We start from the raw sequence: 81062 nt of genomic DNA, 5'->3' as shown, positions 1-81062 counted from the left end.
CGTGCGGGGGGGGGCGGCCGGTGGGCGGGCGCCCGCCCACCGGCCGGGGTGCTAGGCCTTCTTCAGGCTGAAGGCCAGCGACAGGGACTCGTCCTCGAAGACCGGGGCCTCCGGGTCCGCCTCCTCGTACTCCGTGGCCAGGACCTCTTCCGCGATGAGCGCGGCGTGGTCCGTGAGGGCCTGGGTGACCTCGTCGTCCGAGGAGCGCCAGCGCAGGGAGATACGGTCGGCGACGTCCAGGCCCGAGTTCTTGCGGGCCTCCTGGACGAGGCGGATGGCGTCGCGGGCCAGGCCCGTGCGGCGCAGCTCCGGGGTGATCTCCAGGTCCAGGGCGACCGTCGCGCCCGAGTCCGAGGCCACGGACCAGCCTTCGCGCGGGGTCTCCGTGATGATGACCTCCTCGGGGGAGAGGGGCACCGGCTCGCCGTTGACCTCCACCGTGGCCGTGCCCTCGCGGAGGGCGACGGACAGCGCGGCGGCGTCCGCGTCGGCGATGGCCTTGGCCACGGCCTGGGTCTCCTTGCCGAAGCGGCGGCCCAGCGCGCGGAAGTTGCCCTTCGCCGTGGTGTCGACCAGGGAGCCGCTACCCGCCGGACCGGTGGAGGCTTCCGCGAGGGAGGCCAGCTCCGAGATGTTCAGCTCCTCCGTGATCTGGTCGCGCATCTCGGGGGAGAGGGTCTCGAAGCCCTGGGCCGCGACCAGCGCGCGGGAGAGCGGCTGCCGGGTCTTGACGCCGGACTCGGCACGCGTGGCGCGGCCCAGCTCGACCAGCCGGCGGACCAGCAGCATGTCCTGGGACAGCTCCGGGTCGATCTTGCCGAGGTCGGCCTCCGGCCACTCCGCGAGGTGCACCGAGTCCGGGGCGCCGGGCGTGACCGGAACGACCAGGTCCTGCCAGACGCGCTCGGTGATGAACGGGGTGATCGGCGCCATCAGCTTGGTGACCGTCTCGACGACCTCGTGCAGCGTGCGCAGCGCGGCCGGGTCGCCCTGCCAGAAGCGGCGGCGGGAGCGGCGCACGTACCAGTTCGAGAGGTCGTCGACGAAGGTGGACAGGAGCTTGCCGGCGCGCTGCGTGTCGTACCCGTCCATGGCCAGGGTGACCTGGTCGACGAGGGCATGCAGCTCGCTCAGCAGCCAGCGGTCCAGCAGCGGGCGCTTGTTCGGCGCCGGGTCGGTCTCGGAGGGGGCCCAGCCGGTCGTACGGGCGTAGAGCGCCTGGAAGGCGACCGTGTTCCAGTACGTCAGCAGGGTCTTGCGGACGACCTCCTGGATGGTGCCGTGGCCCACGCGGCGCGCGGCCCAGGGCGAGCCGCCCGCGGCCATGAACCAGCGCACCGCGTCGGCGCCGTGCTGGTCCATGAGCGGGATGGGCTCCAGGGTGTTGCCCAGGTGCTTGGACATCTTGCGGCCGTCCTCGGCGAGGATGTGGCCGAGACAGACCACGTTCTCGTACGAGGAGCGGTCGAAGACGAGGGTGCCGACGGCCATCAGCGTGTAGAACCAGCCGCGGGTCTGGTCGATGGCCTCGGAGATGAACTGTGCCGGGTAGCGCTTCTCGAACAGCTCCTTGTTCTTGTACGGGTATCCCCACTGGGCGAAGGGCATCGAGCCCGAGTCGTACCAGGCGTCGATGACCTCGGGGACGCGGTGCGCCTCCAGGGCGCAGCCCGGCTCGGGGCAGGTGAAGGTGACCGCGTCGATGAACGGGCGGTGGGGGTCCAGGCCCGACTGGTCGGTGCCGGTCAGCTCGCTCAGCTCGGCCAGCGAGCCGACGCAGGTGAGGTGGCCGTCCTCGCAGCGCCAGATGGGCAGCGGGGTGCCCCAGTAGCGGTTGCGGGACAGGGCCCAGTCGACGTTGTTGTCCAGCCAGTCGCCGAAGCGGCCGTGCTTGACGGAGTCCGGGAACCAGTTGGTGGCCTCGTTCTCCCTGAGGAGGGCCTCCTTGACCTGGGTCGTACGGATGTACCAGGACGGCTGCGGGTAGTAGATGAGGGCCGTGTGGCAGCGCCAGCAGTGCGGGTAGCTGTGCTCGTACGCGACGTGGCGGAAGAGAATGCCCCGCGCGTCCATGTCGGCGACGAGGTCCTCGTCGGCCTTCTTGAAGAAGGCGCCGCCCACGAGCGGCAGGTCCGGGTCGAAGGTGCCGTCGGGGCGCACGGGGACGACCGGCGTGATCCCGTTGTCCCTCGCCACGCGGAAGTCGTCCTCGCCGAAGGGTGCGAGGTGCACCATGCCGGTGCCGTCCTCGGTGGTGACGTACGTGTCGTTGACGACGAAGTGGGCGCCCGGGATGTCGACCAGCTCGAACGGCCGCCGGTACGTCCAGCCCTTCATCTCGGCGCCGGTGAAGCGCCGGTCCGTGGCGTGCCAGTCCTCGCCCAGGGCCTGCTCGACCAGGGGCTCGGCGACGACGATCTTGTCGGTGCCGTCGGTCGCGACCACGTACGTCACGTCGGGGTGCGCGGCGACCGCGAGGTTGGCGACCAGTGTCCAGGGCGTGGTCGTCCAGATCATCAGGTCCGCCTCGCCCGCCAGCGGGCCGGAGGTCAGGGGCATGCGGACATAGACGGACGGGTCGACGACCGTCTCGTACCCCTGCGCCAGCTCGTGGTCCGAGAGGCCGGTGCCGCAGCGGGGGCACCAGGGGGCGACGCGGTGGGACTGGACGAGGAGGCCCTTCTTGAAGATCTCCTTGAGGGACCACCAGACCGACTCGATGTACTCGGGGTTCATGGTGCGGTACGCGTCGTCCATGTCGACCCAGTAGCCCATGCGGGTCGTCAGCTCGGAGAAGGCGTCCGTGTGGCGGGTCACCGACTCGCGGCACTTCGCGTTGAACTCCGCGATGCCGTAGTCCTCGATGTCCTGCTTGCCGCTGAAGCCCAGCTCCTTCTCGACGGCCAGCTCGACCGGGAGGCCGTGGCAGTCCCAGCCCGCCTTGCGCGCGACGTGATACCCGCGCATGGTGCGGAAGCGGGGGAAGACGTCCTTGAAGACGCGGGCCTCGATGTGATGGGCGCCCGGCATCCCGTTGGCCGTGGGCGGGCCCTCGTAGAAGACCCACTCGGGGCGGCCCTCGGACTGTTCGAGGCTGCGGGCGAACACCTTGCTCTCGCTCCAGAAGTCGAGCACCGCGCGCTCCAGCGCTGGCAGGTCGACCTGGGCGGGCACCTGGTTGTATTGCATCGTCGGGGCTTCCTCCGGCGGACACGTCTGATCGTCTTCCGTCGGAGGGACGAGTGCGCCTGCCGGAGTCCGGCGGCGGCCCGCGGTACCACCCTCCTTGGCAGCGGAATCGGCGGTCCGCCCACTGCCCCCTCATTGGGAGTGACGCTGCCGGGTCTACTCGCTCCGGGGAGCTTTCTTCCGGCGGCTCCGGGGTGATTTTCACGTCGCGCTCGCCCCCGGGCTCTCACCGTCCCCGGGTCGCTCCTGGCCGCATACGGACGCTACTCGTCCCCTTCATCGCCTTTCGCCGCCCCCAGTGTACGGGGCCGCGCGGGCGGCGGCAGAGCGGTTTTCGGGCCGCCGGGCGGGGCACAACGCTTGCAGACCGGCGTGCCCCGTTGCCGTGCGCTTGAAGTCGATTTATCGTTCCGGTCACGTTTCGCGAGCAAGATCACAAAATGTGAAGGGGCCGCGGTCATGGTGGCGAGAGAGTCCGCCGCGAAGAAGACGGCAGCAGCGAAGAAGACCTCACACAAGGCCGCACCCGCGAAGAAGGCCGCGGCCGGGAAGACCGCGGCGAAGAAGACGGCCGCGAAGAAGACGGCCGCCAAGAAGACCGTGGCGAAGAAGACCGTGGCCAAGAAAGCGGTGGCGAAGAAGGCCGCGGCGAAGAAGGCTTCGGCGGGAGAGGAGACGGCACCACGCAGCGCGACGGCGGCCCGGAAGGCCGCCGCTCCGGCGAAGAAGACCGCATCGGCGGCCAAGGCGGCCCCCGCCGAGCAGAGTGCCGAGGCCGCAGCGAAGACGACGGGAGCCAAGACGGTGGCTGCGAAGAAGACTCCGGCGGCGACGAAGGACGAGACGGTGCCCTCCGCCCGTGCGGCGGACGCGGCGTCCCCCGGCGAGCTGGCCGTACGTCCCGGCGAGGACCCCTGGACTCCTGAAGAGGTCGACGAGGCGCGCGAAGGCCTGCGCGGCGAGGCCGTGCGGCTGCGCGCGGAGATCGCCTCCTCGGAGGAGGCACTGACCGGGCTGATGCGGGACTCCGGGGACGGCGCGGGGGACGACGATGCCGACACCGGTACGAAGAACATCACGCGCGAGCACGAGATGGCGCTCGCCGCCAACGCGCGCGAGATGCTCTACCAGACCGAGCGCGCGCTCGAACGGCTCGACGCGGGCACGTACGGCCTGTGCGAGAACTGCGGCAAACCTATCGGAAAGGCCAGGATGCAGGCGTTCCCCAGGGCCACTCTGTGCGTGGAGTGCAAGCAGAAGCAGGAACGCCGCTGAACGCGCTCGTACGCGTGTGTCGTACCCTCAACACGTGACAGAGGTGGAGCGGCCCATCGAGACGCCGGACGAGGGCACCGAAGGTCAATCCGGGGCGGCGCCGGCGAAGAAGCGGCGCATCGCCGTGCTCGTGTCGGTCGCCGGACTCGCCTTCGTGCTGGACCTGATCAGCAAGCTGATCGTGGTCGCCAAGCTGGAGAACCACGAGCCGATCGAGGTCGTGGGCTCCCTGCTGCGGCTCAACGTGATCCGGAATCCCGGCGCGGCGTTCGGCATCGGCGAGGCGCTGACCATCCTGCTGACGGCGATCGCCGCCGCCGTGGTCGTGGTGATCGCCCGTATCGCCCGCAAGCTCTACAGCACGCCGTGGGCCATCGCCCTGGGCCTCCTCCTGGGCGGCGCCTGCGGCAATCTGGTGGACCGCATCTTCCGCTCGCCCGGCGTCTTCCAGGGCGCGGTGGTCGACTTCATCGCCCCGACGCACTTCGCCGTCTTCAATCTGGCCGACTCGGCGATCGTGTGCGGGGGCGTGCTGATCGTGCTGCTGTCGTTCCGTGGGCTGGACCCGGACGGGACCGTGCACCGGGACTGAGGGCGCGAGGGCGCTCGGGTGTGCGGGCGCTCGGGCGTGCGGGCGCGTCAGCGCTTCGGCGGGACCGTGAACCTGACGCCGTAGCCGCCGTCGAGAGCGCGGGTGGCCGTCGCGCGGACGCCGTTCGCGAAGGTGTGGCTCTCGCCGGGGCGGAACGGGGCGTCCGAGAGTTCGGCCAGCTCCGTGGGGAGGCGGTCCGCGCAGTCCGGGCCGCCGCCGCTGCGGGGGTGGGCGTCGACGACGCGGACCGGGCCCCGGCCCGTGGGGACGCGGGAGTCGACCGTGTAGAGCAGGACGCCCTCGGCGCAGATGTCCGCGTCGAGGCCCTCGCGGGTGCGGGCCTCCGCGACGAGGGCCGTGTGGCGGCCCGTACGGACGACGGCGAGGCGGGCGCCGGGGGAGCCGACGGGCGAAAGGGTGTGCTCCGTCGTGCCGGGAGAGGTCACGCAGCCGACGTCGCGGGGCGGGATCCAGCCGAACTTCCACTTGTGCCAGCCGAGCAGGTCCGAGATGCCCGCCATGCTCATGGTGTCCCAGCCGCCCGCGTACTCGACCGAGGCGCCCTTGCGGACGTTGTAGAGGTCGGGCAGGCCGTAGAGGTGGTTGGCCTCGTGGACGAAGTTGCCGCGCTGCCAGAGCGCGGAGTCGCCGGTGCGGCCGAAGATCAGTGCCGCCGAGTTCACGCGGGCGCGGCCCGAGCGCAGGGTCGGGAAGGTGTGGGCCTGGGAGACGGTCGGGGCCGCGGGGACGTTGGCGTCGGCCACCACGTAGACCAGGTCGGCACCGCCGAGGCGGACGCCCTGGGCGCGGGCCGCGTCGAGGGCCTCCTGCACGTACTGCCGCATCAGGGGGGTGGGGACGCCGCGCGCTATGCCGTACGAGGACCAGGGGCGCGGCATCCGTATCCAGTGCGGCGTGGGGGAGAGGCGCAGGCGGTACTTCCCGTACGAGGCCCGCTTGAGGTACGCGTCCCCGTAGCGCGAGAAGAACGCGGCGCGGGCGGCGGCCGGGGTGACGGCGGGCAGGTCGCTGAAGTCGACCATCAGCATCAGGGCCCGCTTCTCGCCGCGCGGGCGGACGAAGCCGGGGCGTACGGGGCCCTCGCCGGTGCCCCGGGGCGCGTCTATCGCGCACGCCCCGGCGGTCGCCGAGGGCGTGGCCGTGCTCACCGGGGTCAGCGCGAGGCCCGCCGTGGCCAGGGCCGTGGTCACGGTCAGCGCGGTCCTGCCCGTCGGTCGCCGGTGCCGCCGGCGGCGCTCGTTGCGCGAGGTCATGACGCGCTCCCCTCGGATTCCGGCTCTGCGAGCCACCGTCGTGGGGAGCGGGCCCCGTCGCATTCCGGCGCGTGCCAGGCGGGTGAGGCCTCCGGGACGGTCTCCCGCGGCCCGCGTAGGCCGCGCGGGTGAGGGCGGACGGGGCGCGTCCGGCATACTCGATCAGGTGAGCACGCTTCCTGAGACCCGCACCCTGCCCGTTCCGGACGGCCTCGAAGGCGAGCGCGTCGATGCCGCGCTCGCCCGGATGTTCGGTTTTTCGCGTACGAAGGCCGCCGAGCTGGCCGCGGGCGGGAAGGTGCTGCTGGACGGCGCCCCGGCCGGGAAGTCCGACCGGGTCACCGGCGGCGCCTGGCTGGAGGTCGAGATGCCGGAGGCGCCGCAGCCCGTGCGGGTCGTCGCGGAGCCGGTCGAGGGGATGGAGGTCGTCCACGACGACGAGGACATCGTCGTGATCGTCAAGCCCGTCGGGGTCGCGGCCCATCCGAGCCCGGGGTGGACCGGGCCGACCGTGATCGGCGGGCTCGCCGCCGCCGGGTTCACGATCACGACGTCCGGCGCCGCCGAGCGCCAGGGCATCGTGCACCGGCTCGACGTCGGCACGTCGGGGCTGATGGTCGTCGCCAAGTCCGAGCGGGCCTACACGCTGCTCAAGCAGCAGTTCCGCGAGCGGACCGTCGACAAGCGGTACCACGCGATGGTCCAGGGCCACCCCGACCCGCTCAGCGGCACCATCGACGCGCCCATCGGCCGCCACCCCCAGCACGACTACAAGTGGGCGGTCACCGCCGAGGGCAAGCCGTCGGTGACGCACTACGACCTGATCGAGGCGTTCCGCGCCGCGAGCCTCCTCGACATCAAGCTGGAGACGGGGCGCACGCACCAGATCCGCGTGCACATGGCCGCGCACCGCCACCCCTGCGTCGGCGACCTGACGTACGGGGCCGACCCGACGCTCGCCAAGCGGCTCCGGCTGGAGCGGCAGTGGCTGCACGCGATGCGACTCGGCTTCGAGCACCCCGCCGACGGCCGCTGGGTCGAGTACGAGAGCGCGTACCCCGAGGACCTGCAGAGGGCGCTGGACAGGGTGCGGGCCGAGAGCGCGTAACCGGAGAGGGACAGGTCGGACAGAACCCGTGGATCAGCTCGCCCTCTTCTTCGCACTGCTGCTCGCCGCCGTCGTGATGGTCCCCGTCGGGGACCGGCTCGGGCTCCCCGCGCCCGTTCTCATGACCATCTTCGGCGGGGTGCTCGCGCTCATCCCGTCGGTGCCGAACGTCTCGCTGCCGCCCGAGTACATCCTGCCGCTCGTGCTGCCGCCGCTGATATACGCGGCGGCGCAGCGCACGTCCTGGCGGCAGTTCGCCGCGAACAAACGGCCGATCTTCCTGATGGCGGTCGCCCTCGTCTTCGTGACGACCGCCGTCGTCGCCTTCGTGGCCGACGCGCTCGTGCCGGGGCTCGGGCTCGCCGGGGCCGTCGCGCTGGGCGCGCTCGTCGCGCCGCCCGACCCCGTCGCCGCGACCGCCGTCGCGGGCAGCGTCGGACTGCCGCGCCGCCTCGTCTCCGCACTGGAGGGCGAGGGGCTCTTCAACGACGTGACCGCGATCACCCTCTACCACGTCGCCATCGCCGCCGCCGTGACCGGCTCCTTCTCGCTGGGCGGCGCCGCGGGGGAGCTGGTGCTGTCGGGCGTCGTGGCGGTGGTCGTCGGGCTGGTGCTGGGCTGGACCGCCAACAAGCTGATGGGCTACCTCGGCGACGCCACGCTCCAGACGGGGCTGACGCTGCTGGTGCCCTTCGCCTCGTACGTGCTGGCCGAGGAGCTGATGGGCTCCGGCGTCCTCGCCGTGCTCGTCACCGCGCTCTACCTCTCCTCCGGGCACGCGGTCGACGCGGACGACGTGCAGGGGCGGCTGGCCGGACAGACGTTCTGGCCGATCGTGGACACGCTCGTGACCGGGGTCGCCTTCGGGCTGATCGGACTGGAGCTGCACACGGTCGTGGGGACCGTGCGGAGCGAGTGGGAGCAGCTCCTCCCGGCCGCGCTGGCGGTCGTCGGCGTCGTCGTGCTCGTACGGCTGATGTGGCTGCTGCCCACCGCGTGGCTCGCGCAGCGGCTGCACCGGCGGAAGGACCTGGACGAGGACATCCCCGCCAACTGGCGCGAGACGGTCGTCGTGTGGTGGTCCGGGATGCGCGGCGTGGCCTCGGTCGCCCTGGCGCTGGCGGTGCCGCTGAGCGTGGACTCCGGCGCGGCCTTCCCCGGGCGCGACGCGATCGTCTTCGTCGCCTTCGCGGTCGTCCTGGTGACGCTCGTCTTCCAGGGGCTGACGCTGCCGTGGCTGGTGAAGCGGCTCGGCGTACGGACGGACAGCGCCGGTGAGCGGGAGCTGGAGCGGCAGTTGGCGATGCGGTGCGCGAAGGCCGCGCGGCGGCGGCTGAAGGAGATCGAGGAGGTCGAGGATCTGCCGGAGGAGGTCTCCGAGGCGCTGGCGCGGCGCGCGTGGGACGTGGGGGCGCGGATCTCGCCCGACATCGTGGACGAGGAGCGGCGCGCGGCCCACGTCCAGCGGGTCGCCCGCCTCAAGAAGATGCGCCGCCTCCAGGGCGAGCTTCTCTCCGCCGCGCGCCACGAGGTCCTCGCCGCCCGCGGCGAACCCGGCGTCGACCCCGAGGTCGTGGACCGAGTCCTCCACCAGCTCGACCTGCGGAGCTTCCGGGGAGTGTGAGGGGCCGCCCTCGACAGGGTGCCGGGGTGCCCGGGTGCCCGGTCCGTCGGGTTACAGCAGCTTCTCCGGCTCCTTCGTCAGGCGGATGCCCGGGAGCGCCTCGGGGTGGGTGTCCTTCAGCCAGGTGAGGAGGGACTCGCGGACGTGGCAGCGCAGGGTCCACAGGTCGTCGGAGGTGCGGGCCGTCATCGCGGCGCGTACCTCCAGCGTCGTGTGGGTGCTGTCGGTCACGACGAGGCTCCAGCTCCGGCCGTCCCAGTGGTCGCTGGCGCGGATGATCTCCTCGGTCTTCCCGCGGATCTTCTCCACCGGCGCCGCGTGGTCGAGCTGGAGGTAGACGGTGCCGGTCTGCTGGGGGCCGCCGCGGGACCAGTTCTCGAACGGCTTGCTCGTGAAGTACGACACCGGCATCGTGATGCGGCGCTCGTCCCAGGTGAGGATGACCAGGTAGGAGACGGTGATCTCGTCCACCGTGCCCATCTCGCCGTCGACCACCACCTCGTCGCCGATCCGCACCATGTCGCCGAACGCGATCGACAGCCCCGCGAAGAGGTTGCCCAGCGTCGACTGGGCGGCGATACCGGCGACGATGCCCAGGACACCGGCGGAGGCCAGCATCGAGGTGCCGAACGTCTTCATGCCGGGGAACTGGAGCAGGACGGCCGCCACCGCGATGACCGTCACCACCGCCGTCACCAGCCGCTGGATCAGCGTGAGCTGCGTGCGGACCCGGCGTCCCCTGGCGGGGTCGTGCGTCGAGCCCGCGTACCGGGTGGCGGCCGTCTCCGTTATGGCGGCGACCACCCGCAGGATCAGCCACGTCGAGCCCGCGATCAGGATGATCGTCATCCACAGGTCGACGGTCTCCCTGTGGTCGGCCTTGGCCAGATGCGTGCTGTCGAAGAAGCCGCTCACCAGCGCGACGAAGAGCACCGCCTGGAGCGGGAACCGGCCGCGCCGCAGCAGCCCCCACATCGGGGTCTCGGGGTGCCGCGTGTCGAGGCGGACCATCAGCCGGTCGACGGCCCAGGCGAGGACGTACGCCAGCACGAGCGCGCCACCGAAGACGATGACCGGTCGCAGTACGTTCTCCATTCGTCTCATTCCTTGGGTCCGAGGGGGAAGGCCACCGAAGACCGTACCTGGCACCATGAGGGGAAACTCGACCTAGGGCGCTCCCACGGCGCTCTTTGTGAAGGATGTGACACTCGTGGCCACCGTCGTGCTGTTCCACTCCGTCTACGGCCTGCGGCCGGCCGTGCACAGCGCGGCCGAGCGGCTGCGGGCCGCCGGACACGAGGTGCACACTCCGGACCTCTTCGACGGGCGCACCGCGCCGTCGATCGAGGAGGGCATGAAGCTGAAGGACGAGTTCGGGCGCGACGAGCTGCTCCGACGCGCGATCACCGCGACGGCCCCGCTCTCCGAGAAGGGCCTGGTCTACGCCGGGTTCTCGCTCGGCGGCGCCATCGCGCAGAACCTCGCGCTGGGCGACGCGAAGGCACGCGGGCTGCTGCTCCTGCACGGCACCTCGGACATCGCCGAGGACGCCGCGGTCGACGACCTGCCGGTCCAGCTCCACGTCGCCGACCCCGACCCCTTCGAGCCGCACGACTGGCTCTCCGCCTGGTACCTGCTGATGCGCAGGGCGGGGGCCGACGTCGAGGTCTACCGGTACCCGGGCGCCGGGCACCTCTACACGGACGACGGGCTGGACGACTACGACAAGGAGGCCGCCGAGGGCACCTGGCACACCGCGCTCGGCTTCCTCGACTCCCTGGACTAGGCCCGGACGCCTAGGGCTTGCGGCAGCGGCCCGTCGGCTCCGAGCCGTGCGGCTGGCAGATGTACGGGCGGTCGGCCGCGTCGTCGCTGACGTACCGCCCGACGCACGCGTCGGAGCCGGTCAGGCCCTTGGAGCGGCACCAGTCGGCGGCGGCCTTCCCGTCGGGGAACGGGGCGGGGCGGTAGAACATCCAGTACCCCGGGCGCAGCGAGGCCCGCTTGTCGCTGTCGAGCCAGCGCACGGGCCCCGCCTTGGCGGTGAGCCGGGAGTTCATCTTCGCGCGGGCCTCCGGCCCGTCGGCCTTGGCTACCGAGCCGAGCTGCGCCACCCACACGTTCCGCGGCGGACCGCCCCCGCCCGGCTTCGGGGGCTCGGGCTTCTTCGTGGTCGGCGTCGGCTCCGGGGAGTCCTTCCCGCCGTCCTGGCCGTCCCGGCTCTTGCCGGGGGTCGGGGTCGGCGTGCTCTCGCCGTTCTCCGAGGGACTGGCCTCACCGGGCTCCTCGGTCGCGGGCGCCGCGCTCGCGCCGCCCTTCGCGTCCCCTCCGTCCTCGTCGCCGGGGCGCGTCAGCAGATAGGTGCCGCCCGCGACGAGCGCCGCCGCGACGACCGCGCCCACGATCGCGAGGGGCGCCCGGCTCCGGCGCCGTACGGGCGGAGAGCCCGACGGCATCGGCTGCGGCGGTGTCGGCACCTCCGCGGGACCGGGCGGCGGCGGTGCGCTCAGGGCCGTCTCCGTCGGTACGTACGCGACCGCGCCGCGCCCCTCCTCGACGTCCGCCAGCATCCGGTCCAGCGTCTCGGCGTCCGGCCGCGCGGCGACGTCGCGGACGAGCAGCGCGGTGAGGACGGGCGTCAGCGGGCCGCTGCGCACGGGCGGCGGCACCGGCTCGTCCAGGACGGCCGCCAGCGTCGAGAGCGTCGTGGGGCGGCGCAGCGGGCTGTGGCCCTCGGCGCAGACGTAGAGCGTCATGCCCAGCGACCACAGGTCGCTCGACGGGTCGTCGTCGCCGCGGATGCGCTCCGGCGCGATGTACTCGGGCGAGCCGAGGAACTCGCCGGTCTGCGTCAGCGTCGAGGAGCCCTGCAGTGCGGCGATGCCGAAGTCGGTCAGCACGGGCGAACCGTCGGCGCGCAGCAGCACGTTGGCCGGTTTCACGTCGCGGTGCTGGATCCCGGCGGCGTGCGCGGTGCGCAGCGCGCCCAGCATCTGGCGGCCGATACGGGCCGCCTCGATCGGCTCCAGCGGCCCGTTCTCGATCCGGTCCTGGAGCGTGTCGCCGGGCAGCAGCTCCATCACCAGCCAGGGGTACGGCCGTTCGTCCACGATGTGGTGGATCGTCACCACCCGCGGATCGTTGAGGCGGGCCAGGGCGCGCGCCTCGCGCAGCACGCGCTCGCGCAGCGTCCTGCCCGCCTCGGAGTCGGCCGCCTGTTCGGGATCGAGCGAGGGATCGGTCGGGCGGACCTCCTTCAGGGCCACCTCGCGGTGCAGCGCGGTGTCCCGCGCGCGCCACACATGCCCCATGCCGCCGCTGCCGAGCCGCTCCAGCAACTCGAAGCGGCCGTCGACGATCTGTCCCTGTTCACCCCCGGCCATGGGCTCAGCGTACGGGCTGATCCGTCTTCTGGACGCGCTGACTGCCCGATACCGTCCGGTAGGAACGACGGAGTTCGGACGTGGCGTTCTTGTCGGCCTTGTCGGACAGGACGAAGTAGTCCATCTGCGCCCGTTCCGCTGTCAGGTCCAGCACGCCGTAGCCGTGCGAGTCCATGTCCACCCAGCGGACATGGCGGTTGGCCGCGCGGACGGCCGCCTCGGCGACGCCGGAGATCGTGTCGGGCGCGACGTTCAGCACGTCGTCCAGGTTGTCCGAGGTGACGGACGTGATCACGAACTCGGTGGCGACGGGCGCCTCGCGGGGGTAGTCGGCGGCCCGTACGGGCACGTCGTTCGCCCAGCTCATGTGGATGTCGCCGGTGAGGAAGACGGTGTCCTCGACCCGGTTGTCCCGCAGGTGGGTGAGGAGTTCGCGGCGGTCGTCCGTATAGCCGTCCCACTGGTCGGTGTTGACGGCCAGGCCCTCCTTCGGGACGCCCAGCAGCTCGGCGAGCGGGCCGAGGAACTTCGCGGGCACCGAGCCGAAGGCGACCTGGGAGACCATCACCGAGTTGCCCACGAGCTTCCAGCGGGCGCGGGATTCGGTGAGGCCCTTCTTGAGCCAGGCGAGCTGCTCGCGCCCGGTGAGGGTGCGGTCCGGGTCGTCGATGTCGCCGCCGTCGCCGACGGACGCCTGCGCGTCGCGGAACGAGCGCAGGTCGAGCAGGTGCAGATCGGCGAGGTCGCCGAAGCGCAGCCGCCGGAAGGTGGTGCCCGCGGTGGAGGGGCGCACCGGCAGCCACTCGAAGTACGCCTGCTTGGCCGCGGCGACCCGGTCCTTCCAGGCGCCCTCGGTGGCCGGGTCGTGGTTGCCCGCGCCGCCCGACCAGGCGTTGTCGGCGAACTCGTGGTCGTCCCATATCGCGACGAGCGGGTGCGCGGCGTGCATCGCCTGGAGGTCGGCGTCGGCCTTGTAGTGGCCGTGCCGGACGCGGTAGTCGGCGAGGGAGAGGATCTCGTGCTCGGGTTCGACCCCGCGCACGACGCCGTCGCCCTCCGGGTACTCGCCGGTCCCGTACTCGTAGATGTAGTCGCCCAGGTGCAGCACCGCGTGCAGGTCCGTACGGGCCGCGAGGTGGCGGTACGAGGCGAAATAACCGCCCTCGTAGTTCGCGCAGGAGACCACGCCGAAGCGGAGGTTGCCGGCGGGCGTGCCCGCCGCGGGGGCCGTACGGGTGCGTCCGGCGGGGGAGCGGACGCCGTCGGCGGTGAACCGGAACCAGTACGTGGTGGCCGGGGCCAGGCCGCGCACGTCGGCCTTCACGGTGTGGTCGGCGGCGGCCTCGGCCTTGGCGGAGCCGCGCCTCACGATCTCGGCGAACTCCTTGTCCGCGGCGACCTCCCACGCGACCTCGACCGGGGCGCCCTTGCCGGAGCCGGGGACGGCGCCGGGCTCGGGGGTGACGCGGGTCCACAGCAGGACGCCGTCGGGGAGGGGGTCGCCGGAGGCGACGCCGTGCAGGAACGCGGGCTTCCGCGCGTCGGAGGGCGCCGCCGCGCTCGCGTCGGGCGCGGCACCCGCCAGCGGCAGCAGCGCGGCACCCGTCACCCCGGCGGCACCGGCGACGACGGCGCGTCGGCGGGGCGTGCGCGGGGCGGCCGGGGCGGTGGCGGCGGTCGGTTTCTGAGGTCTCTCGGGGCTCGTGGAAGTCACGAGCAGTCATGTTACGTACGGGTACGCGTGAGGGGCAGGCCTCTTGTCGCCAAGTGGCCCGCCCCTCGCGTGCGTTCCCGGGACGTTCGTGCGCGCGTCCCGGAACGCTTACTTCTTCTTCTCGCCCGAGTCCTCGCCCGAGCCGCTGGGCGTCACGTCGACGCCCATCTTCTTCAGGTCCTTGACCAGGTCCTGCGGCTCGGTCTTCTTGCCGTCGACCTTGATCGTGGGCGTGCCCTGGATCTCCGCGCCGTTGAAGCTGGCGATCATGTCGTCCGCCCACTTCTTGTACTTGGTGCCCTTGACCGCCTTCTCGAACTTCTTGTTGTCCTTCAGCTCGGGGACCTCGTCCGACACCTTGAGCAGGTACTTGTTGTCGGCGAACTTGTCCTCCTGCTCCGGCGGGTGGAACTCCTTGGAGTACAGCACCTTGTGGTACTCGGTGAACGCCTTGACGCTCACGGCCTTGGCGGCGCCCAGCGCACGGGCGGCGTTCCTGGAGCCCTTGCCGCCCATGTTGTCGTCGATGATCGAGCCGAGGTGGATACGGAGCTTGTACTTGCCCTCGTCGGCGCCCTTCTGCAGCGACTCGCCCATCGCCTGCTCGAACTGGGCACACGCCGGGCAGCGCAGGTCCTCGTAGACGTCGATCGTCTTCTTGGCCTTGCCGCCGCCCGTGGTGACGGCCATGTCGGCCCCGCTGGACTCCTTCTCGTTCATCTTCGCGACGCCGACACCGACGCCGGTGACGAGCGCGAGGACACCGACGACCGAGCCCGCGACGATCAACTGCCGCCGGGTCCGCTCCTTTTTCGCCTGCTTCTCGCGCTCGATGCGCAGCCGCTCGCGTGCCTGACGCTTGGCTTCCTGGCTGTTGCGCTTGCTCATGTCTGGTCTTCTCCGTGGATGTGTACGCGCGCGGTGGGGCGCGCGGCGTATCTGTGGTCTGGGGACGGCGGACCACGCGCGGTCACGGACGGGATCGGGGAGGGATCCCGCGGCCGGTCACGGGGACTGGAGTCGCGCGGTCACGCTGCGGAGGCGGCCCAGGAGGGCGGCCCGCGGCGGTGTACGGAGTGGGTGAGCAGGGGCAGCGACCGCTCGGTCCTGACCGGCCGGAAGCGGGGCGCGCGCACGGGGCCCGCGGGCGCCGCCGTACGGCACACGGCGAAGGCGATCCGCAGCGGGCGGAACGCGGTCGCCGCGGCGGCGCGCAGCAGCCGTGCCACGGCTGCCTCGCCGCGGCGCAGCCAGACGGCGGCGAGCAGCCCGACGCCCAGGTGCGCGGCGAGCAGCAGCCAGGGCACGGCGGGGTCGGCGCCCAGCGGGACCGGGCCCGCGCCGCCGCCCTGCGCGGCCATGCGCGCCAGGGGCGTGCCGACGCCGCCCCCGCCGCAGAGCAGATCGACGCCGACCGAGCGCAGGGGCCCGGTGACGGGGCCGCCCGCCTGTCCGTAACAGGCGTGCTGGCCCGTGGTGAAGACCGTGTCGGCCGCCAGCTCCAGCGGGATCAGCAGCGCGGCGATCCCCGCGAAGCCGCGCTCGCGGTCCGCGAAGGCGAACGCGAGCAGGAAGACCCCGGCGGCGATGGCCGCGAAGGCGGTGAGCGGGACCGGCGCTCCGGAGAGCAGGACATGAGCGCCCGCGGACAGCGTGACGCAGAGCGCGGTGAAGACCGCCGCCCTCGCTGTCCTGATCCCTGCCGCCGCCATGTCGGCCGTACCTCTCGCCATCGTCGCCCGAGTCTGCCATGCGAACCGGTAAGCGGCCCCTAAAGGGACGAGGGTCCGCCAGTTCCTTTCCCGGGGTACAGGCTTTCCCCGCGCTCTACAGGCCCGGTATCCGGCCGTTACGGAACAGGTCGAGGAAGATCTGGTGGTCCCGGCGGGCCGTCGCGCCGTACGCGTGCGCGAACTCGACGAGCATCTCCGCGAAGCCCTCCTCGTCCTTGGCGACGGCCGCGTCGATGGCCTGCTCGGTGGAGAACGGCACCAGGCTGTGGCCGCTCTCCGCTTCGTCGGCCGCCGCGTGCATGGCCGCCGTCGCGCGCCCGAGGTCGGCGGTGACCTGGCCCATCTCCTCGGGGTCGGCGAGGTCGGACCAGTCGAGATCCACCGCGTACGGCGAGACCTCGGCGACGAGCTGGCCCGTCCCGTTCAGTTCCGTCCAGCCCAGCCACGGGTCGGCGTGGGCCTGGAGGGCGCGCTGGGAGATCACGGTGCGGTGGCCCTCGTGCTGGAAGTACTCCCGGATCGCGGGGTCGGTGATGTGCCGCGAGACGGCCGGGGTCTGGGCCTGCTTCATGTAGATGACCAGGTCGTTCTCCAGCGCGTCGCTGTGGCCCTCCAGCAGGATGTTGTACGAGGGCAGGCCCGCGCTGCCGATCCCGATGCCGCGCCGCCCGACGACGTCCTTGACGCGGTGCGCGCCCTGCCGGGAGCGGGTGGTGCCGGGGAGGGTGTCCAGATAGGCGTCGAAGGCCGTCAGGACCCGGCGGCGGGTGTCGTCGTCCAGCTCGCTGGCGCCGCCGCCCGGGGTGAAGCGGCGCTCGTGGTCGCGGATCTCGGTCATGGTGCCGAGCAGCCCGAAGCGGGTGTTGGACCGCGCGGCGCGCAGCGCGTCCAGCACCGGGCCGCTGGCCGTGTCCAGGCTGAGCGCGGCGGCCTCGGCCTCCCGGGCGCCGGAGGCGAGGACGCGGATCCGCTCCCGGTACGCGTGGGCGTAGACCCGCACCAGCTCGGTGATCTGGGCGTCGCTGAGCGCCTTGCTGTAGCCGAGGAGGGCGATCGAGGCGGCGAAGCGCTTGAGGTCCCAGGTGAAGGGGCCGACGTAGGCCTCGTCGAAATCGTTGACGTTGAAGAGCAGGCGGCCCTGGGCGTCCATGTACGTGCCGAAGTTCTCGGCGTGCAGATCGCCGTGTATCCAGACGCGGCTCGTGCTCTCGTCGAGGAACGGGCCGCCGTGCTGCTCGCCGTCCAGGTCGGCGTAGAAGAGGCAGGCCGTGCCGCGGTAGAACGCGAAGGCGGAGGCCGCCATCTTGCGGAACTTGACCTGGAAGGCGGCGGGGTCGGCGGCGAGCAGCTCGCCGAAGGCCGTGTCGAAGACGGTGAGGATGCGCTCGCCGCGGGTCTCGGTGTCGTCAGCCATGGTGAAGGGATGCTCTCCGGGTGCGCCGATGGATGCGGGGGCCGCGCGCGTGCGGGGCCGAGGTGTCAACGTACTCGCACTCGGCGGAGTGCCCGCCGGGGGTGGCCGGGGTGCCCGGAGGTCCCTGGGGGTGCCCCGAGTGCCCCGGACTGTCGGTGCCGGGTCGTAGACTCCTCAGTCGTCCTGGAAGACCGTGCTCGGAGGTGTGCCTCGTCGTGACCCAGCAGCCCTTTACACATCTGCATGTGCACACTCAGTATTCGCTGCTGGACGGCGCCGCGCGCTTGAAGGACATGTTCAACGCGTGCAACGAGATGGGTATGTCGCATATCGCGATGACCGACCACGGCAATCTGCACGGGGCGTACGACTTCTTCCACTCCGCGAAGGACGCGGGCATCACGCCCGTCATCGGCATCGAGGCCTATCTCGCCCCGGACCACCGCAGGAACACCCGTCCGGTGAAGTGGGGCACCCCCCACCAGAAGCGCGACGACGTGTCCGGTAACGGTGCGTACACGCATATGACCATGTGGGCGCGGAACGCGACGGGACTGCACAATCTCTTCCGCGCCCAGTCCCGCGCGAGCCTGGAGGGCTTCTTCCGCAAGCCCCGTATGGACCGCGAGCTGCTCGCGGAGTACGCGGACGGGCTGATGGCCACCACCGGCTGCCCCTCGGGTGAGGTCAGCACCAAGATCCGGCTCGACATGGAGGACGAGGCTCTCCAGGCCGCCGGGGAGTACCAGGACATCTTCGGCAAGGAGAACTTCTTCGTCGAGCTGATGGACCACGGCATCGACATCGACAAGCGGGCGCGGGACGGCCTGGAGCGCATCGCCCGCAAGATCAACGCGCCCTTCGTGGTCACCAACGACTCGCACTACACGTACGAGAGCGAGGCCAGCGCCCACGACACCCTGCTGTGCATCCAGACCGGCAGCAATCTCTCCGACCCCGACCGCTTCAGCTTCGACGGCGCGGGCTATTACCTGAAGTCCGCCCAGGAGATGTACGCGATCGACTCCTCCGACGCCTGGCAGGAGGGCTGCCGCAACACGCAGCTCCTCATCGCCGAGCGCGTCGACACAGAGGGCATGTTCGTCCCGAAGAACCTGATGCCGAAGTTCGACGTCCCCGAGGGGTACGACGAGGTGTCGTGGTTCAAGGAGGAGGTCCGGCGCGGCATGGCCCGCCGCTACCCCGGCGGCATCCCCCAGGACCGCCAGGAGCTGGCGGACTACGAGATGGGCGTCATCATCGACATGGGCTTCCCGGGGTACTTCCTCGTGGTCGCCGACTTCATCAACTGGGCGAAGGACAACGGGATCGCGGTCGGCCCCGGCCGAGGCTCCGCCGCCGGCTCGATCGTGTCGTACGCCATGGGCATCACCGACCTCGACCCCGTCACCCACGGCCTGATCTTCGAGCGGTTCCTCAACCCCGAGCGCATCACCATGCCCGACGTCGACATCGACTTCGACGAGCGCAGGCGCGGTGACGTGATCCGGTACGTCACGGAGAAGTACGGGGCCGACAAGGTCGCCATGATCGGCACCTACGGCACGATTAAGGCCAAGGCCGCCATCAAGGACGCCTCCCGCGTGCTCGGCTATCCGTACGCGATGGGTGACCGCATCACCAAGGCCATGCCCGCCGACGTCCTCGGCAAGGGCATCCCGCTCTCCGGCATCACCGACCCGAAGCACCCGCGCTACAGCGAGGCGGGCGAGGTCCGGTCGATGTACGAGAACGAGCCGGACGTCAAGAAGGTCATCGACTCCGCCATGGGCATCGAGGGCCTGGTCCGCCAGATGGGCATGCACGCCGCGGGCGTGATCATGTCCAGCGAGCCGGTCATCGACCACGCCCCGATCTTCTCCCCGAAGAACGACGGCACGGTCGTCACGCAGTGGGACTACCCGAGCTGCGAGTCGCTCGGCCTCCTGAAGATGGACTTCCTGGGGCTGCGCAACCTGACGATCATGGACGACGCGGTCAAGATGATCCGCAAGAACAAGGACGTCGACCTCAAGCTCCTCGATCTCCCGCTCGACGACGCCAAGACCTTCGAGCTGCTCTGCCGGGGCGACACGCTCGGCGTCTTCCAGTTCGACGGCGGCCCCATGCGCTCCCTGCTGCGCATGATGAAGCCCGACAACTTCGAGGACATTTCCGCCGTCTCGGCCCTGTACCGCCCGGGCCCGATGGGCATGAACTCGCACATCAACTACGCCCTGCGGAAGAACGGCCAGCAGGAGATCACGCCGATCCACAAGGAGCTGGAGGAGCCTCTCAAGGAGGTCCTCGACATCACCTACGGCCTGATCGTCTACCAGGAGCAGGTGCAGAAGGCCGCCCAGGTCCTCGCCGGGTACTCGCTGGGTCAGGCCGACCTCCTCCGCCGTGCGATGGGCAAGAAGAAGAAGGAGGTTCTCGACAAGGAGTTCGTGAACTTCCAGAAGGGCATGCGCGACAACGGGTACTCGGACGAGGCCATCCAGGCCGTCTGGGACGTGCTCGTGCCCTTCGCCGGTTACGCGTTCAACAAGGCCCACTCCTCCGCGTACGGCCTGGTGACGTACTGGACCGCGTACCTCAAGGCGAACTATCCCGCGGAGTACATGTCGGCCCTGCTCACCTCCGTGCGGGACGACAAGGACAAGTCGGCGGTCTATCTCAACGAGTGCCGGAAGATGGGCATCCAGGTCCTCCCGCCGAACGTCAACGAGTCGGAGGCCAACTTCACCTCCAGTGACGACTCCACGATCGTCTTCGGCCTCACGGCGGTCAGGAACGTCGGGCAGAACGTCGTGGACTCGATCGTGAAGTGCCGCAAGGCCAAGGGGAAGTACACCTCGTTCCCCGACTTCCTGGACAAGGTCGAGGCCGTCGTCTGCAACAAGCGCACGGTCGAGTCGCTGATCAAGGCCGGCGCCTTCGACGAGATGGGCCACACCCGCAAGGGCCTCACCGCGCAGTTCGAGCCCATGATCGACAACGTGGTCCAGGTCAAGAGGAAGGAGGCCGAGGGCCAGTTCGACCTCTTCGGCGACCTGGGAGGGGACGACGAGGCGGACTCGGGCCCCGGCTTCGGCCTCGACGTCGAGTTCTCCGAAGAGGAGTGGGAGAAGACCTACCTCCTCGCCCAGGAGCGGGAGATGCTGGGGCTGTACGTCTCGGACCACCCCCTCTTCGGCCTTGAGCACGTGCTCAACGACAAGGCGGACGCGGCCATCTCCCAGCTCACCGGCGGGGACTACTCGGACGGCTCGATCGTCACCATCGGCGGCATCATCTCGGGCCTCCAGCGCAAGATGACGAAGCAGGGGAACGCCTGGGCGATCGCGACCGTCGAGGACCTCGCGGGCTCCATCGACTGCATGTTCTTCCCCGCGACCTACCAGCTCGTCTCCACGCAGCTCATCGAGGACGCGGTCGTCTTCGTCAAGGGACGGCTCGACAAGCGCGAGGACGTGCCGCGGCTGGTCGCCATGGAGCTGATGATCCCGGACCTGAGCGACGCCTCCGCGAACGCGCCGGTGACGATCACCATCCCGACCGTCAAGATCACCCCGCCGCTGGTGGAGAAGCTCGGCTATGTGCTGACCCAGCACCGTGGCGCGAGCGAGGTCCGGGTCCGCCTCCAGGGGGCCCGCAAGACGACGGTGCTCCGCCTGGACCGGCACCGGGTCACCCCTGATCCGGCGCTCTTCGGAGACCTCAAGGAGCTGCTGGGGCCCGCCTGTCTGGCCAGCTCCAACTGAGGCCGTAGCCGGTCGCGCAGTTCCCCGTGCCCCTTCAGGGGCACGGGGAACTGCGCGCGCAATTCGGGCGCACCTGCAGGCTGCGACGAGACCGCGAGGGGCAGCCCCTACTCAGCCCCGGCGCACTCCTAGTTGTGGCCGAAGCGGCGCTCGCGGTGCTTGCGGGCCACGTCCCCCGGGGTGGCCGCTGCCGTCTTGGACTGGGCCTCCATGGAGGTCTTCTGGGCGTCTTCCTTGCCCCGCTCCGCCGCGGGGGTCTGCTTCCGGTCGCGGTTCTGCCGCTTGTTCTTGGCCATGATCGCCTCCTGGGGGTTCCGAACGAGTGGCCGCGATCAGCCTTGCACGGCCCGACAAGAGGTGCATTTCGGGCAGTTACCCTGGGTGAGAGGGTCCGTGGCCCCACCGGGGTCGCCACGCCGATGATCGAGTTCGGGCTGATAACCCCCGTACGGTCGGGCAGACTCGAAGGAGCCGACCGAGAGTGGGTGGAACGTGGACCGCTGCGTCGTCCTCGTGGACGCCGGATACCTGTTGGGTGCCGCCGCGAGTCTGCTGGCCGGTGAGCCGACCCGCTCCCGCATCAGCGTGGATCACGCCGCGCTGATCCAGGCGCTGCGGGAGCAGGCCGAGGCCGATACCCAGTGCGCACTGCTGCGTATCTACTGGTTCGACGGTGCGCCCGACCGGGTGCCCCAGCCCGAGCACCGCAGGCTGCGCGTGATGCCCCGGGTGACCGTCCGGCTCGGCGCCCTGACCCGCAGCGACGGCCGCTGGGCCCAGAAGGGCGTCGACGCCGCCATGCACGCGGAGCTGACGGAGCTGGCCCGCAACCGCGCCTGCTCCGACATCGTGCTCGTCACCGGCGACGGCGATCTGCTGCCCGGCCTGATGTCGGCCAAGGAGCACGGCGTCGCCGTCCACCTGTGGGCCGTCCAGGCGGCCGACGGGGACTACAACCAGTCCGAGGACCTGGTCGCCGAGGCCGACGAGCGGCGCGTCCTCGACCGTACGTGGATCACCCGCGTCGTCCGTGCCAAGGAGCTGACCGGCGCCTGCGCGCCCTCCCCGGCCCCCCGGCCCGAGATCGCCGCGATTCTCTCGGCCCCGCTGCCCGAGACCGCCAAGAACGGCACACCGGCCGTGCCTCCCCCCGACGCCGTCGAGCCCGCGCCCGGGAGCGCCGGTGCCGGTGCCGTGCCCGGGAGCGCCGGGGCCCGGCAGCCCGGCGCTCCCGGGCACGGCACCGGCGAGCGTGAACGGGAACGGGAACGGGAGGGCGGCGAGGGCGCGGCCGAGGAGGGGAGAGAGGGCGCGGAGGACCCCTCCTCCGCGACGCCCCCGCAGCGCACCGAGGGCGCGGGCGTGCCCACCCCCAAGGACCTCGCCGGACTCGCGCGCCCCGGTGCCGGCACCGCGGCGGGCGCCGCCGGGCCCGCGACGGGGGCGCAGGGCGCCACGCTGCGCTGGTCCTCCGACCGGGGCTGGGTCGAGCGGGGCGCACCGGGCGAGTCCGCCGAGGTCGCCGCGCTGCCGATGCTGGCCCAGCTCACCACCGCCGAGCAGCGCTGGGCGGACCGCGAGGAGGACATCACCGCGGTCAGCGGCGACCCCTTCGAGGTCGGCCAGGTCTTCGCGCGCCGCTGGATCGAGCGGCTCGCCGCCCCCGCGCACCTGGAGCAGCTCTCCGGCGAGTACCCGCGCATCCCGCACCGCATCGACGGCGAACTCCTCCGGTACGCCGCCCGCTTCGGCCTCCTGGCCCACAAGGACGACCAGATCGACGAGCACGACAGGTACGCGATCAGGGCGGGTTTCTGGCGCGAGGTGGACGCCCGTACCGGCACGTCCGCCGAGCATGCGCCCGCGGGGGAGTGACCGGGCGTACCGGACAGGCTGGGAGAAGCCTGGGAATCGCGGGGGAAGGCCGCCCTCGGCAGAGGCCCACGGGACCGGGCGCGTACCCTCATAGTTCGTGATGACGGGCATGCGGCAGGCGGTGGACGGCTCGGTGGAAGGCGTGGAGACGCGGACCCGGGCCGCCGTGCGCGTGAGCGGCCTGGTCAAGACCTATCCGCCGGTCCGCGCCCGTCGCCGTGCCGCAGCCGTGCCCGCCGTACGCGCGAGCGACGGCGTCACGCTGGAGGTCCGCCCGGGCGAGATCTTCGGCCTCCTCGGGCCCAACGGCGCCGGGAAGTCCACCCTCGTCCGCCAGCTCACCGGGCTGCTGCGGCCCGACGAGGGCGGCATCGAGGTGCTCGGGCACGACCTCGTGCGGCACCCGCGCCGCGCCGCGCGGCTGCTCGCCTACCTCGCACAGGAGTCCAGCGCCCTCGACGAGCTGACCGTCGCGCTCGCCGCCGAGACCACCGGGCGGCTGCGCGGGCTCGACCTGCCCGCCGCGCGGCGGGCCCGCGACGAGGTGCTGGACGAGCTGGACCTCGGGCCGCTCGCCGACCGCCCGCTCAAGCGCCTCTCCGGCGGCGAGCGGCGGCTGGCGTGCGTGGCGGCCGCGCTGGTCGGCGAGCGCCCCCTGCTGGTGCTGGACGAGCCGACCACCGGCATGGACCCGTACGCGCGCCGGGCTGTCTGGGCCGCCGTGGACCGCCGCCGCGCGGAGCACGGCGCGACGGTGGTGCTGGTGACGCACAACGTGATCGAGGCCGAGACCGTGCTCGACCGGGTCGCCGTCATCGACCGGGGACGGGTGATCGCCTGCGACACCCCGGGCGGGCTCAAGGCGACCGTCGGCGACGAGGTGCGGCTCGAACTGGTCTGGCGCGACGCGGCGCCCCTCGACGTCCCCGAGGTCGCCGCGCTCCACGGGACCGCCGCCGTCTCCGGCCGCCGCTGGACGCTGCGGCTGGCCCCGGAGGCGGCACGCGAGGCGGTGTCCCTGGTGACGGGCGGCCCGGCGTTCGCCGCGCTGGACGACTTCCGGCTGGCGACGCCCAGCCTGGAGGACGTGTACGTGGCGCTCGGCGGGCGCGCCGAGGGGGCCGACGGGGCCGAGGGCCTGGTGAAGGCGTGAGGGAAATGCGGGCGAGGCCGAGGGGTGGAGCAGCGACGTGAGTACAGCCGCAGCGGAGAACCGGGCGGTGCCCGCGACCGCCGCCGACCCCGGCTCCGGTCCCGACCGGGGCCGTGCCGCCCGCACCCGCACGGAAGGCCCGGCCCCGGACGCCCCGCCGTCCGGCGCCGCCGCCCCGGACACCACGGGCGCCGATGACGGCGCCGACGGCGCCCCGGCCGCCCTCGCCGCGCCCGCGCGGCTGTGGCCCGCGCTCGGGGCCGTCTACCGGGCGCAGCTCTCGCGGGCGCGCGTGGCCCGTATCCCGCTGCTGTTCGTGGCGACCTTCCAGTCGCTCGGGATCATGATCCTGATGCGCGGCGTCGTGGACGGGGGAGCGGAGGCGCGGGCCGTGGTCGCCGGGTCCAGCGTGCTGGTCGTCGCGTTCGTGGCGCTGAACCTGCTCGCGCAGTACTTCGGCCAGCTCCGCGCCAGCGGCGGGCTCGACCACTACGCGACGCTCCCCGTGCCGCCCGCCTCGGTGGTGCTCGGGACGGCGGCGGCCTACGCGTCCTTCACCGTGCCCGGCGTCGCGGTCTGCGCCGTCGCCGGGAGCCTGCTCTTCCAGTTGCCGCTGGGCGGGCTGTGGGTGCTCGCCGCCGTGATCCCGCTCGCCGGGGCCGCGCTCGCCGGGCTCGGCGCCGCGCTGGGCCTCCTCGCGCCACGTCCCGAACTCGCCACTGTGTGCGGCCAGTTGGGGATGTCGGCCGCGCTGCTGCTGGGCGTGCTGCCGGGCGACGACCTGCCGCTGCCGGTCCAGTGGGCGCGCGACGTGCTGCCGTCGACGTACGGCGTCGAGGCCCTCGCCCATACGTTCGAGGCGCGGCCCGACTGGAGCGTGGTGGCGCTCGACCTGGGCGTCTGCGCGGCCGTCGGCGTGCTCTCGCTGGCCGTCGCGACGCGGGCCTACAGGTGGGCGACGGTTCGCTGAAGCGCCCCGCAGGGGCGCGGGGAACCGCGCGCCCGGCCATGGCATCAGCCGCGTTCTGCAAGGCACGGGTAAGGGCAGCCTCCTGATCAGCCCTTGCAAGGGACCCTGCGCTGAGAGGGTCGGCCCACACCACAGCGGTAGCGCCTGGCACGATGGCGGGGTGAGCGTACCGACACCCTCCTCCCACAACCAGGACCCCTCGCAGCCCGCCGCGCCGCCCCAGGGGGCAGCGGGCCCGGTCCCGCCGCCCGTCGCCGAATGGACGCCGGGGCCCAACGACGAGGGAGGCGCGAGCGCCGGGCGCGAGGTGCGCGACGCGGTGCTCTACGGGCTCGGCGTGGCCGTCGTCGGCGTCGTGTTCGCGCTGCTGTGGGTCTGGATGGCGCCCAAGGTGCCGCTCTTCACCGACGGCAAGGCCGTCTACCTCAAGGATCCCGAGGGCGAGGAGGCGTTCGGCTCGGACGGGTCGTTCCTGCTGATCGGGGTCGTGATCGGCGTGGTGACCGGCGCCCTCGTGTTCTACTCCCGCCGGATCGGCGGCGTCGGCCTGGCCGTCGGGCTCGGCCTCGGCGCGCTGGCGGGCTCGTTCCTCGCCTGGCGGCTCGGGGTGTGGCTCGGGCCCGAGTCGGACATGGCCGTCGCCGCGAAGGAGGCGGGCAAGGGCGCGACCTTCGACGCGCCGATGAAGCTCCAGGCCAAGGGCGTGCTGCTGGCCTGGCCGCTGGCCGCGCTCGTCACCCACCTCGCGCTGACCGTGGTCCAGTGGCTGCGCGACGCGGGGGCGGCCCCGCTCGGACCGCCCCCGCCTCCGCCGCCCGTCGAGAAGAGCTAGCGGATTCTCAGGCCGGGCGGCGGCCGTGGTTCGCCCGGCCCTTCTTCAGCCGCCAGCGGCGTTTCCGGGTGCGCTTGGACATGGGCCCTCCCGTTTCTCCGTCGGCCGGAGTGTCCCTCTGGTCGTAACGGAGGACGGGTGCGCTGTGAAGCCCCGCGGCTCTCTTCCGTCGGGCCGACACGAGGGTGCTCCTTCCCCGCCGTCGCGGGGCGCGGTCCTGAGGACCGCCCTATGCGCGGGCGATCGGGGCCGTCACCGCGTCCGTGAGGGCCGCGAGGTCCTTCGGGGACAGCTCGATCTCCAGGCCGCGGCGGCCCGCCGAGACGCAGATCGTGGGGTGCCCGTCCGCCGAGGCGTCCAGCACCGTCGGCAGCCGCTTGCGCTGGCCCAGCGGGGAGATGCCGCCGCGCACGTAGCCGGTGGTGCGCTCGGCCGCCGCCGGGTCGGCCATCGCCGCGCGCTTGCCGCCCGTGGCGGAGGCGAGCGCCTTGAGGTCGAGCGAGGCCGAGACGGGCACGACGGCGACGGTCAGCGTCCCGTCGACGTCGGCCACGAGGGTCTTGAACACCTGCTCGGGGGAGACCCCGAGGGCCTCGGCGGCCTCCTCGCCGTACGAGGCGGCGGCCGGGTCGTGCTCGTAGGCGTGGGTGGTGAACGCGACCCCCGCCTCCGTCGCGGCGACCGTGGCGGGGGTCGCCGCGGACTGCTGCTTGGCCTGCTTGGCCTTCTTCTTCGCCATGCCCTCGCCAGGATCAGTTGGGGCTCGTGGGGTTGCGGGTGAGGTCCACGAGCGGAAGCGACGGGAGCTTACCGATCATGGAGGTCTCGCGCCGCAGGATTTTCAGCTCGTCGGCAAGCCGCGTCGCCGTGTCCGGGGCCTGGAGGAGGCGCTGCTTGGCGGGCGTGCTCAGCACCGTCGCCGCCGCCACGAGGTACGAGACCACCGACGGGTCGTCCGGCAGGTCCTGGTCCTGGCCCGCGGTCAGCGTCCGCTCGCGGGCGCTGGCCAGCCGCTTCTGGTAGCCGCGGAAGGCACGCAGCACCCCGGAGGCCAGGGCGCCGGCCCCGTCGCCCTCCTCCTCCGGGATCTCCTCCGTCTCGGCCATCAGATACGGGCCGCTCGCGTCGACGGAGAGCAGCCGGAACCGGGTGGTGCCGGTCGCCAGCACCTCGTACCCGGCGGTGCTCGTGCGCGGGTCGGAGCCCGAGCCGGCGCCCGGGGGACCCGGCTCGGGCTCCTCGCCGGGGCCGCTCGCGCCGCCGTTCGCGCGCTCGCGGATGGTGGAGGCGTCGGCGACGCAGCCCACCGCGTAGAACGACTTGATCGGGTCGGGGCCGAAGCCCGCCGCCGCCTCGGCGCCGGGGAGCGGCGCGGACTCGGGCAGCCCCGTCGCGGTCGGCGCGACCTCGCGGCCGTCCCGGATGGCGACCACGCCGAAGCGGCGCGGCGCGTCCTCGGGCAGGTCGAGGAGGTCGCGCATCAGGGCGCGATAGCGCGGCTCGAAGATGTTCAGGGGGAGGACCAGGCCCGGGAACAGCACCGTGTTGAGGGGGAAGAGCGGTAGGGCGGTTGTCACAACCGGTAAGCCTAAAGCCTTTGGAGAGTGAGAGAGCTGGAGCGGTGATTTCCGCTTCCCTCCGTACGCTCCTCGCCTCCCCTCCCGTACGCCCCCGCGTCCCCGCCGTACGCTCCTCGCCCGCCGCTCCTCCGCCCCCTACTGCCGCCGCAGCAGCCGTGTCGCGCCCGCCGCCACCGTCGTCGCCAGGATCCAGCCGAGCATGATCAGTCCGGCGGCCAGCCACTGATAGCCGCCCGCCGGGTTCCATGCCTGGTCCTGGCCGAAGGAGATCACGGGGAGCAGCAGGTCCAGCGTGTAGAGCGCGGCGTTCCAGTGCGGGTGCTCGTCGCCCTTGAGGGCCGAGGGGCGGTGGGACTCGAAGAGCAGCGCGCCGGTCAGCCACAGGAAGCCCATCCACAGCGCCGCCTGGCCGGGCCGGTACCCGTAGGCCACCGTCCAGTCCTGGAGATAGCCCCATATCTTGCCGGGCAGCGGCAGGGTCGCGCGGCGGCGGCGCTGCTTGGCCAGCAGGACGATCCGCGCGTTGGTGTCCTCTCCGCTGTTCCGGTACATCAGCGCGAGCTGCTCGTACGGCTCCGGGGCGTACTCCGCGGTGGCCGTCTCGACCCACTGGAGCCGCTCGCGGACGTTGAAGTGGCCCTCTTTCGCGATGGCGAGCTGGTACGTGAAGCCCGCCATCCACAGGCGCTCGTCCCGGGGCCAGCTCAGCGTCCGGTCCATCAGCTTCTCCACGGTCGCGCCGGACAGCACGATCAGGCCCCGCTCGGGCGTCTGCGGTGTGAAGGTCAGCTCCGGGGTGGTGATGCGGCGCAGCGACAGTTCCTGGTCGCGCTGGAGGTCCAGGCGGGCGTTCTCGATCACCAGCGAGGAGCCGAAGCGGCCGTCGTCCAGGACCATGCCGCCCGTGCACTCGAAGTGCTTGGTGCGCCACCTCGTCCCTCCCCCGGCCTCCGGCCGGGAGGGGCCCCCATGCGTGTGGAAGTCGTAGCGCGTGCCGGTCGGCGGGGTGGCGCCGTAGATCTGCGGGGCGCTGGCGCGGCCCGCGTCGGCGAAGCTGGCGACCTGCTCGACGGTCATCTGCGGCGCGTACAGCGCGTACCGCCCGCGCCGGTTGCGCAGCACCGAGCCGAACATGTGCAGCGAGCTGCCGACCGTCGCGCCGCGCAGGCTCACCAGCCCGTCCGTGACCAGCAGGCTGGCCTGCAGCTCCTGGGAGACGGTGATGCCGTCGGCGGAGACGGCGTGGCTGCGGCGGCCGCTGCCTATCGTCGCCTCGTTCAGCAGCAGGTCCGTGCCGATGGTGGCGTCCGTGAGCTTGATGCCGTCGGGGACGCTGCACCGGGGCAGGTGCAGATCGCCCTCGGTGGTGAGCCTGGCCCCCTCCAGGCGCGGGATGAAGCAGTCCACGAAGCGCGCGGTGTGCACCCGCGCCTCGGGCATCCTGATCTCCTTCTCGAAGCGGCACTGGCGCAGCTCGAAGTAGTGCTCGACGGCGCCGCCCGAGATGTCCAGGCACCCCGTGACGTACGCGCCGGTCAGGTGCAGCGAGGCCACGCGGCCGAGGAGCGGGGGCGGGCCGTGCAGCAGGAGCAGCGCGACCACGCGGGCGCGCACGGTGCGCTCGGGCCCCCACGGGTGGTCGCCGTTCGGATCGTCCAGCTCGGGCTCCCGGCTGCGCAGATCGTGCTCGCTGCCGTTGCGGAACGCCTGCCACAGGCCCCACTCCGCGGTGGTCAGTTGCAGGCCCGGCGGCGGCTCACCGGCGTCCACGGGCTCGCTCACGCCGCGTCCCCTCCCCCTCGGTCTTCGCTTGTGTCCTTGACGGCCGTGTCGATGACGGCCGTGTCGATGACGGCCGTGTTCATGACGGCTGTGTCCTTGACGGTCGTCACGCTTCCTTCCCGCTCTGTGACCAGATGAACGCTAGTGGCGACGATCGGCTCCCGGGGCCCGTATCAGCCACTGATACGGCCGCCGGACACCGAGGCGGGGTCTGAGAGACTGGGGAGTGTGATCTCCCGAATCGATCTGCGCGGCTCCGCGCTCGACCGTGACCTGCTGCCCCGTGCCGAGCTGGACGTGGAGGCCGCCCTGGAGAAGGTGCGCCCCCTCTGCGACGACGTGCGGCATCGGGGCACGGCGGCGGTCGTCGAGGCCACGGAGCGGTTCGACGGCGTGGAGCTGGAGCGGCTGCGCGTCCCGGCCGCGGCACTGTCCGAGGCCCTCACCACGCTCGACCCGGCCGTACGGGCGGCGCTGGAGGAGTCCATCCGCCGGGCCCGGATCGTCCACCGCGACCAGCGCCGCACCGACACCACCACCCACGTCGTGCCCGGCGGCACCGTCACCGAGCGCTGGGTGCCCGTCGAGCGCGTGGGGCTGTACGTCCCGGGCGGCCGTGCCGTCTACCCGTCGTCGGTGGTCATGAACGTCGTGCCGGCGCAGGAGGCCGGGGTCGGCTCGCTGGCCGTCTCCTCGCCGCCGCAGGCCGAGTTCGGGAACCTCCCGCACCCCACCATCCTCGCGGCCTGCGCCCTCCTCGGCGTGGACGAGGTCTACGCGGCGGGCGGCGCCCAGGCCGTGGCCATGTTCGCGTACGGGACGGAGGAGTGCGCCCCCGTCCAGCTCGTCACGGGCCCGGGGAACATCTACGTCGCGGCGGCCAAGCGCCTCCTCAAGGGCGTCATCGGCATCGACTCCGAGGCCGGTCCGACCGAGATCGCGATCCTCGCCGACGACACCGCGGACGCCGCGCACGTCGCCTCCGACCTGATCAGCCAGGCCGAGCACGACGTGGTCGCCGCCGCCGTCCTCGTCACCCCCTCCGAGGCGCTCGCCGAGGCCGTCGAGGCCGAGCTGAAGACCCAGGTGTCCGCCACGAAGCACCGCGAGCGCATCGCCGAGGCGCTGGCCGGGCGGCAGTCCGGCATCGTCCTCGTCGACGGCCTGGAGCACGGCCTCGCGGTCGTGAACGCGTACGCGGCCGAGCACCTGGAGATCCAGACCGAGGACGCCGCGCACTGGGCGTCCCGGGTGATCAACGCGGGCGCGGTCTTCGTCGGCCCCTACGCCCCGGTCTCCCTCGGCGACTACGCCGCGGGTTCGAACCACGTGCTGCCCACGGGCGGCTGCGCCTGCCATTCCTCCGGCCTGTCCGTGCAGTCGTTCCTGCGCGGCATCCATGTCGTGGACTACACGAAGGAGGCCCTCGCCGACGTCACCCACCACGTGGTGACGCTGGCCGAGGCGGAGGATCTGCCCGCGCACGGCGCGGCGCTCAAGGCAAGGTTCGACTGGAAGGTTCCGGAGAGCGGCAAGTGAGCACCATCGACTCCCTCCCGATCAGGGACGAGCTGCGCGGCAAGTCCCCGTACGGCGCCCCGCAGTTGGACGTCCCCGTGCGGCTGAACACGAACGAGAACCCGTACCCGCTGCCCGAGGAACTCGTGGCGCGGATCGGCGAGCGCGTCACCGAGGCCGCCCGCCACCTCAACCGCTACCCCGACAGGGACGCGGTCGAGCTGCGCACCGAGCTGGCCCGGTATCTGTCGCGCACGGCGGGCCACACCGTCGGCGCCGAGAACGTATGGGCGGCCAACGGGTCGAACGAGGTCATCCAGCAGCTCCTGCAGACCTTCGGCGGCCCCGGGCGCACGGCGATCGGCTTCGAGCCCTCGTACTCGATGCACGGCCTCATCTCGCGCGGCACCGGCACCGGCTGGATCTCGGGCCCGCGCAACGAGGACTTCACGATCGACGTCGAGGCCGCGGTCCGCGCCATCGCCGAGCACAGGCCGGACGTCGTCTTCGTCTGCTCGCCCAACAACCCCACGGGCACCGCCGTCGACGAGGCGACCGTCCTCGCGCTGTACGAGGCGGCGCAGGCGGCCCGTCCCGAGCACGGCGCGCTGGTCGTGGTGGACGAGGCGTACGGCGAGTTCTCGCACCACCCCTCGCTGCTGCCGCTGATCGAGGGCCGCCCGACGCTGGTGCTCTCGCGCACCATGTCCAAGGCGTTCGGCGCGGCCGGGCTGCGGCTCGGCTATCTCGCCGCCGACCCGGCGGTGGTGGACGCGGTGCAGCTCGTCCGGCTGCCGTACCACCTGTCGGCCGTCACCCAGGCCACCGCGCTCGCCGCGCTCGAACACACCGATACGCTGCTCGGGTACGTCGAGCAGCTCAAGTCCGAACGGGACCGGCTGGTGACCGAACTGCGCGCGATCGGGTGCGACGTCACCGCGTCCGACGCCAACTTCGTGCAGTTCGGCCGGTTCGCCGACGCCCACGAAGCCTGGGCGGCGCTGCTCGCCCACGGCGTGCTCGTACGGGACAACGGAGTACCGGGCTGGCTGCGGGTGTCCACCGGGACCCCGGAGGAGAACGACGCCTTTCTCGAAGCGGTGCGAGCCGTGACGAAGGACCTCAAGGAGAAGAGCGAACGATGACGCGCAGAGGCCGCGTGGAGCGCACCACCAAGGAGACCTCGGTCGTGGTCGAGATCGACCTCGACGGCACGGGTCGGGTCGACGTGTCGACCGGGGTGGGCTTCTACGACCACATGCTCGACCAGCTCGGCCGCCACGGGCTCTTCGACCTCACGGTCAAGACCGACGGCGATCTGCACATCGACAGCCACCACACCATCGAGGACACCGCGCTCGCGCTGGGCGCCGCCTTCAAGCAGGCGCTCGGCGACAAGAAGGGCATCGTCCGCTTCGCGAACGCCTCGGTGCCGCTGGACGAGTCGCTGGCCCAGGTCACCGTCGACCTGTCCGGCCGCCCGTACCTCGTGCACACCGAGCCCGAGGGCATGGCCCCGATCATCGGCGCCGAGTACGACACGACGATGACCCGGCACATACTGGAGTCGTTCGTCGCGCAGGCCCAGATCGCGCTGCACGTCCACGTGCCGTACGGGCGCAACGCGCACCACATCGTCGAGTGCCAGTTCAAGGCCCTGGCCCGCGCACTGCGGTACGCGAGCGAGATCGACCCCAGGCAGAAGGGGATTCCGTCCACCAAGGGCGCGCTGTGACGGGCCTGTCGGCGCTCCTCATCTTCGTCGGGCTCTTCTTCGCGGGCGGCGCCGTCTCGTTCTGGAAGCAGCAGCTTCCCAAGGGCGTGATCGGGCTGCTCGCGGGCGCCTCCGTGCTCGCGCTGCTCGCCGGGATCCTGCGGCTGGACTGGTGGTCATGACGGACACGAAGAAGGTCGTCGTCTTCGACTACGGCTTCGGCAACGTCCGCTCCGCCGAGCGCGCGCTCGTCCGGGCCGGGGCCGACGTCGAGATCACCCGGGACTACGACACGGCGATGACCGCCGACGGGCTGCTCGTGCCCGGCGTCGGCGCGTTCGCCGCCTGCGTCGAGGGGCTGCGCGCCGCGCGCGGCGACTGGGTCATCGGGCGGCGGCTCGCCGGGGGACGGCCCGTGATGGGCATCTGCGTCGGCATGCAGATCCTCTTCTCGCGCGGCATCGAGCACGGTCATGAGGCCGAGGGCATGGACGAATGGCCGGGAACGGTCGGTCCGCTCAAGGCCCCCGTCGTCCCGCACATGGGCTGGAACACCGTGGAGGCCGCCGAGGGCTCGCGGCTCTTCGCCGGTCTGCCGGACGACGCGCGCTACTACTTCGTGCACTCCTACGCCGTGCACGACTGGGAGCTGGAGACGGTCAACCCGGCCATGACGGCCCCCAGGGTGAGCTGGACGACGCACGGTGAGCCGTTCGTCTCGGCTGTCGAGAACGGCCCGCTGTGGGCCACCCAGTTCCACCCCGAGAAGTCCGGCGACGCCGGAGCGCAACTGCTGAGCAACTGGATCGGAACCCTGTGAGTCCTGTGAGTCCTGTGAGCAAGCTCGAACTGCTTCCCGCCGTCGACGTCCGCGACGGCCAGGCCGTGCGCCTCGTGCACGGCGAGTCCGGCTCCGAGACCTCGTACGGCGACCCGCTGGAGGCGGCCCTCGCCTGGCAGCGCGCGGGCGCCGAGTGGCTGCATCTGGTCGACCTGGACGCCGCGTTCGGCACCGGCGACAACCGCGAGCGGATCGCGGAGGTCGCCCGCTCGATGGACCTCAAGGTCGAGCTGTCCGGCGGCATCCGCGACGACGCCTCGCTCGCCGCGGCGCTCGCCACCGGCTGCACCCGCGTCAACCTCGGCACGGCCGCGCTGGAGACCCCCGAGTGGGTCGCCAAGATCATCGCCGAGCACGGCGACAAGATCGCCGTCGGCCTCGACGTACGCGGCACCACGCTGCGCGGACGCGGCTGGACGCGCGACGGCGGAGACCTCTACGAGACGCTGGAGCGGCTCGACGCGGAGGGCTGCGCCCGCTACGTCGTCACCGACATCGCCAAGGACGGCACGCTCCAGGGCCCCAACCTCCAGCTCCTGCGCGACGTCTGCGCGGCCACCGACCGGCCCGTCGTCGCGAGCGGCGGCGTCTCCTCCCTTGACGATCTGCGGGCGATCGCGAGTCTGGTACCGGAGGGTGTCGAGGGAGCGATCGTCGGCAAGGCGCTGTATGCCGAGGCGTTCACCCTGGAAGAGGCGTTGGAGGCGGTTGCGGGATGACGGACGTGCGGCGCGTGCAGAGCGGAAGCCCCTGGGAAGAGGAGTTCGGATTCGCACGTGCCGTCGCGGCCGGGGACCGCGTGCTCGTCGGCGGCACCACCGCGTTCCGCGGGAAGGTGCTGCACGGCGAGGGCGATCCGTACGAACAGGCGCGCGTCGCCTGCGAGAACGCGCTCGCGGCGCTCGCCGAGTTCGGCCTCGGCGCGGACGCCGTCCTGCGCACCCGGCTCTATCTCGCCCACACCCGCGACGTGGACGCGGTGGGCAGGGCCCACGCGGAGGCGTTCGGCGCGGCCCGCCCCGTCACGACGATGGTCGTGGTCACGGGGTTCGTCGACTCCCGCATCCTCGTCGAGGTCGAGGTCGAAGCATTCCGAGAAGCCTGAGAAACACAGCACGAGGAGCCAGAAGCACATGACCCTCGCGGTCCGAGTCATCCCCTGCCTGGACGTGGACGGCGGCCGGGTCGTCAAGGGCGTCAACTTCCAGAACCTGCGCGACGCCGGAGACCCGGTGGAGATGGCGAAGGTGTACGACGCGGAGGGCGCCGACGAGCTGACGTTCCTCGACATCACCGCCTCATCCGGCGACCGCGAGACGACGTACGACGTGGTGCGGCGCACCGCCGAGCAGGTGTTCATCCCGCTGACGGTCGGCGGCGGCGTCCGTACGGCCGAGGACGTCGACCGGCTGCTGCGCGCCGGGGCCGACAAGGTCGGGGTCAACACGGCGGCCATCGCCCGGCCCGAGCTGATCCGGGAGATCGCCGAGCGGTTCGGCAGCCAGGTGCTGGTCCTGTCGGTGGATGCCCGGCGCACCGACTCCGGCTCCTTCGAGGTGACGACGCACGGCGGCCGGCGGAGCGCCGGTATCGACGCCGTCGAGTGGGCGCACCGCGCGGCCGAGCTGGGCGCGGGGGAGATCCTGCTCAACTCGATGGACGCGGACGGCACCAAGGACGGCTACGACACCGAGATGATCGCCGCCGTACGGGAACACGTCGGCGTCCCCGTGATCGCCAGCGGCGGCGCGGGCGAGCTGGGCCACTTCCCGTCCGCGATCGACGCGGGCGCGGACGCCGTGCTGGCCGCGTCCGTCTTCCACTTCGGGGACCTGCGCATCGGCGACGTCAAGGAGAGGCTGCGCGCCACGGGCCACCCCGTCAGGTGACCTCGGCCTCGGCCGGGACGGAGCGGGCGAGGGCCTCGACGAAGGCGGCGGAGGCGTCCGGGGGCGCGGCGTGGCGCTGCTGGAGGACCGCGTACACGCTGCGGTACGGCGGCTCGCTCAGGCGGCGGATCGCCAGGTCCGGGCGGAGTGCGGGGAGCAGCAGCGCGGGGGCGAGCAGGACGCCGAAGCCCGCGGCGACGAACGCCTGTTTGCCGAGCCAGCCCCCGCACTGGATGTCGATGCGCGGCGTGAACCCGGCCCGCGCGCAGGCCGTCGCGAGGACGGAGGCGGAGCCCGCGTAGTCCTCGACCCAGGTCTCCTCGGCCAGTTCGGCCAGGTCCAGCGGGCCGCCGTCCGCGTCGGCGAGGCGGTGGCCGCGCGGCAGGGCGCACAGCAGCTCGTCGTCGAGGAGGTGGGTGGCGCGCAGGCCCTCGCGCGCGGGCAGACCCGGCGGGTAGTCGGAGAGGACGGCGACGTCCAGCTCGCCGTCGAGCAGCCGCGGCAGCAGCCGCGGCGTGACGTCCTCGGTGAACTCGACGCGTACGGCCGGGCGTTCGGCCGTGAACGCGGTGAGCGCCCGCGGCAGCAGCGCCGCCGAGGCCGACGGGACGGCGCCGACGCGGATACGGGCCGCGGCCGTGCCGTACCGCGCGACGGCGGCGACCTCCCGCTCGGCGCGGTCGAACTGCGCGAGGATCGCCGTCGCGTGGTCCAGCAGCGCGGCGCCCGCGGGCGTGGGCCGTACGCCGCGGGCGTGGCGGCACAGCAGCGGGGCCCGCAGCCGGGTCTCCAGCGAGGCGATCTGCCGGGAGAGCGCGGACTGCGTGTACCCGAGCGCCTGGGCCGCCGAGCTGATCGAGCCGCGGCGGCAGACCTCGGAGAACGAGCGGAGGGCGGTGACGTCCATGGGAGCGCAGCGTAGTCCCGGCTATGCGTGCCGCGCATCGCTGCCCTGCGGGATATGCGCTGGTGCGATGGGTGGAGCGGGGGTGAGGATGGCGGGCATGAGCGAGAAGGTCGAGATCACACACATCCCCGAGCCGGAGGGCGTACGCCCCGGGAACGGCTATACGAACGTCGTCACCGGCACCGGGCGGCTCGTCACGGTGGCCGGGCAGATCGCGCTGGACCCCGAGGGGAACCTGGTGGGGGAGGGCGACCCCGAGGCCCAGGCGCGGCAGGTCTTCGAGAACCTGCGCCGCTGTCTGGGGTCGGCGGGGGTGGGGTTCGACGAGGTCGTCAAGCTGACATATTTCGTGACGGACGTCGCGTATCTGCCCGCGATCCGCAAGGTGCGGGACGAGTACGTGGACACGGCACGCCCTCCGGCCAGCAGCGCGGTCCAGGTGGCCGCCCTCTTCCGCCCCGACCTCCTCCTGGAGATCGAGGCCTTCGCCCTGGCCCCCTGACCCCCTGCGCCCGGCACAGAGGGCTCGCCCCGTCAGGGGTCAGCTCTTGGTCGCGGCGCGGAGGTATTCGCGGTTCATCTTCGCGATGGACGGCATCGGGATGCCCTTGGGGCAGGCCGTGGCGCACTCCCCGGCGAGGGTGCAGCCGCCGAAGCCCTCGGCGTCCATCTGGGCCACCATGTCCAGCACCCGGGACTCCCGTTCGGGGGCGCCCTGCGGCAGGGAGTTGAGGTGGTTGACCTTCGCCGAGGTGAAGAGCATCGCGGAGCCGTTGGGGCAGGCGGCCACGCACGCCCCGCATCCGATGCACTCCGCGTGCGCGAACGCGGCGTCGGCCGCCGGTTTCGGCACCGGCGTCGCGTGCGCCTCGGGCGCGCTGCCCGTGGGCGCCGTGACGTAGCCGCCCGCGCCGATGACGCGGTCGAAGGCCGAGCGGTCCACCATCAGGTCCCGCACCACGGGGAAGGCGGCGGCACGCCAGGGCTCGATGTCGATCGTGTCCCCGTCCCGGAAGTGCCGCATGTGGAGCTGGCAGGTGGTGGTCCGCTCGGGGCCGTGGGCCTCGCCGTTGATCACCATGCCGCAGGCCCCGCAGATGCCCTCGCGGCAGTCGTGGTCGAAGGCGACGGGTTCCTCGCCCTTGAGGATCAGCTCCTCGTTGAGGGTGTCGAGCATCTCCAGGAACGACATGTCGGGGGAGATGTCCTCGACCTCGTACGTCCGCATCGCCCCGTCCGATCCGGGGCCCTCCTGGCGCCAGATGCGCAGCGTCAATCTCATGCCCGTGCTCACGTGTAACTCCGCTGTGTGGGGTGTACGTACTCGAAGTCGAGGGTTTCCCTGTGCAGGACGGGCGCCCGGCCCGGTCCCGTGAACTCCCAGGCCGCCGCGTAGGAGAACTCCTCGTCCTTGCGCGCGGCCTCGCCGTCCTCCGTGCGGCTCTCCTCGCGGAAGTGGCCGCCGCAGGACTCGGTGCGGTGGAGGGCGTCGAGGCACATCAGCTCGGCGAGTTCGAGGTGGTCGGCGACGCGGTTGGCCTTCTCCAGGGACTGGTTGAGCTGCCGGCCGTTGCCGGGGATGCGGATGCGCTCCCAGAACTCCTCCCGGAGCGCCGGGATCCGGTCCAGGGCCTTGCGCAGCCCCGCGTCCGTACGGGACATCCCGCAGTGGTCCCACATCAGCTCGCCCAGCTCGCGGTGGAAGGAGTCGGGTGTGCGGTCGCCGTTGTTCGACAGGAGCCGGTACTGCCGGTCGGTGACCTCGAAGACGGCCTCGTGCACCGAGGGGTGGTCCTCGTCCAGGTCCTCCAGCTCCGCGCGCGGCGTGCGCGCGAGGTAGTCGCCGAGGGTGGCCGGAAGGATGAAGTAGCCGTCCGCCAGGCCCTGCATCAGCGCGGAGGCGCCGAGCCGGTTGGCGCCGTGGTCGGAGAAGTTGGCCTCGCCGATGGCGAAGAGGCCGGGGACCGTGGTCATCAGGTCGTAGTCGACCCACAGGCCGCCCATCGTGTAGTGGATGGCCGGATAGATCCGCATGGGGCGGGTGTACGGGTCCTCCGCGGTGATGCGGGCGTACATGTCGAAGAGGTTGCCGTACTTCTCCTCGACCGCCTCCCGGCCCATCCGGGAGATCGCGTCGGCGAAGTCGAGATAGACGCCCTGGCCGCCGGGGCCGACGCCGCGTCCCTCGTCGCAGACGTTCTTCGCGGCGCGCGAGGCGATGTCGCGGGGGACCAGGTTGCCGAACGAGGGGTACTGGCGCTCCAGGTAGTAGTCCCGCTCGTCCTCCGGGATCGCGCCCGGCTCGCGGGTGTCGCCGTGCTTCTTCGGGACCCAGATCCGGCCGTCGTTGCGCAGCGACTCGCTCATCAGCGTGAGCTTCGACTGGTGGTCGCCGGAGCGCGGGATGCAGGTGGGGTGGATCTGGGTGAAGCAGGGGTTCGCGAAGTACGCGCCGCGCCGGTGGGCGCGCCAGACGGCCGTCGCGTTGGAGTTCTTCGCGTTGGTGGAGAGGTAGAAGACGTTGCCGTAGCCGCCCGTCGCGAGGACGACCGCGTCCGCGAAGTAGGTGTCGATGCGGCCCGTGAGCAGGTCGCGGGCGACGATGCCGCGCGCCCGGCCGCCCGCCACGATCAGGTCGAGCATCTCGGTGCGCGGGTGCATCTCGACGTTGCCCTCGGCGATCTGCCGGGAGAGCGCCTGGTAGGCGCCGAGCAGGAGCTGCTGCCCGGTCTGGCCGCGGGCGTAGAACGTACGGGAGACCTGGACGCCGCCGAACGAGCGGGTGTCCAGCAGCCCGCCGTACTCGCGGGCGAAGGGCACGCCCTGGGCCACGCACTGGTCGATGATCTCGACGGAGATCTCCGCGAGCCGGTGGACGTTGGACTCGCGGGAACGGAAGTCGCCGCCCTTGACCGTGTCGTAGAAGAGGCGGTGGACCGAGTCGCCGTCGTTGCGGTAGTTCTTCGCGGCGTTGATGCCGCCCTGCGCGGCGACGGAGTGGGCGCGGCGCGGCGAGTCCTGATAGCAGAACTGCACGACGTGGTAGCCCTGTTCGGCCAGCGTCGCGCCCGCCGAGCCGCCGGCCAGGCCGGTGCCGACGACGATGACGGTGCGCTTGCGGCGGTTGGCCGGGTTGACGAGCTTGGCCTCGAAGCGCCGCCGGTCCCAGCGCTCGGCGACGGGCCCGCCGGGCGCCTTGGCGTCGGCGAGCGGCTTGCCGGTGTCGTAGGAGGTGTAGGGGGTTCCGTAGGCGGTCCCGTAGGCGTTCATGGTCAGCTCACGACTCCCGTCATGACCCCGAGGGGGACGGAGATGAATCCGAGGGTGAGGACGACGGCGAGGACGTTCGCCGTCGTCTTGAGGACGCGCGAGGCGCCCGGGCGTGTGACACCGAGGGTCTGCGCCGCGCTCCAGAAGCCGTGCCGGACGTGGAGGCCGACGGCGGTCACGGCGACGATGTAGATGACGTTGCCGTACCAGGTGTCGAAGGTCGCGACGACGTTCTCGTACGGATGGCCGTGCTGGCCGCGCGGGTTCACGGTGCCGGTCGTCAGGTCGAGGATGTGCCAGACGATGAACAGCGCGAGGATGATCCCGCCCCAGCGCATGGTCCGCGTCGCGTAGCTCGTACGGGCGCGGGTGTGCGCGTACTTGGTGGGGCGCGCGGCGAGGTCGCGGCGGCTGAGCTGGTACGCGCTGACGCCGTGCAGCACCACGGCCGCCAGCAGTCCGACCCGGACGACCCACAGGAACCACTCGTAGTGGAGCAGGGGGTCGCCGATGGTGCGCAGCCAGTGCGCGTAGCCGTTCATCTCGTCGGGCCCGAAGAAGACCTTCAGGTTGCCCAGCATGTGCGCGACGAGGTACGCCAGCATGGCCAGTCCGGTGACGGCCATGACGGTCTTCTTGCCGATCGTCGAGGACCAGAGGGTGCGGACGGGCCCCCTGCGGGGGGCGCGGCCCGTGCCCGTGCGCGCGCTCGTTCGCGTTGCCAGTGCCATGGACACCGAAGGTAGGGAGCCGGGGCGGCATCAGTCCAAGACATAGAAATGCTGCGCTGGATAGGTGCTGCCTATGAATCATGATTACGCTGGTCCCATGCAGCTCCAGCAGCTCCGGTACTTCGCCGCCGTCGCCGACACCCGGCACTTCACCCGCGCCGCGCAGCGCGAGCACGTCGCGCAGCCCTCCCTCTCCCAGCAGATCCGTGCGCTCGAACGGGAGCTGGGCGCCGAGCTGTTCCACCGTGCCCGCGGCCACATCTCGCTGACGGACGCGGGCGAGGCGCTGCTGCCGCTGGCCCGCCGCATCCTCGCCGACACCGAGACCGCGCGCCGCGAGGTCCAGGAGGTCGCCCGCCTCCAGCGCGGCCGGGTCCGGCTCGGGGCGACGCCGAGCCTGTGCGCGAGCCTCGTCCCCGACGTGCTGCGCGCCTTCCACGACGCCTACCCGGGCGTCGACCTCGTCGTCCACGAGGACGGCTCCCAGGACCTCGTACGGGTGCTGGCCGCGGGCGAGCTGGACCTCGCCCTGATCATCACCCCGCTCCACGGGCAGGCCCCGGCCCTGCACACCTCCGAGCTGCTGCGCGAGGAGCTGGTCGTGGTCTCGGCCCCGGACGCGCCGCCGCCCGTGCGGCGTACCCGGATCCGCGTGGAGGACCTGCGCGACCGCCCCCTGGCGATGTTCCGCCGGGGGTACGACCTGCGGGAGTTCACCGTCGCCGCGTGCCGCGAGGCGGGCTTCGAGCCGGTGATGGGCGTCGAGGGCGGCGAGATGGACGCGGTCCTCGCCTTCGTACGGGCGGGGCTGGGCGTCGCCGTGGTGCCGGGCATGGTCGCCGACCGCGCGGGCCTGCGCGCCACCCGCTTCGCCGCACCGGGCCTCCACCGCACGATCTCCGTCGCCCACCGCGGCGACGTCTCCCCACCACGCGCGGCCCGCGAACTGCAGCGGATCCTCACGGAGCGCCTGCGGGGCGGCGAGGCGTGAGCGCGGCCTCCTCGCGGAGGGAATCCGCGCCCGGTGCCGGGCTGCGCCGCGGCCTGCGCGCCGCGCGCCGGGGCGGGGCCCATCGGGCGGCTGCGGTGGGCACCGGGGCGTGAGCGCGGTTCGCTCGGGGCCGTGCTGGGCGCGGTGCCGCCGCCCGCGTCGCGGTGCCGGGCCGCGCGGGGCGGTTTCCGGGGTGCGTCAGTATGCGGACGGGGTGACGGGGGTCGTGCCGTACGGGTTAGAGTCGCGGTCATGGACACCACCACGTACTGGCACGCGGTCACACCGCCCCCCGCGTCCCTCTGAGGGCGCACCCACCAGACGCTTCCGAGCATCCTGACCGGCGAGACCGTCACCGACGGCACGCCGTGGTCCGCTGCGCCCTCATGCGACTGCCCGCAGCCGACCTCATGATCAGGACCAGGTGTCTCTCCGCATGTCAGAACGCGTCTCCGTCCGCCCTTCCCCCGTCGCGTCCGCGTCCGTAACTCCCGCGCCCGCGCCCGCCACAGGGCCGCTGCTCGTCCTCACCGCCGCGGCCCTGTGGGGCACGACCGGCACCGTCGCCGGCCTCGCCCCCGCCGGGGCCTCCGCGCTCTCCATCGGCGCCGCCACCATGGGCATCGGCGGCCTGCTCACGTTCCTGCTCGCCGGGCGCTCGGCGTTCGCCGTGCCGCGCGGCGGCGGGGGCGCGCTGCCGCGCGTCCTGTGCGGCGGACTGTCCGTCGCCGTCTACCCGCTCGCCTTCTACACGGCCATGGCCTGGGCGGGCGTCGCCGTGGGGACCGTGGTCACCATCGGCTCCGCGCCCGTCTTCGCCGCGCTCCTCGAACGCACCCTCGACGGCACCCGGCTCACCCGCCGCTGGGCCGCGGCCACCCTCGCCGCGGGCGTCGGCTGCGTCCTGCTCGTCCTCACGGGCGAGAGCCACGACGGGAGCGCGCCGCACGCCGCCGGGGGCGTCGCGCTCGGCCTGCTGGGCGGCGCCGCGTACGCCGCGTACACCTGCTGCGGCTCCGGGCTGATGCGCCGCGGCAGCACGTCGCGCGCCACGATGGGCGCGGTCTTCGGCCTCGGGGCGCTGCTCCTGCTCCCCGTCCTGGCCGTGACGGGCGGCCCGCTGCTGGGCGAGCCGAGGGGCCTGGCCGTCGCGGGCTACCTCGCCGTCGTGCCGATGTGCCTCGCCTACGTCCTCTTCGGCGCGGGCCTCGCCCGTACGACCCCGAGCACGGCCACGACCCTGACCCTGCTGGAGTCGGTGGTCGCGGCACTGCTCGGCGTCCTCGTCGTCGGCGAACGCCTCGGCGCGTGGGCGTGGACGGGCGTCGCCCTGGTCCTCGTCGGCCTGCTGCTGCTCACGGTGCGGGGCAGGGGGCGCGCGAGCGAGGGGTGAGCTTCGGATTCGCTCGTGGTAGTGATGCTGGTAGCGATCGTGGTTGCGGCGTGATTAGCCTGCTCGTATGCCTGGGATCACGATCGAGTTCACCGAGGAAGAGCTGGCCGAGCTGCGCGCCGAGGCCAAGGAGCAGGGCAAGGCGATCAAGCGCCTGGCCCACGACATACTGACCGAGGATGTTGTCCGGAGGCGGCAGCGGCAGTCGTTCATCGAGGGCGCGAGCGAGAAGTTCGCCCTGCTCGCCCCGGAGTTCATCGAGATGTTCGACGAGGGAGACCGGTGACCCTCTTCGTCGACGCGGGCTGGATTCTCGGTATCCAGACCAGCAAGGTGCCTTCGGACCCGGTGCTCCGGGACTGGGGCGCTCTGCACTCCGCGGTGGAGAGGCACCGGTTCGAACGCTTCGCCGGTGAGGTCTACTACGAGGAGGTGCCCACCCGCGCCGCCGTCCTTCTGGAGACGATGGTCCGGCTGAAGCCGTTCGAGGACTACAACCGGCTGATCGGGGCTGTCTGCGCCTGGGAGTACATGGGGCAGTCCGGCGAGCCCATCGATCCGCCCCCGCAGGCGCTCGCCAAGCTCACCAAGGACTCCGAGACCGGGCGGGCCGACCTTTCCTGGACGGCCCGCTGTCTCCGGGACTGGAAGGCGTAGGCCCCCCGGCGGACGTCAGCGCGTCGTCGCCGCCTCGACCACGCGCCGGCTCATCTTCCCCCGGTCGGCGTCCAGGCCGGTCGGGGTGAAGGTCCAGACGAGGCGGCGGCGCTGGTCGCGGGTGGAGAACGCGCCCGTTCCGTAGCCGTACTGCTCGCCGGTCTTGCCCCAGAAGGTGACGCCGTTGACGGTGGCGGTCTGGAGGCCCGCGCTGTAGCGGGCCGGGCCGCCGTCGAGCATGCGCACGTCGTCGGGCGGCAGCGTGAACATCCGCCGCAGCCACGGCCCTTGGAGCAGCGCGCCCGAGAAGAGCCCGGCGAGGAAGCGCGTGAGATCGCCGGTGGTGGTGACGATCTCCCCCTCCGCCCACGAACTGGACATGTCGTACGCGGTGATGTCCTCGCGGCGCCCGTCCGACATGTCGAGGTAGCCGTGCAGATGCGGCCCGTGGACGCGGGTGTCATGGCCGGAGAGCGACGGCAGGTCCGTGTGGCCCAGGCCCAGCGGGCGCAGCACCCGGTCGCGGACCTCGGCACCGTACGGGCGCCGCGTCACGCGCTCGACGACCAGTGCGGCCAGGACGTAGTTCACGCCCCGGTACTCCTGCGCGGTGCCCGGCTCGAACTTCGGGGGGCTACCGGTCGCCGTCGCCACGATGCGGGGCGGCGTCCATCTGTCGAACCGGTGCCGCAGCACGTCCTCGGGGGTGTCGTCCGGCGGGAGCCCGACGTGGTCGGGCATGCCGCTGGTGTGGTCGAGCAGGTGCGCGACGGTGATCCGGCGGAAGGCGCCGGTCGCGGGCAGCAGGTCGGGCAGGTAGCGGCGTACGGGCGCGTCGAGCGCGAGGCGGCCCTCCCGCGCGAGCTGGAGGACGACCACGGCGACGAACGGCTTGGTGACGCTGCCCGCGCGCACCTTGTCGTTCGGGCCCACCGGCCGTCCCGTCGCCGTGTCGGAGACGCCGGAGGCGCCGTACCAGCGGCCCGCCGAGCCGCTGACCCGCAACTGGGCGGCGACGGCGGGCGGGTGGTCGAGATCGCCGATCGCCGCGCGCAGCGCCTCGGGGTCGAGGGCCGGGAGCGTGCCCGTGCCCGCGTGGCCCGTACGGCCCGCCGCGCTCACACGGCCCGTACGGCCCGTACGGTCCGCCGCGCTCGCCGGCGCACCGGGGCCCAGGGTCGCCAGCGCGGTCGCGGTCGCGGCGCCCGCGAGGAGGCCCCGGCGGGAGAGGGAGGGGAGGGAAGTCATACGGACACGCTCCCGCCCCCGCGCGCCCGCGCCATCCGGGAACGCCCCGACCCGGACCCCGAGTCGGCACTGAGGCGGTCATGGGGGATTTGCCGGGGCCGGCGTGGGTGAAGTGCCCGGTGAGCAGGGAGGGTTCGGGGCGTACTTCCGTGAAGAGGTTGTGCTCGTGGGGCGGATCCCCCTGGCGTGCCGCGTGTTCGAGAGACGAACACCGCGCCGGTCAGCACGCCGAATCCTGCCCGCGCCGGACGCGGCACCTCCCCCCGACCGCAGGGCAGGAGCGGGGGGCCCACCTTTGCCGCACCCCCCCCGCACACACAACATGGCGGCTGGGGGCGAGGCCGCGTCCTGGAGACCGGAGGCGCGGCGGGGCGTACTCCCGCCCCAGCCCGCCAGCTCACCCCGCAGGCGGCCGGAGACAGTTGGAGTCACCCGATGACGTATGCGTCGTCACCGACCCCCTTCGCCGAACACCCCCACCCCCACCCCCACCCCCACCCCCACCCCCACCCCCGCCGCGCCCGGCACCGCGCCGAGCGCCCCCGGGGCAGAGCCCGCAAGCTCGTCACCCGCGTCTCCGCCGCCGGGGCCACCCTCGCGCTGCCGCTCGTCGGCGCCTGTCCAGGATCCTCGTCGAGGACGGCCAGTCCGTCGGCGCCGGGGACCACATAGCCGAGTCGGGCTCGACCGGCAATGTCACGGGCCCGCACCTGCACTTCGAGGTCCGCACGACGCCCGAGTACGGCTCGGCGGTCGACCCCGCGAAGTGGCTCGCGGGATACGGGGTCACCCTCTAGCGAACGACCAGATGCGAAAGAGAACTTGCGCAAAAATAATTGTGCAACTTCTCTTTCCTGTCTACGGTCGGAGCCATGGCCGATGACTCGCATGACTCGAACGTCCAGAACCGCATCACCGATCTCGCCGCACTCAAGGTCTTCACGCACCCGCTCCGGATCGAGCTGTGGCGCGCGCTGGGCACCGTGCGCACGGCGACCGCCTCCCAGCTCGCCGACCAGGTCGACGAGGCCGTCTCGCTGGTCAGTTACCACCTGCGGAAGATGGCCGAGCACGGCTTCATCGTCGAGGCCGAGAGCCCGGAGGGCCGGGGCGGCGACGGGCGGGAGCGCTGGTGGAAACCCTCGGACGACCGCCCGTTCAGCTTCCGCAGCTCCGACTTCCACGACCGGCCCGAGGGCGCGGCCGTCGCCTCGCAGGTGGTCCGGCGGCTGCTGGAGACGCGCGGCGAGCAGTACACGACGTTCCTCGACCAGATGGCGTCCTGGTCCAAGGAGTGGATGGACGCGGCGTTCAGCTCCGAGACGCTCGTCCGGCTCACCCCCGACGAACTCGCCCGCTGCGAGGCCGAGCTGGCGGAGGTCACGGCGCGCTGGAAGGAGCACGCGCGCGAGGCAGGGGCCGAGGGCGACGACGCCCGTCGCGAGCACGTGGCCCTGCACCTCTACGGGTTCCCGTTCCGGCCATGACGGCGAACGGGGCACCGGCCCCTCCCGCGTACCGCGACGGCTCCGTGCTGCGCTGGCTCGCGGCGTACGCCGCCTCCATGATCGGCGACGGCGTCTGCTTCCTCGCCTTCGGCTGGGCCGCGCAGCGCGTCACGGGCCCCGCCGGGGTCGGCCTCGTCATGGCCGTCAGCGCGGTGCCGCGCGTGCTGCTGATGCTGGGCGGCGGCGTCGTCGCCGACCGCTACGGGCCGCGCCGGGTGGTCCTCGGCAGCGACGCCGTGCGCTGCGCGGTCGTCCTCGCGGTGGCCCTCGCGCTGGGCGCCGGGACGACGGGGCTGTGGCCGCTCGTCCTCGGCGCGCTCGTCTTCGGCGCCGTCGACGCGCTGTTCGTGCCCGCCGTCGGGGCGCTGCCGCCCCGCCTCACCTCCCGCGACCAGCTCGCGCGGGTGCAGGGCATGAGCCTGCTCGCCGTCCGGCTCGGCAACGTGGCGGGGCCGCCGCTCGGCGGCTTCGCGCTGGGTCTCGGCGGCGGCGCGACCGCGTTCGCCGTCGCGGCGGGCCTGTTCGCCGTGTCGCTGGCTCTGCTCGCCGCCGTACGGCTGAGGCCGCCGGCGCCCGGCGAGGCCACGGCGTCGGACGAGGCCACGGTGCCGGACGAGCGGGCGGGGCGCCCCCGCCCCTCCCCGTCCGGCGAACTCGTGGACGGTTTCCGCCACATGCGGCGGCGCCCCCTCCTCGCCCGGCTCGCGCTGAGCGGGGCGCTGTGCGAATTCGCCGTCACCGGGCCGCTCAACGTCGGGCTCGTCCTCCTCGCCGCCGAGCGCGGCTGGGGCGCGGCGGGCGTCGGATGGCTGGTCAGCGCCTTCGGGGCCGGCGCCGGTACGAGCGCGCTGGTGCTCGCCGTGCGGGGCGGGGTGCCGCGCGCCGGTGCCGTGCAGTGCGCGGCCGTGGCCGCCACCTCGCTCTGCGTCGGCGCCGTGGGCCTCGCGCCCGGGCTGCCCGCCGCCGTGGGGCTCGCCGCGCTCGCCGGGCTCGCGGGCGGGCTGTGCGGCGGGCTCTCCCGGGCCCTGGTCCAGGTCACCGCCGACCCCGCCTACCTGGGCCGGGTCACCTCGGTCACGGGCCTCGGCGCGACCGGGCTGGCGCCCCTGTCGTACCCGGTCTTCGGCGCCGCCGCGGGCGCGTGGGGCACCGGGCCCGTCTTCGTGTGCTGCGGCCTCCTCGGCCTCGGCTCGCTGCTGCCGCTCGCCTCCCGCGTCTGCCTGCGCGCCGAACTGCCCGTACGGAAGGGGCCTACGTGCACACGCCCCGCATCCACGGCGTCCCCGGCCCCAGCCCCAGCCGGGCCCGTTCCGTCCGCTGGATGGACTGGATCGCGCGCAGGCGGGGGAGAGGGTCCTTCGCCGGGGCGGTGAGGAAGCGCAGCACCTCCTCGTAGAACGCGTCACGGACGGCCGGCGGCATCACGTCCGAGGCGTCCAGGCAGCGCTCGCTCTCCTTCCCGGTGAGGCGCCGCGCGATCCGCTCCCCGCTCCGTTCCGCCCCCGGAGCGCCCGGGTACGCCGTGGAGTTCGCGGAGAAGTAGCCCGTGGTCTTCAGCAGGGCGCGCTGGCCCCGCGTCGACGCCAGGAAGGAGAGCAGTTTCCGGCGGTCCCCCGGAGGGCCGCCGCCGCTCTTGAACAGCACGGCGAAGTCGGCCGAGACCTCGCTGCGTTCGGGCCCCTCGTACATGTACGGGCCGCCCGGCAGCAGGGAGCGCGAGCTGACGAAGCGGGCGTCGGAGGCCCGTTCGCCGTAGAAGAACGGGGCGAAGGTGCCCTGGTGCTCCAGCGCGCAGGACCGGCGTCCCCCGCCGAAGAGCAGGCCGTGCGCGCCGGGCTTCCCCCGGTGGTCGGTCAGCAGCGCCCGCCGCGCCGCGCTCCCGCCGCCCCTGTCGCCCCGGCCGTCGCCGTCCTCTCCGCCGCTCCCGTCGTCCTGGGCGAGCAGCAGGCCCCACTCGCGCCACGCCGCCGCGATCCTCTCGTCGGTCCACGGCAGCGTGCCGCCCGCCCACCGCTCGTAGATCCCGGTGCCGTAGCCCTGGAGCACGATGTCCTCGATCCAGTCGCTGCCCGGCCAGCCGGAGGCACCGTCGTCGATCATGCCCAGGCACCACTGGCCGACCGTGGAGCCGTCCGGACGGGGCCCGCCCGCGCGATACCAGACGAGGCTCTTCACATCGGCCTTGACCGGCACCCAGTAGCTGCCGCCCGTGCCGCTCGCCACCGGCTGCCAGGGGCCCTCGCCGCCGTACTCGACGGGCTCGTACAGCCCCTCCAGGGACGCCAGATGGCCCTTGCGCGCGTAGTCCGCCAGCTCGCCGGGGCCCGGGAGCAGCGCGATGTCCGGCGGGCTGCCCGACTGGACCTGGGAGAGCAGGACCTCGCGCTGGGCGGCCGTGCCCTGATACGTGTAGCGGACGCCCGCCCTGTCCAGCAGCGCCCGGAAGTCCTCCTCCTGGTCGCCGGTCCAGGGCCCGAGCACGGCGACCGGGCGCTCCTCGGGCGAGCCCAGCTCCGCGGTGCCGCCGCACCCGGCCGCGGCGGCGGTGAGGACCAGCAGCAGGACGCCCAGCAGCGCCCGGACCGCGCGCGTCATGGCCGCGCCCTCCCGTAGTCGGCGCGGAGCCGGTGCAGCAGCCCGGCGGAGGGGAGCACGAGCAGCGCCAGGCCGCAGGCGCCGAAGCCGAGGAGGGGGCCCGCGCGCCCGTGCGCGGAGTCGGCCGCGCGCCGTACCTCGGTCGCGGTGCGGGTGATGTGCTGCTGGGCGGCCGCGTGCTCCAGGCTCGTCAGCCGCGCGCTCACCGTGTCGAGCCGGTCCTGCGTCGTGCCGGTCCAGCGCACCGGGACGACGGCGAGGACGAGCGTGAGCAGGAGCCCGCACAGCAGCCAGCCGTCGAACATCCGCCCGCAGCGCCGCCGCAGCACGCGCGACGCCGACAGCAGCACGAGCGCCGTCAGCACGAGGAAGGCCTCGGCCAGCGCCCACCCCACCCGCTGCGCGGTGCTGAACTCCAGCTCCTCGCGGACCTCTTCGAGCTGCCGCTCCTGGAGCGCGGCGAGCCGGGGCAGCATGCCGGTGACCCGGCGGTGCATCAGCGAACCCGCCTCGGTCATCCGCAGCTCGCGCATGGTGCGCAGCTCGTCCTCCGGCTCGCCCCCGTACATCCCGGCCGCCTGGTTGACCGCGTCCGCGTACACCGTCAGGAGCCCGTCGACCGTGTCCAGCTCGCCCCGCCCGTACGGGCCCGCGAGCTGCTTGTCGGCGGCGCGCGAGAGGTTCTGGTCGGCGGCGGAGAGCTGGGTGCGGAAGCCCTCTCCCACTCCGGTCACCCGGGAGGCGGGCCTGCCCACGGCCGCCTCGGCGTGGCGGTGCGCGGTCTCCAGCGCGATCCGCGCCGCGGCCACCTGCTGCGCAGCGGGCGCGATGCCGGTGCGGACGCGCTCGGGGGAACGGTGCACCACGTCGTACGAGACGAGCAGCGCCGTGCCCGCCAGCACGGCCAGGACCACGAGCGCCGCGAGATGCCGCCGCAGCAGCGCACGGGTGGACACCGCCCGCAGCCGTGCCCGGACCCCGCGCCACGGTCTCGCGCCCGGACTCACCACCGGTCACCTCCCCGCTCCCGGCGGCGCTCCCCGGCCCCCGCCGCCAGCCGGGCCCCGCACCGTACGCAGTGACGGGCGCCCGGGGCGGACCCGGCGCCGCACGCGGGGCAGTCGGGCGGGGGCGGTGCGCCGGGCGCGGAGGCGGGGGACGGCGGCACGCGCTGGGCGCGCAACTGGCTGCGGCGCAGCTCGAAGGGGGCCACGGAGGCGCGGAGCCGCACGACGCCGCCGCCCGGGTCCAGCACGTGCACGACCCTGTCCAGCAGCGTCAGCAGCAGCTCGTCCCGCGCCCCGGCCGCCAGCCGGCAGGCGTGGCCGAGGAGCTTCTCCGCCCGCTCGCGCTCCCCGCGCAGCGCGGCCTCGCACCCCTCCATGTACGCCGTGACCCGGTCGGTGCGCCGCGCGTGGTACAGCACGCTGCCGCCCCGCGCGGTGAACCGCGAGGTCTCCGCCGCCGCCACGTCGTCCGTCCACCGCACGAGCACCGGGACGGCCGGACCAGCCGCGCCCGGCCCGCCCACCGCGTCCGGCCCGCCCACCGCGTCCGTACCGCCCGCCCCGCCCGGCCCGTCGCCGCCGAGCGCGAAGGCGGCCAACTGGAGGTGTTCGCCGAGCGGTTCCCCGTGCGGGCTCGCCGTCAGCTCGATCTGGTACTCGCGCGTCCCGGCCGCCCACAGGTGCGTGCGGAAGCGGTGCGTACGCGGCCCGTCCGGCGCGTCCAGCGGGGGTGCCTCGACGCGGAACGCCCGCCGTACGGGCGAGACCTCGGCGAACGACACGAGCCGGACGCCCGTGCGTACGGTGATCTCCACCGGCAGCGCGGGCAGCCGCGCGTCGACCAGCCCCCGCACGGTCCCGGCGAGCCGCGCGCCCAGCTCGTGGCCTTCCCCCACCGCGTCCGCCGTGCCGTGCAGGTCCGTCGCGATACGCGTCAGGGGGCCCACCCGCCAGCCGTCGCCGACGGCGAGGACGTCGCAGGTGAAGTGGCCCGCGCAGGCGTCGAGTTCGCGCTCCAGGCCGTCCGGGCCCGCCGCGGCGTCGCCGCTGCTGCCGTCCGTCACCATGATCATGTGCCGTACGGCGTGCCGCGTGTCCGCGAACATCCGGCGGGCCAGCGCGAGCCACGCGGCGTAGCTCGTCCGGGTCTCGTCCGCGGCGCCGTGCGGCATCATCCCCCGCGTCTCGAACCGGGCCAGGCGGCGCGGCTCGTCACCGGCCACCGCCCACTCGCCGGTCCAGGGATAGACGACGCCGGGCCGGGCGCCGCCGCCCAGCAGCGCGAAGTGCGTGCCGTCCGGCAGCGCGTCGACGGCGGCGCCCGCCGCCCGGGCCAGCGCCCGCTTCCGCTCCTCGGCGCCGGGCCGCCCCGCGCGCGGCTCGCCCGGCGCGAAGTCGACGGCGACGAGCACCCCGATCCCCGAGGGCTCCCCGCCGGACGCCCCGCCCGCCGTCCCCCGCGCGGGCAGCCAGCGCGCCCCGGCGTCCTCGGGCCGCTCCTCGTACATGTCGGCGCGCACCACCGCGCGCACGAGGAGGCGCCGGTCCGCGTACCGGTCGGTCCGCATGTCCACCGTCAGCCGCGCGTACAGCCCCCGCTCGTCGTCCCCGGCCATCGGCCGCCTCCCGCCTCGGATCACGTCAGGGTCATCGGGCGCACGGCGTTGGCGCGGTCGGCGAACCGCTCGCGCTCCGCGTCGTCCCCCGACAGCCGCGCCAGCGTGCCGTAGCACTCGGCGAGCCGGGCCCGCACCCGCGTCTCGGGCCCGGACAGCGGCGCGCCGGCCAGGCGCCGCAGTCGGCGCGCGACCCGCGAACGGGGCGGCGGGGGACGGTCCCCGGGCGCGGGCCCGAAGATCTCCCCGTACGGCAGTTCGTCCGCCCCGGTGTGCGTCACCAGGTCGAGCGCCCACTCCAGGACCTCCGCCGTCAGCCGGGTGCGGCCCTCCTCGCCGACGTGCGGGGCGTCGCGCAGCTCCCGGTCGGCGAGGTCGCCCGCGAGCCGCCGCTGCGCCTCGGCGAACTCCGCGAGCGAGGGCAGCGGCGGCCGCCCGCCCTCCAGCCGGGCCGTCAGGACGCGGAGCGCGGCGACGCGCACCGCCGCGCGGTCGTGCGCGTCGGGCGGCACCCGGTCGAGCACGTCGAGCGCCCGCCGCCGGTCGCCGCGCGCGAGCGCCGGGCGGACGAGCCCGAAAGCGGCGCTGCCGTGCGCGGGGTTGCGCGCCCACACCGCGCGGTAGAACTCCTCGGCCTCGGCCGAGCGCGGGGAGAGCCGCTCCGCGCAGTAGCCGAGCGCGAGCTTGGGCGCGTACTCGCCGGGCATCGCCCCGTACGTCAGGTCGAACGCGCGGCGTGCCGCCTCCAGATGCGCCCGCTCCTCCCCGCCCGCCCCGGCCCGCCGCGCGAGGTCGGCGCGGACCAGCGCCAGCAGCCCCTGGTGCCAGGCGAGCCGCCAGCGCAGCGCGGGCCCGGCGCCCAGGATGTCCACGGCCCTCGCGTACTCCCCGGCGGCCCGCTCCCACGCCTCCTCGCCGCCGCCGCGCAGATGACGGCGTACGTGGTGCAGGCAGATGTCGGACGAGGGCCGCGCGGGATCCTGCTGGAGCACCTGGAGCGGGTCGTACGTCGTCAGCCCGAACTCCCCGGCCCGCTTGTCCTCCGGATGCGGGCCCGGCACCGGCAGCCCCAGCGCGAAGGCGCGCGCCGAGGGGACCGCGGGGTCCAGCGGCGCCGAGCGGAACTGCTGCCCCCGCACCGGCGCGGGCCCCGCCAGCCACCGGGCGCGGGGCGGCACCGTGCCCAGCTCGCGGCCGAGCAGCTCCCCGGCCGGGGCGAAGTAGCGGGACGGCTCCGGGTCGTCCCGCGTCCCGCGCAGCGCCCGCACCTCCCGCGCCACGCCCCGCAGTTGGCCCGCCATCTCGCGCGCCGAGGAGAAGCGGTAGTACGGCAGCGGGTGCGTGGCCCGGTCGATCACCCGGCGGAACGAGCGCATCGCGAGGCCCGGCACGTCCCGCACCGCGTAGGCGGCCAGTTCGTTCAGCGTCCGGCCGACCGTGTGCAGGTCGTGCGCGACGGTCGGCCCCGTGCGGCCCGCGAGCACCTCAGGCGCGGCGAACGGCTCGGAGAGCGTCGGCTCGTACTGCTGGTCCCCGGCCTTCCGTACCCCGCCCAGGTCGATGATCTTGATGCGGTCGCCGACGTGGATGACGTTCGACGGCTTCAGGTCGCTGTAGACCAGCCCCAGCCCGTGCATATGGCCGAGCGCCTCCAGGATCAGGCAGCCGTAGGCGAGCACGGTCTCGATGTCCAGCGGCCGCCCGAGCGGCAGTTCGCCCCGCCGGGTCCGGGTGACGATCTCCTCCAGCGTGCTGCCGCCGACGTACTCCATCACCAGGTACGAGGTCGGCTCGGCGTCGCCGGGGTGGGTGTGGCGCACGTAGTTGTGGAAGCCGACGATGCCCTCGTGGTTCAGCAGATAGAGGTAGCGGGCCTCCTCGGTGGCCAGCTTCCGCATCCGCTCGTCGTGCCGGTTCAGCAGGCCCTTGACCACCAGCGGCGGCACATCGGTCAGCTCGGTGCTGTCCGCGAGATAGACCCAGCCCTGACCGCCGTGCGCGAGGCACCCGCGCACCCGGTACTGCGCGAGCGTGTCCCCCGCGCGCAGCGAGGGCGCGAACGAGAAGCGGTGGCCGCACAGCGGGCAGAACCCCTCCGGCGGCGGGAGCCCGAGCAGCGGCGGCCCGAGCGGCGCCCCGCACTCCGGGTCGCCGCACTTGCGTCCGGGCGGCGGCGGGGAGTCCTCCGGGATCAGCCGCGCGCCGGGGGAGCGGGGCGCCAGCCACGGCAGGGACAGCAGGGGCGGGGTCCCGGCACCGCTCTCGTCCGCCGGCTTCCCCGGGCCCCGGGCCGCCGTCCGCGGGTGCCGCCCGCACCCGTCGCAGTACCCCGTCACGGTCAGGCGCCCGGCGCACCGCGCACCCGAGAAGAGGGTGTGCGGACACGCGGCGCCCGTTCCTGGGTCCCCCATGTCCGGCGAGGATACGCCCGGTCACCGACCGTCAGGAGTCCTCCGGCCGGAGAAAGTCCGCTCAGATGCCGAGCCGGGCCTCGTACGCCTGCGCGACGGCGTCCTTCTCGCCCTCCAGCCCGACATCGGCGACCTCCTGCCGCCCGGAGGCGAACAGCAGCAGCTCCGAGGGCTCGCCCGTGACCGTCACCACGGGGGTGCCCTTGCGGGCCACGGCGGTCTGCCCGTTCGGGCGGCGCAGCACGAGGCCCACCGGCGACTTGCGCCCGTACACCCGCGCGCCGCTCTCCAGGCGCCGCCACAGGGCGTCCTCGAAGACGGGGTCCAGCTCGCGGCGCGACCAGTCGGCCTGCGCGCGGCGCACGTCCTCGGCGTGCACGAAGAACTCCACCGTGTTCGCCGCCTCGTCCACCTGCTTGACGGAGAACGGCGACATCCGGGGCGGTCCCGTGCGGATGAGCTGGATCAGCTCCTCGTAGGGCTTGGCGGCGAACTCGCCCTGGACGCGCTCCAGGCGCGCCGCGAGCGGCTTGATCAGGATCCCGCCCGCCGCGTCCTGGCGGCGCTCGCGCACCACGATGTGCGCGGCGAGATCGCGGGTCTTCCACCCCTCACACAGTGTCGGGGCCTCGGGGCCGTTGGCTTCCAGCAGATCGGCGAGCAGCAGGCGTTCCCGCTTGGCGTGGGTCGACATGCGGCCATTCTTCCCCAGCGCGCGTACGGGACAATGGAGCACATGCCCTCGAACGACATCCCCGACAGCTCCCTCGACCCGGCCGTCGCCGCCCGCCTCAAGCGTGACGCGAACGGCCTGTTCCCCGCGGTCGCCCAGCAGTACGACACCGGTGAGGTGCTGATGCTCGGCTGGATGGACGACGAGGCGCTGTCCCGCACGCTCTCCTCCGGCCGCGCGACGTACTGGAGCCGCAGCCGCCAGGAGTACTGGGTCAAGGGCGATACGTCCGGGCACGTCCAGCGGGTGAAGTCCGTCGCCCTCGACTGCGACGCGGACACGGTCCTCGTCAAGGTCGACCAGACGGGCCCCGCCTGCCACACGGGCGCTCGGACCTGCTTCGACGCCGACCCTCTTCCTCTCGGCTGACGCCCTGAAAGGCACAGCCCGACGTCGGGGGTGCCCATCAGGGGCGCGGGGAACTGCGCGAGCGGCCACGACGCGGCCGCAGACCGCGAAGCACAGGACGGGGCAGCCCGGGTGCAGCCCAGGATGCCGGGCGCCAAAGGCGCGGTCGGCGCCCACTAGGCTCGGCGTTCATGACCGCCCCCTCCCTCGAAGCCTTCCGCACCCTCGCCGAGGACCGCCGCGTCATCCCCGTGACGCGACGCCTGCTGGCCGACGGCGACACCCCCATCGCCCTGTACCGGAAACTCGCCGCGGAGCGCCCCGGCACGTTTCTGCTGGAGTCCGCGGAGAACGGCCGCACCTGGTCCCGCTACTCGTTCGTCGGCGTCCGCAGCGACGCCGCGCTCACCGTGCGGGACGGGCAGGCGCACTGGCGGGGCACGCCGCCCGTGGGCGTACCGACGAGCGGCGATCCGCTGCACGCGCTGCGGGAGACCGTCGAGGCCCTGCACACCCCGCGCGACCTGCACGAGGCGGGCGCGCTCGGCGAGCTGCCGCCGTTCACCGGGGGCATGGTCGGCTACCTCGGGTACGACATCGTGCGCCGCCTGGAGAAGATCGGCGACAGCACCGAGGACGACCTCGGCCTCCCGCCGCTCACGATGCTGCTCACCTCCGACCTCGCGGTGCTCGACCACCGCGACGGCACCGTGCTGCTGATCGCCAACGCGATCAACCACAACGACCTGGCGACGGGCGTCGACGAGGCGTACGCCGACGCCGTCCGCAGGCTCGACGCGATGGAGGCCGACCTCGCGCGCCCGGCCCCGGTGGCCCCGGCCGCGCTGCCGCCGTCCGAGCTGCCGGACTTCGAGGCGCGGTCGGGCGGCGCGACGTACAAGGGCTGGGTCGAGGACGTCAAGGAGCGCATCCGCGCGGGCGAGGCGTTCCAGGTCGTGCCCTCGCAGCGGTTCGAGGCCCGGTGCGAGGCGAGCGCCCTCGACGTCTACCGGGTGCTGCGCGCCACGAACCCGAGCCCGTACATGTACCTGCTGCGGTTCGACGGCTTCGACATCGTCGGCTCCAGCCCCGAGGCGCTCGTCAAGGTCGAGGACGGGCGCGCGATGATGCACCCCATCGCGGGCACGCGCCCGCGCGGCGCGACCCCGCGCGAGGACAGCGCGCTCGCCGAGGAGCTGCTGGCCGACCCCAAGGAGCGCGCCGAGCACCTGATGCTCGTCGACCTCGGGCGCAACGACCTCGGGCGGGTGTGCGAGCCCGGCAGCGTGGAGGTCGTCGACTTCATGTCCGTCGAGCGCTACAGCCACGTCATGCACATCGTCTCGACGGTCACCGGGCGCCTCGCCGAGGGGCGCACGGCCTTCGACGCGCTCACCGCCTGCTTTCCCGCCGGGACCCTCTCCGGCGCGCCCAAGCCGCGTGCCCTCCAGATCATCGAGGAGCTGGAGCCCACCCGCCGCGGGGTCTACGGGGGCTGCGTCGGCTATCTCGACTTCGCGGGCGACTCGGACACCGCCATCGCCATCCGTACGGCGCTGCTGCGCGACGGCACCGCGTACGTCCAGGCGGGCGCGGGCGTCGTCGCCGACTCGGATCCGGCGGCCGAGGACACCGAGTGCCGGAACAAGGCGGCGGCCGTGCTGAGGGCGGTCCGTACCGCCGAACGGCTCAGCGGTAGCGTGGAAGGGTGACTTCTGCATCCTCCGAGCCCGATGAGCGCCCCGAGGGCGCCGGGCGCTCCGAGCGCACCGGGCGCCCCCCGGGGCAGCGCGCGGCCCGGCGCGCACTGGGCATCGCGCTGCTGTGCGGCGCGGTCGGCGCCGCGCTCGCGCTCGTCTCCGCCGGGCAGACCTGGAGCGAGTCCACCGCCGCCTTCGCCCAGGGCACCGTGCCCGTCACGGCCAAGGGCGGGGACGTCACCGGACTCCCCAGCGCCCTGGCGCTCGTCGGCCTCGCGGCCCTGGTCGCGGTCTTCGCGGTGCGCCGCGCCGGGCGGGTCACGGTCTCCGTGCTGCTCACGCTCTGCGGCGCCGGCGTGATCGCCTCCGCGCTGATCGGCGCCGACGACCCCGGCGCGCTCTCCGAGAAGGCCGCCAAGACCTCGGGCCTCACCGGCAGCGACATCGGCGCCGTCCACCTCAGCGCGTGGCCGTACGTCTCGGCGGCCGGCGGGCTGCTGCTGGTGATCGCCGGGCTGCTCGCGCTGCGCTTCGGCCGCGCCTGGCCCTCGATGTCCGGCAGCGGGCGGTACGAGCGCACGGCGCGCGGCCCCCGCGCGGCGCGCCCCGCGCGCGTCGACCCCGACCGGCCCGAGGATCTGTGGAAGGCCCTCGACCGCGGCGAGGACCCCACGCACGGCACCGCGTGACACACGAGGGACAATGGGGGGCGGCGGCCCCGTGACGGGCCCCGCTTCGTTCGCATACGTCACACGTACACCACGTACACAAGGAGCACTCATGGCGCACAGCCACGGACACACCCCCGCCGCGTGGACCGGCGTCATCATCGCCTTCATCGGCTTCTGCACGGGCTCGGTCTTCATGGTGATCCCCTCGCCGGTCGGGGTGGCCGCGAGCCTGGTGCTGATCCTGGCGGGCGCCGTGGTCGGCGGGATCATGCGCGCGGCGGGTCTCGGCGCGAAGAGCAAGGGCCTCACCGAGGACCAGCTCCGGGCCCACAAGCAGAAGCTGGCGCAGAGCCAGGCCGCGACGCCGACGGCGCAGACCGCCGAGGCGCACTCCTGACCGACCGGCGTGACGACGCCGTGACGGCGCGGCCCCGCCCCCTGGCGGCGGTGCCGCGCCTCGCCGCGCCCCTCGGCGTCCTCGCCGGGGTGGGCGCGGCTTTCGCGTACGTGGCCGCTTTCGACCCCCGCGAGCCCGGCCACTACCCCGCCTGCCCCGTCCTCTCCGTGACCGGGCTCGCCTGCCCCGGCTGCGGCGGGCTGCGCTGCGCGTACGCCGTCGCGCACGGCGACCTGGGCGCCGCGCTGGGCGCCAACGCGCTCGCGGTGGCGGCCCTCGCCCTCTTCGCGCTCCTCTGGGCGCACTGGCTCGTCCGTACGGCCCGCGGCCGTCGCCACGCCTTCCCCGTACGGGTCCGCGCCTGGCACGGCTGGGCGGCCTGCGCGCTGACGGCCGCGTTCACAGTTGTCCGGAACACGCCCCTCGGTGCCGGGCTCACGCCGTGACCTGCGGGTTACGGTGCCCGGAACGATCGAAGAATTGTCCGGAATGCGGGACTACGGTCAACCGGATGCGGGACCTCCGTCCCCCTGCGGATACCATCACAGTGGCCGACCTGACCATCCCCCGTGAAGCCTCGCGGGGGCCGCCCCCAGCCAAGAAAGGGGCCGCTCGCGTGAGTGTGCTCGACGAGATCATCGAAGGCGTGCGTGAGGACCTCGCCGAGCGGCAGGCGCGCGTCAGCCTCGAGGAGCTCAAGGAGCGCGCGGCGAGGGCGCCCCAGGCCAAGGACGGCCTCGCGGCCCTCAAGGGCGACAGCGTCCGGGTGATCTGCGAGGTCAAGCGCTCCAGTCCCTCCAAGGGCGCGCTGGCGGCCATCGCCGACCCCGCGGGCCTCGCCGCGGACTACGAGGCGGGGGGCGCCGCCGTCATCTCCGTCCTCACCGAGCAGCGCCGCTTCGCCGGCTCGCTGGCCGACCTCGACGCGGTCCGCGCCCGGGTGGACGTGCCGGTGCTGCGCAAGGACTTCGTCTTCTCCTCGTACCAGCTCTGGGAGGCGCGGGCGCACGGCGCCGACGTCATCCTGCTGATCGTCGCCGCGCTGGAGCAGGAGGCCCTCGTCTCCCTGATCGAGCGCGCCGAGTCCATCGGCCTGACGCCGCTGGTCGAGGTGCACGACGAGGAGGAGACCGAGCGGGCGATCGAGGCGGGCGCGAAGATCATCGGGGTCAACGCGCGCAATCTGAAGACTCTTGAGGTCGACCGGGGCAACTTCACCCGGATCGCGCCCGAGATCCCCGACCACATCGTCAAGGTCGCCGAGTCGGGCGTCCGCGGCCCCCACGACCTGATCGCGTACGCGAACGAGGGCGCGGACGCCGTGCTCGTCGGCGAGTCCCTGGTCACGGGCAAGGACCCGAAGGCGGCCGTCGCCGACCTCGTCGCCGCCGGGGCCCACCCGGCGCTGCGCCACGGGCGGGGCTGACGCCCCATGTCCGCCGACCGTTACGCACGTCTCGCGCGCGGGTGCCGCCCGCGGGGCTGCCGCGCGCCCGCGCGCAAGGTGCTCGGTCGGCGCGTTCGGTACCACATCGGGTGCGAGCCGGGTCAGGTGCGGGGCCGCCGATGGCGCGGGGCACTCCCCAGCCCCGCCGCAGACCCCGCTTAGGGGGCAGAGCCCCCAGTTTCGGGAAGGGGCGGGACGGGGGAACGGCTCGTCGCAGGCGCGGCCACCGCAACCATGCCCACCCACCCGAGGAACGGCACACGTATGTCCGATTACTTCATCCCTGACCCGGAGAACCGAGTCCCCAGCGCCGAAGGCTACTTCGGCGCGTTCGGCGGCAAGTTCATCCCCGAGGCCCTCGTCGCGGCCGTCGACGAGGTCGCGGCCGAGTACGAGAAGGCCAAGGCCGACCCGGAGTTCGCCGCCGAGCTGGACGACCTGCTGGTCAACTACACCGGGCGGCCCAGCGCCCTGACCGAGGTGCCCCGCTTCGCGCGGCACGCGGGCGGCGCCCGGATCTTCCTCAAGCGCGAGGACCTCAACCACACCGGCTCGCACAAGATCAACAATGTGCTGGGCCAGGCCCTGCTCACCAAGCGCATGGGCAAGACCCGCGTCATCGCCGAGACCGGCGCGGGCCAGCACGGCGTGGCCACCGCCACCGCCTGCGCCCTCTTCGGCCTCGACTGCACGATCTACATGGGCGAGATCGACACCCGGCGCCAGGCGCTGAACGTCGCCCGCATGCGGATGCTCGGCGCCGAGGTCATCCCGGTCACGTCCGGCAGCCGCACGCTCAAGGACGCGATCAACGAGGCGTTCCGCGACTGGGTCGCCAACGTCGACCGCACGCACTACCTCTTCGGCACGGTCGCGGGACCGCACCCCTTCCCGCAGCTCGTCCGCGACTTCCACCGCGTCATCGGCGTCGAGGCGCGGCGCCAGATCCTGGAGCGGGCCGGGCGGCTGCCCGACGCCGTGGCGGCCTGCGTGGGCGGCGGCTCGAACGCCATCGGGCTCTTCCACGCGTTCCTCGGCGACGCGGACGTCCGCATCGTCGGCCTGGAGGCCGCTGGCCACGGCGTGGAGTCCGGCGAACACGCCGCGACCCTCTCCGTCGGCGAGCCCGGCATCCTGCACGGCTCGCGCTCGTACGTCCTCCAGGACGACGAGGGCCAGATCACCGAGCCGTACTCGATCTCGGCCGGGCTCGACTACCCGGGCATCGGCCCCGAGCACGCGTACCTCAAGGACAGCGGGCGCGGCGAGTACCGCCCGGTGACCGACGACCAGGCGATGCAGGCGCTGCGCCTCCTCTCGGAGACCGAGGGCATCATCCCGGCCATCGAGAGCGCCCACGCGCTCGCGGGTGCGCTGGACCTCGGCAAGGAGCTGGGCGAGGACGGGCTGATCCTCGTCAACCTCTCCGGGCGCGGCGACAAGGACATGGACACGGCCGCGCGGTACTTCGGCCTGTACGACGAGGGGGCGGACAAGTGAGCGGAACGATCGATCTGCTGGACGCCGCGCTGGCGCGGGCCGAGTCCGAGAACCGGGCCGCTCTCGTCGGCTACCTCCCCGCCGGATTCCCCACCGTCGAGGGCGGGATCGCCGCCTGCACGGCGCTGCTGGAGAGCGGCTGCGACATCGTCGAGGTCGGCCTCCCGCACAGCGACCCGGTGCTCGACGGGCCGGTCATCCAGACCGCCGACGACATCGCGCTGCGCGGCGGCGTCCGTATCGCGGACGTCATCCGTACGGTCCGCGAGGCCCACGCGGCGACGGGCAAGCCGGTGCTGGTCATGACGTACTGGAACCCGATCGACCGGTACGGGGTCGAGCGCTTCGCGGCCGAGCTGGGCGAGGCGGGCGGCGCGGGCTGCATCCTCCCCGACCTCCCCGTCGAGGAGTCCGACGCGTGGCGGAAGGCCGCCGAGGCGAACGGGCTCGCGACCGTCTTCGTCGTCGCCCCGAGCAGCCGCGACGAGCGGCTCGCGAAGATCACGGCGGCGGGCAGCGGCTTTGTGTACGCGGCGTCGCTGATGGGTGTGACGGGCACGCGCGAGTCGGTGGGCCGCGAGGCGGAGTCGCTGGTCGCTCGGACCCGGGCCACCACCTCGCTTCCGGTCTGTGTCGGCCTGGGCGTCTCCAACGCCCGCCAGGCGTCCGAGGTCGCGGCCTTCGCCGACGGCGTCATCGTCGGCTCGGCCTTCGTCAAACGCCTCCTGGACGCCGCCGACCTCGAATCCGGCCTGGCGGATATCCGTTCCCTGGCCGGAGAGTTGGCGGCAGGCGTCCACCGAGTCTGACGAGAGCGCCCCGTCAGGGGCGCGGGGAACTGCGCGACGAGCCCCGACGCGGGCGCGCCCCGCGAAGCACGGTCCGGGGCACCCCGGGTGCGGCCCTCATGCCGGATTGCCCGGCGTGGGGGCTGCGCTTGCCAGCCCTGCTCCCCCAAGCTCTTCGAGCAGGGAGGTACCCCCATGCGCAGACCTCCCAAGCACAGGGGAGAAGCTGACGTGCCCCGTCAGGGGCGCGGGGAACTGCGCGGCCAGCCACAGCACAGCCGCAGCCCGCGACGCACAGGGCGGGGCAGCCGCTGTTCGGGGAGCCCAGAAGGGGTTCACCACTTTTGGGTGAAAAGGGGAAGAGGTCGGCTTTTGCCTCGACGGCGAGTCGTTGGCTCTGGGTGTGATGAGCCAGAAGAACAACGATGGGAAGCGCACCGCGAGGGACCGGCTGCGTGAGGAGCAGGCGCGCCAGAAGGGCGCGGAGAAGCGTCGCAGGACGCTGAAGGTGGGGGCCGTGGTCGTCGGCGTGCTGGTCGTGGCGACCGCGGTCTCGGTGATCGTCGCCCAGACGAAGAAGGACGACGGCGGTTCCGGGAGCGACGCCAAGCCGATCACGGTCGGCAAGACCTCGGCCCCCGCCAGGCTCACCGTCTACGAGGACTTCCGCTGCCCCGCCTGCGCCCAGTTCGAGAACCATTTCCGCAGCACCGTGCGCGGGCTGGAGAAGGCCGGCAAGCTCAAGACCGAGTACCACCTGGTGACGCTCATCGACGGGAACATGGGCGGCAGCGGCTCCAAGAAGGCCGCGAACGCGGCGGCTTGCGCGCGCGACGCGGGCAAGTTCCCCGAGTACCACGACGTGCTGTACCAGAACCAGCCCGCCGAGCAGGACGACGCCTTCGCCAGTGACAAGCGGCTGCTCGCCCTCGCGGGCAAGGTCGACGGCCTCGAAGGGCCCGGCTTCGAGAAGTGCGTCAAGAGCGGCAAGCACGACGCGTGGGTGAAGGAGTCCAACGACTCCTTCCGCAACTCGGAGCACAAGGCGACGCCGACGATCCTGCTCGACGGCAAGGACGTCTACAGCGACCAGTCGAACCCGCTCACTCCGGGCAAGCTCAAGAAGATGGTGGAGCAGAAGGCGGCCTAGCCACCGGCCGTACGCGGGCGGCGCCGGGGTGTTATGGAGCCGTTGTGCGGGCTGATTGCGGACGGTGGCGTGCGGCACGGTAGCGTCGGGGGGGCCATGGAGACCCTTGCCTTTATCCCCAGTCCCTCGGCCGGTGAGATTCACCTCGGGCCGCTTCCGTTGCGCGGCTACGCGCTGTGCATCATCCTCGGCGTGTTCGTCGCGGTCTGGCTCGGCGGCCGGCGCTGGGTCGCCCGGGGCGGACGCCCCGGCACGGTCGCCGACATCGCCGTGTGGGCCGTGCCGTTCGGCCTGATCGGCGGCAGGCTCTACCACGTCGTCACCGACTATCAGCTCTACTTCGGCGACGGCCGCAACTGGGTGGACGCCTTCCGTATCTGGGACGGCGGTCTCGGGATCTGGGGCGCCATCGCGCTCGGCGCGCTCGGTGCCTGGATCGGCTGCCGCCGCCGCGGCATCCCGCTGCCCGCGTACGCGGACGCCGTCGCGCCCGGCATCGTCCTCGCCCAGGCGCTGGGCCGCTGGGGCAACTGGTTCAACCAGGAGCTGTACGGCAAGGCCACCGACCTTCCCTGGGCGCTGAAGATCGACCAGGACCACCGGCCCGTCGACACGCCCGACCTGGCCACGTACCACCCGACGTTCCTCTACGAGTCGCTGTGGTGCGTCGGCGTCGCGCTGCTGGTGATCTGGGCGGACCGCCGCTTCAAGCTCGGGCACGGACGCGCGTTCGCGCTCTACGTCGCGGCGTACACCGTGGGCCGGTTCTGGATCGAGTACATGCGGGTGGACGACGCCCACCACGTGCTCGGCATGCGGCTCAACAACTGGACCGCGATCCTCGTCTTCGTCGCCGCCGTGGTCTACATCGTGCTCTCCGCGAAGCGCCGCCCCGGCCGGGAAGAGGTCGTGGAGCCCGGCGCGGCGGAGGAGAAGCCCGCCGCCGACACGGACAAGGGTGACGGCGACAAGGCCGAGGCCAAGGCCAAGTCCGAGCCCGCATCGGACGACAAGGCCGACGCCAAGACCGAAGCCGAGGCCGACGCCGAGGACGGCGACAAGGCCAAGGGCGGCTCCACCTCGTAGCTCTCACCCCCGCAACGCCTGCCCGGATTGTGCCGTTTCGTGTGCAATTCTCGGGAGGTGCTGTGGCTGATCCTCCTTCACCTCGGTGCCGCCTGCGCGGCGGTGCCGCTGGTGCGGTGGCTCGGCGTCCGCGCGTTCCTGCCCCTCGCGCTCGTGCCCGGCGCCGCCGCCGTCTGGGCCGCCGTGCGGCACGGGGAGGTCGCCGACGGGCACGCGCTCGTCTCCGAGTGGCACTGGATCCCCGGGCTGGGGGTCGGCGTCGCGCTCCGCTGCGACGCGCTCGCGCTGCTGATGGTGCTCATCGCGGGCGGCGTCGGCGCGCTCGTGATGGTCTACTGCGCCGGGTACTTCCGGCGGGACGAGCCTCGCGTCGGCGTCTTCGCCGGGACCCTCACCGCGTTCGCCGGGGCCATGCTCGGGCTGGTCCTCGCCGACGACCTGATCGTGCTCTACGTGATGTGGGAGCTGACCACGGTCTTCTCCTTCCTCCTCATCGGCCACACGCCCGAGCGCCGCACCAACCGCCGCGCCGCCCTCCAGGCCCTGCTCGTCACCACGCTCGGCGGGCTCGTGATGCTGATCGGCTTCCTGATGCTGGGGCACGCGGCGGGCACGTACCGCCTCTCGCGGATCGTCGCCGACCCGCCCGCCGCCGGGCCGCTGCTCTCGACCGCGCTCGTGCTCGTCCTCGTGGGGGCGCTGACGAAATCGGCGGTGTGGCCGTTCAGCTTCTGGCTGCCGGGGGCGATGGCCGCGCCGACGCCGGTCTCCGCGTATCTGCACGCCGCCGCCATGGTCAAGGCCGGGGTCTATCTCGTCGCGCGGCTCGCGCCCGCCTTCGCGCACGTCGTGCCCTGGCGGGAGACGGTGCTGGTGCTGGGCGCGGTGACCATGCTGCTCGGCGGGTGGCGGGCGCTGCGCGAGACGGACCTCAAGCGGCTGCTCGCGTTCGGCACGGTCAGCCAGCTCGGCTTCCTCGTCCTGCTCGTCGGCGACGGGACGCGGGACGCGGCGCTCGCGGGGGCCGTGATGATCCTCGCGCACGCGCTGTTCAAGGCGCCTCTCTTCCTCGTCGTCGGGATCGTCGACCACGCCACCGGGACGCGGCAGCTCGACCGGCTGTCCGGGCTCGGGCGCCGGATGCCGTGGGTGTGCGCCGTCGCGGTGCTCGCCGGGGCCTCCATGGCGGGGCTGCCGCCGCTGCTCGGGTTCGCCGCCAAGGAGGCCGCCGCGCAGGCGCTGGTCGACGGGGACACGGCCGACGCCTGGGCGCTCGCGGCCGTCGTCGTGGGCTCCGGGCTCACATTCGCGTACACGCTGCGGTTCCTGTGGGGCGCGTTCGCGCGCAAGCCCGGCGTCGCGCCGCCGCCCGTCGGCCGTACGGGGCCAGCGCTCTTCCTGCCGCCCGCCGTCTGCGCGCTGTGCGGGCTGCTGCTCGGGCCCGCCGTGCTGTGGCTCGACCCGCTGCTCGCGCGCTACGCCCGTACGTTCCCCGACCCCGACGGCGAGCCCTTCCACCTCGCGCTCTGGCACGGCTTCGGGCCCGCGCTCGGCCTCTCCTCGCTCGCCTGGGCGCTGGGCCTGCTGGTCTTCCTCGCGCAGCGGCCGCTGGCCCGGCTCGGCGACCTGCTCGCGCAGTTCGACGGCGACGTGGTCTTCGCGCGTGCCCTGTGGGGGCTGGAGCGGCTCTCCCTCCAGACCACCGGCATGGTCCAGCGCGGCTCGCTGCCCGTCTACCTCGGGACCGTGCTGGCCGTCCTCGTCGGCTTCGAGGGCGCCGCGCTCGTCGCCGACGAGCCCTGGCAGCACATGGCGGAGCCCCGCTGGTACGACTCGGTGCCGCAGCTCGCCGTCGCCGTGGGCGTCTGCGCCGTCGCGGTGCTCTGCGTCCTGGCGGGCCAGCGCATGAAGGCCGCCATCCTCGCCGGGATCACCGGCTACGGCACGGGCGTGCTCTACGTCCTGCACGGGGCGCCGGACCTCGCGCTGACCCAGTTCGCCGTCGAGACGGTCTCGCTGATCGTCTTCGTGCTCGTGCTGCGGCGGCTGCCGGCCCGCTTCCCCGACGGGCAGCGCACCTGGCGCGTACGCCGCGTCACCCAGCTCGTGTTCGCCGTCGCCGCCGGAGGGCTCGTCGCCGGGCTCACCTATCTGGCCGCCGCCGCGCGGCTCGGGCCGCCCGCCGGGCACGAACTGCCGACCGCGACCGCGCACGAGGGTGTCCGGAACGTCGTCGCCACCACCCTCGTCGACCTGCGCGCCTGGGACACGATGGGGGAGTCGGCCGTCCTCGCCGTCGCCGCCGTCGGCGTCACCAGCCTCGTCTATCTGCGCCGCCGCGCCCGCGCCGCCGTCGCGCTGCCCGTGCCCGGCGCCGGACCCGGGGCCGGGGTGCGCGCCGGCGAGGCGGGCCCGGGCAGCGCGGTCCCCGGTCCGGTGCCGGGGCGGCTCGACGCGTGGAAGCTGCCCGGACGCCCCGTCATCCTGCCGCCGCGCGGCGGCGGTTCGCCGGTCGCGCCGCGCCGCACCTGGCTCGCGGCCAGCTCCAGCCTCGCGCCCGAGGGCCGCTCGGTGATGTTCGAGGTGATGGCCCGCCTCGTCTTCCACCCCATCGTCGTCCTCTCCCTCTACCTCCTCTTCTGCGCCGAGAACCTGCCCGGCGGCGGCTTCACGGCGGGGCTCGTCGCCGGGCTCGCGCTGGCCGTCCGCTATCTCGCGGGCGGGCGCCACGAACTCGCCGCCGCCGCGCCCGTCGACGCGGGCTTCCTGCTCGGCCTCGGCCTGGTGATCCTCACCGGTACGGGCCTCGCCGGGCTCTTCCTCGGCGGCAGCGTCCTCGCCTCCGGCTCCGTGCACGCCGAACTCCCCGTCCTCGGCGAGGTCCACGCGGCCAGCGCCGTCCTCTTCGACACCGGGGTCTATCTGCTCGTCCTCGGCGTCGTCCTGGACGTGCTGCGCAGCCTCGGCTCCGAGATCGACCGGCGTATCGAGCGGGAGCGGGCACGGGCCGCGTACGAGCGGCAGCGGGGCGGCGCCTCATGACCGAGACCCTGATCCTCGTCGTCACCGGCGGCGTCCTCTTCGCCGCCGGTACGGCCCTGCTGCTCGCCCGGCCTCTCACCCGCATCCTGCTCGGCGCCGTCCTCGTCGGGAACGGCGTCAACCTGCTCGTCCTCGCCACCAGCGGCGCCGCGGGCGAGGCGCCGCTGCTCTACCCCGGGTCCGACGTGACGCGGATGGCGGACCCGCTGCCCGAGGCGTTCATCCTCACCGCGATCGTCATCACGCTCGCGCTCACCGCGTTCCTCGTGACCATGGCGTACCGCTCCTGGCAGCTCTCCGGCAGCGACGACGTGCAGGACGACACCGAGGACATCCGCGTTGCCCGTCGGGCCGAGTACGCGGAGGAGCGGGCCGTCTGGCGCGAACGGCGCGAGCTGCGACGCGCCTTCCGCGCCCGCCAGGCCCGCGCCGAAGAAACCGCCGAGGAGGCCGCAGGGGAGGACGACCCATGGCAGACGATTCTGGGCCGGGACGAATGAGCACGCGGCGAGCCCTGCGCACCCGGCATGGTGGCTGCGCTTGCCAGCCCTGCGCCTCAGCGCAGACCTCCCAAGCACAGCAGGCCTCAGCAGGAGTGCCCCGTCAGGGGCGCGGGGAACTGCGCGACAAGCCACAGCGCAGCCGCAGCCCGCACTGCACAGCAGGGGGCAGCCCCTGCGCGGCAATCGCACGGAGGCCGAACTCATGAGCGGCGGCGCACAGCCAGTAGAGGCGGCCTCCGCCGTGAGCGCACTCGTGCCGCTGCCCGTCGTCCTGCCGCTGTGCGCGGCGGGCGTGAAGCTGGTCATCGGCATGCGCCTGGAGCGCGTCCAGCGCTTCATCAGCGCCGCCGTCCTCGTCGCCGTGCTCGCGATCTCGCTCACGCTGCTCGTCGCCGCCGACCGGCACGGGCCGCAGGTGATGTACGCGGGCGGCTGGGCGCCGCCCGTGGGGATCGTGCTGGTCGCCGACCGGCTCTCGGCGCTGATGCTGGTCGTCTCCTCGGCCGTGACCCTGTGCGTGCTGATCTACTCGTTCGGCCAGGGCATGGCCGACAACGACGAGGCGACGCCGCTCTCCGTCTTCCACCCCTCCTACCTCGTGCTGGTCGCCGGGGTCTCGGACACCTTCCTGGCGGGCGACCTGTTCAACCTCTACGTCGGCTTCGAGATCATGCTGACGGCGAGCTACGTGCTGCTGACCATCGGCGGCACGATCGCGCGTATCCGCGCCGGGGCGACGTACGCGATCGTCTCGCTGCTCTCCTCCGTGCTGTTCATGGCCGCCGTCGCGATGGTCTACGCGGCGGCGGGCACCGTGACCATGGCCGAACTGCCCTCGCGGCTCGACGCGCTGCCCGAGGGGATCAGGACCGTCATCCAGATCGCGCTGCTGACCGTCTTCGGCATCAAGGCGGCCGTCTTCCCGCTCGCGGCCTGGCTGCCGGACTCCTATCCGACCGCGCCCGCGCCCGTCACGGCCGTCTTCGCCGGGCTCCTCACCAAGGTCGGGGTCTACGCGATACTCCGCACGCAGACCCTCCTCTTCCCCGGCGACCGGCTGGAGGAGGCGCTGATGCTCGTGGCGCTGCTCTCCCTCCTCGTCGGGATCCTGGGCGCCGTCGCGCAGACGGACCTCAAGCGGCTGCTGTCCTTCACCCTCGTCAGCCACATGGGGTACATGGTCTTCGGCATCGCGCTGGACTCCCCGGGCGGCGTCTCGGGCGCGGTCTTCTACGTGGCGCACCACATCACCGTGCAGACCACGCTCTTCCTCGTCGCCGGGCTCGTGGAGCGGCGCAGCGGCAGCACGGACCTGCAGAGCGTGGGCGGCCTCGCGACGCTCTCGCCGCTGCTCGCCGTCCTCTTCTTCGTCCCCGCGATGAACCTCTCGGGCATCCCGCCGCTCTCCGGCTTCCTGGGCAAGCTGGGACTGCTGCGGGCCGGGGTCGCGGACGGCGGGACGATGGCGTACGTCCTGGTCGCGGCCGGTACGGCGACGAGCCTGCTCACGCTCTACGCGATGGCGAAGGCGTGGAACCTGGCGTTCTGGCGGGCGCCGACGCCGGAGATGTGCGCGGAGGGCACGGTGCTGGACACGGCGGAGCCGGACACCGACGACTCCGACGCCGATTCCGATTCGGGCTCCGGCACGGGTTCGTCCAGCTCCGGGGCGGACTCCGGGACCGGCTCCGGCGTCGATCCGGCGGGCGTACCGGCGGGGACCGTGCGCGTGGCCACGTTCGGCGGGCAGGCGATCACGACGACCCGCACCCTGCCGGGCACCATGGCGGGCGCGACCGTCGCGCTGGTGCTGTTCGGGCTGGCGTTCACGGTGCTGGCCGGGCCGCTGTTCGGGCTCACCGGACGCGCCGCCGAGGAACTCCTCGCCCGTACGCCCTACGTGGAGGCGGTGATGGGCAGGTGACGGCCCCTCAGCGGCTGCCGGACGCGAGCAGGCTGCGCGCGACGCAGTGGCCGATGATCCTCGGGCTGACCCTGCTGTGGGTGCTGCTCTGGGGCACGGTCTCGGTCGCCAACGTGCTGTCGGGCGTACTGGTCGGCGTCCTCGTCGTCTTCGTCTTCCCGCTGCCGCCGATCGAGAAGCAGGCCCGGCTCCACCCGGTCGGCGTCGTGCGGTTCGCGCTGCGCTTCCTGGGTGACATGGTGATCTCCAGTTGGCGCCTCAACAAGTCCATCCTCGCGCCGGGCCCGCCCAGTTGCGCGGTCCTCGGCGTACGGATGCGCTGCCCCGGCGATCTGATGCTCACCGTCACGGCGGTGGCCGTCTCCGCCGTGCCCGGCAGCACCGTGCTGGAGCTGGACCGCAGGTCGGGGATGCTCTATCTGCACGTACTGGGCGCGGGAAGCCAGGCCGAACGCGACCGCGCGCGGCGCGAGGTGCTGCGCCTGGAGGCCCGCGTCGTACGGGCCTTCGGCACGCCCGCCGACGTCGCCGCGATCGACGCCTCGGAGACGGCGGAGGAGGTGTTCGGACCGTGGGTGTGACGATCGCGGTCATCGTCGGACTGCTGCTGGCCTCCGGCGCGATGGTGACGCTGCGGATGGTGCGGGGGCCCTCGACGCTGGACCGGGCCGTGGCGCTGGACGCGCTCGTGTCGGTGGCCATGGCGGGCATCGGGGTGCAGTCGGCGGTGCAGCGCAACGCGTACTACCTGCCGGTCCTGCTGGTGCTCTCCTTCCTCGGCTTCACCGGCTCGATCGGCGTCGCCCGGTTCATGGCGCTGCGCGACGAGGCGGGCGCGGACGACGACGAGGACCCGGCGGAGGGGAAGGGCGCGAACACATGAACTGGACGCGGGTGGCGGACCTGGCCGGGGTCGTCTGCATGCTGGGCGGGGCGCTGATGTGCCTCCTCGCCGGGATCGGACTGCTGCGGCTGCCGGACGTACTGACGCGGATGCACGCGGCGGCCAAGCCGCAGTCCTTCGGGCTGCTGCTGGTGCTGCTCGGCGCCGGGCTCTGGCTGCGCAGCGTGATCGACCTGGGGACGCTGCTCCTCGTCGGGCTCTTCCAGCTCCTGACGACGCCGGTCGCCGCGCACATGGTCGGACGCGCGGCCTACCGGACGGGACGGGTCGACAAGGAGCATCTCGTCGTGGATGACCTTGGCGCGGCTCTTGAGAAAAAGCGCAGGTCAGAGAGGTAAGTTCGGCCTTCCTTGCTGGCGGGGACCCCTGGTTCGCGCATATCTTCGAGTGTGTCAGCGAAGCTCGTGAAAGGAGCGCGACCGGCCATGTCCGATGCCGGGGTCTCAGATCCGACCCAGTCCACCCACGTCGCCCACCGTGACAACCACACGCACCGTGATGTCAACGGTGGCTGGCTGCGCCCCGCCGTCTTCGGCGCCATGGACGGGCTCGTCTCGAACCTCGGACTGATGACCGGCGTCGCGGGCAGCGCCGCCTCCTCCCAGACGATCGTGATCTCGGGCCTCGCCGGGCTCGCGGCGGGCGCGTTCTCCATGGCGGCCGGCGAGTACACCTCCGTCGCCTCGCAGCGCGAGCTGGTCCAGGCCGAGCTGGAGGTCGAGCGGCGCGAGCTGCGCCGCAGTCCCCGCGAGGAGGTCCATGAGCTGGCGGCGCTCTACGAGTCGCGCGGCGTCGAGCCGGAGCTGGCGCTGGAGGTCGCCAAGCAGTTGCACCGGGATCCTGAGCAGGCGCTGGAAATACACGCGCGGGAGGAGCTGGGTATCGACCCCGGCGACCTGCCCTCGCCGACGACCGCCGCGGTCTCCTCGTTCCTCTCCTTCTCGGTCGGCGCGGTCCTCCCCGTACTGCCGTACCTCTTCGGGGCCTCCGCCCTCTGGCCCGCCGTGCTGCTGGCGCTGGTGGGGCTGTTCGTCTGCGGGGCCGTTGTCGCCCGCGTGACGGCGAAGAGCTGGTGGTTCAGCGGCCTCCGCCAGCTCGCGCTCGGCGGCGCGGCGGCAGCCGTCACCTACGGCCTGGGCAACCTCTTCGGCGTCGCCGTCGGGTAACCCCCCCCCGCGCCCCTGACGGGGCGGTCAGTCCTCGGTGGTCAGGGGCGGGGTCGTTCTTGTGAGGACCTTGCCTTGGAAGAAGGACGGGCTGCGGCGCTGCATGAGGAGCATCAGGGCGAAGCCCAGCAGCAGGAGGCCGACGCCTATGACGAAGACACTGCCGACGCCCAGGACACGGCTGCCGCTTCCGTACGCCGGGTCCCACATGTCGTACAGCGTCTTGCCGAAGATCCCGGCCAGCAGCGTGCCCCCGAGGAGAGGGAAGAGCCCCTTGCAGACCAGGTCGCGGGGGCCCCGCGCAAGGTCCCGGCGGAAGTACCAGACGCAGGCGAAGGCCGTCAGCGCGTAGTAGAAGCAGATCATGAGGCCCAGCGCATAGACCGTGTCGACCAGCACGTTCTCGCTGAGCAGCGTCATCACCGTGTAGAAGACGCCCGTCGCGCCGCCCGCCGCGAGCGTGGCCCGCCCCGGCGTGCGGAAGCGGGGGTGCACGGCGGCGAAGGATCTCGGCATCGCCTCGTACGCGCTCATCGCGAGCACTGTGCGGGCCACCGGCAGGAACGTGGTCTGGAGGCTCGCCGCCGCCGACGCGAGCACGGCGATGAACAGGAGCACGCCGAAGGGCTCCATCACGGGTCCCGCCAGGGCGGCGAAGACGTTGTCCGAGGTCGCGGGGTTGCCCAGGCCCGCGCCGCGCTCGCCGACCCCGGCGTACATCTGCGCCGCGCAGGCCGTCAGCAGGTACGAGCCGACCAGTACCACCATGGAGATCATCGCGGCGCGCCCCGGCGTCTTCGCGCTGCCGGACGTCTCCTCGTTGACCGTCAGACAGGTGTCCCAGCCCCAGTACATGAAGATCGACAGCGACAGGCCCGCCGTGAACGCCGCGAACGAGCCCACCGAGAACGGGTCCAGCCAGCTCCAGGAGAAGGAGAGCGACAGCTCGCTGCTCCCCGACCTGGCAAGGGCCATCGCCACGAACCCGGTGAGCACCACCATCTGCAGCCCCACCAGCGCGTACTGGAACCACTTGGTGGTCGTGATGCCCCGGTAGCCGACCGCCGTGGCCAGGGCCACGAGCCCCAGCACGGTCAGGACGTGCACCGTCTTGTCGTCGCTCAGGGCGGCGACCCGCGCGCTGCCGGTGATCTCGCCGAGCAGCAGATAGAGGTACGAGGTCGCGACCCCGGCGAGGTTGGAGAGCACGATGATCGTGGCGATCACCAGGCCCCAGCCGCACATCCAGCCCACGCGCGGCCCGAACGCCTTCACGGTCCAGGTGAACGAGGTGCCGCAGTCCGGCACGGATCTGTTCAGCTCCCGGTAGGCGAAGGCGACCAGCAGCATCGGCAGGAAGCCCGCGAGGAAGACGGCGGGCGTCTGGAGCCCGACCTCCCCGACGGTCGGGCCGAGCGTGCTGGTGAGGCAGTACACCGGGGCGACGGTGGAGATGCCGATCACGGCGCTGGCGAGGAGCCCTACCGAGTTCCCGCTGAGACCCTTGGCCCGGAGGTCCTCGGAGGGCGCCGCGGCCGGTGCGTCGGCGCTGACGGACCGGGGCTGCGTCTGGGGCTGAACCATGAGCAGGACCGTAAGTGATGCTGTATTCGCACCCGGGGGAGATCATTCGGGGGTTACGGAAGGGCAAACGCCTGGGAAATCAAGGAAGTTGCCTGCCTGCGAGAACCGCAGCCCGGTCCGAAATGCGCGGATTCAAATTTTCCCGTGGCCCGCCAGCGCGAGCGTGCGGCGGGCGCCCGCCACCACCGCCGCGTCCACGAAGCGGCCGTCCGGCAGGGCCAGCGCGCCCGCGTCCGTCAGCGCCGCGCGGACGATCTGCTCGGCGGCCTCGACCTCCGCCGCCGTGGGCCGGAAGGCCTCCTCGATCACCGGGAGCTGGCGCGGATGGATCGCCGTACGGCCCAGGAAGCCCAGCGCACGGCCCTCCGCGCAGGACGCCGCGAGCCCGGCCAGGTCCCGGACGTCCGGGTAGACCGACTGCGGGGGCGGCGCCAGCCCGGCCGCCCGGGCGGCGACGATGGCACGGCCGCGCGCGTACGCCAGCCCCGGGCCCTGTCCGGGGCCGTTCGCCACGCCCAGGTCCGCGCGGAGGTCGGCCTCGCCCAGGGCGATGCCGTGCGGCGCGGGCGGGCCGGCCGCGATCTCGTACGCGCGCTCGACGCCCAGCGCGTTCTCTAGGAGCGCGTAGAGGGGCGGGGGCGTGCCGTCCGCCCATGCCGCCACGCGGGCGAGGTCCGCGGGGCCCGTCACCTTCGGGAGGCGCAGGCCCGCCAGGCCCGGGAGCCCGGCGAGCGTACGGACGTCGTCCTCGGCGAGCGGCCCGTCGAGCGCGTTCACGCGTACGTGGATCGGCACGGGGCCGGGTGCCGGGTCCGCGAGCAGCTCGGCGGTGGCGGCGCGCGCGTACTCCTTGCGGTCCGGCGCGACCGCGTCCTCCAGGTCCACCAGCACCACGTCGGCGCCGGAGCCCAGCGCCTTGGCGACGACCCCGGGGCGGTCGCCGGGCGCGTACAGCCAGGTCAGCGGCGTCTCGGTGCTCACAGCGCGCCCTCCTCCCGCAGCGCGGCGATCTCGGCCTCGGACAGGCCCAGGCCGGACAGCACCTCGTCCGTGTCGGCGCCGTGCGCGCGGCCCGCCCACTTGATCGCGCCGGGGGTCTCCGAGAGCCGGAAGAGGACGTTCTGCATCTTCACGGTGCCCAGGTCCGCGTCCTCGACCTCGGTGATCGAACCCAGCGCGCGGTACTGCTCGTTCTCCATCACGTCCCGCACGTCGAAGACCGGCGCGACCGCCGCCTGCGCCTCCTCGAAGGCGCGGACGACCTCCGCCTCCTCGTGCCGCGCGATCCAGCCGCCGACCGCCTCGTCCAGCTCCTCCGCGTGCGCCGCGCGCCCCGCGCCCGTCGCGAACCACGGCTCCTCGATGAACTCCGGGCGCCCCACGAGACGCATCACGCGCTCGGCTATGGACTGCGCCGAGGTCGAGACGGCCAGCCAGCGGCCGTCGGCCGTGCGGTAGGTGTTGCGCGGCGCGTTGTTCGCCGAGCGGTTGCCGGTGCGGGGCTGGACGTAGCCGAGCTGGTCGTACCAGATCGGCTGCGGGCCCAGCACCGTCAGCATCGGCTCGATGATCGCCATGTCGACTACCTGTCCCCGGCCCGTACGGTCGCGGCCCGCGAGCGCCGTCATCACCGCGTACGCCGTCGAGAGCGCCGCGATCGAGTCCGCGAGGCCGAACGGCGGCAGCGTCGGCGGCCCGTCCGGCTCACCGGTGACCGCCGCGAAGCCGCTCATCGCCTCCGCGAGGGTGCCGAATCCGGGACGGCGCGCGTACGGCCCGGTCTGCCCGAAGCCCGTGACGCGGGCGAGCACGAGCCCCGGGTTGGCCTCCGACAGCTCCTCCCAGCCCAGGCCCCACTTCTCCAGGGTGCCGGGCCGGAAGTTCTCGACCACGACATCGGACTCGGCGGCGAGCCTCAGCAGCACGTCGCGCCCGCCCGGGGTGGACAGGTCGAGGGTGACGGTGCGCTTGTTGCGGCCCAGCAGCTTCCACCACAGGCCCACGCCGTCCTTGCTGGGCCCGTGGCCCCGGGACGGGTCGGGCCTGCGCGGGTGCTCGACCTTGATCACCTCGGCGCCGAAGTCGCCGAGCAGCGTGGCGGCGAGGGGGCCCGCGAAGAGGGTCGCGAGGTCGAGGACGCGGAGCCCCTGGAGGGGCGGGGCGGTGTCGTTCATGGTGCGCTCGTCCTTTGCGTGGTGGTCCGCTGCGTGGTGGTCCGCTGCCTGAAGGCGGTGATCTCCGTGCGGGTCGGCATCGAGGAGGAGGCCCCGGGCCGCCGCACGGCCAGCGCGGAGGCGGCGGAGGCCCAGGCCAGCGCCTCCGGCATCGCGACGCCCTCCCCGTACGCGGTGCACAGCGCGCCGACGAAGGTGTCCCCGGCGGCGGTCGTGTCCACGGCCTCGACCTCGTACGCCGGTACGGTCACGGGCTCCGCGCCGCGCGCCGCGTAGAGGCTGCCGCGCGCGCCGAGGGTGATCACGACCTCGGGCACGAGCGCGAGCAGGGCCCGCGCCGCCGCGTGCGGGTCCCGCTCGCCGGTGAGGTCGGCGGCCTCGTGCTCGTTCGGCACCAACAGGTCGACCGCGTCGAGGAGTTCGGGCGGGAGCGGCTGGGTGGGTGCGGGGGTGAGGACGGTGCGGGTGCCGTGCGCGCGGGCGGCGCGCGCCGCCGCGATCACGCCCTCCATCGGGGTCTCCAACTGGAGGAGCAGCGCGTCGCTGTCGGCGATCCTGCGCTCGTCCTCCGGGGCGAGCCCGGTGACGGTCGCGTTCGCGCCGGGCACGACGATGATCGAGTTCGCGCCCTTCCCGTCCACGGTGATGTGCGCGATGCCGCTCGCGCCCTCCGCCGTACGGAGCCCGCCGGTCCCCACGCCGGACGCGTCGAGCGCGGCACGCATCTCCGCGCCGAACTCGTCGTCGCCGACCGCGCCGATCATGTGCGTGACGCCGCCCGCGCGGGCCGCCGCGACGGCCTGGTTGGCGCCCTTGCCGCCGGGGACCGTGCGGAACGCGGTACCGGTCACGGTCTCGCCGAGCGCGGGTGCCGTGGGCACGGTCGCCACCAGGTCCATGTTGGCGCTGCCGAAGACGGTGAGGACGGGCCGCCGGTCGCCGGACTCCCGGACCAGCGCGGCCGTACGCGCGGCGAGTTCGTCGAACCCGATGCCGTCCAGGCCGCCGACCGTGGTGGCGAGGCGATTGCGGAGCGGGCCGGTCCACCGTTCCGGAAGCGCGTCCGGTCCACCGGCGAGCAGGCCCGCGAGCGAACCGGCCGTCGCGCCGTTCGAGTCCGTGTCCCAACCGCCGGACACCGTACGGCAGATGGACGCGGTGAAGTCGCCGTCCGCGTGGGTGAGGGCCGCGGCGAGCAGCGCGGCGTTCGGCAGGACGTGCACCCAGTGGTGGTCGCTGTAGGCGGCGTGGAGCCGGTCCACGGCCTCGTCGAAGTCGCCGGAGGTGCGGGCGGCGTCGATGCCCGTACGGACGGCGCGCGCGTAGCGGGAGCGCGGCGGTACGACCGCGAGGCCCGCCTCCAGGCAGGCGTGGACGTCCGTGCCGGGGCCCTGGCCCGCCGCGTGGGCGAGGGCCGCCGCCGTGAACATCGCGCCGTACACGCCGTTCGCGGTGTGCGTCAGCACCGCGTCGCGCCACGCCGCCTCGGCGGCGGCGCCCGGGTCGCCCGGGTGCGTCCAGCCGAAGACGTCGGCGCGGATCTGCGCGCCGATCCACTCGCGGAACGGGTTGTGGCGGGAGGCGGTGCGGGGCGGCTCGACGCCGTCCAGCAGATTGCGGTACGCGACGCGTTCGGCGGTGAACGTACGGCCTGCCGGCAGCTCGTCCAGCCACAGCTTCGCGACGTCGGCGGTGGTGAAGGCGTGGCCGTGGCGTTCGAGGAGGAGCAGGTTGAGGAGGGGGTAGTTGAGGTCGTCGTCCTCGGGCATGCCGTCGATGTTCTCGGCGAGGGAGGTGGGGGCCGAGCGGCGGTTCCAGGGGTGGGCGGCCTTGATCCCGGGGTCGAGCCCGCGCTCCGTGAACCAGTCGCCGAGCGGCCAGTTGCCGGTGGCGCGGGCGAGGGCCCGGATGCCGTCGAGGGTGACCTTCTCCACGGGCTTGCCCAGCAGGCACCCGGCGGCTCTGCCGAGCCATGCGGCGTGCAGCCGTGCCTCGATTCCGGGGGCGGCCGGTGCGGGGGCCGGCCATGCCGGGCAGGCGGCGCGGATGGCGTCCAGCGCGGTGGGCTCGTCCGGCGGTTCGGGGTGCTGGTCGAGTGCGTCGAGCAACTGCTCTGCGAGAGCGCGGAGTTCCGGGCTCGCGGGGTCGGGGGAGGCCCCGGCCCTCTCGGGCGCGAGGTGGCCTCCGGCGTCCAGCCACCTCTGCTTGACGCCGGTCACGTCCCGGCCGTCCTGCTCGGCCTGCGCCAACTCATGCCCGACGAGATCCTCGGGCTGAACCCAGGTAAGTCGCAGGGGCCTTGACTCAGTGCTCATACGGGGCTCCAGGTCGATCGGTCGTCCGGCATACGGGTGCGAACCCGGCATCGGGGCTGCGCTTGCCAACCCTGCGCCTTGCGCAGACTTCCCAAGCGCGGCGGGAGGGAGCGGCGAAGGTGCCCCGATAGGGGCGCGGGGAACTGCGCGACCAGCCACGGTGCTCTCGCAGCCCGCGATGCACAGGCGGGGCACCCCCTGCCCGGCCCCGTTGCGGCGGGCACCCGGCATGGGGGCTGCGCTTGCCAGCCCTGCGCCTTCGCGCAGACCTCCCAAGCTTCGCGGGAGGGAGCGGCGGAGATGCCCCGTCAGGGGCGCGGGGAACTGCGCGGGCGGCCACGACGCACGGCGCGGCCCGCAGCGGAGCGGAAGGGGCAGCGGCTTCCCGGCGCACGGGGAGAGGGCAAGGGAGCGAGGGCGTCACCTTGTGGCCTCCAGTTCCGCGAAGGCGGACTCGTGGGTGCGGCGGCGGTCGAGGTCGCGGGCGAAGACCTCGCGGGTGACCGCCGACAGAGCCGAGGCCGGACCGGCGAGGTCGAGGCGGCTGGCCCGAGAGACCTCCTCGGACCATTCCGGCGGCACCGCGGCTCCGCCGCGCAACGCGCCCACGATCGCGCCGCTCATCGTGGCGATCGAGTCGCAGTCACGCCCGTAGTTGACGGAGCCGAGGACCGTGTGGCGGTAGTCGCCGCCGCCGATCAGCAGCATGCCGAGGGCTATCGGCAGTTCCTCGATCGCGTGGAGACGCGAGGGGCGCCGGGCGCCCAGCGACGGGTTGCGATAGTCCGGCCCCACCGTGTCGTACGGGGCCACCGCCTCCCGCAGGGGCCGCAGCGCGGGCTCGAAGTCCGTGTAGCGCGACGCGACTTCGGCCACCGCCTCGATCGCCGCCCGCGTACCGTCCTTCGCGAGGCGGAGGGCCTCGTCGACCACGGACGACGGTCCCGCGCCCGGGCGGTACGCCGCCGCGACCGCCGCCGCGAAGACACCGGCCGCCTCCCGGCCGTACGAGGACTGATGGGGTGCCGCGACCTCCAGTGCCTCCGCGTAGGCGGCCTCGGGGTTGCCCGCGTTCACCGCGCCGACAGGCGCCATGTACATCGCGGCGCCGCAGTTGACGATGTTGCCGCTGCCCGCCTCGCGCGGGTCGACGTGGCCGTAGTGCAGCCTCGCCACCAGCCACTTCTCGGCGAGGAAGATCCGTTGGAGCGGGAGCGCCTCCGCCTCCAGTTCGGGGATCCAGCGCGGGGTGCCGATGAGGTCGGGGACCAGGTGGTCGGCCACCGCGTACGCGTCGAGGTGGTCGCGGACCTTCTCGTAGACGCGGACCAGCGCGTGCGTCATCAGGGTGTCGTCGGTGACGTGCCCGTCGCCCTTGTGGTACGGCGCGATGGGGCGGGCCGTGCGCCACTCGTCCTTGTAGAAGGGCTCGACGATGCCCTGGACGCGTCCGCCGTGGCGTTCGGCGATGGCCTCCGGGGTCCAGCCCTCGACGGGTCCGCCGAGCGCGTCGCCGACCGCCGCGCCGACCAGGCAGCCTGCGGTGCGGTCCTCCAGAGAGAGGGGCGAGAGGGGGGTGCTCATGACTCCAGGGGTCCTTCCAGGATCAGGTGGTGGGTGGCCAGCCGGTCGGCGGTCTCGACCAGGTCGGCCCCGGCGAACTGGGGGAGGGAGCAGCCCGACAGGGTCCGGCACGCCTCGCGCCAGGCGCGCGGGACGCCGGGCGCGCCGCCGAGCGCGCCGGTCAGCGCCCCGGCGAGCGCGGGCGCCGAGTCGGCGACCCGCGACATGCAGGCGGCGGCCGGTACGGCCTCGCTGAGGACGCCCGCCGAGGCCGTGGCGCAGGCGAGCGCGACGGGCACGGTCTCGGCGGCGGCGATGCCGTAGCTGTAGACGTGGTCGACGATCTCGTGCTCCAGGACGGGCACGAGCGCGAACGCGTTGCCCGGCATCCCGGGCCGGTCCGCGACGGCCGTACGGGCCAGCTCGACGGCGCGCAGCGCGTTGCGGCGGATCTCGGTGCCGTCGGGGAGCTGGGCCAGCGCCGCGGCGACGGCCTCCTCGACGGGGCCGCCCGCGAGCGCGACGGCGACGGCGGCGGCCGTCGCGCGGGCGCCGTGCACTCCGTCGTCGTCCTGCGTGTAACGGGCGTCGAACTCCGCGAGCCCGGCGGCGGCGAGCGGGTCCCCGGGGTGGACGACGGCGAGCACGGCGGCGCGTACGCAGGCCGCGTCGTCGAAGTAGTGCGGGTTGTCGTGGCCGGTGGCCGGGGGCCGCAGGCCCGCCGCGAGATTGCCGAGGCCCGCGCGTACGGAGATCCGGGCGCGCAGCGGGATCTGGGCCGACTCGATCTCCTCCGCGCGCTCGGCCGCGGCGGCGACCTCGTCGGCGAGGGCGTTCCACGAGAGTGTGAGCGCGGCCCGTACGCGCTGGTCGGGGGTCAGGTCACTGTGCGGGGTGCCGTCGGCGGACAGCACGGCGTACGCGGTGAACGCCGCCCACTCCGCGTCGTCGGACGGGCCCAGCCGCAGCGGCTCCGGCGGCTGGTTGAGTGCGATGGGCACGGGCAGCGTCGTCGTCGCGTTCTGCTCGGCGAACGTGTCCAGCTCCCGGGTCAGCCGCCGCGTCCAGTCCGGCAGCCGCGCGGCACGGTGCCGTCCCGCGGGCCAGCCCGCGGCGTCCCCGGAGGCGAGCCCGAGCAGCAGCCCCTCGACCCGGCGGAGGTCCCCCTCCCCGGCCGCCTCGGAAACGGACTCGATACATGTGCTGGTCATCGCCTGTCCTTGGCCTGGTGGTGGTCTCCGACGACGCCCGATACGGCGGGACACGCCCCGCGCACGGCCCCGGCTGCGCCACGCCGCGCGCCGGCCGTCCCGTACGCGCCCGTCGTCCCCGGCGCGCCCGTCGTCCCGTACGGGCCTGTCGTCCCGGGCGTGCGGGCGGTCCCGTGCGTGCCCGTCGTCCCTGGCGCACTCACCGTCCCTCGCGTCCGGGCGGCCGTTTCCCGCGTGGCGGCGTTCGTGGGGGCCGTCCCGGCGTGGGCGTCGACGGCCGCCTCGGCGGCGCACCCGGTGGGCGCGGGGGTCATGAGGCCTCCTTTGCCTCGGTGTGGTCGGGGGTCAAGTGGTCGGCGATCTCCACTACGTGGCGGCCCGTCATGGAGGGGAGGCAGGTGCCGCGGGCGGGGCGGATGGCGTCGGCCCAGTCGTCGGGGATCGCGCGGGCGCCGCGCAGCGCTCCCGCGAGCGCTCCCGCGACGGCGGCCGTGGTGTCCGCGTCGCGGCCCATGTTCACGGCCATGAGGACGGAGGCCGTGAACTCGCCGCACGTCGCCGTGAAGGCGCCGAACGCCAGGCCGACGGCCTCCGGCGCCAGGTCCGTCCACGGGTAGCCGCCGATCACCACCGACGAGCGCACCTCGCGCTCGATGCCGAGCCGGGTCGCCTCGGGTCTGCGCCGGGCGCGGCGCGCGGCGGAGACGGCGCGCTGGAGGGAGCGGGAGGTCCAGGAGTTCTCCGGGATGACGGACAGGGCCGCCTGGACGACCGCGTCCTGGTGGTCGCTGACCATCGCCGCCGCGACTCCCGCGGCCACCGCCTGGCCGCCGTAGATGCCCTCGCCGTCGTGGCTGACGGTGCCGTCGATGGCGACCAGGCGGGCCGCCTCGACGGGGCGGCCGGCCGCGAACACCCCGAACGGCGCGGCCCGCATGGCCAGTCCGTCGCTCCACGCGTGGCGGTGCTGCGCGGAGATCGGCGCGGCGAGGCCGCGCCGCAGGTTCTCCAGGGTGCCGCGCTCGCTGAACCCGGCGCCCTTGAACGCGCCCTCCTCCCGGTCGGCGATGTCCCGGTGCCAGGCCCGTTCGACGTCCTCGACGGTCAGGGCCTCGCCGTGCTCGGCGAGGAGGAGCCCGGAGAAGAGGGCGTACTCGGTGTCGTCCGTGCCCGCGGGGTCGTCGGAGACGAAGCCCTCGATGCGGCCCCAGCGTTCGCGGATCTGGGAGGGCTTCATGTTCTCGGCGGGCGCGCCGAGCGCGTCGCCGACGGCCAGCCCGAGCATCGCTCCCCGG

General features: G+C 73.3%; 72 protein-coding genes and 3 pseudogenes (1 of these 75 only partly in view). 44 read left to right on the top strand and 31 right to left on the bottom strand.

Annotated features, from left to right (window positions below; genetic code table 11):
• Window positions 1-51 precede the first annotated feature (51 nt).
• Window positions 52-3189, bottom strand: coding sequence for an isoleucine--tRNA ligase (gene ileS / locus ABD343_RS17345; RefSeq protein WP_344529042.1), 3138 nt, complete (start codon window positions 3187-3189; stop codon window positions 52-54).
• Window positions 3190-3648: 459 nt separating this feature from the next.
• Here ileS and ABD343_RS17340 point away from each other — a divergent pair, with 459 nt between their 5' ends.
• Together ABD343_RS17340 and lspA are read left to right on the top strand one after the other, a co-directional pair.
• On the top strand, window positions 3649-4464 hold the full coding sequence (locus ABD343_RS17340; RefSeq protein ID WP_344529040.1) for a TraR/DksA family transcriptional regulator: 816 nt from the start codon (window positions 3649-3651) through the stop codon (window positions 4462-4464).
• 34 nt (window positions 4465-4498) lie between these two features.
• Window positions 4499-5056 (top strand): signal peptidase II, encoded by a 558-nt coding sequence (gene lspA, locus ABD343_RS17335; protein WP_425578201.1) that lies wholly within the window; start codon window positions 4499-4501, stop codon window positions 5054-5056.
• Window positions 5057-5103: 47 nt separating this feature from the next.
• Here lspA and ABD343_RS17330 read toward each other — a convergent pair whose 3' ends face one another.
• Window positions 5104-6330, bottom strand: a complete 1227-nt coding sequence (locus tag ABD343_RS17330; protein ID WP_344529038.1) for a metallopeptidase domain-containing protein — start codon at window positions 6328-6330, stop codon at window positions 5104-5106.
• 166 nt (window positions 6331-6496) lie between these two features.
• Between ABD343_RS17330 and ABD343_RS17325 the strand changes: the two genes are divergently transcribed.
• Window positions 6497-7438 carry an RluA family pseudouridine synthase gene (locus ABD343_RS17325; RefSeq protein WP_344529036.1) on the top strand — a complete coding sequence of 314 codons (942 nt, stop codon included), beginning with the start codon at window positions 6497-6499 and terminating at the stop codon, window positions 7436-7438.
• Between the two features lie 28 nt (window positions 7439-7466).
• Window positions 7467-9062, top strand: coding sequence for a Na+/H+ antiporter (locus tag ABD343_RS17320; RefSeq protein ID WP_344529034.1), 1596 nt, complete (start codon window positions 7467-7469; stop codon window positions 9060-9062).
• A gap of 51 nt (window positions 9063-9113) precedes the next feature.
• Here the strand turns inward: ABD343_RS17320 and ABD343_RS17315 are convergent, their stop codons facing one another.
• A complete protein-coding gene (locus ABD343_RS17315; protein ID WP_344529032.1) occupies window positions 9114-10157 on the bottom strand; it encodes a mechanosensitive ion channel family protein in 1044 nt (347 codons plus the stop codon).
• A gap of 115 nt (window positions 10158-10272) precedes the next feature.
• On the opposite strand from ABD343_RS17315, the gene ABD343_RS17310 reads away from it, so the two are divergent.
• Window positions 10273-10848: a dienelactone hydrolase family protein gene (locus ABD343_RS17310; protein ID WP_344529030.1), complete on the top strand. Its 576-nt coding sequence runs from the start codon at window positions 10273-10275 to the stop codon at window positions 10846-10848.
• Between the two features lie 10 nt (window positions 10849-10858).
• Here ABD343_RS17310 and ABD343_RS17305 read toward each other — a convergent pair whose 3' ends face one another.
• The 5 genes from ABD343_RS17305 to ABD343_RS17285 all read right to left on the bottom strand — a co-directional run bounded on the left by ABD343_RS17305 (window position 10859) and on the right by ABD343_RS17285 (window position 17306).
• Window positions 10859-12445: a serine/threonine-protein kinase gene (locus ABD343_RS17305; RefSeq protein ID WP_344529028.1), complete on the bottom strand. Its 1587-nt coding sequence runs from the start codon at window positions 12443-12445 to the stop codon at window positions 10859-10861.
• A 4-nt stretch (window positions 12446-12449) separates the two neighbouring features.
• Window positions 12450-14159, bottom strand: coding sequence for an alkaline phosphatase D family protein (locus ABD343_RS17300; RefSeq protein WP_425578200.1), 1710 nt, complete (start codon window positions 14157-14159; stop codon window positions 12450-12452).
• Between the two features lie 108 nt (window positions 14160-14267).
• A complete protein-coding gene (locus ABD343_RS17295) occupies window positions 14268-15047 on the bottom strand; it encodes a thioredoxin domain-containing protein (RefSeq protein ID WP_344529026.1) in 780 nt (259 codons plus the stop codon).
• Window positions 15048-15187: 140 nt separating this feature from the next.
• Window positions 15188-15892, bottom strand: a complete 705-nt coding sequence (locus ABD343_RS17290; protein WP_344529024.1) for a hypothetical protein — start codon at window positions 15890-15892, stop codon at window positions 15188-15190.
• Window positions 15893-15986: 94 nt separating this feature from the next.
• Window positions 15987-17306: a DUF2252 domain-containing protein gene (locus ABD343_RS17285; protein WP_344529022.1), complete on the bottom strand. Its 1320-nt coding sequence runs from the start codon at window positions 17304-17306 to the stop codon at window positions 15987-15989.
• 215 nt (window positions 17307-17521) lie between these two features.
• Between ABD343_RS17285 and dnaE the strand changes: the two genes are divergently transcribed.
• A complete protein-coding gene (gene dnaE, locus ABD343_RS17280) occupies window positions 17522-21073 on the top strand; it encodes a DNA polymerase III subunit alpha (protein WP_344529021.1) in 3552 nt (1183 codons plus the stop codon).
• A gap of 128 nt (window positions 21074-21201) precedes the next feature.
• Here the strand turns inward: dnaE and ABD343_RS17275 are convergent, their stop codons facing one another.
• Entirely contained in the window at window positions 21202-21369 is a 168-nt protein-coding gene (locus ABD343_RS17275) for a hypothetical protein (RefSeq protein WP_344529019.1), read from the bottom strand.
• Between the two features lie 196 nt (window positions 21370-21565).
• Here ABD343_RS17275 and ABD343_RS17270 point away from each other — a divergent pair, with 196 nt between their 5' ends.
• The 4 genes from ABD343_RS17270 to ABD343_RS17255 all read left to right on the top strand — a co-directional run bounded on the left by ABD343_RS17270 (window position 21566) and on the right by ABD343_RS17255 (window position 25903).
• Entirely contained in the window at window positions 21566-22948 is a 1383-nt protein-coding gene (locus tag ABD343_RS17270; protein WP_344529017.1) for an NYN domain-containing protein, read from the top strand.
• Window positions 22949-23045: 97 nt separating this feature from the next.
• Window positions 23046-24101, top strand: a complete 1056-nt coding sequence (locus ABD343_RS17265) for an ABC transporter ATP-binding protein (RefSeq protein ID WP_425578199.1) — start codon at window positions 23046-23048, stop codon at window positions 24099-24101.
• 37 nt (window positions 24102-24138) lie between these two features.
• Window positions 24139-25071, top strand: a complete 933-nt coding sequence (locus ABD343_RS17260) for an ABC transporter permease (RefSeq protein ID WP_344529015.1) — start codon at window positions 24139-24141, stop codon at window positions 25069-25071.
• A 160-nt stretch (window positions 25072-25231) separates the two neighbouring features.
• Complete coding sequence (locus ABD343_RS17255; protein ID WP_344529013.1) at window positions 25232-25903, top strand: hypothetical protein; 672 nt, start codon at window positions 25232-25234, stop codon at window positions 25901-25903.
• A gap of 7 nt (window positions 25904-25910) precedes the next feature.
• Here ABD343_RS17255 and ABD343_RS41110 read toward each other — a convergent pair whose 3' ends face one another.
• From ABD343_RS41110 to ABD343_RS17240, 4 genes are all read right to left on the bottom strand, one after another.
• On the bottom strand, window positions 25911-25985 hold the full coding sequence (locus ABD343_RS41110) for a 50S ribosomal protein bL37 (protein ID WP_466319588.1): 75 nt from the start codon (window positions 25983-25985) through the stop codon (window positions 25911-25913).
• Between the two features lie 147 nt (window positions 25986-26132).
• Window positions 26133-26642: a Cys-tRNA(Pro) deacylase gene (ybaK, locus tag ABD343_RS17250; protein ID WP_344529011.1), complete on the bottom strand. Its 510-nt coding sequence runs from the start codon at window positions 26640-26642 to the stop codon at window positions 26133-26135.
• A 13-nt stretch (window positions 26643-26655) separates the two neighbouring features.
• Window positions 26656-27480 (bottom strand): LON peptidase substrate-binding domain-containing protein, encoded by an 825-nt coding sequence (locus ABD343_RS17245; protein WP_344529009.1) that lies wholly within the window; start codon window positions 27478-27480, stop codon window positions 26656-26658.
• Between the two features lie 138 nt (window positions 27481-27618).
• On the bottom strand, window positions 27619-29265 hold the full coding sequence (locus ABD343_RS17240; RefSeq protein WP_344529007.1) for an oxidoreductase: 1647 nt from the start codon (window positions 29263-29265) through the stop codon (window positions 27619-27621).
• Window positions 29266-29493: 228 nt separating this feature from the next.
• Between ABD343_RS17240 and hisD the strand changes: the two genes are divergently transcribed.
• Genes hisD through hisF form a run of 8 tightly spaced genes read left to right on the top strand, consistent with a single transcriptional unit; the run spans window position 29494 to window position 35227 of the window.
• On the top strand, window positions 29494-30804 hold the full coding sequence (hisD, locus tag ABD343_RS17235; protein WP_344529005.1) for a histidinol dehydrogenase: 1311 nt from the start codon (window positions 29494-29496) through the stop codon (window positions 30802-30804).
• The gene (locus ABD343_RS17230; protein ID WP_344529003.1) at window positions 30801-31928 is read left to right on the top strand and encodes a histidinol-phosphate transaminase; all 1128 of its coding nucleotides are present in this window, start codon (window positions 30801-30803) and stop codon (window positions 31926-31928) included. Before hisD ends, ABD343_RS17230 begins: the two co-directional genes overlap by 4 nt.
• The gene (gene hisB / locus ABD343_RS17225; protein WP_344529001.1) at window positions 31925-32518 is read left to right on the top strand and encodes an imidazoleglycerol-phosphate dehydratase HisB; all 594 of its coding nucleotides are present in this window, start codon (window positions 31925-31927) and stop codon (window positions 32516-32518) included. The genes ABD343_RS17230 and hisB overlap by 4 nt, the downstream gene beginning before the upstream one ends.
• Complete coding sequence (locus tag ABD343_RS17220) at window positions 32515-32679, top strand: hypothetical protein (protein WP_344528999.1); 165 nt, start codon at window positions 32515-32517, stop codon at window positions 32677-32679. The genes hisB and ABD343_RS17220 overlap by 4 nt, the downstream gene beginning before the upstream one ends.
• A complete protein-coding gene (gene hisH / locus ABD343_RS17215) occupies window positions 32676-33317 on the top strand; it encodes an imidazole glycerol phosphate synthase subunit HisH (protein ID WP_425578198.1) in 642 nt (213 codons plus the stop codon). Before ABD343_RS17220 ends, hisH begins: the two co-directional genes overlap by 4 nt.
• Before the next feature lie 14 nt (window positions 33318-33331).
• Window positions 33332-34057, top strand: a complete 726-nt coding sequence (priA, locus tag ABD343_RS17210) for a bifunctional 1-(5-phosphoribosyl)-5-((5-phosphoribosylamino)methylideneamino)imidazole-4-carboxamide isomerase/phosphoribosylanthranilate isomerase PriA (RefSeq protein ID WP_344528995.1) — start codon at window positions 33332-33334, stop codon at window positions 34055-34057.
• Entirely contained in the window at window positions 34054-34443 is a 390-nt protein-coding gene (locus ABD343_RS17205; protein WP_344528993.1) for a RidA family protein, read from the top strand. Before priA ends, ABD343_RS17205 begins: the two co-directional genes overlap by 4 nt.
• Window positions 34444-34471: 28 nt before the next feature.
• Entirely contained in the window at window positions 34472-35227 is a 756-nt protein-coding gene (hisF, locus tag ABD343_RS17200) for an imidazole glycerol phosphate synthase subunit HisF (protein ID WP_344528991.1), read from the top strand.
• On the opposite strand, the gene ABD343_RS17195 is transcribed toward hisF, so the two are convergent.
• Window positions 35220-36134, bottom strand: coding sequence for a LysR family transcriptional regulator (locus ABD343_RS17195; RefSeq protein ID WP_344528989.1), 915 nt, complete (start codon window positions 36132-36134; stop codon window positions 35220-35222). The genes hisF and ABD343_RS17195 overlap by 8 nt on opposite strands.
• Before the next feature lie 97 nt (window positions 36135-36231).
• On the opposite strand from ABD343_RS17195, the gene ABD343_RS17190 reads away from it, so the two are divergent.
• Complete coding sequence (locus ABD343_RS17190; RefSeq protein ID WP_344528987.1) at window positions 36232-36636, top strand: RidA family protein; 405 nt, start codon at window positions 36232-36234, stop codon at window positions 36634-36636.
• Window positions 36637-36675: 39 nt separating this feature from the next.
• Here ABD343_RS17190 and ABD343_RS17185 read toward each other — a convergent pair whose 3' ends face one another.
• The 3 genes from ABD343_RS17185 to ABD343_RS17175 are packed head-to-tail and all read right to left on the bottom strand — an operon-like array spanning window position 36676 to window position 40135.
• Complete coding sequence (locus tag ABD343_RS17185; protein WP_344528985.1) at window positions 36676-37416, bottom strand: succinate dehydrogenase/fumarate reductase iron-sulfur subunit; 741 nt, start codon at window positions 37414-37416, stop codon at window positions 36676-36678.
• 8 nt (window positions 37417-37424) lie between these two features.
• Window positions 37425-39404 (bottom strand): fumarate reductase/succinate dehydrogenase flavoprotein subunit, encoded by a 1980-nt coding sequence (locus tag ABD343_RS17180; RefSeq protein WP_344528983.1) that lies wholly within the window; start codon window positions 39402-39404, stop codon window positions 37425-37427.
• A gap of 2 nt (window positions 39405-39406) precedes the next feature.
• Window positions 39407-40135 carry a succinate dehydrogenase cytochrome b subunit gene (locus ABD343_RS17175; RefSeq protein WP_425578197.1) on the bottom strand — a complete coding sequence of 243 codons (729 nt, stop codon included), beginning with the start codon at window positions 40133-40135 and terminating at the stop codon, window positions 39407-39409.
• Window positions 40136-40232: 97 nt separating this feature from the next.
• Here ABD343_RS17175 and ABD343_RS17170 point away from each other — a divergent pair, with 97 nt between their 5' ends.
• From ABD343_RS17170 to ABD343_RS17155, 4 genes are all read left to right on the top strand, one after another.
• Window positions 40233-41126 carry a LysR family transcriptional regulator gene (locus ABD343_RS17170; RefSeq protein WP_344528981.1) on the top strand — a complete coding sequence of 298 codons (894 nt, stop codon included), beginning with the start codon at window positions 40233-40235 and terminating at the stop codon, window positions 41124-41126.
• A gap of 436 nt (window positions 41127-41562) precedes the next feature.
• Window positions 41563-42519, top strand: a complete 957-nt coding sequence (locus tag ABD343_RS17165) for a DMT family transporter (RefSeq protein ID WP_344528979.1) — start codon at window positions 41563-41565, stop codon at window positions 42517-42519.
• A 67-nt stretch (window positions 42520-42586) separates the two neighbouring features.
• Window positions 42587-42805 (top strand): hypothetical protein, encoded by a 219-nt coding sequence (locus tag ABD343_RS17160; protein ID WP_344528977.1) that lies wholly within the window; start codon window positions 42587-42589, stop codon window positions 42803-42805.
• On the top strand, window positions 42802-43176 hold the full coding sequence (locus ABD343_RS17155; protein WP_344528975.1) for a hypothetical protein: 375 nt from the start codon (window positions 42802-42804) through the stop codon (window positions 43174-43176). The genes ABD343_RS17160 and ABD343_RS17155 overlap by 4 nt, the downstream gene beginning before the upstream one ends.
• Window positions 43177-43191: 15 nt before the next feature.
• Here ABD343_RS17155 and ABD343_RS17150 read toward each other — a convergent pair whose 3' ends face one another.
• Window positions 43192-44424 (bottom strand): serine hydrolase domain-containing protein, encoded by a 1233-nt coding sequence (locus ABD343_RS17150; RefSeq protein WP_344528973.1) that lies wholly within the window; start codon window positions 44422-44424, stop codon window positions 43192-43194.
• A 617-nt stretch (window positions 44425-45041) separates the two neighbouring features.
• Between ABD343_RS17150 and ABD343_RS17145 the strand changes: the two are divergent.
• The 3 genes and pseudogenes from ABD343_RS17145 to ABD343_RS17135 all read left to right on the top strand — a co-directional run.
• Window positions 45042-45221 (top strand): annotated as a pseudogene (locus tag ABD343_RS17145) (M23 family metallopeptidase); the annotation flags it as partial.
• A 75-nt stretch (window positions 45222-45296) separates the two neighbouring features.
• On the top strand, window positions 45297-45911 hold the full coding sequence (locus ABD343_RS17140) for a helix-turn-helix domain-containing protein (protein WP_344528971.1): 615 nt from the start codon (window positions 45297-45299) through the stop codon (window positions 45909-45911).
• Entirely contained in the window at window positions 45908-47305 is a 1398-nt protein-coding gene (locus tag ABD343_RS17135) for an MFS transporter (protein WP_344528969.1), read from the top strand. Before ABD343_RS17140 ends, ABD343_RS17135 begins: the two co-directional genes overlap by 4 nt.
• Here the strand turns inward: ABD343_RS17135 and ABD343_RS41005 are convergent.
• The 5 genes and pseudogenes from ABD343_RS41005 to ABD343_RS17110 form a co-directional block, all read right to left on the bottom strand.
• A pseudogene (locus ABD343_RS41005) lies at window positions 47190-48527 on the bottom strand (extracellular solute-binding protein); the annotation flags it as partial. The gene ABD343_RS17135 and the pseudogene ABD343_RS41005 overlap by 116 nt on opposite strands.
• On the bottom strand, window positions 48524-49483 hold the full coding sequence (locus tag ABD343_RS17125; protein ID WP_344528967.1) for a hypothetical protein: 960 nt from the start codon (window positions 49481-49483) through the stop codon (window positions 48524-48526). The gene ABD343_RS17125 and the pseudogene ABD343_RS41005, both read right to left, overlap by 4 nt.
• Before the next feature lie 47 nt (window positions 49484-49530).
• Complete coding sequence (locus tag ABD343_RS17120; RefSeq protein ID WP_344528965.1) at window positions 49531-51150, bottom strand: vWA domain-containing protein; 1620 nt, start codon at window positions 51148-51150, stop codon at window positions 49531-49533.
• A gap of 20 nt (window positions 51151-51170) precedes the next feature.
• Window positions 51171-53561, bottom strand: a complete 2391-nt coding sequence (locus ABD343_RS17115) for a tetratricopeptide repeat protein (RefSeq protein WP_344528963.1) — start codon at window positions 53559-53561, stop codon at window positions 51171-51173.
• Between the two features lie 61 nt (window positions 53562-53622).
• Window positions 53623-54255 (bottom strand): TIGR03085 family metal-binding protein, encoded by a 633-nt coding sequence (locus ABD343_RS17110; RefSeq protein ID WP_344528961.1) that lies wholly within the window; start codon window positions 54253-54255, stop codon window positions 53623-53625.
• A gap of 42 nt (window positions 54256-54297) precedes the next feature.
• Between ABD343_RS17110 and hisI the strand changes: the two genes are divergently transcribed.
• From hisI to ABD343_RS17025, 18 genes are all read left to right on the top strand, one after another.
• On the top strand, window positions 54298-54663 hold the full coding sequence (hisI, locus tag ABD343_RS17105; RefSeq protein ID WP_344528959.1) for a phosphoribosyl-AMP cyclohydrolase: 366 nt from the start codon (window positions 54298-54300) through the stop codon (window positions 54661-54663).
• Between the two features lie 170 nt (window positions 54664-54833).
• Window positions 54834-56354, top strand: a complete 1521-nt coding sequence (locus ABD343_RS17100; protein ID WP_344528957.1) for an anthranilate synthase component I — start codon at window positions 54834-54836, stop codon at window positions 56352-56354.
• The gene (locus ABD343_RS17095; RefSeq protein WP_344528955.1) at window positions 56351-57031 is read left to right on the top strand and encodes a TIGR02234 family membrane protein; all 681 of its coding nucleotides are present in this window, start codon (window positions 56351-56353) and stop codon (window positions 57029-57031) included. The genes ABD343_RS17100 and ABD343_RS17095 overlap by 4 nt, the downstream gene beginning before the upstream one ends.
• Window positions 57032-57122: 91 nt before the next feature.
• Window positions 57123-57410, top strand: coding sequence for an HGxxPAAW family protein (locus ABD343_RS17090; RefSeq protein ID WP_344528953.1), 288 nt, complete (start codon window positions 57123-57125; stop codon window positions 57408-57410).
• 20 nt (window positions 57411-57430) lie between these two features.
• Window positions 57431-57856: a DUF2752 domain-containing protein gene (locus ABD343_RS17085; protein ID WP_344528951.1), complete on the top strand. Its 426-nt coding sequence runs from the start codon at window positions 57431-57433 to the stop codon at window positions 57854-57856.
• 170 nt (window positions 57857-58026) lie between these two features.
• Entirely contained in the window at window positions 58027-58836 is an 810-nt protein-coding gene (trpC, locus tag ABD343_RS17080) for an indole-3-glycerol phosphate synthase TrpC (RefSeq protein WP_344528949.1), read from the top strand.
• 6 nt (window positions 58837-58842) lie between these two features.
• Window positions 58843-59019 (top strand): tryptophan biosynthesis modulator TrpM, encoded by a 177-nt coding sequence (gene trpM, locus ABD343_RS41000; protein ID WP_425578196.1) that lies wholly within the window; start codon window positions 58843-58845, stop codon window positions 59017-59019.
• 102 nt (window positions 59020-59121) lie between these two features.
• On the top strand, window positions 59122-60357 hold the full coding sequence (trpB, locus tag ABD343_RS17075; RefSeq protein WP_344528947.1) for a tryptophan synthase subunit beta: 1236 nt from the start codon (window positions 59122-59124) through the stop codon (window positions 60355-60357).
• Complete coding sequence (gene trpA / locus ABD343_RS17070; protein WP_344528945.1) at window positions 60354-61166, top strand: tryptophan synthase subunit alpha; 813 nt, start codon at window positions 60354-60356, stop codon at window positions 61164-61166. Before trpB ends, trpA begins: the two co-directional genes overlap by 4 nt.
• Before the next feature lie 385 nt (window positions 61167-61551).
• A complete protein-coding gene (locus tag ABD343_RS17065) occupies window positions 61552-62295 on the top strand; it encodes a DsbA family protein (RefSeq protein ID WP_344528943.1) in 744 nt (247 codons plus the stop codon).
• Between the two features lie 96 nt (window positions 62296-62391).
• Window positions 62392-63381, top strand: coding sequence for a prolipoprotein diacylglyceryl transferase (lgt, locus tag ABD343_RS17060; protein ID WP_344528941.1), 990 nt, complete (start codon window positions 62392-62394; stop codon window positions 63379-63381).
• 57 nt (window positions 63382-63438) lie between these two features.
• Window positions 63439-66423, top strand: coding sequence for a Na+/H+ antiporter subunit A (locus ABD343_RS17055; protein WP_344529313.1), 2985 nt, complete (start codon window positions 63439-63441; stop codon window positions 66421-66423).
• Complete coding sequence (locus ABD343_RS17050; RefSeq protein WP_344528939.1) at window positions 66420-66923, top strand: Na(+)/H(+) antiporter subunit C; 504 nt, start codon at window positions 66420-66422, stop codon at window positions 66921-66923. The genes ABD343_RS17055 and ABD343_RS17050 overlap by 4 nt, the downstream gene beginning before the upstream one ends.
• A gap of 244 nt (window positions 66924-67167) precedes the next feature.
• The gene (locus ABD343_RS17045) at window positions 67168-68850 is read left to right on the top strand and encodes a Na+/H+ antiporter subunit D (RefSeq protein WP_344529311.1); all 1683 of its coding nucleotides are present in this window, start codon (window positions 67168-67170) and stop codon (window positions 68848-68850) included.
• Window positions 68847-69431: a Na+/H+ antiporter subunit E gene (locus tag ABD343_RS17040; protein ID WP_344528937.1), complete on the top strand. Its 585-nt coding sequence runs from the start codon at window positions 68847-68849 to the stop codon at window positions 69429-69431. The genes ABD343_RS17045 and ABD343_RS17040 overlap by 4 nt, the downstream gene beginning before the upstream one ends.
• A complete protein-coding gene (locus ABD343_RS17035) occupies window positions 69422-69733 on the top strand; it encodes an MrpF/PhaF family protein (protein ID WP_344528935.1) in 312 nt (103 codons plus the stop codon). Before ABD343_RS17040 ends, ABD343_RS17035 begins: the two co-directional genes overlap by 10 nt.
• The gene (mnhG, locus tag ABD343_RS17030) at window positions 69730-70092 is read left to right on the top strand and encodes a monovalent cation/H(+) antiporter subunit G (RefSeq protein WP_344528933.1); all 363 of its coding nucleotides are present in this window, start codon (window positions 69730-69732) and stop codon (window positions 70090-70092) included. Before ABD343_RS17035 ends, mnhG begins: the two co-directional genes overlap by 4 nt.
• A gap of 87 nt (window positions 70093-70179) precedes the next feature.
• Window positions 70180-70920, top strand: coding sequence for a VIT1/CCC1 transporter family protein (locus tag ABD343_RS17025; protein WP_344528932.1), 741 nt, complete (start codon window positions 70180-70182; stop codon window positions 70918-70920).
• Between the two features lie 27 nt (window positions 70921-70947).
• On the opposite strand, the gene ABD343_RS17020 is transcribed toward ABD343_RS17025, so the two are convergent.
• The 8 genes and pseudogenes from ABD343_RS17020 to ABD343_RS16985 form a co-directional block, all read right to left on the bottom strand.
• The gene (locus ABD343_RS17020) at window positions 70948-72504 is read right to left on the bottom strand and encodes an APC family permease (protein WP_344528930.1); all 1557 of its coding nucleotides are present in this window, start codon (window positions 72502-72504) and stop codon (window positions 70948-70950) included.
• A gap of 132 nt (window positions 72505-72636) precedes the next feature.
• Window positions 72637-73485, bottom strand: coding sequence for an HpcH/HpaI aldolase/citrate lyase family protein (locus ABD343_RS17015; RefSeq protein ID WP_344528928.1), 849 nt, complete (start codon window positions 73483-73485; stop codon window positions 72637-72639).
• Window positions 73482-74678, bottom strand: a complete 1197-nt coding sequence (locus tag ABD343_RS17010; RefSeq protein ID WP_344528926.1) for a CaiB/BaiF CoA transferase family protein — start codon at window positions 74676-74678, stop codon at window positions 73482-73484. The genes ABD343_RS17015 and ABD343_RS17010 overlap by 4 nt, the downstream gene beginning before the upstream one ends.
• Window positions 74675-75634, bottom strand: a complete 960-nt coding sequence (rbsK, locus tag ABD343_RS17005) for a ribokinase (RefSeq protein ID WP_344529310.1) — start codon at window positions 75632-75634, stop codon at window positions 74675-74677. Before rbsK ends, ABD343_RS17010 begins: the two co-directional genes overlap by 4 nt.
• A 6-nt stretch (window positions 75635-75640) precedes the next feature.
• Window positions 75641-76993, bottom strand: a pseudogene (locus ABD343_RS17000) (ADP-ribosylglycohydrolase family protein); the annotation flags it as partial.
• Window positions 76994-77413: 420 nt separating this feature from the next.
• Window positions 77414-78577, bottom strand: coding sequence for an ADP-ribosylglycohydrolase family protein (locus ABD343_RS16995; RefSeq protein ID WP_344528924.1), 1164 nt, complete (start codon window positions 78575-78577; stop codon window positions 77414-77416).
• Complete coding sequence (locus tag ABD343_RS16990; RefSeq protein WP_344528922.1) at window positions 78574-79767, bottom strand: ADP-ribosylglycohydrolase family protein; 1194 nt, start codon at window positions 79765-79767, stop codon at window positions 78574-78576. The genes ABD343_RS16995 and ABD343_RS16990 overlap by 4 nt, the downstream gene beginning before the upstream one ends.
• A gap of 310 nt (window positions 79768-80077) precedes the next feature.
• A protein-coding gene (locus ABD343_RS16985; RefSeq protein WP_344528920.1) for an ADP-ribosylglycohydrolase family protein crosses the window boundary here: on the bottom strand, window positions 80078-81062 show its 3' portion. The gene runs 20 nt beyond the window's last position; 985 of the gene's 1005 nt are visible here — the last part of the coding sequence; its start codon lies off the right edge, out of view; it ends in the stop codon at window positions 80078-80080.

This window comes from Streptomyces albiaxialis (genome assembly GCF_039530985.1).
Taxonomy (GTDB): Bacteria; Actinomycetota; Actinomycetes; order Streptomycetales; family Streptomycetaceae; genus Streptomyces; species Streptomyces albiaxialis.
The sequence above is the reverse complement of the archived record's forward strand: the minus strand, read 5'-3'. Positions and strand labels throughout refer to the sequence as shown.

What these genes read in the sequence shown, in the direction of transcription:
- ABD343_RS17150 (WP_344528973.1), bottom strand. Translation starts at nt 44,424, where the DNA reads ATGACTTCCCTCCCCTCCCTCTCCCGCCGGGGCCTCCTCGCGGGCGCC.
- ABD343_RS17285 (WP_344529022.1), bottom strand. Translation starts at nt 17,306, where the DNA reads ATGGCTGACGACACCGAGACCCGCGGCGAGCGCATCCTCACCGTCTTC.
- ABD343_RS17050 (WP_344528939.1), top strand. Translation starts at nt 66,420, where the DNA reads ATGACCGAGACCCTGATCCTCGTCGTCACCGGCGGCGTCCTCTTCGCC.
- ABD343_RS17170 (WP_344528981.1), top strand. Translation starts at nt 40,233, where the DNA reads ATGCAGCTCCAGCAGCTCCGGTACTTCGCCGCCGTCGCCGACACCCGG.
- ABD343_RS17305 (WP_344529028.1), bottom strand. Translation starts at nt 12,445, where the DNA reads ATGGCCGGGGGTGAACAGGGACAGATCGTCGACGGCCGCTTCGAGTTG.
- ABD343_RS17025 (WP_344528932.1), top strand. Translation starts at nt 70,180, where the DNA reads ATGTCCGATGCCGGGGTCTCAGATCCGACCCAGTCCACCCACGTCGCC.
- hisF (WP_344528991.1), top strand. Translation starts at nt 34,472, where the DNA reads ATGACCCTCGCGGTCCGAGTCATCCCCTGCCTGGACGTGGACGGCGGC.
- ABD343_RS17135 (WP_344528969.1), top strand. Translation starts at nt 45,908, where the DNA reads ATGACGGCGAACGGGGCACCGGCCCCTCCCGCGTACCGCGACGGCTCC.
- ABD343_RS17010 (WP_344528926.1), bottom strand. Translation starts at nt 74,678, where the DNA reads ATGAACGACACCGCCCCGCCCCTCCAGGGGCTCCGCGTCCTCGACCTC.
- ABD343_RS17275 (WP_344529019.1), bottom strand. Translation starts at nt 21,369, where the DNA reads ATGGCCAAGAACAAGCGGCAGAACCGCGACCGGAAGCAGACCCCCGCG.
- trpM (WP_425578196.1), top strand. Translation starts at nt 58,843, where the DNA reads ATGTCCGCCGACCGTTACGCACGTCTCGCGCGCGGGTGCCGCCCGCGG.
- ABD343_RS17295 (WP_344529026.1), bottom strand. Translation starts at nt 15,047, where the DNA reads ATGAGCAAGCGCAACAGCCAGGAAGCCAAGCGTCAGGCACGCGAGCGG.
- ABD343_RS17115 (WP_344528963.1), bottom strand. Translation starts at nt 53,561, where the DNA reads ATGGGGGACCCAGGAACGGGCGCCGCGTGTCCGCACACCCTCTTCTCG.
- ABD343_RS17140 (WP_344528971.1), top strand. Translation starts at nt 45,297, where the DNA reads ATGGCCGATGACTCGCATGACTCGAACGTCCAGAACCGCATCACCGAT.
- ABD343_RS17160 (WP_344528977.1), top strand. Translation starts at nt 42,587, where the DNA reads ATGCCTGGGATCACGATCGAGTTCACCGAGGAAGAGCTGGCCGAGCTG.
- trpB (WP_344528947.1), top strand. Translation starts at nt 59,122, where the DNA reads ATGTCCGATTACTTCATCCCTGACCCGGAGAACCGAGTCCCCAGCGCC.
- hisH (WP_425578198.1), top strand. Translation starts at nt 32,676, where the DNA reads ATGACGGACACGAAGAAGGTCGTCGTCTTCGACTACGGCTTCGGCAAC.
- lgt (WP_344528941.1), top strand. Translation starts at nt 62,392, where the DNA reads ATGGAGACCCTTGCCTTTATCCCCAGTCCCTCGGCCGGTGAGATTCAC.
- ABD343_RS17090 (WP_344528953.1), top strand. Translation starts at nt 57,123, where the DNA reads ATGGCGCACAGCCACGGACACACCCCCGCCGCGTGGACCGGCGTCATC.
- ABD343_RS17340 (WP_344529040.1), top strand. Translation starts at nt 3,649, where the DNA reads ATGGTGGCGAGAGAGTCCGCCGCGAAGAAGACGGCAGCAGCGAAGAAG.
- hisI (WP_344528959.1), top strand. Translation starts at nt 54,298, where the DNA reads ATGCCCTCGAACGACATCCCCGACAGCTCCCTCGACCCGGCCGTCGCC.
- ABD343_RS17205 (WP_344528993.1), top strand. Translation starts at nt 34,054, where the DNA reads ATGACGGACGTGCGGCGCGTGCAGAGCGGAAGCCCCTGGGAAGAGGAG.
- ABD343_RS17020 (WP_344528930.1), bottom strand. Translation starts at nt 72,504, where the DNA reads ATGGTTCAGCCCCAGACGCAGCCCCGGTCCGTCAGCGCCGACGCACCG.
- ABD343_RS17120 (WP_344528965.1), bottom strand. Translation starts at nt 51,150, where the DNA reads ATGGCCGGGGACGACGAGCGGGGGCTGTACGCGCGGCTGACGGTGGAC.
- ABD343_RS17195 (WP_344528989.1), bottom strand. Translation starts at nt 36,134, where the DNA reads ATGGACGTCACCGCCCTCCGCTCGTTCTCCGAGGTCTGCCGCCGCGGC.
- ABD343_RS17290 (WP_344529024.1), bottom strand. Translation starts at nt 15,892, where the DNA reads ATGGCGAGAGGTACGGCCGACATGGCGGCGGCAGGGATCAGGACAGCG.
- ABD343_RS17065 (WP_344528943.1), top strand. Translation starts at nt 61,552, where the DNA reads ATGAGCCAGAAGAACAACGATGGGAAGCGCACCGCGAGGGACCGGCTG.
- ABD343_RS17175 (WP_425578197.1), bottom strand. Translation starts at nt 40,135, where the DNA reads ATGGCACTGGCAACGCGAACGAGCGCGCGCACGGGCACGGGCCGCGCC.
- ABD343_RS17100 (WP_344528957.1), top strand. Translation starts at nt 54,834, where the DNA reads ATGACCGCCCCCTCCCTCGAAGCCTTCCGCACCCTCGCCGAGGACCGC.
- ileS (WP_344529042.1), bottom strand. Translation starts at nt 3,189, where the DNA reads ATGCAATACAACCAGGTGCCCGCCCAGGTCGACCTGCCAGCGCTGGAG.
- ABD343_RS17110 (WP_344528961.1), bottom strand. Translation starts at nt 54,255, where the DNA reads ATGTCGACCCACGCCAAGCGGGAACGCCTGCTGCTCGCCGATCTGCTG.
- ABD343_RS17330 (WP_344529038.1), bottom strand. Translation starts at nt 6,330, where the DNA reads ATGACCTCGCGCAACGAGCGCCGCCGGCGGCACCGGCGACCGACGGGC.
- ABD343_RS16995 (WP_344528924.1), bottom strand. Translation starts at nt 78,577, where the DNA reads ATGAGCACCCCCCTCTCGCCCCTCTCTCTGGAGGACCGCACCGCAGGC.
- ABD343_RS17190 (WP_344528987.1), top strand. Translation starts at nt 36,232, where the DNA reads ATGAGCGAGAAGGTCGAGATCACACACATCCCCGAGCCGGAGGGCGTA.
- ybaK (WP_344529011.1), bottom strand. Translation starts at nt 26,642, where the DNA reads ATGGCGAAGAAGAAGGCCAAGCAGGCCAAGCAGCAGTCCGCGGCGACC.
- ABD343_RS17180 (WP_344528983.1), bottom strand. Translation starts at nt 39,404, where the DNA reads ATGAACGCCTACGGGACCGCCTACGGAACCCCCTACACCTCCTACGAC.
- ABD343_RS17185 (WP_344528985.1), bottom strand. Translation starts at nt 37,416, where the DNA reads ATGAGATTGACGCTGCGCATCTGGCGCCAGGAGGGCCCCGGATCGGAC.
- ABD343_RS16990 (WP_344528922.1), bottom strand. Translation starts at nt 79,767, where the DNA reads ATGACCAGCACATGTATCGAGTCCGTTTCCGAGGCGGCCGGGGAGGGG.
- mnhG (WP_344528933.1), top strand. Translation starts at nt 69,730, where the DNA reads ATGAACTGGACGCGGGTGGCGGACCTGGCCGGGGTCGTCTGCATGCTG.
- ABD343_RS17165 (WP_344528979.1), top strand. Translation starts at nt 41,563, where the DNA reads ATGTCAGAACGCGTCTCCGTCCGCCCTTCCCCCGTCGCGTCCGCGTCC.
- ABD343_RS17315 (WP_344529032.1), bottom strand. Translation starts at nt 10,157, where the DNA reads ATGGAGAACGTACTGCGACCGGTCATCGTCTTCGGTGGCGCGCTCGTG.
- hisB (WP_344529001.1), top strand. Translation starts at nt 31,925, where the DNA reads ATGACGCGCAGAGGCCGCGTGGAGCGCACCACCAAGGAGACCTCGGTC.